This window comes from Rahnella bonaserana (genome assembly GCF_019049675.1).
Classification (GTDB): Bacteria; Pseudomonadota; Gammaproteobacteria; order Enterobacterales; family Enterobacteriaceae; genus Rahnella; species Rahnella bonaserana.
Genome location: NZ_JAFMOW010000057.1, coordinates 1 through 113,084, shown reverse-complemented (window position 1 = coordinate 113,084; position 113,084 = coordinate 1). Strand labels below are relative to the sequence as shown.

General features: G+C 51.6%; 121 protein-coding genes (1 of these 121 running past the window's edge). 58 read left to right on the top strand and 63 right to left on the bottom strand.

Annotated elements, in window-relative coordinates:
* A protein-coding gene (rluC, locus tag J1778_RS07465) for a 23S rRNA pseudouridine(955/2504/2580) synthase RluC (RefSeq protein WP_217172626.1) crosses the window boundary here: on the top strand, positions 1–747 show its 3' portion. 216 nt of this gene lie to the left of the window's left edge; 747 of the gene's 963 nt are visible here — the last part of the coding sequence; its start codon lies off the left edge, out of view; the stop codon is at positions 745–747.
* Between the two features lie 64 nt (positions 748–811).
* Here rluC and J1778_RS07460 read toward each other — a convergent pair whose 3' ends face one another.
* Entirely contained in the window at positions 812–1,402 is a 591-nt protein-coding gene (locus J1778_RS07460) for a Maf family protein (RefSeq protein WP_217172688.1), read from the bottom strand.
* A gap of 146 nt (positions 1,403–1,548) precedes the next feature.
* On the opposite strand from J1778_RS07460, the gene yceD reads away from it, so the two are divergent.
* From yceD to J1778_RS07350, 22 genes are all read left to right on the top strand, one after another.
* Positions 1,549–2,073 carry a 23S rRNA accumulation protein YceD gene (yceD, locus tag J1778_RS07455; protein ID WP_112291141.1) on the top strand — a complete coding sequence of 175 codons (525 nt, stop codon included), beginning with the start codon at positions 1,549–1,551 and terminating at the stop codon, positions 2,071–2,073.
* A gap of 12 nt (positions 2,074–2,085) precedes the next feature.
* Positions 2,086–2,253, top strand: coding sequence for a 50S ribosomal protein L32 (gene rpmF / locus J1778_RS07450; RefSeq protein ID WP_013576249.1), 168 nt, complete (start codon positions 2,086–2,088; stop codon positions 2,251–2,253).
* A 48-nt stretch (positions 2,254–2,301) separates the two neighbouring features.
* Complete coding sequence (plsX, locus tag J1778_RS07445) at positions 2,302–3,336, top strand: phosphate acyltransferase PlsX (RefSeq protein ID WP_217172625.1); 1,035 nt, start codon at positions 2,302–2,304, stop codon at positions 3,334–3,336.
* 6 nt (positions 3,337–3,342) lie between these two features.
* Positions 3,343–4,296, top strand: a complete 954-nt coding sequence (locus J1778_RS07440) for a beta-ketoacyl-ACP synthase III (protein WP_112291138.1) — start codon at positions 3,343–3,345, stop codon at positions 4,294–4,296.
* An 18-nt stretch (positions 4,297–4,314) separates the two neighbouring features.
* Entirely contained in the window at positions 4,315–5,244 is a 930-nt protein-coding gene (fabD, locus tag J1778_RS07435; RefSeq protein WP_217172624.1) for an ACP S-malonyltransferase, read from the top strand.
* A 13-nt stretch (positions 5,245–5,257) separates the two neighbouring features.
* Positions 5,258–5,992, top strand: coding sequence for a 3-oxoacyl-ACP reductase FabG (gene fabG, locus J1778_RS07430; protein ID WP_112291135.1), 735 nt, complete (start codon positions 5,258–5,260; stop codon positions 5,990–5,992).
* Between the two features lie 153 nt (positions 5,993–6,145).
* The gene (acpP, locus tag J1778_RS07425; RefSeq protein WP_015690190.1) at positions 6,146–6,382 is read left to right on the top strand and encodes an acyl carrier protein; all 237 of its coding nucleotides are present in this window, start codon (positions 6,146–6,148) and stop codon (positions 6,380–6,382) included.
* 101 nt (positions 6,383–6,483) lie between these two features.
* Positions 6,484–7,725, top strand: coding sequence for a beta-ketoacyl-ACP synthase II (fabF, locus tag J1778_RS07420; RefSeq protein WP_217172623.1), 1,242 nt, complete (start codon positions 6,484–6,486; stop codon positions 7,723–7,725).
* 233 nt (positions 7,726–7,958) lie between these two features.
* Entirely contained in the window at positions 7,959–8,756 is a 798-nt protein-coding gene (pabC, locus tag J1778_RS07415; protein ID WP_217172622.1) for an aminodeoxychorismate lyase, read from the top strand.
* Positions 8,757–8,770: 14 nt separating this feature from the next.
* Positions 8,771–9,796: an endolytic transglycosylase MltG gene (gene mltG / locus J1778_RS07410; RefSeq protein ID WP_217172621.1), complete on the top strand. Its 1,026-nt coding sequence runs from the start codon at positions 8,771–8,773 to the stop codon at positions 9,794–9,796.
* Positions 9,786–10,433, top strand: coding sequence for a dTMP kinase (gene tmk / locus J1778_RS07405; RefSeq protein ID WP_217172620.1), 648 nt, complete (start codon positions 9,786–9,788; stop codon positions 10,431–10,433). The genes mltG and tmk overlap by 11 nt, the downstream gene beginning before the upstream one ends.
* Positions 10,430–11,449 carry a DNA polymerase III subunit delta' gene (holB, locus tag J1778_RS07400; protein ID WP_217172619.1) on the top strand — a complete coding sequence of 340 codons (1,020 nt, stop codon included), beginning with the start codon at positions 10,430–10,432 and terminating at the stop codon, positions 11,447–11,449. The genes tmk and holB overlap by 4 nt, the downstream gene beginning before the upstream one ends.
* A 28-nt stretch (positions 11,450–11,477) precedes the next feature.
* Positions 11,478–12,272 (top strand): metal-dependent hydrolase, encoded by a 795-nt coding sequence (locus J1778_RS07395; protein WP_217172618.1) that lies wholly within the window; start codon positions 11,478–11,480, stop codon positions 12,270–12,272.
* A 338-nt stretch (positions 12,273–12,610) separates the two neighbouring features.
* Positions 12,611–14,044, top strand: a complete 1,434-nt coding sequence (gene ptsG / locus J1778_RS07390; protein WP_217172617.1) for a PTS glucose transporter subunit IIBC — start codon at positions 12,611–12,613, stop codon at positions 14,042–14,044.
* Between the two features lie 200 nt (positions 14,045–14,244).
* Positions 14,245–14,598 (top strand): purine nucleoside phosphoramidase, encoded by a 354-nt coding sequence (hinT, locus tag J1778_RS07385; protein WP_120160632.1) that lies wholly within the window; start codon positions 14,245–14,247, stop codon positions 14,596–14,598.
* A gap of 8 nt (positions 14,599–14,606) precedes the next feature.
* A complete protein-coding gene (locus tag J1778_RS07380) occupies positions 14,607–14,975 on the top strand; it encodes a YcfL family putative periplasmic lipoprotein (RefSeq protein WP_217172616.1) in 369 nt (122 codons plus the stop codon).
* Between the two features lie 21 nt (positions 14,976–14,996).
* Positions 14,997–15,599, top strand: a complete 603-nt coding sequence (gene lpoB, locus J1778_RS07375; RefSeq protein ID WP_217172615.1) for a penicillin-binding protein activator LpoB — start codon at positions 14,997–14,999, stop codon at positions 15,597–15,599.
* On the top strand, positions 15,583–16,440 hold the full coding sequence (locus tag J1778_RS07370; RefSeq protein ID WP_217172687.1) for a phosphotransferase: 858 nt from the start codon (positions 15,583–15,585) through the stop codon (positions 16,438–16,440). Before lpoB ends, J1778_RS07370 begins: the two co-directional genes overlap by 17 nt.
* A 46-nt stretch (positions 16,441–16,486) precedes the next feature.
* Complete coding sequence (gene nagZ, locus J1778_RS07365) at positions 16,487–17,515, top strand: beta-N-acetylhexosaminidase (RefSeq protein ID WP_217172686.1); 1,029 nt, start codon at positions 16,487–16,489, stop codon at positions 17,513–17,515.
* 52 nt (positions 17,516–17,567) lie between these two features.
* Positions 17,568–18,110, top strand: coding sequence for an alpha/beta hydrolase YcfP (ycfP, locus tag J1778_RS07360; protein WP_217172614.1), 543 nt, complete (start codon positions 17,568–17,570; stop codon positions 18,108–18,110).
* A 321-nt stretch (positions 18,111–18,431) separates the two neighbouring features.
* A complete protein-coding gene (locus J1778_RS07355) occupies positions 18,432–19,736 on the top strand; it encodes an NAD(P)/FAD-dependent oxidoreductase (protein ID WP_217172613.1) in 1,305 nt (434 codons plus the stop codon).
* 354 nt (positions 19,737–20,090) lie between these two features.
* On the top strand, positions 20,091–20,627 hold the full coding sequence (locus tag J1778_RS07350; RefSeq protein ID WP_217172612.1) for a glycine zipper 2TM domain-containing protein: 537 nt from the start codon (positions 20,091–20,093) through the stop codon (positions 20,625–20,627).
* 72 nt (positions 20,628–20,699) lie between these two features.
* Here J1778_RS07350 and J1778_RS07345 read toward each other — a convergent pair whose 3' ends face one another.
* Together J1778_RS07345 and J1778_RS07340 are read right to left on the bottom strand one after the other, a co-directional pair.
* Entirely contained in the window at positions 20,700–21,683 is a 984-nt protein-coding gene (locus tag J1778_RS07345; RefSeq protein WP_217172611.1) for an XdhC family protein, read from the bottom strand.
* Positions 21,670–22,284: a nucleotidyltransferase family protein gene (locus J1778_RS07340; protein WP_217172610.1), complete on the bottom strand. Its 615-nt coding sequence runs from the start codon at positions 22,282–22,284 to the stop codon at positions 21,670–21,672. The genes J1778_RS07345 and J1778_RS07340 overlap by 14 nt, the downstream gene beginning before the upstream one ends.
* A gap of 209 nt (positions 22,285–22,493) precedes the next feature.
* On the opposite strand from J1778_RS07340, the gene J1778_RS07335 reads away from it, so the two are divergent.
* From J1778_RS07335 to J1778_RS07325, 3 genes are read left to right on the top strand one after another with little or no spacing between them, the layout of a single operon-like run.
* Positions 22,494–25,283: a xanthine dehydrogenase family protein molybdopterin-binding subunit gene (locus J1778_RS07335; RefSeq protein WP_217172609.1), complete on the top strand. Its 2,790-nt coding sequence runs from the start codon at positions 22,494–22,496 to the stop codon at positions 25,281–25,283.
* On the top strand, positions 25,280–25,828 hold the full coding sequence (locus tag J1778_RS07330; protein WP_217172608.1) for a (2Fe-2S)-binding protein: 549 nt from the start codon (positions 25,280–25,282) through the stop codon (positions 25,826–25,828). The genes J1778_RS07335 and J1778_RS07330 overlap by 4 nt, the downstream gene beginning before the upstream one ends.
* Positions 25,828–27,069 (top strand): cytochrome c, encoded by a 1,242-nt coding sequence (locus tag J1778_RS07325; RefSeq protein ID WP_217172607.1) that lies wholly within the window; start codon positions 25,828–25,830, stop codon positions 27,067–27,069. Before J1778_RS07330 ends, J1778_RS07325 begins: the two co-directional genes overlap by 1 nt.
* A 76-nt stretch (positions 27,070–27,145) precedes the next feature.
* On the opposite strand, the gene mfd is transcribed toward J1778_RS07325, so the two are convergent.
* Entirely contained in the window at positions 27,146–30,589 is a 3,444-nt protein-coding gene (gene mfd / locus J1778_RS07320) for a transcription-repair coupling factor (protein WP_217172606.1), read from the bottom strand.
* A 238-nt stretch (positions 30,590–30,827) separates the two neighbouring features.
* On the opposite strand from mfd, the gene lolC reads away from it, so the two are divergent.
* The 6 genes from lolC (at position 30,828) to J1778_RS07290 (ending at position 37,082) form a co-directional block, all read left to right on the top strand.
* Complete coding sequence (gene lolC / locus J1778_RS07315) at positions 30,828–32,030, top strand: lipoprotein-releasing ABC transporter permease subunit LolC (protein WP_217172605.1); 1,203 nt, start codon at positions 30,828–30,830, stop codon at positions 32,028–32,030.
* Entirely contained in the window at positions 32,023–32,727 is a 705-nt protein-coding gene (gene lolD, locus J1778_RS07310; protein WP_112291103.1) for a lipoprotein-releasing ABC transporter ATP-binding protein LolD, read from the top strand. The genes lolC and lolD overlap by 8 nt, the downstream gene beginning before the upstream one ends.
* The gene (gene lolE, locus J1778_RS07305) at positions 32,727–33,977 is read left to right on the top strand and encodes a lipoprotein-releasing ABC transporter permease subunit LolE (RefSeq protein ID WP_112291102.1); all 1,251 of its coding nucleotides are present in this window, start codon (positions 32,727–32,729) and stop codon (positions 33,975–33,977) included. Before lolD ends, lolE begins: the two co-directional genes overlap by 1 nt.
* Positions 33,978–34,038: 61 nt before the next feature.
* Positions 34,039–34,869 (top strand): Sir2 family NAD+-dependent deacetylase, encoded by an 831-nt coding sequence (gene cobB / locus J1778_RS07300; RefSeq protein ID WP_217172604.1) that lies wholly within the window; start codon positions 34,039–34,041, stop codon positions 34,867–34,869.
* Between the two features lie 153 nt (positions 34,870–35,022).
* The gene (pepT, locus tag J1778_RS07295; RefSeq protein ID WP_217172603.1) at positions 35,023–36,252 is read left to right on the top strand and encodes a peptidase T; all 1,230 of its coding nucleotides are present in this window, start codon (positions 35,023–35,025) and stop codon (positions 36,250–36,252) included.
* A 200-nt stretch (positions 36,253–36,452) separates the two neighbouring features.
* Positions 36,453–37,082, top strand: coding sequence for a hypothetical protein (locus J1778_RS07290; protein ID WP_217172602.1), 630 nt, complete (start codon positions 36,453–36,455; stop codon positions 37,080–37,082).
* Between the two features lie 38 nt (positions 37,083–37,120).
* On the opposite strand, the gene J1778_RS07285 is transcribed toward J1778_RS07290, so the two are convergent.
* The 9 genes from J1778_RS07285 to rluE all read right to left on the bottom strand — a co-directional run bounded on the left by J1778_RS07285 (position 37,121) and on the right by rluE (position 46,309).
* Positions 37,121–37,834 carry a hypothetical protein gene (locus J1778_RS07285; protein WP_217172601.1) on the bottom strand — a complete coding sequence of 238 codons (714 nt, stop codon included), beginning with the start codon at positions 37,832–37,834 and terminating at the stop codon, positions 37,121–37,123.
* A 193-nt stretch (positions 37,835–38,027) separates the two neighbouring features.
* Positions 38,028–39,149 carry a ribosomal protein uL16 3-hydroxylase gene (locus J1778_RS07280; RefSeq protein WP_217172600.1) on the bottom strand — a complete coding sequence of 374 codons (1,122 nt, stop codon included), beginning with the start codon at positions 39,147–39,149 and terminating at the stop codon, positions 38,028–38,030.
* A gap of 159 nt (positions 39,150–39,308) precedes the next feature.
* Positions 39,309–40,763 carry a two-component system sensor histidine kinase PhoQ gene (phoQ, locus tag J1778_RS07275; RefSeq protein ID WP_217172599.1) on the bottom strand — a complete coding sequence of 485 codons (1,455 nt, stop codon included), beginning with the start codon at positions 40,761–40,763 and terminating at the stop codon, positions 39,309–39,311.
* A 31-nt stretch (positions 40,764–40,794) separates the two neighbouring features.
* Positions 40,795–41,469: a two-component system response regulator PhoP gene (gene phoP, locus J1778_RS07270; protein WP_095921366.1), complete on the bottom strand. Its 675-nt coding sequence runs from the start codon at positions 41,467–41,469 to the stop codon at positions 40,795–40,797.
* A 206-nt stretch (positions 41,470–41,675) separates the two neighbouring features.
* The gene (gene purB / locus J1778_RS07265) at positions 41,676–43,046 is read right to left on the bottom strand and encodes an adenylosuccinate lyase (RefSeq protein ID WP_120160658.1); all 1,371 of its coding nucleotides are present in this window, start codon (positions 43,044–43,046) and stop codon (positions 41,676–41,678) included.
* A 23-nt stretch (positions 43,047–43,069) separates the two neighbouring features.
* Positions 43,070–43,696, bottom strand: a complete 627-nt coding sequence (gene hflD, locus J1778_RS07260) for a high frequency lysogenization protein HflD (protein WP_112291091.1) — start codon at positions 43,694–43,696, stop codon at positions 43,070–43,072.
* Positions 43,697–43,886: 190 nt separating this feature from the next.
* Positions 43,887–44,996 carry a tRNA 2-thiouridine(34) synthase MnmA gene (gene mnmA, locus J1778_RS07255; protein ID WP_217172598.1) on the bottom strand — a complete coding sequence of 370 codons (1,110 nt, stop codon included), beginning with the start codon at positions 44,994–44,996 and terminating at the stop codon, positions 43,887–43,889.
* 247 nt (positions 44,997–45,243) lie between these two features.
* The gene (locus J1778_RS07250) at positions 45,244–45,690 is read right to left on the bottom strand and encodes an NUDIX hydrolase (protein ID WP_217172597.1); all 447 of its coding nucleotides are present in this window, start codon (positions 45,688–45,690) and stop codon (positions 45,244–45,246) included.
* Positions 45,683–46,309 (bottom strand): 23S rRNA pseudouridine(2457) synthase RluE, encoded by a 627-nt coding sequence (gene rluE, locus J1778_RS07245; RefSeq protein WP_217172596.1) that lies wholly within the window; start codon positions 46,307–46,309, stop codon positions 45,683–45,685. The genes J1778_RS07250 and rluE overlap by 8 nt, the downstream gene beginning before the upstream one ends.
* A gap of 132 nt (positions 46,310–46,441) precedes the next feature.
* On the opposite strand from rluE, the gene icd reads away from it, so the two are divergent.
* Both icd and J1778_RS07235 read left to right on the top strand, forming a co-directional pair.
* Positions 46,442–47,695 (top strand): NADP-dependent isocitrate dehydrogenase, encoded by a 1,254-nt coding sequence (gene icd, locus J1778_RS07240; RefSeq protein WP_112291085.1) that lies wholly within the window; start codon positions 46,442–46,444, stop codon positions 47,693–47,695.
* A 329-nt stretch (positions 47,696–48,024) separates the two neighbouring features.
* Positions 48,025–49,533: a sensor domain-containing diguanylate cyclase gene (locus tag J1778_RS07235; protein WP_217172685.1), complete on the top strand. Its 1,509-nt coding sequence runs from the start codon at positions 48,025–48,027 to the stop codon at positions 49,531–49,533.
* A gap of 38 nt (positions 49,534–49,571) precedes the next feature.
* Here J1778_RS07235 and J1778_RS07230 read toward each other — a convergent pair whose 3' ends face one another.
* Positions 49,572–49,754: a hypothetical protein gene (locus tag J1778_RS07230; protein WP_217172684.1), complete on the bottom strand. Its 183-nt coding sequence runs from the start codon at positions 49,752–49,754 to the stop codon at positions 49,572–49,574.
* Between the two features lie 350 nt (positions 49,755–50,104).
* On the opposite strand from J1778_RS07230, the gene J1778_RS07225 reads away from it, so the two are divergent.
* Positions 50,105–50,392, top strand: coding sequence for a hypothetical protein (locus J1778_RS07225; RefSeq protein ID WP_217172595.1), 288 nt, complete (start codon positions 50,105–50,107; stop codon positions 50,390–50,392).
* A gap of 68 nt (positions 50,393–50,460) precedes the next feature.
* Here the strand turns inward: J1778_RS07225 and J1778_RS07220 are convergent, their stop codons facing one another.
* From J1778_RS07220 to J1778_RS07210, 3 genes are all read right to left on the bottom strand, one after another.
* Positions 50,461–50,676, bottom strand: a complete 216-nt coding sequence (locus tag J1778_RS07220; RefSeq protein ID WP_217150930.1) for a hypothetical protein — start codon at positions 50,674–50,676, stop codon at positions 50,461–50,463.
* A gap of 146 nt (positions 50,677–50,822) precedes the next feature.
* On the bottom strand, positions 50,823–52,463 hold the full coding sequence (locus J1778_RS07215; protein WP_217172594.1) for an ABC transporter substrate-binding protein: 1,641 nt from the start codon (positions 52,461–52,463) through the stop codon (positions 50,823–50,825).
* A gap of 127 nt (positions 52,464–52,590) precedes the next feature.
* A complete protein-coding gene (locus J1778_RS07210) occupies positions 52,591–52,782 on the bottom strand; it encodes a YdfD/YebW family protein (protein WP_095921376.1) in 192 nt (63 codons plus the stop codon).
* Between the two features lie 201 nt (positions 52,783–52,983).
* Between J1778_RS07210 and J1778_RS07205 the strand changes: the two genes are divergently transcribed.
* The gene (locus J1778_RS07205; protein ID WP_015697897.1) at positions 52,984–53,229 is read left to right on the top strand and encodes a DUF2766 family protein; all 246 of its coding nucleotides are present in this window, start codon (positions 52,984–52,986) and stop codon (positions 53,227–53,229) included.
* Between the two features lie 50 nt (positions 53,230–53,279).
* On the opposite strand, the gene J1778_RS07200 is transcribed toward J1778_RS07205, so the two are convergent.
* Together J1778_RS07200 and J1778_RS07195 are read right to left on the bottom strand one after the other, a co-directional pair.
* Positions 53,280–53,516 carry a YobH family protein gene (locus tag J1778_RS07200; RefSeq protein ID WP_112291078.1) on the bottom strand — a complete coding sequence of 79 codons (237 nt, stop codon included), beginning with the start codon at positions 53,514–53,516 and terminating at the stop codon, positions 53,280–53,282.
* Between the two features lie 182 nt (positions 53,517–53,698).
* The gene (locus J1778_RS07195; RefSeq protein WP_217172593.1) at positions 53,699–56,392 is read right to left on the bottom strand and encodes an autotransporter outer membrane beta-barrel domain-containing protein; all 2,694 of its coding nucleotides are present in this window, start codon (positions 56,390–56,392) and stop codon (positions 53,699–53,701) included.
* A gap of 775 nt (positions 56,393–57,167) precedes the next feature.
* Between J1778_RS07195 and mgrB the strand changes: the two genes are divergently transcribed.
* The 4 genes from mgrB (at position 57,168) to J1778_RS07175 (ending at position 58,496) form a co-directional block, all read left to right on the top strand.
* Positions 57,168–57,290 carry a PhoP/PhoQ regulatory lipoprotein MgrB gene (gene mgrB / locus J1778_RS24705; protein ID WP_338019639.1) on the top strand — a complete coding sequence of 41 codons (123 nt, stop codon included), beginning with the start codon at positions 57,168–57,170 and terminating at the stop codon, positions 57,288–57,290.
* Between the two features lie 143 nt (positions 57,291–57,433).
* A complete protein-coding gene (locus tag J1778_RS07185) occupies positions 57,434–57,706 on the top strand; it encodes a YebO family protein (protein ID WP_217172591.1) in 273 nt (90 codons plus the stop codon).
* Between the two features lie 115 nt (positions 57,707–57,821).
* Positions 57,822–58,124 (top strand): phage protein NinX family protein, encoded by a 303-nt coding sequence (locus J1778_RS07180; RefSeq protein WP_217172683.1) that lies wholly within the window; start codon positions 57,822–57,824, stop codon positions 58,122–58,124.
* A 135-nt stretch (positions 58,125–58,259) separates the two neighbouring features.
* Positions 58,260–58,496 (top strand): DUF4060 family protein, encoded by a 237-nt coding sequence (locus tag J1778_RS07175; protein WP_013576199.1) that lies wholly within the window; start codon positions 58,260–58,262, stop codon positions 58,494–58,496.
* Positions 58,497–58,554: 58 nt separating this feature from the next.
* Here J1778_RS07175 and J1778_RS07170 read toward each other — a convergent pair whose 3' ends face one another.
* The gene (locus tag J1778_RS07170) at positions 58,555–58,845 is read right to left on the bottom strand and encodes a hypothetical protein (RefSeq protein WP_217172590.1); all 291 of its coding nucleotides are present in this window, start codon (positions 58,843–58,845) and stop codon (positions 58,555–58,557) included.
* Between the two features lie 184 nt (positions 58,846–59,029).
* On the opposite strand from J1778_RS07170, the gene J1778_RS07165 reads away from it, so the two are divergent.
* A complete protein-coding gene (locus J1778_RS07165) occupies positions 59,030–60,019 on the top strand; it encodes an MBL fold metallo-hydrolase (RefSeq protein ID WP_217172589.1) in 990 nt (329 codons plus the stop codon).
* Positions 60,020–60,140: 121 nt separating this feature from the next.
* On the opposite strand, the gene J1778_RS07160 is transcribed toward J1778_RS07165, so the two are convergent.
* Entirely contained in the window at positions 60,141–60,458 is a 318-nt protein-coding gene (locus tag J1778_RS07160) for a hypothetical protein (protein ID WP_217172588.1), read from the bottom strand.
* A 674-nt stretch (positions 60,459–61,132) separates the two neighbouring features.
* On the opposite strand from J1778_RS07160, the gene J1778_RS07155 reads away from it, so the two are divergent.
* A complete protein-coding gene (locus J1778_RS07155; protein WP_071823629.1) occupies positions 61,133–61,249 on the top strand; it encodes a DUF2627 domain-containing protein in 117 nt (38 codons plus the stop codon).
* A gap of 41 nt (positions 61,250–61,290) precedes the next feature.
* Positions 61,291–61,500 carry a transcription antiterminator/RNA stability regulator CspE gene (gene cspE / locus J1778_RS07150; protein WP_002221949.1) on the top strand — a complete coding sequence of 70 codons (210 nt, stop codon included), beginning with the start codon at positions 61,291–61,293 and terminating at the stop codon, positions 61,498–61,500.
* 85 nt (positions 61,501–61,585) lie between these two features.
* Here cspE and J1778_RS07145 read toward each other — a convergent pair whose 3' ends face one another.
* Positions 61,586–62,299 (bottom strand): purine nucleoside phosphorylase YfiH/LACC1 family protein, encoded by a 714-nt coding sequence (locus J1778_RS07145; protein ID WP_217172587.1) that lies wholly within the window; start codon positions 62,297–62,299, stop codon positions 61,586–61,588.
* Positions 62,300–62,447: 148 nt separating this feature from the next.
* Here J1778_RS07145 and rlmA point away from each other — a divergent pair, with 148 nt between their 5' ends.
* The gene (gene rlmA, locus J1778_RS07140; RefSeq protein WP_217172586.1) at positions 62,448–63,269 is read left to right on the top strand and encodes a 23S rRNA (guanine(745)-N(1))-methyltransferase; all 822 of its coding nucleotides are present in this window, start codon (positions 62,448–62,450) and stop codon (positions 63,267–63,269) included.
* On the opposite strand, the gene mntP is transcribed toward rlmA, so the two are convergent.
* The 5 genes from mntP to manX all read right to left on the bottom strand — a co-directional run bounded on the left by mntP (position 63,261) and on the right by manX (position 67,328).
* Positions 63,261–63,833 (bottom strand): manganese efflux pump MntP, encoded by a 573-nt coding sequence (gene mntP / locus J1778_RS07135; RefSeq protein WP_217172585.1) that lies wholly within the window; start codon positions 63,831–63,833, stop codon positions 63,261–63,263. The two genes, rlmA and mntP, sit on opposite strands and share 9 nt — an antisense overlap.
* 237 nt (positions 63,834–64,070) lie before the next feature.
* Positions 64,071–64,529 carry a DUF986 family protein gene (locus tag J1778_RS07130; RefSeq protein WP_217172584.1) on the bottom strand — a complete coding sequence of 153 codons (459 nt, stop codon included), beginning with the start codon at positions 64,527–64,529 and terminating at the stop codon, positions 64,071–64,073.
* Between the two features lie 93 nt (positions 64,530–64,622).
* Positions 64,623–65,465 (bottom strand): PTS mannose transporter subunit IID, encoded by an 843-nt coding sequence (locus J1778_RS07125; RefSeq protein ID WP_120506051.1) that lies wholly within the window; start codon positions 65,463–65,465, stop codon positions 64,623–64,625.
* An 11-nt stretch (positions 65,466–65,476) separates the two neighbouring features.
* A complete protein-coding gene (locus J1778_RS07120) occupies positions 65,477–66,274 on the bottom strand; it encodes a PTS mannose/fructose/sorbose transporter subunit IIC (protein ID WP_112291058.1) in 798 nt (265 codons plus the stop codon).
* A gap of 91 nt (positions 66,275–66,365) precedes the next feature.
* Positions 66,366–67,328 (bottom strand): PTS mannose transporter subunit IIAB, encoded by a 963-nt coding sequence (manX, locus tag J1778_RS07115; RefSeq protein ID WP_217172583.1) that lies wholly within the window; start codon positions 67,326–67,328, stop codon positions 66,366–66,368.
* A 592-nt stretch (positions 67,329–67,920) separates the two neighbouring features.
* On the opposite strand from manX, the gene J1778_RS07110 reads away from it, so the two are divergent.
* On the top strand, positions 67,921–69,480 hold the full coding sequence (locus J1778_RS07110) for a TerC family protein (protein WP_217172582.1): 1,560 nt from the start codon (positions 67,921–67,923) through the stop codon (positions 69,478–69,480).
* Positions 69,481–69,572: 92 nt separating this feature from the next.
* Here J1778_RS07110 and J1778_RS07105 read toward each other — a convergent pair whose 3' ends face one another.
* The 4 genes from J1778_RS07105 to pabB all read right to left on the bottom strand — a co-directional run bounded on the left by J1778_RS07105 (position 69,573) and on the right by pabB (position 75,172).
* Complete coding sequence (locus J1778_RS07105; protein ID WP_217172581.1) at positions 69,573–71,165, bottom strand: EAL domain-containing protein; 1,593 nt, start codon at positions 71,163–71,165, stop codon at positions 69,573–69,575.
* A gap of 456 nt (positions 71,166–71,621) precedes the next feature.
* The gene (locus tag J1778_RS07100; RefSeq protein WP_217172580.1) at positions 71,622–72,986 is read right to left on the bottom strand and encodes an L-serine ammonia-lyase; all 1,365 of its coding nucleotides are present in this window, start codon (positions 72,984–72,986) and stop codon (positions 71,622–71,624) included.
* Between the two features lie 207 nt (positions 72,987–73,193).
* Positions 73,194–73,796, bottom strand: coding sequence for a CoA pyrophosphatase (locus J1778_RS07095; protein WP_217172579.1), 603 nt, complete (start codon positions 73,794–73,796; stop codon positions 73,194–73,196).
* A gap of 2 nt (positions 73,797–73,798) precedes the next feature.
* Positions 73,799–75,172 (bottom strand): aminodeoxychorismate synthase component 1, encoded by a 1,374-nt coding sequence (gene pabB, locus J1778_RS07090; RefSeq protein ID WP_217172578.1) that lies wholly within the window; start codon positions 75,170–75,172, stop codon positions 73,799–73,801.
* 162 nt (positions 75,173–75,334) lie between these two features.
* Here pabB and J1778_RS07085 point away from each other — a divergent pair, with 162 nt between their 5' ends.
* Entirely contained in the window at positions 75,335–75,514 is a 180-nt protein-coding gene (locus tag J1778_RS07085; RefSeq protein WP_112291045.1) for a YoaH family protein, read from the top strand.
* A 99-nt stretch (positions 75,515–75,613) separates the two neighbouring features.
* On the opposite strand, the gene purT is transcribed toward J1778_RS07085, so the two are convergent.
* The gene (gene purT / locus J1778_RS07080; protein ID WP_217172577.1) at positions 75,614–76,792 is read right to left on the bottom strand and encodes a formate-dependent phosphoribosylglycinamide formyltransferase; all 1,179 of its coding nucleotides are present in this window, start codon (positions 76,790–76,792) and stop codon (positions 75,614–75,616) included.
* A gap of 261 nt (positions 76,793–77,053) precedes the next feature.
* On the opposite strand from purT, the gene dbpA reads away from it, so the two are divergent.
* The 4 genes from dbpA (at position 77,054) to pip (ending at position 82,656) form a co-directional block, all read left to right on the top strand.
* Positions 77,054–78,436 (top strand): ATP-dependent RNA helicase DbpA, encoded by a 1,383-nt coding sequence (gene dbpA, locus J1778_RS07075; RefSeq protein WP_217172576.1) that lies wholly within the window; start codon positions 77,054–77,056, stop codon positions 78,434–78,436.
* Between the two features lie 180 nt (positions 78,437–78,616).
* Positions 78,617–78,982: a protein YebF gene (gene yebF, locus J1778_RS07070; protein ID WP_217172575.1), complete on the top strand. Its 366-nt coding sequence runs from the start codon at positions 78,617–78,619 to the stop codon at positions 78,980–78,982.
* Between the two features lie 122 nt (positions 78,983–79,104).
* Complete coding sequence (locus tag J1778_RS07065; protein ID WP_217172574.1) at positions 79,105–81,150, top strand: S9 family peptidase; 2,046 nt, start codon at positions 79,105–79,107, stop codon at positions 81,148–81,150.
* A 549-nt stretch (positions 81,151–81,699) separates the two neighbouring features.
* A complete protein-coding gene (gene pip, locus J1778_RS07060; RefSeq protein WP_217172573.1) occupies positions 81,700–82,656 on the top strand; it encodes a prolyl aminopeptidase in 957 nt (318 codons plus the stop codon).
* A 19-nt stretch (positions 82,657–82,675) separates the two neighbouring features.
* Here the strand turns inward: pip and J1778_RS07055 are convergent, their stop codons facing one another.
* On the bottom strand, positions 82,676–82,906 hold the full coding sequence (locus J1778_RS07055; protein WP_152325660.1) for a DNA polymerase III subunit theta: 231 nt from the start codon (positions 82,904–82,906) through the stop codon (positions 82,676–82,678).
* 405 nt (positions 82,907–83,311) lie between these two features.
* On the opposite strand from J1778_RS07055, the gene ftnA reads away from it, so the two are divergent.
* From ftnA to J1778_RS07035, 4 genes are all read left to right on the top strand, one after another.
* Positions 83,312–83,818, top strand: a complete 507-nt coding sequence (gene ftnA / locus J1778_RS07050) for a non-heme ferritin (RefSeq protein ID WP_095921401.1) — start codon at positions 83,312–83,314, stop codon at positions 83,816–83,818.
* Between the two features lie 138 nt (positions 83,819–83,956).
* On the top strand, positions 83,957–84,343 hold the full coding sequence (gene copC, locus J1778_RS07045; protein WP_420804068.1) for a copper homeostasis periplasmic binding protein CopC: 387 nt from the start codon (positions 83,957–83,959) through the stop codon (positions 84,341–84,343).
* A 3-nt stretch (positions 84,344–84,346) separates the two neighbouring features.
* Positions 84,347–85,231, top strand: coding sequence for a copper homeostasis membrane protein CopD (gene copD, locus J1778_RS07040; protein ID WP_217172571.1), 885 nt, complete (start codon positions 84,347–84,349; stop codon positions 85,229–85,231).
* A 50-nt stretch (positions 85,232–85,281) separates the two neighbouring features.
* The gene (locus J1778_RS07035; RefSeq protein ID WP_217172570.1) at positions 85,282–85,617 is read left to right on the top strand and encodes a YebY family protein; all 336 of its coding nucleotides are present in this window, start codon (positions 85,282–85,284) and stop codon (positions 85,615–85,617) included.
* Between the two features lie 314 nt (positions 85,618–85,931).
* Here the strand turns inward: J1778_RS07035 and J1778_RS07030 are convergent, their stop codons facing one another.
* Complete coding sequence (locus J1778_RS07030) at positions 85,932–86,987, bottom strand: phage integrase (RefSeq protein WP_159281462.1); 1,056 nt, start codon at positions 86,985–86,987, stop codon at positions 85,932–85,934.
* 383 nt (positions 86,988–87,370) lie between these two features.
* On the opposite strand from J1778_RS07030, the gene J1778_RS07025 reads away from it, so the two are divergent.
* A complete protein-coding gene (locus tag J1778_RS07025; protein ID WP_217172569.1) occupies positions 87,371–87,898 on the top strand; it encodes a hypothetical protein in 528 nt (175 codons plus the stop codon).
* Positions 87,899–88,019: 121 nt separating this feature from the next.
* On the opposite strand, the gene J1778_RS07020 is transcribed toward J1778_RS07025, so the two are convergent.
* The 28 genes from J1778_RS07020 to J1778_RS06890 all read right to left on the bottom strand — a co-directional run bounded on the left by J1778_RS07020 (position 88,020) and on the right by J1778_RS06890 (position 109,072).
* Positions 88,020–88,241 carry a DNA-binding transcriptional regulator gene (locus J1778_RS07020; protein ID WP_217172568.1) on the bottom strand — a complete coding sequence of 74 codons (222 nt, stop codon included), beginning with the start codon at positions 88,239–88,241 and terminating at the stop codon, positions 88,020–88,022.
* A 319-nt stretch (positions 88,242–88,560) separates the two neighbouring features.
* On the bottom strand, positions 88,561–89,709 hold the full coding sequence (locus J1778_RS07015) for a phage late control D family protein (RefSeq protein ID WP_238484611.1): 1,149 nt from the start codon (positions 89,707–89,709) through the stop codon (positions 88,561–88,563).
* An 8-nt stretch (positions 89,710–89,717) separates the two neighbouring features.
* Positions 89,718–90,188, bottom strand: a complete 471-nt coding sequence (locus tag J1778_RS07010; RefSeq protein WP_217172566.1) for a phage tail protein — start codon at positions 90,186–90,188, stop codon at positions 89,718–89,720.
* Positions 90,189–90,200: 12 nt separating this feature from the next.
* Positions 90,201–92,678 (bottom strand): phage tail tape measure protein, encoded by a 2,478-nt coding sequence (locus J1778_RS07005; protein WP_217172565.1) that lies wholly within the window; start codon positions 92,676–92,678, stop codon positions 90,201–90,203.
* A complete protein-coding gene (locus J1778_RS07000) occupies positions 92,671–92,793 on the bottom strand; it encodes a GpE family phage tail protein (protein ID WP_112150974.1) in 123 nt (40 codons plus the stop codon). The genes J1778_RS07005 and J1778_RS07000 overlap by 8 nt, the downstream gene beginning before the upstream one ends.
* Positions 92,794–92,825: 32 nt before the next feature.
* Positions 92,826–93,107, bottom strand: coding sequence for a phage tail assembly protein (locus tag J1778_RS06995; protein WP_217172564.1), 282 nt, complete (start codon positions 93,105–93,107; stop codon positions 92,826–92,828).
* Between the two features lie 59 nt (positions 93,108–93,166).
* The gene (locus J1778_RS06990) at positions 93,167–93,676 is read right to left on the bottom strand and encodes a phage major tail tube protein (protein ID WP_217172563.1); all 510 of its coding nucleotides are present in this window, start codon (positions 93,674–93,676) and stop codon (positions 93,167–93,169) included.
* Between the two features lie 13 nt (positions 93,677–93,689).
* The gene (locus J1778_RS06985) at positions 93,690–94,859 is read right to left on the bottom strand and encodes a phage tail sheath protein (protein WP_217172562.1); all 1,170 of its coding nucleotides are present in this window, start codon (positions 94,857–94,859) and stop codon (positions 93,690–93,692) included.
* Between the two features lie 150 nt (positions 94,860–95,009).
* Positions 95,010–95,336 carry a hypothetical protein gene (locus tag J1778_RS06980; protein WP_159281469.1) on the bottom strand — a complete coding sequence of 109 codons (327 nt, stop codon included), beginning with the start codon at positions 95,334–95,336 and terminating at the stop codon, positions 95,010–95,012.
* A gap of 49 nt (positions 95,337–95,385) precedes the next feature.
* Entirely contained in the window at positions 95,386–95,841 is a 456-nt protein-coding gene (locus J1778_RS06975; protein WP_217172561.1) for a tail fiber assembly protein, read from the bottom strand.
* Positions 95,842–95,850: 9 nt separating this feature from the next.
* A complete protein-coding gene (locus tag J1778_RS06970; RefSeq protein ID WP_238484600.1) occupies positions 95,851–98,604 on the bottom strand; it encodes a phage tail-collar fiber domain-containing protein in 2,754 nt (917 codons plus the stop codon).
* A 9-nt stretch (positions 98,605–98,613) separates the two neighbouring features.
* Complete coding sequence (locus tag J1778_RS06965; protein ID WP_217172560.1) at positions 98,614–99,141, bottom strand: phage tail protein I; 528 nt, start codon at positions 99,139–99,141, stop codon at positions 98,614–98,616.
* Positions 99,134–100,042: a baseplate assembly protein gene (locus J1778_RS06960; protein ID WP_217172559.1), complete on the bottom strand. Its 909-nt coding sequence runs from the start codon at positions 100,040–100,042 to the stop codon at positions 99,134–99,136. Before J1778_RS06960 ends, J1778_RS06965 begins: the two co-directional genes overlap by 8 nt.
* A 2-nt stretch (positions 100,043–100,044) precedes the next feature.
* Positions 100,045–100,395 (bottom strand): GPW/gp25 family protein, encoded by a 351-nt coding sequence (locus J1778_RS06955; protein ID WP_217172558.1) that lies wholly within the window; start codon positions 100,393–100,395, stop codon positions 100,045–100,047.
* Complete coding sequence (locus J1778_RS06950; RefSeq protein ID WP_217172557.1) at positions 100,392–101,033, bottom strand: phage baseplate assembly protein V; 642 nt, start codon at positions 101,031–101,033, stop codon at positions 100,392–100,394. The genes J1778_RS06955 and J1778_RS06950 overlap by 4 nt, the downstream gene beginning before the upstream one ends.
* A 73-nt stretch (positions 101,034–101,106) precedes the next feature.
* The gene (locus J1778_RS06945) at positions 101,107–101,967 is read right to left on the bottom strand and encodes an HNH endonuclease (protein WP_217172556.1); all 861 of its coding nucleotides are present in this window, start codon (positions 101,965–101,967) and stop codon (positions 101,107–101,109) included.
* Position 101,968: 1 nt separating this feature from the next.
* On the bottom strand, positions 101,969–103,456 hold the full coding sequence (locus tag J1778_RS06940) for an ATP-dependent nuclease (RefSeq protein WP_217172555.1): 1,488 nt from the start codon (positions 103,454–103,456) through the stop codon (positions 101,969–101,971).
* Positions 103,457–103,478: 22 nt separating this feature from the next.
* Complete coding sequence (locus J1778_RS06935) at positions 103,479–103,931, bottom strand: phage virion morphogenesis protein (RefSeq protein WP_217172554.1); 453 nt, start codon at positions 103,929–103,931, stop codon at positions 103,479–103,481.
* A complete protein-coding gene (locus J1778_RS06930; RefSeq protein ID WP_217172553.1) occupies positions 103,924–104,391 on the bottom strand; it encodes a phage tail protein in 468 nt (155 codons plus the stop codon). The genes J1778_RS06935 and J1778_RS06930 overlap by 8 nt, the downstream gene beginning before the upstream one ends.
* On the bottom strand, positions 104,354–104,602 hold the full coding sequence (gene lysC / locus J1778_RS06925; RefSeq protein WP_238484608.1) for an Rz1-like lysis system protein LysC: 249 nt from the start codon (positions 104,600–104,602) through the stop codon (positions 104,354–104,356). The genes J1778_RS06930 and lysC overlap by 38 nt, the downstream gene beginning before the upstream one ends.
* Positions 104,487–104,915: an Rz-like lysis system protein LysB gene (lysB, locus tag J1778_RS24570; protein WP_238484599.1), complete on the bottom strand. Its 429-nt coding sequence runs from the start codon at positions 104,913–104,915 to the stop codon at positions 104,487–104,489. Before lysB ends, lysC begins: the two co-directional genes overlap by 116 nt.
* Entirely contained in the window at positions 104,915–105,424 is a 510-nt protein-coding gene (locus J1778_RS06920) for a lysozyme (RefSeq protein WP_217172551.1), read from the bottom strand. The genes lysB and J1778_RS06920 overlap by 1 nt, the downstream gene beginning before the upstream one ends.
* Positions 105,405–105,614: a phage holin gene (locus J1778_RS06915; RefSeq protein WP_217172682.1), complete on the bottom strand. Its 210-nt coding sequence runs from the start codon at positions 105,612–105,614 to the stop codon at positions 105,405–105,407. Before J1778_RS06915 ends, J1778_RS06920 begins: the two co-directional genes overlap by 20 nt.
* A 5-nt stretch (positions 105,615–105,619) precedes the next feature.
* Positions 105,620–105,823 (bottom strand): tail protein X, encoded by a 204-nt coding sequence (locus tag J1778_RS06910; protein WP_217172550.1) that lies wholly within the window; start codon positions 105,821–105,823, stop codon positions 105,620–105,622.
* Entirely contained in the window at positions 105,823–106,293 is a 471-nt protein-coding gene (locus J1778_RS06905; RefSeq protein WP_217152199.1) for a head completion/stabilization protein, read from the bottom strand. The genes J1778_RS06910 and J1778_RS06905 overlap by 1 nt, the downstream gene beginning before the upstream one ends.
* Positions 106,294–106,388: 95 nt before the next feature.
* Complete coding sequence (locus J1778_RS06900) at positions 106,389–107,045, bottom strand: phage terminase small subunit (RefSeq protein WP_217172549.1); 657 nt, start codon at positions 107,043–107,045, stop codon at positions 106,389–106,391.
* 3 nt (positions 107,046–107,048) lie between these two features.
* Positions 107,049–108,188: a phage major capsid protein, P2 family gene (locus J1778_RS06895; protein ID WP_217172548.1), complete on the bottom strand. Its 1,140-nt coding sequence runs from the start codon at positions 108,186–108,188 to the stop codon at positions 107,049–107,051.
* A 35-nt stretch (positions 108,189–108,223) separates the two neighbouring features.
* Positions 108,224–109,072, bottom strand: coding sequence for a GPO family capsid scaffolding protein (locus J1778_RS06890; RefSeq protein WP_217172547.1), 849 nt, complete (start codon positions 109,070–109,072; stop codon positions 108,224–108,226).
* Positions 109,073–109,095: 23 nt separating this feature from the next.
* On the opposite strand from J1778_RS06890, the gene J1778_RS24700 reads away from it, so the two are divergent.
* Genes J1778_RS24700 through J1778_RS06880 form a run of 3 tightly spaced genes read left to right on the top strand, consistent with a single transcriptional unit; the run spans position 109,096 to position 111,992 of the window.
* Positions 109,096–109,218, top strand: a complete 123-nt coding sequence (locus tag J1778_RS24700; protein WP_255414951.1) for a hypothetical protein — start codon at positions 109,096–109,098, stop codon at positions 109,216–109,218.
* Positions 109,215–110,978, top strand: coding sequence for a terminase ATPase subunit family protein (locus J1778_RS06885; RefSeq protein ID WP_217172546.1), 1,764 nt, complete (start codon positions 109,215–109,217; stop codon positions 110,976–110,978). Before J1778_RS24700 ends, J1778_RS06885 begins: the two co-directional genes overlap by 4 nt.
* Complete coding sequence (locus J1778_RS06880; RefSeq protein ID WP_217172545.1) at positions 110,979–111,992, top strand: phage portal protein; 1,014 nt, start codon at positions 110,979–110,981, stop codon at positions 111,990–111,992.
* Between the two features lie 25 nt (positions 111,993–112,017).
* Here the strand turns inward: J1778_RS06880 and J1778_RS06875 are convergent.
* Positions 112,018–113,084 (bottom strand): hypothetical protein (locus J1778_RS06875; RefSeq protein ID WP_217172544.1); only part of this gene is annotated, 1,067 nt, incomplete at its 5' end.

The window sequence follows — 113,084 nt, the reverse complement described above, 5'->3', positions numbered from 1 at the left end:
GTGGCAGAGCGTGATGAAGCGCCGGTTTCCGCGAAGCTGGATAAAGTCGCTGCTCTGGCCGATTGCATCTTATATGAAGACGATCACCTGCTGATCCTGAATAAGCCTTCCGGTACTGCCGTACACGGTGGCAGCGGGTTGAGCTTTGGCGTGATTGAAGGTCTGCGTGCACTGCGTCCGGAAGCACGCTTCCTTGAACTGGTTCACCGTCTTGACCGTGATACTTCCGGCGTGTTGCTGGTCGCCAAAAAGCGTTCCGCCCTGCGATCCCTGCATGAGCAATTGCGCGTTAAAAGTATGCAGAAGGATTACCTGGCACTGGTGCGCGGTGAATGGCCTTCGCATTGCAAAGTGGTCCAGGCCCCCCTGCTGAAAAATATCCTGCAAAGCGGTGAGCGTGTTGTCAGGGTGAATGCGGAAGGTAAGCCTTCTGAAACGCGCTTCAAAATTGAAGAACGCTATGAATTTGCCACGCTGGTCAAAGCCAGCCCGGTGACCGGCAGAACGCATCAGATCCGTGTGCATGCGCTGCACGCCGGTCATCCGATTGCCTTTGATGATCGTTACGGTGAACGTGATTTCGATGCAAAACTGTCAGGAACGGGTCTGAACCGTCTTTTCCTGCATGCGGCTGCGCTGCGTTTTGAACATCCGGCTAGCGGTGAAACCATGCGCATTGAGGCTCCTATGGATGCCAAACTGCGTAACTGCCTGAAAATTTTACGCGGCAAAGCGACCGCCCGTTAAAAAAAATCAGCTTATAAAGAGGCGCACGGGGTGCGCCTTTTTTTATGCCTGTCAGTTAACGGCTTTAAAGTAACGGATTGATGCCGTGTCCGCGCAGTAAGGAGAGCAGGGCAATAAGTGGCAGTCCGATTAACGTATTGGGGTCGCGCCCCGTCAGACTGTCGAAAAGCGTAATCCCCAAACCCTCGCATTTAAAGCTGCCGGCGCAGTCGTACGGCTCTTCGCGATGTAGATATCCGGTAATTTCTTCATCGGTTAATGGCCGGAAAGTCACGTCAAACGTTTCGCATAACGTCTGCGCTTTTTTTGCATCGCTGCTATACAAACTCAGGCCGGTATAAAACGTGACGGTTTTGCCGCTGGCTGCCCGCAACTGCCTGAATGCATTATCGAAGGCGTGCGGCTTTCCGGTGATATCTCCATCAATCACGCAGACCTGATCGGAGCCAATAATCAGATGATGCGGATAGGCTTCGGCCAACGTGCTGGCTTTGGATTGCGCCAGCCGCTGCACCAGCGCTGCCGGCGTTTCACCGGGCACAGGGGTTTCATCAATATCGGGTGAAGCACAGGTAAATTTCAGCCCGGTTTTCTCCAGCAATGCTCTCCGGTAGACCGAGGTCGAGGCTAAAAGTAATTCTGGTGAAGACATCATCATAATTTTTTTTTCACAAAGCGTGGCGTTATTGAATCACACATTTTAAACTGTCGGCCGCTGCGGAAGCGAATATTGGTGAAAGGTGCGGTTTTGAGGCCTTTTTCTTTGACTCTCTGTCGTTACAAAGTTAATATGCGCGCCCTATGCAAAAAGTAAAATTACCCCTGACCCTTGATGCGGTCCGCACTGCCCAGAAGCGTTTAGACTATACAGGTGTCTATACTGCAGATCAGGTTACGCGAGTTGCCCAATCAGTGGTCAGTGTGGATTCTGATATACAAACCTCATTGTCGTTTAATATCGACAATCAGCGCCTGGCTGTGATTACCGGCCACTCCGATGTTGCTGTGACTCTGGAATGCCAGAGATGCGGTAAGACGTTTGAACATCAGGTTCACACAACATATTGTTTTAGCCCTGTCCAGAATGATGAACAGGCTGAGGCATTACCGGAAGCGTACGAGCCGATCGAAGTCGATGATTTTGGCGAAGTCGATTTGCTGGCAATGATTGAAGACGAAATTATTCTTTCACTGCCTGTCGTTCCGGTACATGAATCTGAACACTGTGAAGTGTCCGACGCGGACATGGTATTTGGCAAACTGCCTGAAGAGGCGGAGAAACCTAATCCATTTGCCGTATTAGCGAGTTTAAAGAAAAGTACTTAAGGAGTAAGGTCCATGGCCGTACAACAGAATAAACCAACCCGTTCTAAACGTGGCATGCGTCGTTCACATGACGCTCTGACCACTTCCACTCTGTCTGTGGACAAGACTTCTGGTGAAACTCACCTGCGTCACCACATCACTGCCGACGGTTTCTACCGCGGTCGCAAGGTAATCGGCTGATAATTGCCTGCAACTTATTCACGTGATAAGTGCTGGCAAGGCGATACCTTGACTCGTCTAACCATCGCGTTAGATGTAATGGGCGGAGATTTCGGTCCTTCCGTCACAGTGCCTGCTTCATTGCAGGCACTGATCTCTAATTCTGAATTAGATCTTCTTCTGGTCGGTGATCCCGACGCAATCACACCTTTCTTAGCTAAAGCCGATCCTTCTTTAATAGAACGAATCCGGATAATTCCTGCTGAATCAGTAATAGCCAGTGACATGCGTGCGTCGCAAGCTATACGTGCCAGTAAAGGAAGCTCAATGCGTGTGGCGCTGGAACTGATCAAAAGCGGAGAGGCACAGGCATGTGTCAGTGCCGGGAATACCGGTGCTCTGATGGGATTAGCCAAAATGGTGGTCAAGCCGCTGGATGGCATTGAGCGCCCGGCGCTGATGAGCGTTCTGCCTAATCAGCAACGCAGTAAAACTGTGGTGCTGGATTTGGGAGCTAACGTTGAGTGTGACAGCACGATGCTGGTCCAGTTTGCCGTGATGGGTGCAGTAATGGCGGAGCAGGTGGTGGGTATCAGTAACCCCCGCGTCGCCTTACTCAATATCGGCGAAGAGGAAAGCAAAGGGCTGGATAATATCCGCGAAGCCGCAGCTATTTTAAAAAATACCGCATTAATCAACTATATCGGCTATCTTGAAGGCAATGACCTTCTGACCGGTAAGACGGATGTGATGGTGTGTGATGGCTTCGTTGGGAATGTTACGCTCAAGACCATGGAAGGCGTAATAAGGATGTTTTTGTCACTGTTAAAATCCTCCGGTGAGGGTGGCAAGAAGGCCTGGTGGTTGAAATGGTTGGGACGGATAGTTCAGAAGAAGTTGCTAAAGCGTTTTAGCCACCTCAACCCCGACCAGTATAATGGCGCATGTTTGTTAGGATTACGGGGCATCGTTATTAAAAGCCATGGCGGAGCAAACCAGCGTGCGTTTGCTGTTGCTATCGAACAGGCTGTGCAGGCGGTGCAGCGGCAGGTCCCTCAGCGGATTGCCGCGCGCCTTGAAGCTGTATTACCCAAGAGTGACTGATCGTACATGTATACAAAAATTCTCGGTACGGGGAGCTATTTGCCCGTGCAAGTTCGGACTAATGCCGACTTAGAAAAAATGGTGGATACCTCCGACGAGTGGATTGTCACCCGCACAGGTATTCGTGAACGTCGTATCGCTGCACCGGATGAGACTGTGGCCACAATGGGCCTGCACGCTGCAGAAAAAGCACTCGAAATGGCCGGCGTTAGCGCAAGCGACGTGGGCTTGATCATTGTTGCAACAACCTCATCTTCACACGCATTCCCGAGTTCAGCCTGCCAGGTGCAGAACATGCTGGGCATTAAGGATTCTGCAGCGTTCGATCTGGCTGCCGCTTGTGCAGGTTTTACCTATGCACTGAGCGTTGCCGATCAATACATCAAAAACGGTGCCGTGAAATATGCACTGGTGATCGGTTCTGATGTGCTGTCGCGTAAACTCGATCCTGAAGATCGCGGTACGGTTATTCTCTTCGGTGATGGCGCGGGCGCAGTATTGCTGGGCGCATCAGAAGAGCAGGGCATCATTTCTACGCATATGCATGCGGATGGTCATTACGGCAACCTGCTGACGCTGGCATACCCAAGCCAGACAGAGCCTGAAAAACCTGCTTATGTCACTATGGCCGGTAATGAAGTCTTCAAAGTCGCTGTGACTGAACTGGCGCACATTGTTGATGAAACCCTGACCGCAAATAATCTTGACCGTACTGCACTTGACTGGCTGGTTCCGCATCAGGCGAACCTGCGCATTATCAGTGCGACAGCGAAAAAGCTGGGTATGGGAATGGATAAAGTGGTGGTTACGCTCGATCGTCATGGCAATACCTCTGCGGCCTCTGTGCCTGCTGCCTTTGACGAAGCTGTGCGTGACGGAAGAATTCAGCGCGGGCAATTAGTGTTGCTCGAAGCATTTGGCGGTGGCTTTACCTGGGGCTCGGCGCTGGTACGTTTTTGATTTAACAGGAAGATAAAAATGACAAAAATTGCAGTTGTTTTCCCTGGTCAGGGTTCTCAGACGCTCGGTATGCTGGCGGATTTAGCCGCCGCGCATCCGGTGGTTGAAGAAACATTTGCCGAAGCTTCTTCGGCGCTGGGATATGATTTGTGGCAGCTGGTGCAACAGGGGCCTGCTGAAGAACTGAATAAAACCTGGCAGACGCAGCCTGCGTTGCTGGCCGCTTCAGTCGCGATCTGGCGTGTATGGCAGCAGCAGAACGGCACTCAGCCTGTTCTGATGGCGGGTCATAGTCTGGGCGAATATTCTGCTCTGGTTTGTGCCGGTGTGCTGGATTTCAAACAGGCGATTTCCCTGGTTGAACTGCGCGGCAAACTGATGCAGGAAGCGGTTCCGGCTGGAACTGGCGCAATGTACGCTATTATCGGTCTGGATAACGACGCGATTGCTAGAGCGTGCGAAGAGTCTGCACAGGGGCAGGTTGTTTCTCCGGTTAACTTTAACTCGCCAGGTCAGATAGTGATCGCGGGTAACAAAGAAGCGGTAGAACGTGCCGGTGCAGCCTGTAAAGCAGCGGGTGCAAAACGTGCTCTGCCTCTTCCAGTTAGCGTGCCATCACATTGTGCGCTGATGAAGCCTGCTGCGGATAAACTGGCCGTTGCACTCGAAAACGTGACTTTCAGCGCACCTCAGTATTCTGTGGTGAATAACGTTGATGTGAAAATCGAAACGTCTCCTGAAGCCATCCGCAGTGCGCTGGTACGCCAGTTGTACAGCCCGGTGCGCTGGACTGAGTCTGTCGAATTTATGGCAGCACAAGGCGTTGAGCAGTTATTAGAAGTGGGGCCGGGGAAAGTGCTGACCGGTCTGACTAAACGTATTGTTGACACCCTGACGGCGGCTGCTGTGAATGACACGGTAAGCCTGGCAGCGGCGTTAGAGCAGTAATAAGAGGATGAGTATGACCTTTGAAGGCAAAATTGCACTTGTTACTGGTGCCAGTCGTGGTATTGGCCGCGCTATTGCAGAGAAACTGGTAGCAGGCGGTGCGAAAGTGATCGGCACTGCGACCAGCGAGAAAGGTGCTGAAGCGATCAGCGAATATTTAGGCGAAAATGGCAAAGGTATTATGCTCAATGTGGTTGATTCTGCATCTATTGAGCAAGTATTGGCGACTATTCGAGCTGAATTTGGCGAAATTGATATTTTAGTTAATAATGCCGGCATTACCCGTGATAACCTTCTCATGCGTATGAAGGATGATGAGTGGCAGGATATCCTGGATACGAATCTGACTTCTGTGTTTCGGCTGTCAAAAGCTGTCATGCGAGCTATGATGAAGAAACGGTGTGGACGGATTATTACAATTGGTTCCGTTGTTGGCACCATGGGTAACGCAGGGCAGGCGAACTACGCGGCGGCTAAAGCTGGCTTGATTGGTTTTAGTAAGTCTTTGGCACGTGAAGTCGCTTCACGTGGCATTACTGTCAACGTCGTCGCTCCCGGCTTTATTGAGACGGATATGACAAGGGCGTTGACAGATGATCAACGCGCAGGCATTTTGTCATCAGTTCCAGCCAACCGGTTGGGCGATGCCAAAGAAATTGCCAGCGCCGTTGCTTTTTTAGCCTCTGACGAGGCCGGCTACATCACGGGTGAAACATTACATGTCAATGGCGGCATGTATATGATTTAAAAATTACGAAATTATTTGCGTTTTTTGCGGTAAAAACCGCAAAATAGAGCAAATTCGTGGTTTGACCAGCCTGGATTTAGTTGCATCTTTTTCAACATTTTATACACTACGAAAACCATCGCGAAAGCGAGTTTTGATAGGAAATTTAAGAGTATGAGCACTATCGAAGAACGCGTTAAGAAAATCATCGTTGAACAGCTGGGTGTTAAACAGGAAGAAGTAGTGAATGCTGCATCTTTCGTAGACGACCTTGGCGCTGATTCTCTCGACACCGTTGAGCTGGTTATGGCTCTGGAAGAAGAGTTTGATACCGAGATCCCTGACGAAGAAGCTGAAAAAATCACTACTGTTCAGGCAGCAATTGATTTTATCAACGCTAGCCAACAGTAAGCGTACATGCTTTAAGTTTAGATAGTTAGGCGGTCATTTGACCGCCTAAGTTTTTTTTATCCCACGGTATTACTACTTTTTTCCCTCCCTGGAGGACACACGTGTCTAAGCGTCGAGTTGTAGTGACTGGACTGGGCATGCTGTCTCCTGTCGGCAATACTGTAGAGTCCACTTGGAACGCTCTCCTTGCCGGTCAGAGTGGCATCAGCCTGATCGACCATTTTGATACTAGTGCCTATGCAACGCGTTTTGCTGGCTTAGTAAAAGATTTTAACTGTGAAGACTACATCCCGCGCAAAGATGCCCGCAAGATGGACGCTTTTATTCAGTATGGTATTACTGCCGGTATTCAGGCGATGCAAGACTCCGGGCTTGAAGTGACTGCTGAGAACGCGACACGCATTGGTGCGGCGATCGGTTCTGGCATTGGCGGACTTGGTCTGATTGAAGAAAACCATACGTCATTGGTTAACGGCGGACCTCGCAAAATTAGTCCTTTTTTCGTTCCATCAACCATCGTGAACATGATTGCCGGTCATCTGAGTATCATGTTCGGGTTACGTGGGCCGAGTATTTCGATTGCTACAGCCTGTACTTCTGGCGTGCATAATATTGGTCATGCAGCACGTATCATCGCCTATAACGATGCTGACGTTATGCTGGCCGGCGGCGCTGAAAAAGCCAGCACTCCGCTGGGTGTCGGTGGTTTCGGTGCAGCACGCGCGTTATCCACGCGTAACGATAATCCGCAGGCAGCAAGCCGTCCGTGGGATAAAGATCGTGATGGTTTCGTCCTGGGAGATGGTGCCGGTATCATGGTGCTGGAAGAGTACGAACACGCCCGCAAGCGCGGTGCGAAAATTTATGCAGAAATCGTCGGCTTTGGTATGAGCAGCGATGCTTACCATATGACCTCTCCACCGGAAGATGGTGCAGGTGCTGCGCTGGCGATGGAAAATGCCCTGCGTGATGCAGGTATTTCGGCATCGCAAATTGGCTATATCAACGCGCACGGGACCTCTACCCCGGCGGGTGACAAAGCCGAAGCGCAGGCAGTTAAATCTGTCTTTGGTGCGGATGCGCACAAAGTGCTGGTCAGCTCTACCAAGTCTATGACGGGGCATTTGTTAGGTGCTGCGGGTGCTGTAGAGTCTATCTTCACTTTACTGGCACTGCGTGATCAGGCCGTTCCACCGACCCTGAATCTGGACAATCCAGACGAAGGTTGTGATCTGGACTTTGTACCGCACGAAGCGCGTCAGGTGAAAGACTTGCAATATTCACTGTGTAACTCCTTCGGATTCGGCGGAACTAACGGTTCTCTGGTATTCCGCAAGATGTGATTGCGCCGGTGTGTTATTGAAAAAGGCCCGTTAATCGGGCCTTTTTGCTGTCTGAATAAAAGTGGTTGCGATGTGGGAAAATAGAATCAAACGGCAGCTCAACGGAAAGAGTCTTCCCGCCAGTTCGGCTCACCGTTACGATAAAGTAAGAATGCTCCCCTTGCTGCCAGAAGCCTGCTCACGCAGTCTCAACAGTCGGAGAACCCTAACCCTGAAGTCAGGAGAAAGTAACCATGTGGATTAACGGTGAGGCGGCGACAACATTGCCAGCGGCAGACCGGTCTGTGCAATTTGGCGACGGTTGCTTCACTACGGCCAGGGTGTTGCGCGGTGAAATCCAGTTTCTCCCAGAACACCTCGCGCGGATGCAGCGCGCGGCGTCAGTTTTGCATATTGATGGCGTGGACTGGGCTGCGTTCGAACGTGAAATGGTACTGGCTGCGGGACAACAGGAAGAGGCTGTTGTTAAAGCGGTTGTCACGCGCGGGCAAGGTGGACGTGGATACAGCTCAGCAGGATGCTCTGCTCCGACCCGGATTGTATCTGTGTCTGCTTATCCGGCACATTATCACGCGTTGCGCCAAGGCGGTGTGAAGCTGGCCCTGAGCCCGGTGACGTTGAGTAAGAATCCGCTGCTGGCTGGCATAAAACACTTAAACCGGCTTGAGCAGGTGATGATCCGCCTGCATCTTGACCAGACGGATGCCGACGAGGCTCTGGTGGTTGACACCTCAGGTTGCCTGGTGGAATGCTGTTCGGCTAATTTATTCTGGCGAAAGGGGAATCAGGTATTTACACCGGATTTATCGCAGTCGGGCGTGGATGGTGTGATGCGCCGGCACATTATCCGGCTCATTGAAAACACCTCGCGCTGGACATTGCATATTGTCAGTGAACCCGCTGAAGCATTGTCGGATGCCAATGAGGTGCTGATTTGTAATGCACTGATGCCGGTTTTACCCGTGGCAAAGGCCAGCGGGTGGCATTATCCATCCCGAGATTTGTACGATTTTTTGCTCCAGAACTGTTAAAAAGTGAATAAACAATGACAAACAAAAAGACCAAAATCTTCGCCCTGATTGTCCTGATCCTTGCAGGACTGGCGACGTTTGCCTACCAGAAAGTGAAACAGTTTGCGGACCGCCCGATCAATGTCAGCAGTGAAACGATCTTTACCTTGCCTGCCGGTACCGGACGTGTGGTACTGGAAACACTGCTTATCGACAAGAAACTGATGAAGCCCAATCCGTGGTTCCCGTGGTTATTACGTTTAGAGCCCGAACTGAGCGACTTTAAGGCCGGAACCTACCGTTTCGAAAAAGGCATGACCGTTCGCCAGATGCTGGAACTGCTGAAAAGCGGCAAAGAAGCCCAATTTAGCATTCGTTTTGTCGAGGGCTTTAAGCTCAGCGACTGGATGAAGGTTTTAGATAAATCAGAGTATCTCAGGCATGAGCTCAGCGGGAAAAGTGGTGAAGAGATCGCCACTGCATTGGGCCTGACCGATACCAAAAATGCCGAAGGCTGGTTGTATCCGGATACTTACCATTACACAGCGGGCATGACGGATTTATCTCTGCTCAAACGTGCTCATGTGCGGATGGAAAAAACTGTGGCAGATATCTGGAAAGACCGCGCGGATTCTCTGCCCTATAAAACGCCTGCAGAGTTGGTCACCATGGCGTCGATTATCGAAAAAGAAACTGCCGTGAAAGATGAACGTCCGGAAGTGGCTTCCGTGTTCATCAACCGTCTGCGGATTGGTATGCGTCTGCAAACAGACCCGACCGTCATTTATGGTATGGGAGATAATTACACCGGTAATATCACTAAGAAAGATTTAGAAACGCCGACCCCTTACAATACTTATGTGATTACCGGTCTGCCGCCGTCGCCGATTGCGATGCCGAGTGAAGCCTCTCTTCAGGCTGCGGCCCATCCCGCAAAAACGCCTTATCTTTATTTTGTCGCTGACGGCAAAGGCGGGCATACTTTCAGCACTAACCTTGAGAACCATAACAAGGCGGTTCGTGTGTATATAGAGGCTCTTAAGAACAAGAATGAAAAGTAACTTCATTGTCATTGAAGGCCTCGAAGGGGCGGGAAAAACCACTGCTCATAACGTGGTGGTGGATGCATTGCGCCAGCACGGTGTGGAAGAAATTGTGTTTACCCGCGAGCCCGGCGGTACGCCGCTGGCGGAGAAATTGCGCGATTTATTTAAACGTGGCGTAGAGGGTGAAAAGCCGACCGTTAAAGCTGAAGTACTGATGCTTTATGCTGCCCGTGTCCAGTTGGTTGAGACAGTGATTTTACCCGCTTTGGCTCGCGGTGCCTGGGTAGTGGGCGACCGGCATGATCTTTCCTCGCAAGCTTATCAGGGCGGCGGACGTGGGATTGATGCCAGACTGATGACTTCTTTGCGTGATACCGTTCTGGGTGATTTCCGCCCGGATCTGACGTTGTATCTGGATTTGCCTCCGGCTATCGGCCTGCAACGTGCCCGTGCGCGCGGTGAACTGGATCGTATCGAGCAGGAAGCGTTGCCGTTCTTTGAACGTACGCGTGCGCGTTATCTGGAGCTTGCCGCCGCTGACAGCCGCATTAAAACCATCGATGCCTCTCAGACCATTGAACAGGTTAAGGCTTCGATCGAACAGACACTGAAAAACTGGTTTGACGAGCAGGCAACCCGGGAGCATTCATGAACTGGTATCCGTGGCTCAGCGCGCCTTACCGCCAACTGACAGGTCAATATCTGACAGGCCGCGGTCATCATGCGGTTCTCATGCATGCCGCCGCAGGTATCGGGGATGAGGCGCTGGTATATGGTCTGAGCCGCTGGCTGCTGTGCCAGCATAAGGACGGCGAAAAGAGTTGTGGTACATGCCACAGCTGTCAGCTGATGATTGCCGGCAACCATCCTGACTGGCATATCCTGCAACCTGAAAAGGGAAAAAACTCGCTGGGCATTGACCCGGTGCGTCAGCTCATCGAAACGCTCTACAATTATTCCCAACAGGGCGGTTCGAAAGTTGTCTGGATCCCGCAAACGGAATTGCTGACCGAAGCCGCGGCAAATGCCTTGCTGAAAACGCTGGAAGAGCCGCCAGCCGGTACCTATTTCCTGCTGGGATGTCGTGAGCCTTCGGCGCTACTGGCGACAATCCGCAGCCGCTGTTTTTACTGGCATCTGCCGGTGCCGGAAGAAACGCTGGCAGTGCAGTGGATCAACCGTCAGCTCAGTGCTGATCCTGTATCGATTAAAACGGCATTGCGTCTGACTAACGGTGCGCCATTGTCAGCCATTGAACTGTTGCAGCCGGAACGCTGGAAGCAACGCGTGGCATTATGTCAGCAGCTTTATACGCAATGTCAGCAACAGGATATGCTTTCCCTCTTGCCGCAGCTTAATCATGATGATGCGCCTGAGCGCCTTTACTGGCTGGCGACGTTACTGCTTGATGCCATCAAATGGCAACAGCACGCAGGACAATTCATCATCAATCATGACCAGCAGCCGTTAATTGCGTTGCTCGCCGGTGCGCAGTCCAGCGTAGCTTTACAGCAATCGGTGAGTGCCTGGATGCATTGCCGCCATCAGTTGCTTTCTATCGTCGGCGTTAACCGTGAGTTATTGCTGACCGAACAACTCCTTGAGTGGGAACAAATGCTTCAGGGTACCGTTTCTGCGTCGATTTTCAGTTCCGCGCTTTCGCGCTGATCCTCTTATTTGTGATGAGTTAATTACTATGTTTTTAGTCGATTCCCACTGTCATCTCGACAGCCTTGATTACGATGAGCTGCACTCCGGCGTTGATAACGTGCTGGAAAAAGCCCGTGAACGCGACGTGAAATTTATGCTGGCGGTGGCGACCACGTTGCCCGGCTATCGTGCGATGACACAGCTTATTGGTGACCGCCCGGATGTTGCATTTTCCTGCGGTGTGCATCCGCTGAATATTGACGATGGCTATGATTTCGCAGAACTTAGTGAGCTTGCCGCCAGCCCGAAAGTGGTGGCGATGGGTGAAACCGGACTGGATTATTTTTACCAGAAAGAAGCGCATCAACTGAAGCTGCAACAGGATTCATTCCGCGAGCACATCCGCATAGGCCGCGAGCTGAACAAACCGGTGATCGTCCATACCCGTGATGCCCGTCAGGATACGCTGGATATTCTCAAAGAAGAGCGGGCGGGGGAGTGTGGGGGTGTTTTGCATTGCTTCACAGAGGATCTGCCGACGGCAAAATTCCTGCTGGAGCTGGGATTCTTTATTTCCTTCTCAGGGATTGTGACTTTCCGTAACGCTGAAGCTTTACGTGAAGTGGCCCGATATGTTCCGCTGGATCGCCTGCTGGTGGAAACGGATTCGCCGTATCTGGCACCTGTGCCACATCGTGGTAAAGAGAACCAGCCTGCTTATGTGCGTGACGTTGCAGATTACATGGCCGTGCTCAAAGGTGTGAGCGTGGAACAGTTGGCCGAAGAGACCACCGCAAACTTTTCACGATTATTTCACATCGATACTTCCTCCCTGATCTAGTCTTAGGCTTAGTCATATACGCCGGATTTATTTTACACCTCGTAATTAATCACCAGAATGAGGTATTGTGGCCCCGTTTTTTACGGGGGCACAGGCGTTTATTTCGGATTAAATGTTGTAAATCGTGGTTTTTTTAAACGCTCTCACTGCATTTTTCAGAAAAACGTGACTGCCATCAAACATTAACAAAGGGAATTATTTTACCCTGCGTAAAAATTAAAAGGGGTGCTCAGACACCCGATAGCAAAGGGCAGTACGACCCTTTGCAAAGCGGTTAGTTATCTGGCTAAACCGCATGAAGTATCAAAAAGCATCATTACTCAGGAGCACACTCAATTATGTTTAAGAACGCGTTTGCAAACCTTCAAAAGGTCGGTAAATCGCTAATGCTGCCAGTATCCGTACTGCCAATCGCAGGTATCCTGCTTGGTGTCGGTTCTGCAAACTTTAGCTGGCTGCCAATGATCGTTTCCCATGTTATGGCCGAAGCCGGTGGTTCCGTCTTCGCTAACATGCCTCTGATCTTTGCTATCGGTGTGGCGTTAGGCTTCACCAACAACGACGGTGTTTCTGCACTGGCGTCCGTTGTGGCATACGGCATCATGGTGAAAACCATGGCAGTTGTTGCACCCCTGGTTCTGCATTTGCCTGCTGAAGAAATTGCAGCCAAGCATCTGGCAGATACCGGCGTACTCGGCGGTATTATCTCCGGTGCGATTGCGGCATACATGTTCAACCGTTTCTACCGCATCAAGCTGCCTGAATACCTGGGCTTCTTCGCCGGTAAACGTTTCGTGCCAATCATCTCTGGTATGGCCGCGATTATTCTGGGTGTGGTTCTGTCCTTCATCTGGCCGCCAATCGGTACAGGTATCCAGACCTTCTCACAATGGGCTGCTTACCAGAACCCGGTTGTGGCATTCGGTATCTACGGCGTTGTAGAACGTGCGCTGGTTCCGTTTGGTCTGCACCATATCTGGAACGTTCCATTCCAGATGCAAATCGGTGAGTACGTGAACTCTGCGGGTCAGGTATTCCACGGCGATATCCCTCGTTACATGGCGGGTGACCCGACTGCGGGTAAACTGTCCGGTGGCTTCCTGTTCAAAATGTACGGTCTGCCAGCGGCTGCTATCGCAATCTGGCACTCAGCAAAACCTGAGAACCGTGCAAAAGTCGGCGGCATTATGATTTCCGCTGCACTGACTGCGTTCCTGACCGGTATCACCGAGCCAATCGAATTCTCCTTCATGTTCGTTGCGCCGATCCTGTATGTGATCCACGCGATTCTGGCCGGTCTGGCGTTCCCAATCTGTATCCTGTTGGGTATGCGTGACGGTACCAGCTTCTCGCACGGTCTGATTGACTTCATCGTACTGAGCGGTAACAGCAGCAAAATCTGGCTGTTCCCAATCGTCGGTGCGGTGTATGCAGTGGTTTACTACAGCATCTTCCGTTTCCTGATTGCGAAACTGGACCTGAAAACGCCTGGCCGTGAAGACTCCACCAGCGAAACCACAGCACAGGGCGGTTCAGAAATGTCTGCTTCCCTGGTTCAGGCTTTCGGCGGCAAAGACAACATCACTAACCTTGATGCCTGTATTACCCGTCTGCGCGTCAGCGTAGCGGACGTCTCCAAAGTTGATCAGGCTGGCCTGAAAAAACTGGGTGCGGCAGGTGTGGTGGTTGCAGGTTCTGGTGTTCAGGCAATTTTCGGTACCAAGTCTGACAACCTGAAAACTGATATGGACGAGTACATGCGTAACCATTAATGGTGAGCAATGTCTGGTTCTGAGAAAGGAGGCTTCGGCCTCCTTTTTTCATGCCTGCGATTTGGAGGAACGGTTGCCGCGGCCTGACGCTGGCGCTTTCTGCGCCAATTAAGCATCAAAAAGCGTAATCAGGTTGAAAGGAATGGAAATTCTAACCCATACTGCGTACAACGCTTTTTACTTTGTTAAGGACAGTTAAGATGGCCGAAGAGACAATTTTCAGCAAAATCATTCGCCGTGAAATCCCCGCCGACGTGGTTTACCAGGACGAACTGGTGACTGCATTCCGCGATATTTCTCCCCAGGCGCCAAGCCACATTCTGATTATCCCGAATATCCTGATCCCGACAATGAATGACGTTGATACTACGCACGAAGCCGCGCTGGGTCGGATGATGACGGTTGCCGCTAAAATTGCCGAACAGGAAGGGATCGCCGAAAGCGGCTACCGCCTGATCGTCAACTGCAACCGCGACGCCGGTCAGGAGGTTTATCACATCCATATGCATCTGGTCGGTGGCCGTGCATTGGGTCCATTGCTGTCACGTCAGTAAGGGTAAACATGCGTTTCCTGATAGCATTATTGCCGGTAATTTTGTTGGCAGGCTGCAGCAGCAAGCCAGGCATTGCGCTCAATAATCAGCAAAGAGTGGTCATGGAATCCCCCGTTTTGACGGCGGGAATCATCCCGAGTTCGCCAACAGTGTCTGATTCCGGTGGACAGAAAAAAGCCACCAGTACACTGGATAATAACCAGCCACATCCTGTCACCTTGCATTACCGTTTCTATTGGTATGATAAGCAGGGACTGGATTTATTACCGGTTGCCGAATCCAGGACCGTCACCGTGCCAGCTAACAGCAGCGTTGACATCAGTTCACTCAATGGCAATCTCGATGCACACAGTGTGCGCATGTACCTTTATCTCTAAATTCCCGAACGGAGAAGGTTGATGAAAAAGTATTTTCTCATTGTGGCGATGGCCGCATTGATCCTTGGCGGTTGTACTTTGCCAAACCAACAACAGACACAGCCTCAGCAGCCAGAACAACCTCAGCAGCCACAACAGCCACTGCCACCGGTCAATCCGCCAGTGCCTGAGCAGCCACAAGTTCAGCCGGTTCCGCAGCCGCCAAAATTCGCCAATATTGACTGGACGGCGACCGTCCAGCCGATGCTGGCAAAAATGCTGAAATCGGATGGTGTGCAGTCGGGCAGCGTTTTGCTGGTGGATAGCGTGAAAAACAGCACCAACGGTTCGCTGCAGATGGCCAAGGCGACGGACGCCCTGCGCAATGCGCTGGCGAATAACACCACTTTCCAGGTGGTTCCGGCAGATCAGGTGTCTTCCGCCAAACAGTCACTGGGATTATCGCCGGATGACAGCCTGGCTTCGGTCAGTAAAGCCATCGGTCTGGCAAACATTGTGAAAGCACAGTACGTGCTTTACAGCACCGTGAGTGGTGATGTGAAAGCGCCTACTATGTCGATGCGTCTGATTACCGCACCAAGCGGCGAAATCGTCTGGTCAGGCCGTGGTGCAGTCCAGAATTAACGCTGAGCTTCTGCAATTCGAACTACAGCAACTGATCGAAAAACATTATCCGGCGGTGAAAACCGCCGGATTTCGTTTATTACCGGTTGCCGGACTGACGGGAGAAAGCTGGAAAATCAGTTCGCCTGCCGGTGATTTACTTGCGCGACACCAGTCTTTTGATAAGCAGATGGCTGGCGCTGACCGGCGACGCGAATCTGCGATTTTGCGGCATGTGGCGCGGCAAAAATCAGGCCCGTGTGTCAGACTTTATTCGCCGCCGTGGCTGATTGTTGACTGGATAGACGGTACGCCGCTGACTGAACAGATCTTCGCGATGCCCGCCACTCAGCAGGCACTGAGCCAGACGCTGGCAGGGCTGCACCGGTTACCGCCTTCAGGCTACCGGCTGGATTTGCAGCATCAGTTTGCCCGTTACTGGCAATATATCGACCGGCGCAGACTAACGCCGCGCTGGCTGCGTTTACATCGCAAGATGATGTCGCAGACTCAACCCGCGCCGATGAAACTGGCGCTGGTGCATATGGATATTCACGCAGGAAATGTACTGAATACGCCAGACGGCCTGCGGCTGATTGACTGGGAATACGCGGCGGATGCGGATGTTGCACTGGAGCTGGCTGCGATTGTTCGCGGTAATGGCTGGAGCGTGCAGCAGCAAAATGGTTTCCTGCGCGAGTATGTCAATGCGGGCGGCTATCAGGATATTTCTCTTTTGCAGCAGCAGGTTAACCGCTGGATCCCCTGGGTCGATTACCTGATGCTGATGTGGTTTGAAGTGCGCTGGCAGCAGACCGGCGAGAGTCAGTACAGTGAATGGGCGCACAGGTTGCGTCCTTAAAAATCATCTGAAAAGAAAAGGAGCGTCCATTTTGTTGGGACCTGTAATGCTGGATGTCGTTGGCTTTGAGCTGGATGCTGAAGAACGTGAAATTTTACAGCACCCGCTGGTGGGCGGACTGATTTTATTCACCCGAAATTATCATGACGTTGATCAGTTGCATGAACTGATCCGCCAGATCCGCGCCGCGTCTCACGACCGGCTGGTGCTGGCAGTGGATCAGGAAGGCGGTCGTGTGCAGCGTTTTCGCGAAGGTTTCACCCGTCTGCCTGCTGCGCAGTCTTTTGCTGCCCTGAATGCGCCGCATGAAGCGAAGCGCCTGGCACAGGAAGGCGGCTGGCTGATGGCGTCAGAAATGATTGCCATGGATATCGACATTAGCTTTGCGCCGGTTCTGGATATCGGTCATATCAGCGCTGCCATTGGCGAGCGTTCGTTCCACGCCGAACCGCAGAAAGCGCTGGATATGGCAGAGCAGTTCATTCTCGGTATGCATGCTGCGGGGATGAAAACCACCGGTAAGCATTTCCCGGGGCATGGCGCGGTCAGTGCGGACTCTCATAAAGAAACGCCGCGTGACGATCGTCCGCTGGAAGTGATCCGCGGGCACGACATGGCAATCTTCCGTCAGCTTAATGAGCGTAAATTGCTGGATGCCGTCATGCCAGCCCACGTGATTTATACCCAGGCTGACCCGCGCCCCGCCAGCGGTTCGCCTTACTGGCTGCAGGAAATTTTGCGTAAAGAACTGAATTTCAACGGCGTGATTTTCTCCGATGATATTTCGATGGAAGGTGCCGCGATTATGGGCAGCTATCCGGAACGTGCTCAGGCTTCTCTGGATGCCGGGTGCGATATGATCCTCGCCTGCAACAACCGTCAGGGCGCAGTGAGCGTGCTGGATAACCTGTCTCCGGTCAAAGCTGAACGTGTAGCGCAGTTGTATCATCGCGGACTGTACAGTGGAAAACGGGCCCGTCAGGATCTGCAAAATTCGAGTCGCTGGAAAGATGCTAACCGTGAACTGACCGCACTCGACGCCCGCTGGCAGGAATATAAAGAAACTGCCCGGTAACGTTTTTCAGTCCGCGTAAGGGTTTCAACGCACATTCAGGATGAGGTAAACGATGATTATCTATTTGCATGGCTTCGATTCAACCAGTCCCGGCAACCATGAGAAAGTGTTGCAGCTGCAGTTTATTGATCCCGACGTCCGTTTCATCAGCTACAGCACGTTGCACCCGCGCCACGACATGCAACATTTGCTGAAAGAAGTCGATAAAGTGCTGCATGAAACCGCCGACAAAAATGCCCTGATTTGTGGTGTCGGGCTCGGTGGATTTTGGGCTGAACGCATCGGTTTTCTGTGCGGCATACGTCAGGTGATGTTCAACCCGAACTTATCGCCGCAGGAAAACATGACCGGGAAAATTGACCGTCCCGAAGAGTACGAAGACATCGCCACAAAATGTATCAGTGATTTTCGCGAGAAAAACCGCGACCGTTGTCTGGTGATTTTATCGCGCGAAGACGGCGTGCTCGACAGCCAGAAAACTGCTGAGAAGCTTCATCACTATTATCCGGTTGAATGGGACGAACATCAGAGCCATAAGTTCAAGGATATCTCGACCCATCTTCAGCGGATCAAAGCGTTCAAAAACATCGTCTGATTTAACATTTCTGTTCTGCACTCTTAAAGCCACTGCCCGAAAGCAGTGGCTTTTTATTTGACGCCAGTCTGCCGTCAGAAATCATTTTTCACCCATTTTCTGTCTAACCTGCTGATTTAAAGCCGTCAAAATACGTGCCATTTGCCTAAGTCAAATTTGCCAAATGAATTTAAATTGACCTATATCAATTTTGGTATGACCAAATCACCACGCGTGATATCCTCCGTCTCAGATACCGATTTAACTTAAGCAACCCTATGTAATATAAGGATAATATTTTTACTCTTATATAACAATTGGTTCACATTTGAGGGGGTCATTTTGACATCACCAATGAAGAAAATTGTGATTATCGGCGGTGGCGCCGGCGGTCTGGAACTGGCAACCAGCCTGGGACATAAACTTGGCCGCAAGAAAAAAGCGGAGATCATTCTGGTCGATCGCAATCACAGCCATTTATGGAAACCACTGCTGCACGAAGTGGCGACCGGCAGTCTGGACGACGGCGTAGATGCATTGAGCTATCTGGCTCATGCCCGCAATCACGGCTTTACCTTCCAGATTGGCTCACTGACTGATATCGATCGTGAAAATCAGACCATCAAACTGGCTGAAATCTGCGACGAGAACGGCGAGATACTGGTGCCGGTGCGCGATATTGCTTACGACACGCTGGTGATGGCGCTGGGCAGTACGTCTAACGACTTCGGTACGCCGGGCGTGAAAGACAACTGCATCTTCCTGGATAACCCGCATCAGGCGCACCGTTTCCATAACGAAATGCTGAATCTGTTCCTCAAGTTCTCTGCCAGTTCCGATAAGCAGAAGAAAGTGAACATTGCGATTGTCGGCGGCGGTGCGACCGGTGTTGAGCTGTCAGCGGAACTGCACAATGCGGTCAAACAGCTGCACAGCTACGGTTTCGAAGGTCTGGACAGCGAAGCGCTGAACGTTACGCTGGTGGAAGCGGGTGAGCGTATTCTGCCTGCGTTGCCACCGCGTATTTCTGCGGCTGCACACAATGAGCTGACCAAACTGGGCGTGCGCGTTCTGACGCAAACCATGGTCACCAGCGCGGATAAAAACGGTCTGAACACCAGGTCCGGTGAATTCATTGACGCCGATCTGATGGTCTGGGCGGCGGGGATTAAAGCCCCTGATTTCATGAAAGACATCGCCGGTCTGGAAACCAACCGTATTAACCAGCTGGTGGTGGAGCCGACGTTGCAAACCACGCGCGACCCGAACATTTACGCTATTGGTGACTGTGCTTCCTGTCCGCAGCCGTCCGGCGGTTTCGTGCCTCCGCGTGCTCAGTCAGCGCATCAGATGGCCTCCCGCTGCTTTGCTAACATCATGGCGCAGCGCAAAGGACAGAGCCTGAAACCTTACGTCTATAAAGACCATGGTTCACTGGTTTCCCTTTCTCGTTTCAGTACTGTCGGCAGCCTGATGGGTAACCTGATGCGCGGCTCAATGATGGTGGAAGGGCGTCTGGCGCGACTGGTTTATATTTCCCTGTACCGTATGCACCAGATTGCACTGCACGGTTACATCAAAACCGGTCTGATGATGCTGGTCGGCGGAATTAACCGCGTCATCCGTCCGCGTCTTAAACTGCACTGATTCCGTTCAGCGGCGTTTTTTTAAACGTCAGCTGAATCGTTTCATACCTAAAAGCCTGTTTACTACAGGCTTTTTTATTTCCGGCGTCATATTTTTACGTGATAAATACCCCCACAGCACAAGATCACGTCAATATTACTTTGTCAGCTAAGAATCCTCCGAAACACTCTTCAGACAGACCATTTTCCTCACTTACAGAGTTCGTCTTATTGTTTGCTTACGTTTTGGTATGCACTATTGACAATAAGTTTACAGACGGCGATTCACGCACGCCGGACCTCAGATGTGTTGTTGTCCGCTGAGGAGCGTCCTTAAATGGGCGAATTGCGTGGTAACATTTTCGGAGGAAGTCCTGTGAACAAGTCAATGTTAGCTGGGGTCGGTATTGGTGTGGCTGCGGCGTTGGGCATTGCTGGCGTTGCGAGCATGAACGTCTTTTCGTCTGGCCCGCAATATGCGCAGGTTGTCAGCGCGACGCCAATCAAAGAGACCACGAAAACCCCGCGTCAGGAATGTCGTAACGTCACGGTCACTCACCGTCGCCCTGTGCAGGATGAGCATCAGATCACCGGTTCCGTACTGGGTGCGGTAGCCGGTGGTGTTCTGGGTCACCAGTTTGGTGGTGGTCGCGGACGTGATGTCGCTACGGTAGCCGGTGCGCTGGGTGGCGGCTATGCGGGTAACCGCGTACAAAGCAGCATGCAGGATAACGATACCTACACGACCCAACAGCAGCGCTGTAAAACCGTGTATGACAAAGCAGATAAAACGCTCGGTTATGATGTGACCTACAAAATAGGCGATCAGCAAGGGAAAGTGCGTATGGACCACGATCCGGGCACTCAAATCCCGCTGGATAAAAGCGGTCAGTTGCAGCTTACCCGTTCATAATCATCCGGTAAGTCTGAACGAAAAAGCCTGAGGTGCAAACCTCAGGCTTTTTTTATGGAATGAACCGCGCATTCAGGCCGCCGCGCCGGGATGCTTCACTCCATTTTTATGTTTAACAATATCAGCCATGACGGCCAGCGCGATTTCGGCCGGGGTTTTGCTGCCAATGGGTAAGCCTACCGGTGCGTGCAGACGGGAAAAATCATCTGCCGTGAAATCAGCGATGGTTTGCAGACGCTCACGGCGTCGTGCGCTGTTGCGCTGCGAACCCATCGCACCGATATAAAATGCCGGCGTATTCACTGCTTCCATCAGGGTCAGATCATCCATTCTCGGGTCATGGGTCAGTGCGACAATGGCGGTATTTGCATGACAGCCTTTCTGCTCGAGATATTTAGCGGGGAACTGTTTTTCCAGACGAACCTCCGCTTTCAGCGACGGCAGAAAGTTTTCCAGCACATCCTCGCGGCACTCACATACCACCACTTCAAATCCGAGCGCGCAGGCAAAATCAGCGCAGAAAAGCGCGACGCTGGACAATCCGGCAATCAGCAGGCGCGGCGGTGCGGCCAGATGCAGGGTGATGCAATCATCGTTGCGCATCACCTGGGTCGCATTATGATAATTCGTCAGTTCCAGATGATCGCAGGCCGCGGGCAGGATGAGTGACTTGGTCAGGGCGTAATGTCCCGCCAGCGCCATCCCCATTTTTTGCAGATAATCCACATTACTTTGCGTTGACGGTAAATACTCAATCAGTACATCCAGCGAACCGCCGCACGGCAGGGCAATATTCGGCGTCAGCCCACCTTCACCGTAGCGCACAATCTGGCTGGCTTGCTGATATTCACCTGCCGCAATACGTTGCAGAAAATCCTCTTCGACACAGCCACCTGAAAGTGAACCGCAAAAATGCCCCCCGGCGTTTGCCACCATTAGTGCGCCTGGTGCGCGTGGGGAAGAACCGTAAGTGGTCAGTACCGTACAAAGCCAGACCGGCTGGTGCGCCAGCCATGCCATCGCCTGAGAAATAACTTGGTTATCAAGATGCTGCATGCATTTGTCCGTTCTGAATAAGCGAGGATTCGGTGAGTTGCTCCGGCAGATCGATATCTGCGGTCACTGCCGGATTATTAAAATTGAGTCGTAATACTTCGCGTCCGCGCAAAAGATCCCGCGCGCCATGATCGCCGCGTAACTGCAAAAGCCCCTCGCGCATCGGCCGGGAAAAACCGACCGGATGGCCCGGCTCATTTTGCCAGTAAGGACGGACCACCTGCGCCTGTTGCAGGCTTGTGGCAACCGCGGTGAAAACTTCAGCGGGAACAAAAGGCATATCTGCCAGATGGATAAGCCAGCCGTTCCATTCCGGCGTATCGCGTACACCGGCAGCAATGGATTCACCGGTTCCGGCACTGCTGACGAGGGTAAAAGGTACTGCTTTACGTGCGCAACTGGCCTGAACCTGCAAATTTTCCGCACGGGTGACCACATGGACTGGTAAACCGCTGGCGGTTAAATGATTCAGCGTGGTTTCAAATACGGTGACAGGATTTTCTGCTGTTTGACTCAGAACGGCATTGAGCTTGTTTCCTTCGCCGCCGGCGGCAGAAAACCGCTTTCCTGACCCCGCCGCGAGAAGAATAATTCCGGCCATTTCGCGTCTATCCCTTCTGATTATTGTTTGCGCAACAGAAACGAATTATCGCACTTTTTTGCGCTCATTTGTGAACAAGATATTAAAAATGTGTTTTCCATCATAGCTTATAAGGTTTTGCATACCTATAATCGCCCGCGATAAACAGGATTTTCAGAATATTAGAAAGTGCTGAACAATAAGAAGACATAAAAGAATCAAAGGAATTTATGAGCAATTTCAACCCGTCCAGGCGGCGCTTTGTGAAAGGCGCTGTGATCGCTGGCGTCTCCGTTTATCTCGCGCCGTTGCACAGTCGGGCTTATGCCGCACTGTTCGAAGAAAAAATTCTGCAATCACCCCAGTGGGATGCACAAAACAAACGCGTTCGTTTCCGTATCGATGGTAAAGCGAAAGTCATGGGGCAGAAAGTCTTTGCCCGTGATATCCGCGCCAAAGACATGCCCCACTGGCCGCAGAAACAGGCGCATGCCTTTATCCTCCGCGTGACCGAAGCCGATAAAATTTACACCGGTCTGGATCTCTCACTGCTTGGCGACGATCTTCAGCCTGATCAGCTGGTGACGGCTGACGTGCTGGCGCGCGACGGTCTGGCCTTCCCGGCATTTTATGGCGAAGACATGCTGCTGCCGGAAGGCAAAACACCCGCTTATCTGGGACAAGCCGTGGCAATTCTGGTTTATCAGGATTTTGCCAAATTCCGTTTCGCCAAAAATGCATTGAAATTCAAAGACGGTGTGGTGCGCTACGGCGAGAAAACCGGTCCGCTGGAACGCGATCCGTGGGGAACGTTCCGCTTTGTGCGCGTCGGGGGCGAAACCGCCTATGAAGATGATAAATTCTCCAGCCTGAAAGATATGCCGGTCTTTCCGGTCGGGATGCGCAAACACCTGCCTGTCTGGCCGGAAGGACGCGAGGGCGGCAAGCTGGACGAGCAGGGCATGTTCTATGCCGGCGAGATGTCTGATGAACTGAAATCACCGCCGCAGGACTGGCTGGTAATGTCGCGCCGTTTCACCACGCAATCCGTGGACACTTCCGCGCTAGAGCCGGATAACGCCAACGGCTGGTACGACGCCGCCACACAAACGCTGCATATGGTGGTGCCAACGCAGTCGCCGCAGGAAGTGGCGGATGAAATGCCGCGCATGATGGCGAAATCACACCGCACGGTGAAAACGCTGATTATGCATCCGTGCTACACCGTAGGATACGGCTCGAAAGATCACTACAACTTCCCGTATTACGGGGCAGTCGCGGCGATGTACGGTGACGGCACGCCAGTGCGTCTGGCTAACGACCGCTTTGAACAGTTCCAGTCAGCGCTCAAACGCCATGCGTTTGATATGAATTACGATATTGCCGTGAACCGAGACACCGGCATGTTGCAGTCTTTCCATGCGGCAATGACTGCAGACGGCGGCGGGCGCAGCAACTTTACGCCGTCAGTGGTGATGGTTGGCGCAACTGCGGCACAGTCGATTTACTATTTCCCGAAAAGTGATTTATCCGCCGTCGGTCTGGCCTCGCGCGCGCTCGATGCGGGTTCCGCACGCGGCTACGGTACGCTGCAAAGTATGGCCGCCACTGAAATGATGATGGATGAACTGGCCGCTGAACTGAAGCTGGATCCTATTGCGTTTCGCATGCGCAACGTTCTGAAATCGGGCATGAAAAATACTCAGGGTGCCATCCCGGCGGGGGCAATTCGTGCCGATGAAGTGCTGGAAAAAGCCGCCGTTCACCCGTTATGGACAGAACGCCAGAAACGCAAAGCCGAATACGAAAGTCAGAATCCGGGCAAACGCTATGGCGTTGGTTTTGGTTGTGTGCAGAAAGACTTCGGAACCGGTGCAGAAACCTCTTTCGCCCGCGTGGAACTCAGTGAAAAAGGCGAAATCAGCCTGTGGCACAGCGGCGCGGAAATGGGCACCGGGATGTCGACGTCGCAGTCCGTTTTGTGCGCTGAATGGCTGGGCAAACCGGCTGAACAGGCGCATTTCTCGGTGACAGACTGGTCGGTGCTGCCGGTGGAAACCAGCGGCGATCCGTACATTATGTCGCAGGAAGAGCAGGACAAACTGCAAACCAATCCGCGCTGGTCGCCTTCTTATTGTTCGCCATCCAGCGCCAGTAACTCGGCTTATTACTTCTCTCACAGCACCCGCGAAGCGGCGCGCCTGATCTTCGACAACGGCATCTGGCCGGCGGCGATGGCCATCTGGCAAACCGGCATTGGCGGCGGACAGGCTGCGCCTTATGTGGTCCGCAAAGAAGATGCCCGCTGGGTGGAGGGCGGCCTGACGGCTAACGGCATGCAAATTCTCAGCCTCGAAATGCTGGCGAAAAAAGTGTACGAAATGAAAGGCATGACCGGCGCAGCGGTTCACGTATTCAACCGCTGGCAATGGGCAGAAGCCGATTTCACCCTCAATAATGTGCGTCAGCGCATTCCGGTGGATGGCATGTCAGTACGTCACGGTGCGGATGAATTCCAGACCCTGGCGCGGGACGCAGTGTATTACCCGCCCACACAGCGTAACAACGCATCTGTCACTTACTACAGCGCGGTCGGTACGCTGGCTGAAATCGCCGTGGACATTGCTACCGGCAAGGTCGAGATTCTGACGCACCATTCCATTATGGAGTGCGGCAATCTGATCGTACCTGAGCTGGTTTCCGGTCAGTTGCAGGGTGGACTGGCAATGGGCATCGGCCACGCATTGCATGAATATTTACCGCTCTACGAAGACGGGCCGGGTAACGGAACGTGGAACTTCAACCGTTACCATTTGCCACGCGCCAGCGATGTGGCGGTCTGGAAACAGACCAGCGATATCCTGCCTGCGCTGTCGGAAACCGATCCGCCGAAAGGCATGGCTGAAGTGGTGATGATCCCGGTCGTCGCTGCGCTGGTGAATGCCATTGCCGATGCTACCGGTCACCGTTTCCGTGATTTGCCTGTTCGTGCTGAAAATATTCGTGAGGTTTTACAATGAGCATCAAAACCCAGCCTTTGTCGCTGACCATTAACAATCAACAATACGGCCCGCTGGAGGTTCCTGAAGGCCTGATGATGATTGATTTCCTGCACGAATATGTGGCGCTGACCGGCTCCCGTCTGGGTTGTGGTCAGGGAATTTGTCACGCCTGTGTGGCCATCGTCGACCATGAAAGCGGCACCAGCGAAGAAGTGCGAACCTGCATTACCGGCGCACATTTCTTCAATGGCAAAAAAGTGCGTACCGTCGAAGGCCACGCCAAAACCGACGACAAAGGCGAAGTTCACCTTTCTCCGGTTCAGCAGGCTTTTCTCGAGCATTACAGTTTCCAGTGCGGGTACTGCACGCCCGGCTTTGTGAATGCGGCGACGCTGCTGCTTGAGCGCCTGGAAAAACACCCGATCCCGCTGGCAGATCTCGAAGCGGCGATTAACGGCGCGCTGGAAAATCACATCTGCCGCTGTACCGGCTACGTGCGTTATTACGAAGCCGTGCGCGATGTGGTGATGAAAACCCCTGGCCTGATCCGGGAGCATGCGTGATGAAAAAACGTCTTTTCCTCGCGCTGCTGGTGATCATTATTATCGTGATCGCCGTGCTCTGGTGGCGGGAAAACCGCACGCTGGATGCGCCGGTGCAGAAAGTCACCGCGGATACAGCGCAGGTTGAACGCGGCCGTTATCTGGTGCAGGCGTCCGACTGCGCGGCATGTCATACCGCTTCCGGTGGCGCACCGCTGGCGGGGGGGTATCCGCTGGAAACGCCGTTTGGCAAGATTTTTGGCAGCAACCTGACGCCTTCTGCGGACCAGGGTATTGGCCGCTGGACATCAGATGATTTCTATCTGGCGCTGACAAAAGGCGTGGCGCCGGGCGGACGTCATCTGTATCCGGCGATGCCTTACACTTCGTACAAGGGCGTGACGCGTCAGGATTCTGACGATATGTATGCGTTTCTGATGACGCGTCCGGCGGTGGATCAGCCGGTGCCGGAAAACGAAATGCCATTCCCGTTCAACCAGCGTATGGCGATGATCGGCTGGAACCTGTTGTTCCGCACCAGTGATCCTATGCCCGCCAGTTCTCAGGGCAACTCTGCCGACTGGCAGCGCGGTAAGTACCTGACGGATGTGCTCGGTCACTGCGGCGAATGTCATACGCCTCGTGGCAAACTGGGGCAGATGGATACCGGCAGCAATCTGAAAGGCGGCACGCTCGGCCGTATTACCGCGCCGGCGATCACCCCGGAGGCCCTGGCGCAACGTGGCTGGAACCCGGCGGATCTGAGCCGTTTCCTCGCGACCGGCATTGCGCCACAAGGTTCTGCCTTTGATGAAATGCATAAGGTTGTGGATCTCAGTACCCGTCATCTGACCGACGCCGATCACCGCGCCATCGTCACTTATCTGCTGGGAGATAAACCGCCAGCGGCCGTGCTGGTCAGCATCGGGCAGGGTGGTAATGATGCCGGACGCATCACTTATCTGGATCAATGTTCCGGTTGTCATATGGCCGATGGTTCAGGCAAACCGCATGTCGCGGTGGCGATGCAAAACAACGCCACCTTGCGCCAGCCGGATGGTCGTAACCTGATTGTTTCGGTGCTCGATGGGTTACCGGCGCAGGAATTCCCGAACGGTGAAAGCATGCAGCCGATGCCCGGCTTTGCGGATCGTTTGAACGATGCGCAAATTGCTGAGATGGTGAATTATCTGCGCGTGACCTTCGGCGGTTTACCGGCAGATATCACGGCGGAACAGGTGAAAGCGTTGCGCAAACACTGATTAATCAGTCTGATGAGCCCGTAAAAAAGCCCGGTGAATGATGAGTTCACCGGGCTTTTATTTTGCTTTATCAGTCTCAGATCAGATGTTCTGTAAACTCACTCAGCATATCGCCGACAAATTTCAGGCGTTTTGGCCGGTCTGTCAGATCCAACATAAACTTCAGCTTGGTCGGGCCGTCGAGACGATAAACCTGTGGCTGTTTTTGCAGCAGACCGATCAGGAAACCCGGATCGACGCGGTTCTTATCGCCGAATTCAATAAAGCCGCCGCGCTCGTTGCCTTCAATACGACGGATGCCCAGCTCTTTGGCTTTCAACCGCAGCACGGCAATCTGCAACAGATTGCGCGCACCGTCAGGCAGTGTGCCGAAACGGTCGATCAGCTCGACGCGCAGTTCATCCAGCTCGCCTTCGGTTTTCGCACTGGCGATACGCTTATACAACGAAAGCCGGGTATTGACGTCAGGAATAAAATCTTCCGGCAGCAGCGCGGGCATACGCATTTCGACTTCAGTCTGACTGGTGGTTAAATCTTCCAGCGACGGTTCGCGGCCTTCCTTCAGCGCTTCGACGGCGTTTTCCAGCAGTTCCATATACAGCGAGAAACCGATACTGGTCATCTGTCCGCTCTGGCCTTCACCGAGCAGCTCACCTGCGCCACGAATTTCCAGATCGTGTGTCGCCAGCGCAAAACCGGCACCCAGATCTTCCAGCGAAGCGATGGCTTCCAGACGCTTATGCGCATCGGCCGACATGGCTTTCGGCGGTGGCGTCAGCAGATAGGCATACGCCTGGTGATGCGAACGCCCGACGCGGCCACGCAGCTGGTGCAGCTGCGCCAGACCAAAGTGATCGGCGCGTTCGATAATGATGGTATTCGCTGTAGGAATATCAATACCGGTTTCGATAATGGTGGTACACACCAGCACGTTAAAACGCTGATGGTGGAAATCATTCATCACCCGCTCAAGGTCGCGTTCACGCATCTGACCGTGCCCGATAGCAATGCGCGCTTCCGGTACCAGTTCGGCCAGACGCTGCGAGGCTTTTTCGATATTCTCGACGTCGTTATAAAGATAATACACCTGCCCGCCGCGCAGAATTTCGCGCAGGATCGCCTCACGTACCACCAGGCTGTCGTACTCACGAACAAAGGTTTTGACCGCCATACGACGCGCGGGCGGTGTGGCAATGATCGACAGGTCGCGCATACCGCTCATCGCCATATTCAGCGTACGCGGGATAGGCGTTGCGGTCAGGGTCAGGATATCCACATCGGCGCGCATGGCTTTGATACGTTCTTTATGACGCACACCGAAACGGTGCTCTTCATCGACAATCAGCAGGCCGAGATCTTTCCAGCGCAGGTCGCTTTGCAGCAGTTTGTGCGTGCCGATAATGATATCAACTTTGCCTTCCACTGCTTCTTCCAGCACTACATTTTGCTCTTTGGCACTGCGGAATCGCGACATCATTTCGATACGCACCGGCCAGCTGGCAAAACGGTCGCGGAAGTTATCAAAGTGCTGCTGTGCCAGCAGCGTGGTCGGGACTAATACCGCCACCTGCTTGTTGTTGGAAACGGCAAGGAAAGCCGCGCGCATCGCCACTTCGGTTTTTCCGAAACCTACATCGCCACAAACCAGGCGATCCATCGCCAGCGGTTGCGTCATATCGGTCAGTACGGCATTAATTGCCTGAGCCTGATCCGGCGTGGTTTCAAACGGGAAAGCCTGACAGAACAACTGATACTGTTCTTTGTCATGCCTGAAGGCGAAACCGCTTTTGGCTTCGCGCTGGGCGTAGATATCCAGCAGTTCGGCGGCAACATCACGCACTTTTTCAGCCGCTTTCTGCCGTGCTTTCGACCAGGCTTCACCGCCCAGTTTATGCAATGGCGCGCTTTCGTCGGCACCACCGGCATAGCGGCTGATCAGGTGCAGCGATGACACCGGCACATAGAGTTTATCTTCACCGGCGTAAGTCAGGATCAGATATTCGGCGGTGATACCGCCGGTTTCCAGCGTGGTCAGTCCGAGATAACGCCCCACGCCGTGCTCGACATGCACCACCGGCTGACCGGGGCGCAGTTCGGCGAGGTTGCGGATCAGCGTATCGGTGTTAATCGACCGGCGGCTGTCCTGGCGGCGGCGCGCCACGCGTTCACCAAGCAGGTCGCTTTCGCAGATCAGCGCCAGTTGTTTATCTGCATCCAGAAAACCGCGTTCACATGCGCCGATCATGATGTAACGACCGGCGGTATCGGCTTCTTCGATGCGGGTAATTAATGCCGGCATCAGCTTGATGCGGGCCAGCAAATCCTGCAACGTTTCGCGGCGGCCTTCACTTTCTACCGAGAAAACCAGACTGCCCGCGAAGGATTCATTGAAGCGCCGCAGGTTATCCATCGGCGCTTTATTCTGCGGCTGAACGGATAAATCAGGCAGCTTTTCATAGCTCAGGTTAGTGTTCGCGGCTTTTTTGGGCAGTGAATCGGTGCGCAGTTGCACGCGCGGCCACTCTTTGAGTTCCGCAAATAATGAATCAACGCGCAACCACAGATTTTCCGGTTCAAGCAGCGGACGCATCGGGTCCACGCGGCGGCTTTCGTAACGCTGGCAGGCATCCTGCCAGAAACGGTCAGCAGCCGCTTCAAGATCGCCGGTGTTCAGCACCAGCGTATTTTCCGGCAGATAGCTGAACAGCGTGGTCAGTGGCTGACTGAAAAACAGCGGTTGCCAGTATTCGATACCGGCCGGGAAGGTGCCTTTGCTGACCTGCTGATAAACATGCTCGGCGTCGCGACGCACTTCGAACTTTTCGCGCCACTGGCTGCGGAACAGTTCGATGGCATTTTTGTCGGTCGGGAATTCATGTGCGGGCAGCAGATTGATGTGATCGACTTCGCTCAGCGTGCGCTGGGTATCCACGTCAAAAATCCGCAGACTGTCGATTTCATCATCAAAAAAATCAATGCGGTAAGGTTCTTCGCTGCCCATCGGATACAAATCGAGCAGGGCACCACGGGTAGCAAACTCACCGTGTTCCATCACCTGATCGACGCTGCGGTAACCCGCCTGTTCCAGCTGCGCACGCAGTTTATCGCGGGAAAGTTGCTGGCCTTTTTTCATCACCAGCGCGTGACCGTGCAGGAACTCGTGCGGACAGACGCGCTGCATCAGAGTATTCACCGGCAGAATGATGATGCCGCGTTCCATAGTCGGAAGCTGATACAAACTGGAAAGGCGCGAAGAAATGATTTCCTGATGTGGGGAAAAACTGTCGTAAGGCAGGGTTTCCCAGTCCGAAATGCTCAGGACTTTGTTTTCAGTAAACTGCTGGATTTCATCGCGCAGGCGCAGGGCATTCTGCATGTCAGGTGCGATCAGCAGCACGGGACCGGTATGGCGTTCACTGATTTGGGCGCATTCCAGCGCGCAGGCGGAGCCCGTAAGCTGGCCTAACAGGCGGGTGTCGCCCGGACGTTCAGGCAACGAATAACGATAATCTTGAGGCATAGGCTGTTTTGAGTTCTCGTTTTGGCGGCTGTCGGAGGCCAATTTGCAGACCGTATCTTGCTTCGCTGGTGTCATCGGGGTCAACCCGTTGACGGTATAAAAGCGTCAACAGAGTCACAAAGTTAAACCGATTACTTTGGGTTAGTGGTTCCATAAAGCGGTGCTAGCCTTTATTATCCTTGATCACTTTAGTCTGCGCCACGCACTTATTTGCGGCCAAGCACTTAAAACGGATGTTATGTATCAACCTGTCGCGTTATTTATAGGTCTGCGCTACATGCGCGGGCGTGCTTCGGACCGCTTCGGGCGGTTTGTCTCCTGGTTATCCACCATTGGCATCACACTTGGGGTGATGGCGCTGGTAACCGTATTGTCTGTGATGAACGGTTTTGAGAAAGATCTGGAAGGTAACATTCTGGGTCTGATGCCTCAGGCGTTAATCACCACACCGGGCGGGTCTCTCGATCCGCAGAAAATTACTCATGATCAGGTGACAGCGCTGAAAAGCGTTAACCGCGCCGTGCCGCTCACCACCGGTGATGTCGTGCTGCAAAGCCCCGGTAGCGTTGCCGTGGGCGTGATGCTTGGTGTGGATCCCACGCAGCATGATCCGCTGGCGAAATACTTAATTGGGGTTGCGCAGCAGGAACTTCAACCCGGTCAGTACAACATCATTCTTGGCGATCAACTGGCGCAGCAACTCAAAGTGCGCCGCGGCGATCAATTGCGTCTGATGGTCACCAGCGTCAGCCAGTTTACGCCGGTCGGGCGTGTGCCAAGCCAGCGTCTCTTCAATGTGATCGGCACGTTCTCAGCCAACAGTGAAGTGGATGGTTACCAGATGCTGGTTAACATTCAGGACGCCTCACGCCTGATGCTGTATCCGAAAAGCAACGTAACCGGCTGGCGTCTGTTCCTCGATAAACCGCTGGACGTCGACAGCCTGAGCACACAAAAGCTGCCTGAAGGGGCCAGCTGGAAAGACTGGCGCGAGCGTCGCGGTGAGTTGTTCCAGGCCGTGCGCATGGAAAAAAATATGATGGGGCTGTTGCTCAGCCTGATCGTTGCCGTCGCCGCGTTTAACATTATTACGTCACTGGGTTTACTGGTGATGGAGAAACAGGCCGAAGTGGCAATTTTGCAAACACAGGGCTTAAGCCGCCGCCAGATTATGGCGCTGTTTATGGTGCAGGGCGCCAGTGCCGGTGTGATCGGTGCGCTGCTCGGTGCCGTTCTGGGCGTGGTGCTCGCCACCCAGCTGAATACTATTATGCCGGCCATCGGTCTGATGCTCGACGGCGCGTCACTGCCGGTCGATATCGAACCGGTTCAGGTTGTTGTCATTGCGCTGGTCGCCATGGCTATCGCCTTATTGTCCACGCTTTATCCTTCCTGGCGCGCTGCTGCCACCCATCCCGCAGAGGCTTTACGTTATGAGTAATTCTTTATTATTGCAGTGTGAAAACCTCTGTAAGACTTATCAGGAAGGCAAGATGCACACCGACGTGCTGCGTGACGTGAGCTTCGCCATGCAGCCAGGTGAGATGATGGCGATTGTCGGAACGTCGGGTTCCGGCAAAAGTACCTTGCTGCATTTGCTGGGCGGTCTGGATTCCCCGACGTCCGGTGAAGTGATTTTCAAAGGTCAGTCGCTGAACAGTATGTCTTCTTCGGCGAAATCTGAACTACGTAACCGTGAGCTGGGCTTTATTTACCAGTTCCACCATTTGCTGCCGGATTTCACCGCGCTGGAAAATGTGGCGATGCCGTTGCTGATTGGCAAAAAGAAATCTGCCGAAGTGCAGGAGCGCGCGCTGGCGATGCTCGAAGCGGTAGGACTGCAACACCGCAGCAATCACCGTCCTTCCGAGCTTTCCGGTGGTGAACGTCAGCGTGTGGCCATCGCCCGTGCGCTGGTGAATAATCCTTCACTGGTGCTGGCCGACGAACCGACCGGTAACCTCGATCAGCGCAACGCCGACAGCATTTTCGAATTGCTCGGAGAACTGAATGTACGTCAGGGCACGGCGTTTCTGGTGGTGACTCATGACCTGCAACTGGCGAACCGTCTGACGCGACAGCTGGAAATGCGTGACGGCAAACTGCAGCAGGAATCGATGTTGCTGGGAGCGAAGTAATGTCTGGCATTCCTTTTTCATTATTGATTGGCCTGCGCTTTAGCCGCGGGCGCCGTCGCAGCGGTATGGTTTCGCTGATTTCAGTGATTTCGACGTTAGGGATCGCGCTGGGTGTGGCGGTGCTGATCGTTGGCCTGAGCGCCATGAACGGATTCGAGCGCGAGCTGAAAGAGCGCGTGCTGGCGGTCGTGCCGCACGGTGAAATCCGTCCGGTGAACCAGCCGTTCAATAACTGGCAGGGCGTGCTGGATCGCGTGGAGAAAGTGCCGGGTATTGTGGCCGCCGCGCCCTATATCCAGTTCAATGGCCTGATCGAACACGGTGCCAAACTGCGCGCCATCCAGCTTAAAGGTGTGGATCCGCAGAGCGAACCGCGAGTCAGTGCCGCACCAAAATTTGTACAAAACAACGCCTGGCAGAATTTCAAAGCCGGTCAGCAACAGTTGATCCTCGGTAAAGGCGTCGCCGATGCCGTGGGCGTGAAGCAGGGCGATTGGGTGACTGTTATGATCCCCAACAGTGACCCTGAAATGAAACTGTTGCAGCCAAAACGCATTCGTTTGCAGGTCGCCGGGATTTTACAACTCAGCGGCCAGCTTGATCACAGTCTGGGCATGGTGCCGCTGGCCGATGCGCAGCAATATCAGGATATGGGCAGCAGCGTGACTGGCATTGATATCAAAGTGAATGATGTCTTTGCGGCACAAAAATTAGTTCATGATGCAGGTGAAGTGACACAGGCTTACGTCTACATTAGTAGTTGGATCGGAACCTACGGCTATATGTACCGCGATATCCAGATGGTCCGTGCCATCATGTATATGGCGATGGTGCTGGTGATTGGCGTGGCCTGTTTCAACATTGTGTCGACGCTGGTGATGGCGGTGAAAGATAAAAGCAGCGATATTGCGATTTTGCGCACACTGGGCGCAAAAGACGGGCTTATCCGCGCGGTCTTCATCTGGTACGGTTTACTGGCCGGGCTGGTCGGCAGCGTGGCGGGTGTGGTAATTGGCGTGATAGCCGCTTTCCAGCTGACCAACATCGTCAACTTTTTGCAAAAGCTCACCGGCCATCAGTTCCTGTCGGGTGATATTTATTTTATCGACTTCCTGCCTTCTGAAGTTCACTGGCTGGATGTCGCGGGCGTGCTGGTCACCGCCCTGATCCTGAGTCTGCTGGCGAGCTGGTATCCGGCACGTCGCGCAAGCCGAATTGATCCCGCGCGTGTACTCAGCGGCGGTCAGTAATATTTTTATTAATGTCGTTTTAATGCAGTTTTAATCAGACACAGAGAGTAAGGAGCACTTCATGCGCACACGTCATCGTCTGTGTCGGTTTCGCAAAAACAAGCGCATTCGCCATCAGCGGTTCCGGTCGAATATTTTCCACCGTGACTCGATGGCTGCGGCTTCACTGAAAAAGCCCTTTGTGGTGGTGCTGACCGGTGCCGGGATTTCAGCTGAATCCGGTATCCGCACGTTCCGCGCCGCAGACGGTTTGTGGGAAGAACATCGGGTCGAGGATGTAGCAACGCCGGAAGGGTATCGCCGCGATCCTGAGCTGGTGCAGCGTTTTTATAATGAACGCCGCAGCCAGTTGCAGGCCGACGATCTCAAACCCAACGCCGCGCATTATGCGCTGGCCACGCTAGAAGAAGCGCTTGGCGACAACTTCCTGCTGGTGACGCAGAACATCGATAATCTGCATGAGCGCGCTGGCAGTTCCCGGGTTATTCATATGCATGGTGAATTGCTGAAAGTGCGTTGTACGCAGTCGGGTCAGGTGCTGGACTGGCCAGGCGACCTGAGCGTCGATGAGCGCTGCCATTGCTGTCAGTTCCCCGCACCGCTGCGCCCGCACATTGTCTGGTTCGGTGAAATGCCCTTTGGCATGGACGAAATTTATGACGCGCTGGCGAAAGCCGACTTCTTTGTGGCGATAGGTACATCAGGCCATGTTTATCCGGCAGCCGGATTTGTTCACGAAGCGCGTATTGGCGGTGCCTGTGCGGTTGAGCTGAATCTTGAGCCAAGCCAGGTTGAAAGCGAATTTGATATGAAGCATTACGGGCTGGCGAGCCAGGTCGTTCCGGAGTTTGTGCATAAGTTTCTGACAAAAAAAGACGAAGCCTGGTCGTAGACCGGGCTTTTTTTTCGACTTAATGGCCGTAAAGCGAAAAATTGCGCCTGTCCCACAGACATATCTCGTTAAACTTGGCGAAAACTGACCTGACGCAATATTCACGGTTTTCATGCTGCGCATAATAAAACCCAGCCGCCAGAGGATACCCAAATGAATAAGTTGCTTGATCGTTTTCTTCATTATGTTTCTTTCGATACCCAATCTAAACCCAATGTCAGACACACGCCCAGCACCGACGGGCAGCTCAAGCTGGCGCAAGCCCTGCGTAATGAACTGACAGAACTGGGATTTTCAGATGTCACTCTCAGCGACAAAGGCTGCGTGATGGCAACCTTACCAGGTAACGTGGCCTGGAAAGTGCCGGTGATTGGTTTCATTTCCCATCTGGATACCGCGCCTGATTTCACGGCCAAACATGTTAATCCGCAAATTGTGGAAAATTATCGCGGCGGCGATATCGCGCTGGGAAATGGCGATGAAATTTTATCGCCGGTTATGTTCCCGGTATTACATCAGCTTCTCGGGCACACGATTATCACCACTGACGGCAAAACCTTGCTCGGGTCTGATGATAAATCCGGTATCGCGGAAATTATCACCGCGATGGTGCGGCTGAAAAACAGCAATATTCCGCACGGGCCCGTGCGTATCGCCTTCACGCCAGATGAAGAAATCGGCAAAGGCGCGCAGAGTTTTGATATTCCTGCATTTGGCGCGCAGTGGGCCTATACCGTCGACGGTGGCGGAGTGGGGGAGCTGGAGTTTGAGAACTTCAACGCGGCGTCGGCCACGATAAAAATTGTCGGTAATAACGTGCATCCGGGCAGTGCCAAAGGGGTGATGGTGAATGCGCTGTCACTGGCGACGCGTTTTCATAATGAGCTGCCTGCGGATGAAACGCCAGAACATACAGAAGGTTACGAAGGTTTCTACCATCTGACGACGATTAAGGGCAACGTTGAGCGCGCAGAAATGCATTACATCATCCGTGATTTCGACAAAACGCAGTTCGAAGCCCGTAAGCAAAAAATTATTGATGTCGCCCACCTGGTCGGCAAAGGGTTGCATCGTGACTGCTATATCGAAGTGACGCTCGACGATCACTACTACAACATGCGCGACAAAGTGGCACAGCATCCGCATATTATTGCGCTGGCGCAGCAGGCGATGAAGGATTGTGATATCGAGCCAATCATGAAGCCTATCCGTGGCGGTACTGATGGCGCGCAACTGTCGTTCCGCGGTTTGCCATGCCCGAATATCTTCACCGGTGGTTATAACTTCCACGGCAAACATGAATTTGTGACGCTTGAGGGAATGGAAAAAGCGGTCTCCGTGATTATGCGTATTGCGGAACTGACGGCAAATAAATCTAAATAAGTCTGGTCAGCCTTTGAGTTATAACGTTTAACAATATAAGGCTGGTTTATTATCCTCTATTATCCATGCGTTGCCCTCCTTAATCATTACTGTGAAAAATAACCTGTCTGAATATATCTTAATTTTATATCTATTATTTGTATTATTTTCTCATTTCCCGTGCCTGTAAAATACGTTTTTAACTTTACGGATTAGAGACAATGGAATCAACACCGGTAACAGAATTACGTGATTTTGTGAAAAGGCGCGCCTTCACACCAGAAACGGGTTCACGATATAGTGCATGGGTATTAATCTGGTATCCGAGTGGCGGGAATGCCGGGCATGCGTCAATGTTTATTGGAGATATTCTAGAAACCAGCCTTTATGTCAGTTGGTGGCCATATGTTGAAAACGATCAAAAAGTCTTGTTTGGTAAATACCCTTCCAAAATAAGTGCTCAGGGGGGGGCCGATTCAACAACTTACAGTTTTGATTTTCGTGCTGAAGGTGGACTACCCGATGTGATTTATGGATTAATGAATCTGAATGAAATTGCGATGAAAACGGCCTGGTACGATATTTGTCACAAAAGAGGAGGATCATCATTTCGTACTGTCGGTAAGAATTGTGCTGATATTGTTGGTCGGGTCATCAATGCAGGGCTTATCGCTTCACCATTACGTGCCAGAGCCTTAGGCTATATGCAGGGTGGTGTTTTACCTTGTACGCCTAAGCGTGTGGGAATGGCATGTAATTATCTGAGAGATAAAAACCTTGCTGTGAAAATAAGTACGCAAACCAAATCTATGAACCTTAATCCTGTCAAACGTTTGCTGCGGCTTCGATAACTTAGTCGGGCGGTAAAAGCCCGACAGCATTGCCTTTGTTATTTAAGGAGCTCCATTCCGTGCAGCGCCATCCGGCAGCCGTCTGCGCCATTACCTTGTGTGGTGACCAAACATTTATGTGGCAGGGTTACTGCCCGGAATGAGAGCTGTAAGTTAAACTGGCTACGATTTTTATCTACCATGATAATGTCGTTATTTTTGAGTATAAGGTTTGAAATATGCGCCTGAGTAATTAACTTAATCATGCCTGTGCTGGAGATATAAAAGCTGGTATCAGTTCTTTTTCTGTCCAGAGAAACCATAGCGATTTCCCACTTGCTGCCATCACTGGCCTTCCAGTTATCCACAGCACCAAAAAAATCAGGGAAAATACCCTGGTGCAGGAAAGAAGACAGCGATCCGATATACTCCTGAATCCATTGATTTTTGGGTTCAATAATCTGAGTGGAAAAATTGATTTTAGATTGGATTTCATTGCCCGGAACGGATATTTTTTTGTTATCAATAAAATAATTCATTCGGGAGAGATCGGCCAGCATACTCGGATTCATGGCAGACTTACCAAATTTTCGGATATCCCGATCTATATTGTTATTAATCGTATCATATAATCTGCGGGTTATTTCAGGTGAGATATTACGGTTTATGTAAAGCTCGGTTTTTTTTGCTTCAGGTTTATGGTGGGGATGGCTGGAACAAGAAGGGGCTTTAGTTAACGCATTTTGTTTCGTAAACAACTGTTTCAAGAACATATCTGACCTGTAATAACCGGGTGTGTGTAATAAAATATATTCCCTGATTATATTGTTTAAAAAAGAGGTTGACTAATGTCAATTAACTATTCTTTGCAGGTCAGCCATTGATAGTTTAAATATTAATTTGGTTAATTAATACAGAACGCCGAAGCATTCTGTATTAATAACAATATTAAGTAGCGCTTAAATATCAGTCGTTAAAATACCAGTAACCGCTGTTCACCAGCGCCGACAGCAGTGCAAGGAATGAAGGATCCTCCAGCGCATCACCCAGCATTTCTTTGGTCACGGTTTTATGGCGGGCAATGGCATCCACTGCGCCGATATGTTCCGTGGTCATGGCTTCGCCGTTGACATAACAGGTATTACCCACGCGCAGCACGCGAAGACCGCCCAGACGTTCCAGCGTTTCACCGGATCCCAGCAGTTCATAAATTTCACCCGCCTGATAAGGCGGTTCCGGCGGTGCCAGATCCAGCTCATGACGCGACTGGGAAATGAACTCGCCAAACCAGCTGTTGAAGTGGGTCGGATTACCAATCAGATCCAGCATCATGCCGCGCAGCTTATCCAGCTCAGCCGGTTGCACTTCGGCGGGGTTTTCACGTTCAACCAGTTCCGGATCGCTGTAACGGTGACTGCCGAGTTCGCGCGAAAGCACGTAATCTGCGAAACCACTGACCATTTCACGGGCATTTGGCGCACGGAAACCGACTGAATAGTTAAGTGAGTTCTCCAGCGAATAGCCGTCGTGCGGGAAACCTGGCGGAATATAAACGATATCGCCCGGCTCCAGCTCTTCATCAATAATCGCATCGAACGGCTCAACCTGCAGCAAATCCGGATGCGGGCAGTGTTGTTTCATGGCGACTTTTTCGCCCACACGCCAGCGACGGCGGCCGGTTCCCTGAATAATAAAGACGTCGTACTGATCCAGATGCGGACCCACACCGCCGCCCGGAACCGAGAAGGAAATCATCAGGTCATCCATGCGCCAGTCCGGGATATGGCGGAACGGTGTCATCAGATGTGAAGACGGTTCGTGCCAGTGATCGACCGCCTGAACCAGCACCGACCAGCCGGTTTCGCCCAGATGATCGTAACTTTCAAACGGCCCGTGGCTGACATTCCATTTACCGTCGTGATTGCTTACCAGACGGCTGTCCACCTCATTTTCCATCGCCAGTCCTGCCAGTTCGTCAGGCGAGATAGGGTCGACAAAATTTTTAAATCCGCGTTTCAGCACGACAGGACGTTTTTGCCAGTAACGCTGCAGGAAATCATTCCAGTCTAGGTCGAGTTGGTAATCCATAGTATTTCCCTTGCATTAAAAGGAGGGTGGATAAAGAAGAGGGCTATCTGTAAATGATTATAACGGAAGGTGTTGCCGCTGAGTTGGGCAATTGCCAGCAAATTTTGCACTATGGTTAAGATTGCGCCGAAATTTGCTGGCAATAGGGTCGGGTAAACGTTACTCCAGTTCGATGCCTTGTTGCAGGCCGAAACAGACACGCATACTCGCGCCGCCAAGCGGGCTGTCGCCGATGATAATTTTGCCGTCGTATTGCTCGATAATGTCGTTGGCCAGTGAAAGTCCCAGACCTTGCCCCGGACGCAAGGTATCCGCACGCTGACCGCGCTGGAAAATTACCTCACGCTTGCTTTCGGGTATGCCCGGGCCATCATCTTCAATCAAAATCACCAGCTCATGTTCGGTATGTACAGCGCTGATTTCGACAAACTCCAGACAGTATTTACAGGCGTTATCGATCACGTTGCCCATGACTTCCATGAAGTCATTTTTCTCACCGACAAAGGTGATTTCCGGCGAGATATCGACGGTGATCACCACGCCTTTGCGCTGATAAACTTTGTTCAGCGCCGAGCATAATCCGTCGAGGATCGCCGGGACGGAATGCACTTCGCGGATCAACAGGTTCTGTTCAGAGCGTAATGTGGCGCGATGCAGGTAGTAACCAATTTGCTGTGAAATACGGCTGATTTGCTCAAGCATCACGGGTTCCGCTTCTTCGATGGTCATCTGCTTACCATTACGCAGCGCGCGCAGGGTGGATTGCAAAACCGCCAGCGGGGTTTTGAGGCTGTGCGTCAGATCCGCCAGCGTGGTGCGATAACGGTCATAACGGCCACGCTCGCCGTGCAGCAAAATATTCAGGTTACGCACCAGCCCGCGCAGCTCGCGGGGCGGGTTTTCATCCAGTAATTCCCGCTCATGAGATTCCAGTTGCGCGACCTGATGGATGACCTCTTTGATTGGCCGCAGACTCCAGTAAGCCGCCAGCCATAGCAGCGGCACGACTAACAGTAAGTTCGCCAGCAGCACATAACTGAACCATTCCCACACCAGATCTGAGCGTTGCAATTCCTGCGGTATGGTATCCACCACCACAATATTTAGTGTCGGCAGGCGCGCCGTCGCGTTATAGGTGTTGACCGCAATGGAGTGGGTCATCGCGTTGGCGTCGGTTTCGTCGTAATCCTTCAGCTTATCCTGCGCTTTCGGGTTATTGCCCAGCACTTCGCTGCTGATTTGTGTGTCGGTATCCAGCTCGTAGAAGCCCGGTTTATTCATCCACGCTTTATCGATATGCGCTTCCAGCTCGGGAATGCGGCGCTCGGCCCACAGCAGTTTTCCGTCGGCGTCGTAAATAAACACCAGCGTCGGCGTATTGAGGTCGAGATCAGGAGGAACGTTGATGCTCAGCTTGTTGTCGCGCCACTGCGCCAGGCTGAAAAAGAGATTACTTTCGCCGCGCAGCAAACGGTAGGCGGTTTTATCGAAACTCACCATGTATCCGACGACTGCCACCAGCCCGTAAGCCAGCGACAGCGCGAGAACGACCGCCGCGGTCGCCATCATAAAACGGACGCGAAGGGAGAAGGGTTTCCTGGTACGTCCTTTCATGACGCGTCCTTTCGTGGTGAGCAACAAACCCTTACGGGCGGATGTCGAAACGATAACCCTGACCGCGGACGGTCGTGATCACATCAACCGGATGTTCGGCCTGTAATTTTTTACGCAGCCGTCCCATCAGCACGTCTACGGTATGGCTTTCGCGCAGTTCTGCGTCGGGATAAAGCTGAAGCATCAGCGAATCTTTGCTGACGACTTTCCCGGCGTTACGGATCAGCGTTTCGATAATCGTATATTCGAACGCAGTCAGTTTAATCGGCTGTTCGTTAACGGTCAGTTCTCGGCGTGACAAATCAATCTGGAAAGGTTGAAGTGTAATGACCTGAGAGGCGAGGCCGCTGTTACGGCGCATCAGTGCCTGCATACGCGCCAGCACTTCTTCAAGATGGAAGGGTTTGGTGACGTAGTCATCAGCACCGGCTTCCAGCACCGCGACTTTATCTTGCCAGCTTTCGCGGGCGGTCAGCACCAGAATGGGCAGATTGGTCTGATGACTGCGCCAGCGGCGGATCAGGCTCAATCCATCTTCGCCCGGCAGACCCAGATCGACAATGGCAATGTCAGGTGCGTGTTCATGCAAAAAATAGTCGGCTTCTTTGGCATCTTCCGCCGCATCTACCTGATGACCCATTTCACGCAACTGAACTGAAAGGTGATGACGTAGCAGTGCATTATCTTCAATGACTAAAATTCGCATGGTGATTCCTTATCCTGACAGCGCACAAAAGGGTTTAAATATTCTGAATGCAATTGTAATTGATTCAGAAACAATTTAATCAACCTGAGGTCAACGCAGATGTGCTTAAACCTCAACAGAACCTAAACGAATTATAAACGGCTTCTGGCAGGAAGCGCATAAAAAAGGCGACCCTGAGGCCGCCTCTTGATCAGCACCTGAAAAATTTACTTCAGTTCATCAACCATAGTGGTTGCGCGACCGATGTAATTGCCCGGTGTCATGGCTTTCAGGCGGACTTTCTCTTCTTCCGGTAATTCCAGAGAATCGATAAAGGCCTGCATCCCGGCGGCGTCAACACGTTTGCCACGGGTCAGCTCTTTCAGCTTCTCGTAAGGCTTTTCGATACCGTAACGGCGCATCACGGTCTGGATTGGCTCAGCCAGCACTTCCCAGTTGTGATCCAGTTCGTTCGCCAGATTGGCTTCGTTGACTTCCAGTTTGCTGACGCCTTTCATGGTTGCCTGATAGGCGATCAGCGCATAGCCCAGACCCACGCCGAGGTTACGCAGCACGGTGGAGTCGGTCAGGTCACGCTGCCAGCGGGAAACCGGCAGTTTGCTCGCCAGATGCTGCAATACGGCGTTAGACAGACCTAGGTTGCCTTCGGAGTTTTCGAAGTCGATCGGGTTAACTTTGTGCGGCATGGTGGAAGAACCAATCTCGCCAGCAATGGTGCGCTGTTTGAAGTGGTTCAGGGCAATGTAACCCCAGATGTCGCGGTCGAAGTCGATCAGAATAGTGTTGAAACGCGCCACACAGTCAAACAGTTCGGCGATGTAGTCATGCGGCTCGATCTGGGTGGTGTACGGGTTCCAGGTGATGCCGAGAGAAGTCACGAATTCTTCACTAAACTGGTGCCAGTTCACTTCCGGGTACGCCACGATGTGAGCATTGTAGTTGCCGACAGCGCCGTTGATCTTGCCGAGGATTTCGACATTTTGCAGTTGCTTAAACTGGCGATCCATACGGTAAGCGACGTTAGCCAGCTCTTTACCGATAGTGGATGGCGTCGCTGGCTGACCGTGAGTACGGGAGAGCAGCGGAATATCACGGTACTTGTGCGCCAGATCTTTCACGGCATCAATAATCTGCTTCCAGTAAGGCAGCACAACGTCCTGACGTGCGGTTTGCAGCATCAGCGCGTGGGACAGATTATTGATGTCTTCAGAGGTACAGGCGAAGTGAATGAATTCAGACACCGCATGCAGGGCAGGGATGGCCGCCACTTTTTCTTTCAGGAAATACTCAACCGCTTTGACGTCGTGGTTGGTGGTTTTTTCGATATCTTTAATGCGCTGCGCGTCATTAACATCAAAATTTGCCACAATCTGGTCGAGGAAAGCGTTTGCGTCGGCATCAAAAGCAGGAACTTCCTTGATTTCTGCACAGGCTGCCAGTTTTTGCAGCCAACGTACTTCAACCTGCACACGGAATTTCAGCAGGCCAAATTCGCTGAAAATAGTACGCAGCGCGCTGACTTTATCACCGTAGCGTCCATCAACGGGGGAAACGGCGGTCAGTGAGGATAATTCCATCGGTAGCAACTCCTGGGATCTTATTAACAATGAGCGAGAATATTCTTCGCCTGTTCAAACAAGCGATTACGGGAAAACATCAGTTGCAGGCGGCCACCGCCGACCTGGTGCCACAGCACCGCAGAGCGGATACCGGCCAGTAAGATGGCGCGAACTTTGGCCTGAACCTGCGGGTTTTGTAAAATGGCCGGTGAACCTGTGACCTGAATGCGCGGACCCGCCGGGCTAACCACATCGACATAAATCGAGGCCAGGGAGCTAATCATCGTTTCAGATTCAAGCTCGAAATGCGCAAGCTGGCGGTCAAGTTGATCGATACGTTCACCGAGCTGATTCATTGCGGCTTTATTGGCGTACAGCTTGCGTTCAAGCACCATCAGGCTTAATGCGTAACGCGTTAACTCAGCGCCCGGCCCCTGACGGTTGGCGTTCAGCACACCCAGCAGCGTCTCCAGTCCCATCTTTAAATTGGCTTCATTATTACCGTAAACCGCCAGCGTTGAGGCCGGATTCATCTCCAGCAGGCTGCGCAGTGACACTGACATTTCTTCCTGCGAGCATTGGCCTTCGTGTGCCAGTTGCTGAACCAGGCGCGCTGCCTGACAGATACCCGCCAAAGCCAGCGTAATGTCATAATAATTTTTAGCCACGTTTACTCCTGTAAGCGTTTTGAAACGATGAGACGCAGTGACAATGAAATAGCCCAAATTCATGGCGACAGATCATGCCATAAAACTGCCTCTAAACACAGTTCGGAATCAGTGCAGGGCATCACAGTCGGGCAGAAATAACGCGGGACGCCCGAAAGCGTCCCGTATTCAACGATATATTTACTGCGTATCAGGCCTGAAGCGGCAGGCGCTGTTCGATGATGCCGCCTCCCAGACAAATTTCACCCTGATAAAATACTGCAGACTGACCCGGTGTAACGGCAGCAACGGGGGCATCGAAACGTACCTCGATGCGGTCGTCACCAAGCGGTGTCACCACGCACGGAATATCTTCCTGGCGGTAACGCGTTTTCACGGTACAGGTCAGCGGTGCGGTCAGCGTTTTGCGATCGACCCAGTGCAGCTGTTGTGCAATCAGACCGACATTCATCAGGCGCGGATGTTCGTGTCCTTGTGCGACGTAAAGAATGTTGTTCTCCACATCCTTTTCCACCGTGTACCACGGTTCTTCGCTGCCGTCTTTCTGGCCGCCGATGCCCAGACCTTTACGCTGGCCGAGTGTGTGGTACATCAGTCCCTGATGCTGTCCCATCACCTGACCGTCAACGCTTTTAATCACGCCCGGTTGTGCCGGTAAATAGCGGCCAAGGAAGTCACGGAATTTACGCTCACCGATAAAACAAATGCCGGTAGAGTCTTTTTTCTTCGCAGTGATCAAATCCAGGTCTTCGGCGATACGACGAACTTCCGGTTTTTCCAGCTCACCGACCGGGAACAGGCTTTGTGCGACCTGTTCGTGACCGAGCGTGTAGAGGAAATAGCTCTGATCTTTGTTGCCGTCAACGCCGCGCAGCAAATGGCTGACACCGTCGATATCCTGGCGGCGCACGTAGTGACCGGTTGCGATGTAATCCGCGCCCAGATCTTCAGCCGCAAATTCCAGGAAGGCTTTAAATTTGATTTCTTTGTTGCACAGAATATCCGGGTTAGGCGTGCGTCCGGCTTTATATTCCTCAAGGAATAATTCGAACACGTTGTCCCAATATTCCGCCGCGAAATTCACAGTGTGCAGTTGGATACCCAGCTTGTCACACACGGCTTGCGCATCGGCAAGGTCAGTGGCTGCTGTGCAATATTCTTCGTCGTCATCCTCTTCCCAATTTTTCATGAAGAGGCCCTCAACCTGATAACCCTGCTGTTGCAGAAGGTACGCAGAGACAGAGGAATCGACACCGCCGGACATCCCGACGATCACTTTTTTCTGGCTGTTGTCAGACATAATAGTCCCGAAACACATGAATTAATTGCCCGGTACTGTTGGTATTTTTTCTGATGTTTGTCCCACGAGGATGAAGGCCGCGCGCAACTAAAACACTTCAGAACCCGAACACCACAGAAACCCGGACAGAGAGGCACTGCTTTACTACGATTTCACGCGAGGTAAATCGTGAAGCTCAAAATTTTATCACGTCAGGCCGGTTGCTGCATCGCTGATTCACCACGTGGCAACAACCGGCAGGGGAGGGTTATTCCGGCAGGTTGAAATTGTGCAGAATTTCCAGAGGATAACGCGGAGATTGCTGATAACAGCGAATACTTTCCGCCACCAGTGGCGAGCGCAGTTGCGCAGAACCGATAATTTCTTCGGCTGTCACCCAGCGGCAGCGGTCGATATCATCATCCTGCGGCGCGGTTTCCAGCATTTCTGGCAGGTCAATCACAAAGGCAAAACGCAGAAATGGTGTGGCGTCGGGTGCCTGCCACTGGTGCAAACCCAGGAAATATTGTGGATCCGCGCGGATACCGGTTTCTTCATACAACTCACGTTTTGCGGCACTGACTAAGGTTTCATTGGCCTCGAGATGACCGGCAGGCTGATTCCAGGTGACTTTGCCGTGAATGGTTTCTTCGACAACCAGAAATTTTCCCTGTGCCTGAACGATGCAGGCGACAGTAACGTGCGGTTTAAACATGTGGAATTTCCTTCCATTGGCCGGGTTGTAAGTCGCCGAGGGTGAACTCGCCCATGCTAAAGCGGATCAGGCGCAGCGTCGGGAATCCGACATGTGCCGTCATGCGGCGTACCTGGCGGTTTCTTCCCTCGTATAACGTGATTTTCAACCACGCCGTCGGGATAGATTTGCGCTCACGGATTGGCGGATTGCGGGCCCACAGCCATTCCGGCTCATCAACAATTTCAGCACCCGCGGGCAGTGTCGGCCCGTCTTTGAGTGTGATGCCCTCGCGCAATGCTTTTACTGCGGCGTCATCCGGTTCGCCCTCGACCTGAACATAATAAACTTTGCCGGTGCGTTTGCCCGGCTGGGTCAGCGCAGCCTGCAGTTTGCCATCGTTGGTCAGCACCAGTAAACCTTCGCTGTCGCGATCGAGACGGCCTGCGGCATAAACATCTGTTAACGAAATGTAATCTTTAAGTGTTGCCCGACCGGCCTCATCAGTGAATTGTGGCAGGACATCAAAGGGTTTATTGAAAAGGATCACCTTTCTCGGCCCTTTTGGGGCAGATTGTTCTTTGGCAAGCCTTTTGCTGAAACGTTTAACGTTGTGATTTTTAAAAGATAGCGGGTTCATAGGCATTGAAGTTGGAGAGAATTAGCGCATTATACTTGAAAAATGTTTCGGATTGGCTAGCGAGAAATATTCGAGTAATATCGACCGGCATCTTACAAATTTTTAACAAAAATGCGCTCGAAGGAGAGGTTAATGGAAAGCAAAGTAGTTGTTCCGGCTGAAGGTAAAAAGATTACAGTAGACGCTCAGGGTAAACTGGTCATTCCTAATAATCCTGTTATCCCATTTATCGAAGGTGATGGCATCGGTGTTGACGTAACCCCAGCCATGATCAAAGTCGTTGATGCGGCTGTTCAGAAAGCCTATAAAGGCGAGCGTAAAATCTCCTGGATGGAAATCTACACCGGCGAGAAATCCGTAGAACTGTACGGCAAGGACGTGTGGCTGCCAGAAGAAACTCTGGACCTGATCCGTGATTACCGTGTTGCTATCAAAGGCCCACTGACAACTCCGGTTGGCGGCGGCATTCGCTCCCTGAACGTGGCACTTCGCCAGCAACTCGATCTGTATATCTGCCTGCGTCCGGTTCGTTATTACACCGGCACTCCAAGCCCGGTTAAACGTCCGGAAGACACTGACATGGTTATCTTCCGCGAAAACTCCGAAGATATTTATGCGGGTATCGAGTGGAAAGCCGGTTCTGCTGAAGCAGATAAAGTGATCAAGTTCCTGCAAGACGAAATGGGTGTGAAGAAAATCCGTTTCCCACAAGATTGTGGTATCGGTATCAAACCTTGCTCCGAAGAAGGCACCAAGCGTCTGGTTCGCGCGGCGATTGAATACACTATCACCAACGATCGTGATTCACTGACGCTGGTTCATAAAGGCAACATCATGAAGTTCACCGAAGGTGCCTTCAAGGATTGGGGCTACCAGCTGGCGCGCGAAGAGTTCGGCGGTGAGCTGATCGACGGCGGTCCGTGGGTGAAAATCAAGAACCCGAACAACGGCAAAGACATCATCATTAAGGACGTGATTGCGGATGCGTTCCTGCAACAAATCCTGCTGCGTCCTGCTGAATATGACGTGATCGCTTGTATGAACCTGAACGGTGACTACATCTCCGACGCCCTGGCGGCGCAGGTTGGCGGCATCGGTATCGCACCGGGCGCAAACATCGGTTCTGATTGCGCGCTGTTCGAAGCCACTCACGGTACTGCACCGAAATATGCCGGTCAGGACAAAGTGAACCCGGGGTCAATCATCCTGTCCGCAGAAATGATGCTGCGTCATATGGAATGGTTCGAAGCCGCAGACCTGATCGTAAAAGGCATGGAAGGCGCTATCGCCAACAAAACTGTGACTTACGATTTCGAACGTCTGATGGAAGGCGCTAAGCTGCGGAAATGTAGCGAGTTTGCCGACGACATGATCGCAAATATGTAATTGCGATATTGTTGAAGAAACAACGGAGGCTTAATGCCTCCGTTTTTTATGTCCGCGAGTAACCGATAAATGTCTGTGAACAAGGGCAACGTTTCATAAAAAATTTCAATATCAATAATTTGAGTTAAGTCTGCTAAGGCTAAGTACAATTTTTTGTCGGGGATTCATACGGATAATAGTTTATTTTTTCGACCTTATTGTGCATCGGGGGGCTGCGATGTTAAATATGAGCCACTTTTTGACACAGGAATGACTTTTTGTTGCGCTCACTCCTTTCAAGCTCTCTGTTTCGTATTGATCTGCGACGCCTGATTCTGATTTTAGCTGTGATGAGCGCTTTTGTGACGCTCGCCAACAGCTTTTATGCCAGCTATCGTGTTCAGCGCCAGTTACTTATCGACAATACGCTCGAAGAGAACCGCGTTTACGCGACGAAACTGGCCGCCAGCACTGAACAGTTTCTAAAAAGCATGCAGAAACAGCTTGCCTATAGCAGCGTGATCGCGGCGAGAAATTTTGACGATCCTGCCGTTCTGCAATCTGAAACCGCACGCCTCAAATATCAGACCGACAGCTTTAATTCCGTGGTGCTCACTAATGCGCAAGGGCGGATACTGGCGACGTCGCCGGACAGTCTGCAACTGGTGGGCCATATTCTGAAAACGCCGGGTGCGCTTGAAGCACTGAAAGAACGCCGCCCGCTGATCAGCAAACCTTATACCTCTGTCGCGCAGAATCTGGTGGTCGTGATATCGACACCGATTTTTACCCCTGAAGGTAAATACCTCGGATACATCGCAGGTACGATTTACCTGCGCCAGAAGAGTATTTTGAATGAGCTGCTGGGCGAGCATTATTATCGCGACGGTTCTTACATTGCCGTGCTCGATAAAGAACGCCGCATTCTCTATCACCCGGATGCCTATCGCATCGGAGAAGTGTTGAAGCCTCGTCCGCTGACCGAGGCAGTGAGAAAAGAATCCAATGGCAGCCTGATGGTCACGAATCTTGCCGGGCAGAACATGCTCGCCGGTTACGCTGTTGTTCCTTCGTCGGGCTGGGAAATTATTACTCAGCGGCCGACGAGTTCGACTCTTAAGCCGCTGGAAGGGCTAATGGTCAAAGTGCTGAAACATCTGACGCCACTCGCGCTGCTGACGCTGATTTGTGTCTGGCTGTTCTCCAGAATGATAGCTCGGCCGCTCTGGTTACTGGCGCGAAGTGCTAACGAAATGGATAAGCCTGATATTTCCAGCAACATACGTGAGATCCCTTCGTGGTATTTCGAGTCGAACCAGCTCAAGCGTGCTTTGCTGATTGGCATTAATTTATTGCAGAAGAAAATCGGCAAACTGAAATTCGAAACCCAGACCGATCCGATGACGGGCCTCTTCAACCGGCGCGGGCTGGCCATGGCACTGGAATCAGTGGTGCAAATGCGTCAGCAGTTTTCTGCCATTGCGCTGGATATCGACCACTTCAAGTCGATCAATGATTCTTACGGGCACGACACCGGTGATGAAGTGATCAGGTCACTGGCCGAACAAATCCGGCATAACGCTCGTGAAAGTGACATTCTGTGCCGCGTGGGCGGAGAAGAGTTTCTGGTGTTGCTGCCGGACACGACACTGGCAGAAGCAGAAATGATTGCCGAACGTCTGCGCCAGAATGTGGAAATACGGGTGCTGCCGGGGATCCGCCCGATTACGATTTCATTAGGGGTTTCTTACTGGAATCAGCAGCAGGGCGAACCGGAGACGTCACTGAAACGAGCCGATGAGGCGTTATACAAAGCCAAACAAGAAGGGCGTAACCGCGTGGTTGTTGTGCCTGAATAACGTTTTGCTAAGTCAGGGCATCGTCAGCCCTGACCGGGTTATTTACCGCTGGCTGCTTGCTGTTTCTTTGCCTGCGCCGCCAGATGATGTCCGATAGCGCATCCGGCGACCGCCCCGATGACAGCGTGATGTTTCAGGTGACCCGCAACTCCGCCGACGACCGCACCTTTCAGGCAGCCTTCTGCCTGCGCCAGTGAGCTCACCAAAAGCATGGTCATCATCGCTACAACCAGAACCGTTTTTTTCACCTGATCTCTCCAAAATGAACAAATAATGCTGTGGCAGAAAATGTCATATCCGGTATGCGCCTGTCATTTTGCTATCTGTAAGCAGGTGCTGCTGATGTTACGTATCCGCGACGTACAGCACGGCGCAGTCGGTCATTTGAGTTAGGTAGCAGTTACATCTGCACGGGTGTTTAATGATTCATTGAACAATGGTTTACATTGTCAGCCGAGAACGTGCAACGTCTCACTTTTTTAACTCTGCTAAACTTAATGTCAGTAACCGGCGAAGAACTTTCTACTTCGCTGTCTCCGGTTATTTTCCACCCGTGAAGAAGGATGCCGCTATGACGCATCAAGAGCAATTGCAGGCCCTGATGGTTCGCATTGACGCGCTGGAACAACGTGAAAGACAACTGACTTATGCCTCAAATGCCTATCAGGCCATTCTGACGACATTGTTGGGAATTGTGGACAAAACCACTCGTGACCGGGTGATCAGCATGGTTGATCAGGCGCATGATGTGGCTTATGCCAAAGCCAGTCTGGAGCAGAAGGGAAACATTCTCGGCGCAGATGACATCACGCAGCGCATTTTCTTATTTGCGCAGGGGCGTGCGGCGCAATCTAAATAACGGCAGGCTGATGATGGATAAACGACTCGTTACCCGAAAAGGTTGCGAGGTTTCTGGTTGTCTGTAAATCAGGAACGTCGGTCAGCTTTGAGCATATTTATCGCCGCACCTAGCAGGATACGGCGCTGGACGCCGGTGGCCGTGACCAGTTGTTCATCGAGATACCCAATCAGCGCGTCGGCACTCAACGGCTCACCTCTGTGGCGCATCTGAATCACGCCATCACCGATAATACGCGCGACTTCGTCCCAAAGCGGTTGGATCTCACTTTCCGAGAATTTCATAACAGCTCCCGTTTGTGTGATTTACGTACAATCTACCATCTGAGTGGCATGTGGCAAGTGGGTTAACGGAAAGAAAGAGGAGGGCTGAAGGGATTTGAAGTGCCTTTCCTTACGTAATGAATTGCCGCAAGGAAAGGCTGGCAGCATTAGTGCTTAATTACGTACAAGTCTTTGGTGTAAATATAATTAAGCAGGCTGTCATTGAAGCCTCCGACATACGGTTTCACCAGACGTGCGCTGACATAGTGATATAACGGAATAACCGGAGATTGTTCAGTCAGTATCTGCTCTGCCTGCTGATAGGCTTTGCCAACGTCGGCTTTATCCGTCGCTTTCAGGGCATCATTCAGCGCCTGATCATAGGCTGCATTACTGAACTTCGGCGTGTTCTCGCTGTTGCCTGTGCGCAGCGTATTCAGGAAAGTGGAAGGCTCGTTATAGTCTGCAATCCAGGCATAACGCACAACTTCGTACGTCCCCTGATGCATGGTGTCGAGCATTGTTTTCCATTCCTGATTCTGTAAAACAGCGTCCACACCGAGATTCTTTTTCCACATTGACGCGGCGGCAATGGCAATGCGCTGATGTGATTCAGAAGTGTTGTACAGCAGATTGAATTTCAGCGGATGATCCGGACCGAAACCGGCTTCAGTCAGCAGTTTTTTGGCTTCTGCATTACGCTGTTCCTGCGTCAGGCTGGCTTCTTTAGGTTTAGCGAAAGTAAATCCACCGGTATTATCTGGCGATAAATGCCATGCCGGAGTTTGCCCCTGACCTAACACTTTATCGGCAATGATCGATTTATCAATGGCCAGATTCAACGCTTTACGTACCCGCACATCGTTAAACGGCGGTTTTTGCGTGTTCATCGCATAGTAATAGACGGCGAGGTAAGGGCTGACGTGAACCTGCGAGCCCAGTTCCTTTTTCAGTGAGGCGAACAGCGGGGAAGGTACGGTATAGGTGATGTCGATTTCACCGGCTTTATAGCGGTTAACATCCGCCGTCCCTGACGCGATCGGCAAATACGTCACTTTATTAATGACGGTGTGCGCATTGTCCCAGTAATTCGGGTTGCGGACGGCAGTGATGCGTTCGTTGACTGTCCAGGTATCGAGTTTGAAAGGACCGCTGCTGACCAGATTTCCAGGCTGAGTCCACTTATCACCGTATTTTTCAACATCTGCCTGGCTGATGGGTGAAAGTGAAGGGTGCGCCAGCATGCCGAGGAAATAGGAAAGCGGCTGATCGAGAGTAATCTCAAGCGTTTGTTTATCCAGCGCTTTGATACCTAACTGATCGGCGGGTTTTTTGCCGTCAATGATATCAGCGGCGTTCAGCACATGCATGCTGCCGAGATAGCTTTCATAAGGTGAAGCTGTTTTCGGGTCGATCAGGCGTTGCCAGCTGAAAACCACATCCTGCGCGGTAATCGGTGAGCCATCAGACCAGACAATGCCGGGACGTAAATGGAAAACCCAGGTTTTGTTATCTTTGGTTTGCCAGCTACCGGCAAGCGAAGGCTGCGCGTCACCCTTGCTATCGGTAGTGACCAATCCGGCAAACAAATCGCTGAGGATGTTGAATTCCACATCGCTTTCCACTTTATGCGGATCAAGAGAAGCGGGTTCAGAGCCATTGTTGCGGGTAATTTCCTGTTTGGCCGCCAGCTCTACACCTGCGGGAACGGTCGCAGCGTAAGTGGTGTAAGAGGCCATAAAGGTGGCGGAGAGAAGAAGCGCGAGAGGTATTTTTTTAAAGCTTCCATAAGTTTTACGTATCGTCATTGCCATTTCCTGCCCTGTCAATATGGTTAAATATCAATGAGTAACAGGATATTCATACCTTTGTTCAGACACTTTGGCAATCTTTATGAGACTTTTGTTATTACTCTGTGAAAGGCAACACAGTGGATCAGAAATCCGCGTTTTCGTGCGCCGGGATCCAATAGCCATCAATAAAATCTTCAATAGGATAGCAGCCGGCCTGCCGCAAGCCCTGCTGATGCATTGCAACGGTGCATTGTTTCTGAGTATTAAAGGCATCTACCACCAGGTCTTCACATCCTCCGCCCAGATAACAAATGGTCAAAACTAGAGCGAACATAGCGCGTCTCCTTCTTTGTCATCAGATTAAGCATAGAACTAATGTCTCCTTAAAAAAATGTAAGAGCGCGCGTTTGCTGCATATTTGTCCGGTTGAAAAGAGGGATAAAGGGCAGAAATGGCAGAAAAGAGAATTTCCATAAAGGGCATGATATCCTCGCGGCCATAATTTTTATGAATGACGTAATGGAAGGAGCAGCTCATGTCCGAATCTTTAAACAGAGAACAGGAAATTGAATCTGATCTGGTTGCATGCCAGCTGGTGATTAAGCAAATTCTGGATGTGATTGAAATTATTGCGCCGGCAGAAGTGCGCGAAAAGATGTCCCATCAGCTGAAAAGCATTGATTTCAGCAAGCATCCGGCGGGTGCCGATCCGGTAACTAAACGTGCAATTGAAAAAGCGATTTCATTGATTGAACTGAAATTCACTAAGCACGACAGCTAAAAACTATTGTCATGCCCGTACTGACGGGCATGACAACCTCAAAATGTGTGTTATTTATTATCGACCACTTCGCCGACTTTTTTGAAAATCGGACAGTTAGCGACGCCAATGACTCCGCTGTCAGAATGAATATACTGAGAGCTGACAATCCCTCTGGCCGTTAAGTACTGACATTTCAGACCTAATCCCGCTGCATTCTCGCTGCTCCCGACCGTCACGCCGTATCCTGAAAAAAGAAAAATAGCGTAAATCACGGCCAACACAATAATCGTCTTAACGATACCCATTCTGAAACTCCCTATATATCTGCTCCTGAATTATTCAGGATAATGATCAGCATAGTAGAAGTTATTTTTAAGGAAATGTCATTGCAGCAGATTCCTAATCAGCAACGCCCTGAAGTTGACCAAAAAATTGGCCCCGTTAAAGGGGCCAATACCTTACTGAAGAGTATTATCAGGCAGGCATTTTACCAGCGGTATTTCATACCCAGGTTTGCTGCCCATGGTTGATCAACATCGCTGCCGCCGAGGTAGTTGACGCCTGTGTAAACCGTGAAGTTCTTGTTCATGTCGAACTGACCGCCTAAACCAAGGCGGACAGCAGAACCATCAACGCCGTTATCGATACGGTCGCCATTGATGTTTGCATCGTTGTTAGCATCTTCATACACATACGCCAGAGTCGCGTAAGGACTGATGGCCTGATCTGCACCCAGATCGAAGGTATAACCCAGGTTACCCCCCAACTCATAACGCACGCTGTCATAAGCCTGATCGCTGACATGCATATTGTTGCTCATGCTGTAATCGTCATCGCCAATAAACACGCCAGTAATGCTTGCGTATGGAGTCAGATAAGCCTGAGGCGCGAATTTCCAGTCGTAACCCAGTTTCAGACCAAAGCCCCATGCATCAGTAGTGCTATCACCTGATACTTGCTGACCGTTGCTCATGGTGCTGTCAGCAGAGTTGCTGAAGTGGCTGTAGCTCAGAGAGGAATCAAAGAATGCGCCATTGTTGAAGTTCAGGCTGGAGTAAACGCGTGCTGACTGGCTGTCAGTATCCGCATCTGCATCATCCATAGACAGGCTGGATTTGGCGAAGCTTGCTGCCATACCGACCAGCCACTGGCGTTCGCCACCGCCTTCGGTGACTTTATCCAGACCAACCATAATGCCATTAACGTCCTGATCGTAATCAATTACGCCGTTGTCACCGTTTTGCTGACCGCCAAAGTAGTTAACCCACACACCGCCTTTGTCATTGCCCTGGGTGTGACGTGAACTGTTCATGCGGTTTTCTAAGGTGTCTTGTTCCATATGCCAGGTTGCTGCATTGGAGGAAGGCAGGCTCAGAGCAGCATTGGCGGTAGAGGTAATACCTTGCTTAGCCAGCACTACAGTATCGTTATACTGTTCAGCCTGATATTTATAAGCCCCCAGATCAGCGGTGTTAGCATGAGTAAAGGTCGCATTGCCGCCGTAGATGCGGATCAGCTCTTTATTCTGATAATCAGCAACCTGGCCTTCGCCTGTCGCGTTATCAATACGTACCTGATAATTACCGTTAGTCACACCATTGATGGACAGGTGACCATCAGAGTTGATACCGATAGTGCCCTGATCATAAACATAGTCAGCGGCAGTTTTGTCGCGTGCGTTGTTCATATCAGCGTTAAGAACATATTCACGGCTACCGATATCAAAAGTACCGTTATCAGTCAGAACCATATTATGCGTATCCACCTGACCCAGACCTAAGTTCAGTTCAGAACCGCTGCCTACAATGATGGTATTGGCATAAAGTGCCGCACTTTCTTCGGTCAGTGATGCCTGGCTGCCTGAGTTAAGGCTCAGTACATCGGTTTTAACGCCGCCATGTGCGGCAATTTTCAGGGTTGATGCATTGGTCAGAGAGATGTGATCTGCCAGTAATCCAGATTCAACAACATTCACCTGGGAGCGGTTATTGACGGTAAGATCATCAATGTTTGATGATTTGGTTGTGTCCCACTCGGAACCGTTGTTCAGTGCAACATTGAACAGACCGCTTTGATAAACGTCATCACCAATCAGATAGCCATTGGTGCTGCTAAAAACAGAACCCGGCCAGATGCTGTTAGTGCTGCGGTTATAGAGTGCTGAGTCCATCTGAACATCAGAGGTGGCTGCGCCAACCCATTTGCTGCCATTGTCCAGCGTCACGTTCAGTTCGTCTGTGTCATCCCAGCCATTGGTATCCAGCACACCATCCGCATTGCTGTCATAACCACCGACGTAATAGTTCTCGTCGAAGGTGCTGACAAAAGCGACGTCACCGGCGATGGTTGAGTTATTGAATACGGCATTGGTTTTCATTGCGTTATCAGCTGTTGCATTTGCAACAACAGATAAAGCGACGTCGTCTGCCTGAGAGCCTGCGGCACTAATATTGCCGTAATCGCTTGGTTTATCAGACTGGCCGTAGAAACCGGTGGTCTGCAATTCTGTGTATGAACCAGAAGTCAGTACGGAGTCATTAACTGTCAGGGTATTATCAAACGTATTGCTGTTATTAACGTCAGTATCAGCCCACTCGTAGCCTTGCGTCAGCGCAATACCAGCGACATGAGAGTTATTTTTAATAACAATGTCACTTTCCTGATCCAATGTCACCGCAACACCCATATCGTAGGTATTCAGAGTTTCGTGATCACGCACTTTATTGGCATCAGTTACGTCGTAATCGAAGTGCTCGTAAGTATCATTAATCGTGGAATTATCAATGGTCAGTTGCAAAGGCGACTGATCATAATCATTACGCGCTTCGCCGCAATCGCTCGTCATGCACTCAGAAGTAATCATGCCGTTGACAGTCGTGTTGGTGATATTCAGCGTGTTGCTATTGTTGTTATCAAAGCCCAAATAGTGAGTAGAAATAACGCCATTAACAACAGCGTTATTGATTGAAGAGTAGATGTCTCCGCCTGCGTAACTGTTATCCGTACCGTCATCATCCACATATCCACGATAGCCGATATGACCCGCCAGAGCAGAGTCATGATAGAACGTATCGTATACGGTGCCAGATATATCAGCTGAAATCGCCGCAGGTGCTGTTACTGCAACAGCGCAGGCCAGCGCTATTTTAGAAACGAAGAACTTTTTATTCCATGCATGCATTTATTAATCCCTCAACAAAAAATAGTCAGCATGAGTAAGCTGAAAATAATTCAGCCATTATGCTTTCATTTATATAACAGAAGAGACAGAAGAACTGTTCGACGGCGGGATGATATTTTAATGCATGGTGTAATTCAATAAGGAAGTTCCGCTGAAAGTTCATTAAATCAGGCGTTTTATATTTAATGGCTGCCGTATTTTTAGTTTGGCATTTCCTTTTAGATCTGAATAATTGCTTTATATTTTCCAAATAAATGTCTTTTATTAGTCAGCCGTTCAAACCGGTTAATTGTGGCCTGGTACGAGTCGGAATACGCGCAGGCAGGCAAGGCGGCTATCTTTCAGGGAGAAAGTATTCTGAGGTGTGTTCTTTAATGAAGTTAGTTTCCTTGTCCTGTTTCTTTTATTTCTATATCTAATGGCTTATTACAAGATTTACAAAGTTCATTTTTAAGAAATACCAAAGGTGGAAGTTTTTTTTAAAAGAAGATTGATTAAGTGGTTTTATTTGACGCAGGTCAACTCTGGTCAGACAGGTATATATAGATAAAATGTATGCATTTTTATTTATGATTTACGTATGTGATTATTTCAGAATGTTTACCCGGTAAAAGCCGACGCTTTGTTATATCGTTGTTTAAGATATTCGTCGTACTATGTCTTTCTGTTCAGTCATCCGTTGGACGTCGCCTTGAGCCCAGATAGACGCTGTTTAAACCAAAAGAGACCCGCCATCAAATTGAAAAAGCCTGTTTTCAATGTCAGGAGAATCGTGATGTTCGTCCTTTTCCTGCTCATTTGCATGGGTCTATACCTGCTTGCGCTCAACAGCTATTGCGATCAGGGCGGAAACTTTGATCTGGGCGTATGTGCGATCACTTCATTTATCCCTTTTTAGGGTATCTCTGCCTGAAATCCTATCTGCCGGCAGTCCGGCAGTAAGAAAAGGCTGTTTTTTCGTTAATGGATTTGTGAATGACTTCCCTGACCTGCCGGTGATGGTAAGATGAAGGCTCTGAACATTCAGTGGTAGGGTAGTCAATGTTTGATTTCGCAATGGGCCAAAACAGCCTGGCTTCATTGGTGCTGTGCGCACTCTCAGTTTTGTTATTTCTGCTGGTGTGGTTTTTTGTCAGCCGTGCCAGCGTCCGGGCAAATGAACAAATCGCTTTGTTGCATGAGATAGCTGAGCAACAGCGCCAGCAAACCGAGTTGCTCAAGGTTCTCGCTGCACAGGCAAGAGGCAAAGTGGCTCCTGTTGAAGCAGAGGAGGATTCTGCTCTCAGCCTGCGTGGTTTTATTCCTGAACGATAATTTAGTTGCGAAAAACCCGCTCTCTGGCGGGTTTTTCGCTTTTGTTATTCCTTCATAAATCTGTCTTATTCTTCGGGTAGTCTCCACGCATGTGCCTTGCAGGATGGAAGAACTGATGATCAAATGGTCGGAAGAAAACGATAGCGAAGTAAACCACAACATTGCTTTACTGACGGGAGAGGAACCTGAGAAGTGGTATCCTTACGGCGGTATGAAAGGCAAAGATTATTGCAACAACCCCTCCGACGCGTGGCCGATTATTTGCGCCAACAAAATCAGCATCAATTTTAAAGAGTTGCAGAGCGATCCCCTTTGGCTGGCTGAAATCAACAGCTCTCAGGGCCAGTGGCAGGCGCAAAGCAAACGGCCTCTTCGTGCAGCAATGGTATGTTTCCTGCTTAGTAAGACTTGCGCATAAGTTAAAGCGCAGAGATACTCAGATTGTGACAAAGTTTTGCAAAGAAGTGATTCGAATAAGCGTCGCATAAAGCGATGCGTATCAAGTGATTAATGTTTCCTCATTTTGACAGTTGTGTCTAAGGCGGAGTCCATTATGAAGCGCATCATTAAAGGTGATAAAACTCTCTCCCATCTGGTGGTTGCTCACGCAGCTATCGACAGTCATGAAAAAGCCTACGGCAAGCGCCGGCAGGGCTGGCCTTCTACCTATCTCATTAAGTATAAAGATGCGCGTGTTGCGGTCGAAGTCGTCACGCGCAGACAATCCTATGTTGCCACACTCATGATCGGCGCCAGAAATCTGACCAAACTTTGCGGTATGCCTGCCTGAAATCAGGAATACATCCCCGTAATCTCAAACCGTGTCGTTAAACCGACACGGTTTTGTTTTATACAGGCTTTCGCATCAGCTGGCGCCGGTAAGCATTTCCCCGACGGAAAGGGCGCTTCAGCAGCCTCGACATCAGGCTGATCAGGTCAAGCATCAGCAGCATTGTGCCGGTGATCGCCAGAACCATCAGCGTCAGAATAGCGAAGGCGATGACTTTCAGTGAAGCAGGGACTTTGATACGGCGAAAACGTGAGCTAAGCCACAGGCGACCGTACTGAGTCTGAATCTGCATAATATGCGTCAGTCGCGCAGTAAATGAGCGCGGACGTTGAGTCGTGTTCCTGGTCATAAATTTCCTCCTTTTTGAATGTCCTCAGTAAAACACACAGTTATTAAGATTTTCTTAACCGTTGATAGCTGCTGAACTGGCACATAATTTTTCACTTTCTCGCTGTAGTGTGATTATCAAATATGCTACTTAAAATGATGTAATCACATTGCGTTCAAACCGGAAAGCTTTCCCGTGGAGTTCTATGGCTGGTAAAAATCCGTATTACGATCCTTCAAAATCTCATCATACGCCTGACGGTTTCACCAATGTCGAACCGCAGAATCGCCGGGAGGGTGACTTCAAACGCTGGAGAAAAGAACGCAAAGCCCAGCGGCTGCCTGCGCCGCCAGAGAAAGGCTACGAACATTTCATCAGCCAGTGGTGGCAGAAAGCTGATTTTAGCGGAACGGATGATCGCTTATGGTTTTTAGGTCACGCATGTTTACTGCTCCGCGTGGCCGGGCGTTACGTTCTTATGGATCCCGTACTGTCGGATCGTGCCTCGCCGCTGAGCTTCTACGGACCTAAACGCAAAACCCCCGTCGCTGCACCCGTTGAAAAATTGCCTCCCATCGACGTGGTATTGTTTTCGCATAATCACTATGACCATCTGGATCGCGCGACCGTCCGCAAGCTGTTGCGCCGTTTTCCGGAGGTGCAGTTTATGGTGCCTTTGGGCATGAAGCCGTGGCTTGAGCAGCGCGGAGCGCGGTATATCGAAGAACTTGACTGGTGGCAGGAACATCAGTTTGGTGATCTGACTTTCTCAGCCGTGCCTGCGCGCCACTGGAGTATGCGGACATTTTGGGATCGTAATCAGTCCCTGTGGTGTGGCTGGGTCGTCAGAAACGCTGATTTGCGCTTCTATTTTTCCGGGGACAGTGGTTACAGCAATCAGTTTGAACTGATCGGTGAGCGTCTTGGACCTTTTGATTTAGCCGCAATTCCTGTCGGTGCCTATGCACCAAGATGGTTCATGAGTGCGCAACATATGGATCCGCAACAAGCGGTGAGTGTCTTCTCGCAACTACGCTGTCAGAAAGCCGTGCCGATCCACTGGGGTGTTTTTGAATTAGCCGATGACTCGCTGGATCAACCTTTAAACGAATTAGCAGAGGCTATATCTCAAAGTGACTCGCCTGAAATGGAATTTAAACCCTTAAAAATTGGCGCAAGCATTTCTAAAGACTGAATTTCATTTACCCATTCTTTACGGATTATAAAGTGGAATTTGGTGGTTATTAAATGAGAAGTATTATCAATTAAGGCGTTGATGTTATAATGCCTTACATTGAGAAGGGGTTACTGACTTGTTAATAAATATCCCCGTAAGGATTGTTTTTCCATGCGGGGATTTTTTTCGATGAAATAATTATTTGTTTCTGCAAGGGTAAAAACCTGCTGGCCGGATGCTCATCCCTGTGATTGCTTAAGATACAGTGTATTATGCTGATTGTGTCGCTGAACGCCATTCGCCCGTCACCGCCAATCGTGCCTGCTCGGGCATCGCTGTTTGCCTGTTTTTCAAGCCAATCAGAGCAATAATATGGGATTTTGATCACGGTATTAAATATAAAATCTTCATATTGATTTTTTATATATGAATAAGTCCTTTTTAAAATTTTGCGCAAGTGTTATACCGATTTAACCAACTCGCAAACTTTAATTCATTATATTGTTAAAAACGAGATGATAAGAAATAAGTATTAGACGCGTGGGGGGTTTAGAATTGTAACCCCAAGAGTTATGCGAATTTTGTGTATTATTAGATAAAGGGTGAAGACGCACGGTTTAGGTGCATTCATTGTGGTCTGCGTTCTGTTTTGCACCATTTTATCCCTCTGTGGCGTAATTGATTATTGCATAACCAGTCATATGGCCCGGATATGCGTTCAGGCGTTTGCCCGTTCTGTTGCACAAGTGCGCAACTTGCCTGACAGACGCGCTGTCACCCGAACCTGACCTGATCAGACGTGTTGCTTTGCCACGCCCTATGAGATCCCCGGCAAAAGGTTTTAGCCGATCTTGACAATAAAAATTCAAATAAAGGTGTGTTTTACGCTTACGGTTCTGCATTAAATGATCAATAATCAAAAACAGGTCGTTATTGTTTTGTTTGATATGCAGGTTAAACTGCAAAGCAGAAAAAAGCATGTCTATCAACATATTTCAGCATAACTGAACACGAAGTGCCTTTAACCGGCTCAAATATGTGCGACATGTCCATCACTGATTAAAAATGGCTTGCCATCGAATTCAGAGTATGTGATAACGCATCTGGGTAAAACGAGGTACAGTTCTGTATATGTGTGGCATTTTCAGTATAGAAGTTCTGAGTAAAGACGTTCACGTTGAATACCGCTTCTCTGCCGATTCTAATCTTAGTGCCTCAAGCAGTAACGACTCTAGTTTGTCTATGTAACGCCCACGGGCGGTTTAAACAATCCAAAGGAAATACTCAAGATGGCAAAGATCAAAGGTCAAGTTAAGTGGTTCAACGAGTCTAAAGGTTTCGGTTTCATTACTCCTGCTGACGGCAGCAAAGATGTGTTCGTACACTTCTCTGCAATCCAGGGTAACGGCTTCAAAACTCTGGCTGAAGGCCAGAACGTAGAGTTCGAAATCCAAGACGGCCAGAAAGGCCCGTCAGCAGTTAACGTAACTGCAATCTAAGCAGCGCCAGCTGTAAAAAAACCCGCCAAGGCGGGTTTTTTTGTGTTTGTTTTTCAGCATGTTGGGCTGTTATTGCAAGATCACTTTATCCCAGAATCACGATACCGGATTGCTGATTTCGCCCGCTGATGCCCGGATGCGAGGGGTCTTTTGCCCGCTGATGACTGTTACGCCGGAAGCTGGTGTATTTGAATGCTGTCCCCCCGGTTGTACAACCCGCGGTTGTACAAATCGTGCAGCTGCCAGCGTGGTCAATTTCGTAAAATCCCAAAACCTGTAGTTTAGCTTTTGCAATCGCAGCCAGATCAAGGTGACGATGACGTGGCGAAATCAGGGCAGGGGGGAAGTCGAGTTGTTGCATAAATGTATCCACAAGCTCCTGACTGACCTCGTAACAGCAAGCCTGCGCCGCAGGGCCGATGGCGACAACCCAGTCATGGGTATCACCTGACTGATTAATCCGTTGCGCCATTTTCTCCAGAATACCGTCGATAAGTCCACGCCAGCCTGCGTGAACCACGGCCACTTCTTTGCCATCTTTGCGACAAAAGATGACCAGCAAACAGTCCGCGGTAAATACGGCCAGAAGAATACCGGGAACGGAGGTGATAAATCCGTCCGCGTCGCCGCAATCCTGTCCGGGCTGAGTCACATCAACAATCCGGGTACCATGAACCTGTTTCTTTTCCGGGCGCGTGGCTTCAAAAGATTGCAGGTGAGCGGGAAGCAGGGATTCTTTATCACCGAAACCATGCAAAATGCCGGGGATGTGGCTGAGTAAAACTGAGTTGTCACTCATCTCGTGTCTCGGTCAGGAAAATGATATGGCTTCAGTGTAGCTGCCTTTTATGCGGATTTTCCAGCAGTTGCAACCTCAGGGCGCCTTCTTTAGACTTACCTCTATTGCGAACTTTCGCCTCTTCAGACTTTCCTTGCAGGTTTTCTTCATGACGTATCAGTGCCCGCTTTGTTTCCAGCCGCTTACGCTGTCCGAACAGCAATGGCGTTGCCCGGCCAATCATCAGTTTGATAACGCCAAAGAGGGTTACGTTAATCTGATGCCCGTACAGCACAAACGCTCGAAGCAGCCGGGTGACAGCCCGGAAATGATGATTTCGCGTCGCGCATTTCTCGATGCGGGTCATTATCAGCCTTTGCGGGACCGCCTGTCGGATATCCTCGATGACGTTATTCCTGAAGATGCACAGACACTACTCGATATTGGTTGCGGGGAAGGGTATTACACCGCGGCTTTCGCAGACCGGTTAATGCAGCACCGCGCGCTGAAAGTCTATGGTCTGGATGTGGCTAAAGTGGCTATCCGTTATGCTGCCAAACGCTATCACGACGTGTCATTTTGTGTGGCTTCCAGCCACCGCTTGCCTTTTGCCGACAGCTCTCTGGACGCGGTCATTCGCATTTATGCGCCGTGTAAGGCTCAGGAGCTTTACCGGGCCATCAAACCCGGTGGTTTAGTGGTGACTGTCGCGCCGGGGCCGCGTCACTTATACCAGATGAAGGGGCTGATTTATCAGGATGTACAATTGCATGCCGATCTGGATGAGAAACTGGATGGTTTTGAGCGGATCAGCACCGAAGCGCTGGCCTATAACATGAGCCTTTCAGGCGCACAGGCCTTTGATTTGTTGCAGATGACGCCTTTCGCTTGGCGGGCAACAGAAGACGTGATGACAGCTTTAAAAGCTCAGACGGCCTTTGAGTGTGAAACAGATTTTCTCATCAGAATACATCAGCGCCCCTCAGCGTAAATACCCCAGATGCTCAAGCAGGATACTCGATCCGATTCCGATCAAAACCACGCCCCCTAAAACTTCGGCCCATTTGCCTAACAGCGGGCCGATAAAGCGTCCTACCATAATGCCTAACGTGGACATCAGCAGGGTTGCCATACCGATACAGAGCGCTGTCTGGATGATGTTCACTTCCAGTAACGCTAATCCTACACCGATTGCCAGCGCATCCAGACTTGTGCCAGTCGCCGTAGCGGCCAGGATCCAGAAACTATGGCGTGTTGCCGTTGTAAGGTCATCATCCGGTTTATCTTTCAGCCCTTCAGCAATCATTCGGATGCCAAGCATAAACAGCAGAATAAAGGCGGCCCAGTGGCTCCATTGCATGATGTATTGGCTGGCAAATAAACCCAGACTCCAACCAATCAGGGGAGTAATGGCTTCTATGGCACCGAAAATCAGGCCAGTGCGGAGGGCTTCACGCAGGCAAGGACGATGAAGGGCAGCACCTTTACCAATGGACGCCGCAAAAGCGTCCATGGACATGCCAAAGGCAAGAATAAGCGTTGCGGATAAGTTCACGAGTATACCCCCCAAATAACGGCGCAACCTTACCATGATATTTTTATTCAGGACAACAACAATTAAAATAAGGGTTTTAATATCCGGCTAGGGATTATTATTGGGCAGGGAAAATGATTCTAAATGTAGGGTTAAATAACAATCTGGTTAGTGCGGGAATATTATGGATTTACTTAAGCAGTAAAGCCATAAATATACCTATGGCTATAACTGATAGACTCGTGACTATGATTCAGTTTATTGATTTTCAACCATTAATTTGTAAATTCTTTCCAGGTCGTCGAGCTCATTAACGCGGATTAATAACTTTTTCTGTTCTAATTCAAATACCAGTACACCATCTTCTGAAAGATTCATGCTGCGGATCCTGTCATAGGTAATGAAGGTGTTCGCGAAATAAAATCCTTGTGGCTTGAACAGCATTTTTGGCCAGCGGATGAACGAGAGATAAAAAGCAATCAGCCCCAGACCAATTAACAGGTAATTGGTTACAGCAGTACCATTAGCATGGATATTGTTATAAAGCAGAATCGCCAGCAGGCCGATGAAGATAATGGAATCCAGCTTATTACGGCGTCTGAGATTCACACGAAGCCGCGTTTCACCATTTTTGGTCCCCATGATGAACTCATCGTAGATGGCGTAGGCCAGCAACAGGAGGATGAAAAGAGCGAGGACAATATCGGTAACAGACATGAAAACTCCAGCTTACGGCCACAAAAGGCAAATCAAAACAGCAAAATCAGGTCATAAAAAAACCGGGGGAATGATCCCCCGGTTTAGCGGTTATCAGAGACCTAACAGGCCAATCCAGTAACCGAAGATACCGATGGCGAAGAAGCCAACGATGATCCACAAGGCGTTAACTTTCTTACGCAGCAGCCACATACAACCGAAGGTCAGCAGTAATGGCACCAGACCTGGCATCAGCTGATCCAGAATCGTCTGGACCGTGGTGACGGTGGTATGGCCTGTCTGATCGGTTATCTTCGATACCACCAGTGGAATGTTAACGTGCGTCCACTTGTTAACCAGGGCCCCCATGACAAAGAGGCCGAGAATTGACGCCCCCTCAGTCAGTTTCTGCAGGAAGCCGCCGCCCATATCGTTAACGATATCGACACCTTTTTTGTAGCCGTAAGACACGCCGTAGTAACGGGTCAGCAGACGTACAAGGTTAAACAGAACGAAGAACAGCAACGGACCCAACAGGCTGCCGGTCATCGCGATACCTGCGCCCAGTGCAGCAAACACCGGACGAACGGTACCCCAGAAGATCGGGTCACCCACACCGGCCAGAGGCCCCATCAGACCGACTTTCAGGCCGTTGATGGCCGCGTCGTCGATAGGTGCGCCGTTGGCACGCTGTTCTTCCATCGCCAGCGTTACACCCAGTACAGGGGCTGCAACGTATGGATGGGTATTGAAGAATTCCAGGTGGCGTTTGATAGCCGCTTTGCGATCGTCGTTATTTTCAGGGTAGAGACGACGGATTGCAGGCACCATACAGAAGCAGAAGCCCAGAGCCTGCATACGTTCGAAGTTCCATGACCCCTGGAAAAGGTTGGAGCGCATAAACACACCGCGAATATCGCTGGCCGTGAGTTTTTTAACTGCAGTTTGATCAACCATGTCCTTCACCCTTAATCCAATTCGTTGTCGAGATCGTTAACACCCGGTGCAGCCGCTGCCTGCGCAGACTTGTTGTATTTCGGGCTCAACTGGATGTAAAGAACAGCCATCACCACACCAATCACACCCAGTGCAACCAGGTTGAAGTTGGTGAATGCGGCAGTAACGAAACCAAGGTAGAAGAATGGCATCAGGTAGCCAGCACGCATCATGTTAATAACCATGGCGTAACCAACCACAACGATCATACCACCGGCAATGTTCAGACCGTTGGTGACCACTTCAGGGATAGATGCCAGCAGGTCATGAACAATAGCAGTACCCACAGAGACAGCAACAATCACCGCAGGGATTGCGATACGCATTGCCTGCAGAATCAGCGCGGAAACGTGGATCCAGGTAATGGCATTCAGGTTACCTTTCTCGGCCGCTTTATCCGCTGCGTGCTGGAAAGCAACGGTGATGGTACGAACGATAATGGTTAATACCTGACCCGCAGCAGCCAGCGGGATAGCCAGTGCGATACCGGCACCGACAGACTGTCCACCTGCGATAACCAGAATGGTAGAAATGATTGAGGCGAGGGCGGCATCTGGCGCAACAGCAGCACCGATGTTCATCCAGCCAAGTGCGATCATTTCCAATGTACCCCCGATGATGATCCCGGTTTTAACATCACCAAGAACAAAACCGATCAAAGTACAGGCAACTAACGGGCGGTGAAACTGAAATTCATCCAGGATCGAACCCATCCCGGCAATACATGCAACAATAAATATCAGCACAATTTGTAGTGTGGTGATCTCCATTGCACTTCTCCTATGACCAAAGGACGCTGAGTATAAACAGGCACATCAGGCAGATAACGTTGAGGGAATCTGCACAGTGTCGATGCGCTTATTAATTCATCTTATTAATGAGATCCATCATCTTAAGGCGAGAGTCTGTAGAGACTTTACGCACTTCAAGTTCGATACCTTTTTCATTCAATTTCTTGAAGGCTTCGATATCTTTTTCGTCGACAGACACTGCGTTATTCACCTGAGTTTTACCCTGACGGAAAGCCATACCACCGATGTTTACGGAGGTGATTTTCACGCCACCCTCAACCACACGCAGAACGTCAGTCGGGTTAGTGAATAACAACATCACGCGGTCGCCAGCGTATTTTGGGTTATCCCAGACACGGATGGCTTTAGCGACGTCAACAACGTGTGCAGTAACACCAGGAGGAGCAACCTGAGTCAGCAACGTTTTACGCACGGTATCGGCAGCGACTTCGTCGCTGACAACAATAATGCGGGTCACGTTGGTTTCTTTGGTCCAGCGGGTCGCTACCTGGCCATGAATCAAACGGTCATCGATTCGGGCGAGGCCGATTTTCATATGGTCGTTCGGACCGGTAGGTTTAGCCGGGGCGGCTGCTTTTGGCGCAGGTGCGGCAGCAGGGGCCGGGGCAGCAGGTTCAGGGGCTTTAAGCGCTTTCACGCCGATACGACCTGTTTCTACTGCAATGGCAACCAGTTCTGCAAAAGAAGGGTTGTCATCGCGAGCCATGAAAGTCTCTGCCAGCATTGGGATATTCACACCGGTGACAACTTCGTAATTTTCTTTATCGACAACAATACGGCTGGCAGCATTGAACGGGCTGCCCCCCCAGGTGTCGACCAGGAAAAGGACGCCGCTGCTGGTGTCTAAACCACCCAACTTTGCCGTGTACTTTTCGATCAGGGTTTCGGCGTTCTCGCCGGGAACGAAATCGATATAGGCGACATTATCTTGTTCACCTAAAATCATTTCCGCTGTTTTCAGCAACTGCTCAGCTGCTGACCCGTGCGTGCCGATGATAATAGCAATACTCACTCGCTACCTCCTCTGTTAACTCTTGAAAAGAGTTATGCACATAAGTAATGGTGCTGATGATATCCACCCGTTTTTATTCCTGAGGCGGACGGGGCATTCCCTGCGTACTAACGTTCCTTAATTTCTGATAAGACTGCAAAACAGTAAAATTGCAGAACCTCAACAGGTTGTGCGACGTGATTTATTTTAGTGTGCGAAAAAATAATTTTTGTGACGGTTGTCCGTTATTGAAAGACGTAGTGTGAATACGGTTTCACATCGCACAATAAAACAGCATAGATGTTTCAAAATGATGCGGATCGTAAAAAAACACACTTTATTCAAATAATCATTCCTGATAGAGTGATTTTCCGAATCATTGAACAGGAGTACCGGGCCTCAGCCCTCCCTATGGACTGTCACCGACGTCACTATTCTTCGCATTTTCACCTCATCCTTACCGGCAAATTCGCCCCAATGGGCCTGATTTCTGCCGCACTGAAACCGCTTTCATCTGACATTTTTGTCGTGACTCCTCCTGGCAAGTCTTCTGACCGCCTGACGTCACGCGTTTCTTTGCGTCATTTTTCTTTAACTCGTTGCGGAGTCTGACATGGAATTTTTGATGGACCCTTCAATTTGGGTCGGTTTGCTGACGCTTGTCGTTCTGGAAATTGTTCTGGGTATCGACAACCTTGTTTTTATTGCCATTCTTGCGGATAAACTGCCGCCTAAGCAGCGTGATAAAGCCCGTATTATTGGCCTTTCGCTGGCGCTGATTATGCGTCTGGGCCTGCTGTCGCTGATTTCGTGGATGGTCAAACTGACCACACCGCTGTTCAGCATTGCGCAGTTCAGTTTCTCCGGGCGGGATCTGATCCTGCTGGTCGGCGGTCTGTTCCTGCTGTTTAAAGCCACAACTGAACTGCATGAGCGGCTGGAAGGGCATGACGAACAGGGAACACCCAATCGCGGCTATGCCAGTTTCTGGTCCGTGGTGGCGCAGATTGTGGTGCTGGACGCCGTCTTCTCGCTGGATGCCGTCATTACCGCAGTCGGTATGGTAAATAATCTGGCTGTGATGATGACCGCCGTGGTGATCGCCATGGGTGTGATGTTGCTGGCGTCTAAATCGCTGACACGATTTGTGAACAATCATCCGACAGTAGTGGTGCTGTGTCTCAGCTTCCTGCTGATGATTGGTCTGAGCCTGATAGCAGAAGGTTTCGGTTTCCATATTCCTAAAGGCTACCTGTACGCTGCGATCGGCTTCTCCATTCTGATTGAATTGTTCAACCAGATTGCGCGTCGTAACTTCCTGAAAAGCCAGTCGAACAGACCGATGCGTGAGCGTACCGCCGAGGCAATTCAGCGTCTGATGGGCGGAAAACGTCAGCATCAGAATGAAGATGAGCCGGTGGGTGATGTGCTGCCTGCTTCAGAAGCTTTTGCAGAAGAAGAACGTCATATGATCACCGGTGTTCTGACACTGGCATCGCGTTCACTGCGCACCATTATGACGCCGCGCACCGAGATTTCGTGGGTAGACTGTGAAAAGTCACCGGCTGAAATCCGCAACCAGCTACTGGATACGCCGCACAGTTTATTCCCTATTTGCCGTCATTCTCTGGATGATGTCATCGGTGTGGTGCGTGCGAAAGACCTGCTGGTGGCGCTGGAAAACGGCGAAAACATCGTGGCTTTCGCCGAAAAAACGCCGCCGATTGTGGTGCCGGAAACCATGGATGTGATCAATCTGCTGGCGGTATTACGTAAAGCCAAAGGCCGTCTGGTGGTGGTGAGCAATGAGTTTGGTGTGATTCAGGGACTGGTGACGCCACTGGATGTGCTGGAAGCGATCGCCGGTGAATTCCCGGACGAAGATGAAACGCCAGATGTGATTGCTGACGGTGAGTCATGGATAGCGAAAGGCGGGACAGACTTACATCTTCTTCAGCAAGTTCTCGACGTGAATAATCTGGTGAATGCGGATGATGATTTTGCTTCGCTGGCCGGATTGTTGCTGTCGAAATCAGGCCAGATGCCGGTTGCCGGTGAAGTGATTGAAATGGCGTCGCTGCACTTTGAGATCCTTGAAGTGACAGATTATCGCATCGAGCGTGTCCGCATCACCCGGATTAAGTCAGAAGACGAGTGGGACGAAAGCCACTAAATCTGGCGCAATGTCTGAATGTAAAACGGCGACTCCGGTCGCCGTTTTTTATACCTGAAGTTAAAGAAATCAATTAAAGAAATGCCGGGGGTTCAGACAGAGGTCTGATTGTTCTGGAGATCCATATTCTGGGTCGATTTCTGATAGCGCTCCAGCCAGACAGGGAAAACTTCTATCGGCATCGGGCGTGCAAAGTAATAGCCCTGCAAAGAATCCACTCTGCGCTTGCGCAGATAATCAACCTGTTCCCAGGTTTCCACCCCTTCAGCAATCAGCTTCAAATTCAGGCGTTGTGCCAGCGTAATAATGGTATCCGTGACCGTCGCGTTGATGGCATCGGTCCCGATGGACGCTGTAAAGGCCTGGTCAATCTTCAGCACGTCCGGGTTCAGCGTTTTGAGATAACTCAGTGAACTGTGGCCGGTACCAAAATCATCGATAGCCAGCAAGATCCCCATTTCTTTTAGCTGCGAAATTTCTGCGGCACGCAGCTCCTGAAGGCGTGTGCGCTCAGTCAGTTCAAGCATCAGGGAAACTGAAGGCTGAGCCGGAAGCCACAGCTTACGGATATCATCCACAATTTCCATATTATTGAAGTGCTGAGCCGCTACGTTAATGCTGACATAAAAGCCCGGAGTCGCCGGGAACACCGCCAGATTATCGGCAACCGTTTTAATCAGATAGCGGGTTAGCGAGATGATTAACCCGTGCTGTTCTGCAAGCGGAATAAACACATCAGGCGATACCCATTCCTGCCTGCGGTTTTTCCAGCGCATCAGCGTTTCCACGCCGATACAGCGGCCGTCATCACTGTTGATAATCGGCTGGCAATAGACCTTAAATTCGCGGTGTGAAATGCCATGGCTGATCGGATAAGCCAGACTTATCCGGCTGCCGGAAAGCAGATAAACCGCGGTGGCCGTCAGCAGACTGATTAACACCGAAAGGGGTAAGTGTGAGGGAAGTTCATTCCATGCCAGTTCGCTGGCTTTTTCTCCAAAGATAGAAACAGAGAAATCATATTTTTGCGATTTCTCACTCAGCAACGGAGGTTGCGGAAGATGGTCGCTGTTGATGATGTCATTTTTGCCGTATTCGAGATTTTGATTGCCGACGTTTAATACAATATGGCTGGCGTAGGGCGGTTGCGGTTCGAGCAGGAAATTCGACAATATGCCGATGTTATAAACAAACAGTTCGCCGTTACGGTTATCCGGCGTCGAGGGATGCCAAAGAATAAGCGTCGGAGTGTCTACGCGACTCCATTTTGAAGCGCGAAGCTCAAGCTGCGTTAACCCCTGAGAAAAAGACGGTAACGTGTCGCTGAGGCTGAGATCCAGTACGCCGACAAGGCTTGAACAGGTGAGTTTACCGTCACTTACCAGGCTGATTGACCGTAACGTCTGCAGTCGGGCGACATTTTGCTGCAAGATGGGTTGCAGGACATTACAGCCGAGTGTCGAATCAACGGGAACGGTTTTACCTGCAGGTGATGTAGGTTCGAGTAGTTTTTCCAGCTTTTGAACGGTGTGCAGCGCGACACGTTGCTGGTCTTCTGCGATGACCTGAGCCTGTTCGTAAATACGAATGCCTAGAGTCACAAGCAAAGTACATATCCCCATCGCGCAGGCAAGCGCAATGCGATAGTAGCGATACTTCGCAAGTCCGGTCTGGGAGAACAGCATCGTTCTAATCCTTTTTATCCCGTGTTAATTGCAGGCTCAAAATTATTATTATTAAAGGTTTACCGATGCGAAACAGCCAGTGTGTTTTTATAGATAGTAGCTGTAAATCGTCGTTTGCTCTGCCTGAGTTGCGGAAAATACGCTCAATTTTTGGGTCAAAATTAAAAAAATCAGCCTAAGTGACGTTGTCACTTAAATTTTTCCTGTGCAGCTCAGCAGGTATTATTCTGGATTAAGAGGCTCACTGAACGGGAAAATCAGGCGGAAAACAGCATGCCGTACCTGCAGGGTATAATGCAAGTGGCACTTCCATTATGTTTTGATAATACAACAGGTTGCCATTAACGAAGGTTTTATTGCTGCCTGCTATGGTCCGGATGGTGTTTCCTGCGGTAAACCGGCTGAAAAGGGTTCAGCTGAAGTACCGCAGAAAACGCCAGCGCGACGACATCAGAGTCAGTCGCACTGAACCTTAATCGCCAAACCACCACGCGACGTTTCACGGTATTTTGAATTCATATCTTTACCGGTTTCGTACATGGTTTCGATCACTTTATCCAGAGACACTCTGGGCTCACTGGTGCGGCGCAGCGCCATGCGGGCAGAGTTAATCGCTTTCACAGAAGCAATGGCATTACGTTCAATGCACGGCACCTGAACCTGCCCGGCCACCGGATCACAGGTCAGACCCAGATTATGTTCCATACCAATTTCGGCAGCGACACACACCTGCTCAGGGCTGCCCCCCAGCAATTCCGTCAGACCTGCCGCCGCCATTGAACAGGCAACGCCGACTTCACCCTGGCAACCGACTTCAGCACCTGAAATCGACGCATTCATTTTATACAGAATGCCGATAGCGCCTGAAGTCAGGAAATAGCGCAGGTAAATGTCGGGACTGACCGACTGAACAAACTGGTCATAATAGGCCAGCACTGCCGGCACAATGCCGCACGCACCGTTGGTCGGCGCGGTCACCACGCGTCCGCCAGCGGCGTTTTCTTCGTTAACCGCCAGTGCAAACATATTCACCCAGTCAATCACATTCATCGGATCACTGGAAAGCTTGTCGTTTGATACCAGCATCCGGCGCAGGGCAGATGCACGGCGCGGAACCCGCAGCGGCCCCGGCAACACACCTTCAGTGTTCAGACCGCGATCGATACAAGCCTGCATGGTGTGCCAGATCTTCTCGAAATACTGGTCGATTTCCTGCTTGCTGTGTTGCGCCAGCTCGTTCTGCATCACCAGCCCGGATAATGACAACCCGGTTTCCTTACATTTCGCCAGCATTTCACTGGCCGAATTAAAGCTGTAAGGCACGGTAACTTCGTCAAGCACTGGCTGACCGAAATGCTCGTCATCGACAATAAAACCGCCGCCAACGGAATAATACGTTTTGCTGTAAATCATTTTATCGCCAGCAAACGCATGAATTTGCATGGCGTTCTCATGGCGCGGCAAATTTTCACCGCGGAATACCATGCCGGTATCGCGCGGGAAATCCACTTCATGTTGGGTTGTGCCGAGCGGCAGACGCTCACGTTGCTCAACGTCGCGGATAAAATGCGGAATACCGTCTATGTCGACGGTATCTGGCTGATTACCGGCCAGGCCCAAAATAATGGCGATATCTGTGTGGTGGCCTTTGCCTGTCAGAGACAAAGAACCAAAAACGTCCACGGCGACACGCGTAACGGCAGTCATCATGCCCTTTTCCAGCAGGTCATCAGCGAACTGTTTACCGGCTTTCATCGGGCCCAAAGTATGGGAACTGGAAGGGCCAATCCCGACCTTGAACATGTCGAAAACGCTAATCACGTCGAATACTCCTGTAATAGATTGCGGCAGGGAACGGGATCCCTGACTTCCATAAATGAACGATACCGAGATTTCGTCCTTATGGACGGCTCTCTTGTTCTTATGGATAGACTTATAGTTTAAAAGGGCTGAGAGGCAAAAGTTTCATTTTTCGCATGAAATAAACTTATTTGATGCAAAAGTGTGATCGCTATGTAATCAGAGCGCTCAGACTTCGACCTGTCCGGCGAGCTGGCGGATGATAGCGGCGGTGAGACCCCAGACAAATTGCTGCTGATACCAGGATAAATACACGCGGTGATGAGTGCCTCTGCGGTGAATATCCAGCGGATGATAACGCGCCAGATCAAAAGCCTCCCGCAGCGGCATTTCAAACAACTCAGCGACTTCATCTTCAGCCGGATGCAGCGGCACATCGACGGGTAACAGCCCGACTACCGGGGTGACCCGGAAACCGCTGCTGCTGTCCTGTGGCGAAAGTGTGCCTAATACATGAACCTGTTCCGGCGGGATGGCGACTTCTTCCTGCGCTTCACGTAAGGCGGTGGCGATGATCGACGCATCTGAAGCATCCGCCGCGCCGCCGGGAAAAGCGACCTGTCCCGCGTGTTTGCGCAGCTGGTCAGAGCGTCGTGTTAGTAACAGCGTTGGTTCGGGGCGGCAAATGATGGGGATGAGCACCGCAGCGTGACGGGTTCCACGCAGCGCCAGTGCGGGATGGCGAGGTTGCTGCAACTGAAAGCGCAATATGAAATCTTCCACGGCGGGGGAAAGTGTCTGAATTGGCGCATGTTGTTCCAGCAAAGTCACGATTATGGTTCTCCTAACTGAGGCAGAATACGGGCAATCTTATCGAAGGTTTCCTGATATTCTGCCTGTTCCTGACTGTCCGCTACAATCCCTCCGCCGGCCCAGCAATGAATTTTTCCCTGCGACGTGAGCAACGTGCGAATAGTGATATTGCTGTCCATGGTGCCGCAGCAGCTGATATACGCGATGCTGCCGCAATAACCGTTGCGACGATGTGGCTCGAGTTCTTCAATGATTTCCATCGCACGCACTTTCGGTGCGCCGGTAATCGAACCGCCGGGGAAACAGGCACGTAACAAGGCCGCGGGATGACAATCTTGCGGTAACTGTGCGGTGATGGTGCTGACCAGATGATGCACCGCCGGGAAGGGCTCAACAACGAACAGTTCCGGCACGCGCACACTGCCGGGGACGGCGACGCGCCCGATATCATTACGCAGTAAATCGACAATCATCAGGTTCTCGGCACGATCTTTCTCGGATCCAGCCAGACGTTCTGCCTGTCGCGCATCTTCTGTCGCATCTTCGCAACGTGGCAGGGTGCCTTTAATCGGTCGTGTCTGAATCTGGTTTTCTTTGAGCCAGATAAAACGCTCCGGCGAGAGGCTGAGAACGGAGTTTTCCGGCAGACGCAGAAATGCTGAGAAGGGCGCACGGTTGGCCTGATTCAGACGCAGAAAAGCCTGCCATTCATCGCCGTCGTACTGCGTGGAAAAACGTTGCGCCAGATTGATCTGATAACAATCGCCGCTGCGGATATATTCCTGAATTTGCCTGAACTTTTGTCCGTATTCTTCGCGGCTCATATTGGCCTGCCAGGGCGCATTCAGACGGAAGGGCGCTGGCGCAGCGCAAGTTTGCTGATGTTCTTCAAGCCAGCGTAAACGTGCAGATATATCGCCATGACAAATCAGCGTTAAACGCTGCAAATGATGATCGGCGATCAGTGCCCAGTCATAAATCCCGACAGCCATGTCTGGCAGCTCAATATCGCGTACCGCGATTTGCGGCAGATTCTCAACGCGGCGCCCTAAATCATAGCCGAACAGCCCGAGTGCGCCGCCGAGAAACGGAAAGTCAGGCGAGCTTTCTGCGTGTAATCCGCAGGCAGTCAGTTGCTCTTCAAGCAGGGCGAAGGGGTCGTCCTGCCGGCATTGTTCCACACCATTTTTTTCAATCTGCGTCAGCCCGCCACGGGTGGTCAGTGTTATCAGGGGGTCAGCCACCAGAATATCGAAACGGTTATGCTGATGCTGTGCTGAACCTGAGTGTAAAAGCATCGCCCAGGGCAGGGAAGAAAGCGGCGTGAAGCGCGCTGTCAGTGCATCTGGCTGGTAAGGTAAGGAGTGAAAAACAACGGACTGGGTAGCTTGCATGGCAGGTATGAGCTTCTCTGGCGCGATGACGTATTTTAGGTTGATCCTAACACAGAACAGAGGGTCTGAAAGCAGCGCAGGCGATTTGCTTTAATAAGGCGTATACTGTGCAACCCCGCCTTGTGCGGGCTTTCATTATCACCAGTACAACAGGACACTCCCATGCTGACAGGTATGCCTTCATTATCACATCATGAACAAGAACAGGCCGCCGATCGTATCCGCCAGTTAATGGAAAACGGTATGAGCAGCGGCGAAGCCATTGCGACCGTTGCAGAAGAAATCCGCGAAACGCATAAAGGCGACCGCGTGACCGTCATTTTTGATGACGAAGACGAATAAAACTGGCTGACAGTTTGCGTCGCTGCTTTTGTCACGACAAAGAAAAACCGGACCCTTTTCAGGCGTCCGGTTTTTTTTCGTCTCAGCTTTCTGAATCGCTTAGCCTTTTACAACCACCGCAGCGGCCGCTTTTTTCGCCTGTTCAACGGCGTCTTCAACATTATCTGCAATCGCCAGCGCCACACCCAGACGGCGTTTGCCACTGATTTCCGGCTTGCCGAACAGACGAACCTGATTGTAGCCAGTCAGCGCATTTTCCAGACCGCTGAACGTAACGTTGTTGCTGGTCAGTTCCGGCAGAATGACGGCAGATGCAGAAGGGCCAAACTGGCGGATTTTACCCACCGGAAGGCCGAGGAACGCGCGCACGTGCAGCGCAAACTCAGACAGATCCTGAGAAATCAGCGTCACCATACCGGTGTCGTGCGGGCGAGGGGAGACTTCGCTGAAAATCACTTCGTCGCCGCATACGAACAGCTCAACACCAAACAGGCCTTTGCCGCCCAGCGCTTTCACCACTTTCTCCGCGATGTCTTTTGCACGCTGCAATGCCAGCTCAGTCATCTGCTGTGGCTGCCAGGACTCACGATAATCGCCGTCTTCCTGACGGTGTCCGATTGGCGCGCAGAAATGAATGCCGTCAACGGCGCTGATGGTCAGCAAGGTGATTTCGAAATCAAACTTCACCAGTCCTTCAACAATCACGCGTCCGCCGCCTGCACGGCCGCCTTGCTGCGCGTAATCCCATGCGGTCTGTAACTGATCGGCGCTGCGGACCAGGCTCTGGCCTTTACCGGAGGAGCTCATTACCGGCTTGATAATGCAAGGATAACCGATGGCCTCGACAGCCTGACGGAAAGCCGCTTCATCATCAGCGAACTGATAAGTCGATGTGGGTAATTTCAGGGTTTCAGCAGCAAGACGGCGGATACCTTCGCGGTTCATGGTCAGGCGGGTGGCTTCGGCACATGGCACTACGTTGTGGCCCTGTTTTTCCAGTTCTGCCAGCATGCTGGTGGCGATAGCTTCGATTTCAGGCACGATAAAATCAGGGCGTTCGCTTTCGATAACCGCTTTCAGCGCGTCGCCGTCGAGCATGTTAATCACATGACTGCGGTGAGCGACGTGCATCGCCGGTGCATCGGCGTAGCGATCGACTGCGATCACTTCCAGGCCAAGACGCTGACATTCGATGGCCACTTCTTTACCCAGCTCGCCAGAGCCTAATAACATGACGCGGGTGGCGCCGGTGCGCAGTGCAGTACCAATGGTTAACATAGCTTCGTACCCAGATCTGTGATGAGTGAAAACAGGAATTTCGGCGCGCAGTATATCTGAAATTACTGGCGACGAAAACGATTGCGCGGCGCGGCATGCAAAAATTCTCTGCGCAACTAAAAGGGGTTTTACAGGATTTTTTAAGCCTGTTTTCTGCTGTTTAAGGCAGCCGGGGAGCGACTCTGTTATCATTTACCCAAACCATGGCGTCAGGCTTCCTGCCGCTGCCCCGATTTTTGCCTCACATAAAGAGTTATCGCCTTGAGCACGCATTCCTTTTCTGCCCTGACATTGCCCGCTGAGCAACTTTCCAACCTGAATGAACTGGGTTACACCGAAATGACCCCGATTCAGGAAGCCTCTTTGCCTGCCATTCTGCAAGGTCAGGACGTTCGCGCCAAAGCCAAAACCGGCAGCGGTAAAACGGCCGCCTTTGGTATCGGTTTGCTGAACAGCATTACCGTTTCACAATTTGTTGCTCAGGCGCTGGTACTGTGTCCGACCCGGGAACTGGCCGATCAGGTCAGTAAAGAGTTACGCCGTCTGGCGCGTTTTACCCAGAACATCAAAATTCTGACCCTCTGTGGCGGCCAGGCAATCGGGCCACAGCTCGAATCGCTGGTGCATCCGCCACACATCGTGGTGGGTACGCCGGGCCGTATTCAGGAACACCTGCGTAAAGGCACGCTCAAGCTCGACGAGCTGAAAGTGCTGGTGCTGGATGAAGCCGACCGCATGCTGGACATGGGTTTCAGCGAAGATATTGAAGATGTGGTCAGCTATACGCCGCAGGATCGCCAGACCTTGCTGTTCTCCGCGACTTATCCGGATGGCATTGAGCGCATCAGTTCTAAATTCCAGCGTCAGCCGCTCAAAGTAGAAATTGAAGGCGAAGATGATATTGCCGATATTCAGCAGATCTTCATCGAAGCCGGTAAGCAGCAGCGTTTATCTCTGCTGGCTGCGGTGCTTTATCAGCATCAGCCAACGTCCTGCGTGGTGTTCTGTAACACCAAGCGTGACTGTCAGGATGTGTGTGAAGACCTGAAAGCGAAAGGCATCAGTGCGCTGGCGTTGAATGGCGATCTTGAACAGCGTGACCGCGATCGCGTTCTGGTGCGTTTCTCCAACGGCAGTTGTCGTGTTCTGGTGGCGACAGACGTTGCTGCGCGCGGGCTGGACATTAAACAGCTCGGACTGGTGATCAACTACGAGCTGTCTTTCGATCCTGAAGTTCACGTTCACCGTGTGGGTCGTACCGGCCGTGCAGGGACGAGCGGTCTGGCCGTCAGCCTGGTGACGCCGCAGGAAATGCCGCGTGTGACCGCACTGGAAGATTATACCCGACAGCGTTTCACCTGGCAGCCTGCTGCTCAGGCACTGGCCGCAACGCCGGTGGCGCTCGATCCTGAAATGGCGACATTGTGTATTGATGGCGGCCGCAAAGCCAAAATCCGTCCCGGCGATATTCTCGGTGCGCTGACTGGCGATGCGGGACTGACCGCCGCCGAAGTCGGTAAAATCGATATGTTCCCGGTTCACGCTTATGTGGCGATCCGCCAGAAAAGCGCGAAGAAAGCATTACAGCGTTTGCAGGAAGGGAAAATCAAAGGCAAAAACTGTAAGGCCATCATTTTACGTTAACGTTTATGTTAAGAGTTCTGCGTTAAAAGTTTGTCTTTGCATCGAATGTCTTGTTGTTAATGTTGTGTTATTGCCTTGTTGAAGATTATAGTGTCTGACGCAAGCGATGACCTTGTCTTGTGTAGGGCTATTATTTTGCAAGGTCAACTGAATGAACGACAAAGACTGGGAAGACGAACGATGAAAAAGATAATCTTGGGCGTTGCGATGGCCGTTGCAGGAATGAGCAGCCTGAGCCAGGTCGCACAGGCTGACGAAGCTGAAGTGAGAACGGCGACGGTCACACCCTGCGCCACGGCCACCAAAGATGACGTAGCGGCGCTGGTAAAACGTGATTTCCTGCAAAACCGTATTCCGCGCTGGGATGCGGATAAAAAAGTGCTCGGCACCTCCACGCCGGTCGCGTGGGTGGTGACTGACAGCATCAGCGGCAGTAACGCGAAATGGGATATCCCGCTGAAAGTGCGTGGTGATCATACTGATAAAACTTATCAGGTGACCCTCAACTGTCAGATTGGCGAAATCAGCTACAGCGCGCCGTTATAAGCACCGACTGCGTCCGTTAATTTCTTAGCGGACGCATTATTTACCCGCATTGACGTCTCTTGGTTTCCCTGTCTAAACCTGTCACTCTTGTCACACCGCAAAGAGGACAAAGAGATCCCGAGATGATGACACCTCCAAAGGCTGAAAAACGCCCGCAAACCCTGAGCATTCACGGTGATGACCGTGTCGATAATTATTACTGGCTGCGTGACGATGACCGCGCCGACCCTCAGGTTCTGGCCTATCTGACCGCTGAAAACGAATTTACCGAACAGGCTATGCAGCCGCATCAGACATTGCGTGAAACGCTGTACGGTGAAATGGTGGCGCGCATTGCGCAGCAGGATCATTCCGTTCCCTACGTGAAACACGGCTACCGTTATCAGACCCGTTATGAACCGGGCAACGAATACGCGATTTATCTGCGTCAGCCAGCCACAGAACAGGAAAACTGGACCACGCTGATTGACGGCAATGAGCGCGCCAAAGACAGTGAGTTTTATACGCTGGGCGGCCTGGATATCAGCCCTGATAACAAACTGATGGCCGTGGCGGAAGATTTTCTTTCGCGCCGTCAGTACGACATTCGCATCAAAAAACTCGATGACGAAAGCTGGACTGACGATCTGCTTAAAAACACCTCCGGCAGCAGTGAATGGGCGAACGATTCTCAGACGCTGTATTACGTGCGCAAACACAAGAAAACCTTACTGCCGTATCAGGTTTATCGCCACGTGGTCGGCACGGATCCGAAAACCGACAAGCTGGTGTACGAAGAGAAAGACGACACCTTTTACGTCGGACTGGATAAAACCACGTCCGAAAAATACATTCTGATCCACCTCGACAGCACCACGACTTCCGAGATCCTGCTGCTGGATGCCGACGATCCGCAGGCCGAACCGCAGGTCTTCCTCTCGCGCCGTAAAGATCATGAATATGCGCTCGATCATTACCTCGGGCATTTCTACATCCGCTCCAATAAAGACGGCAAAAATTTCGGACTTTATAAGAGTGAAGATGGCGTGGAAGCAAACTGGCAGACGCTGATTGCGCCGCGCACTGAAGTGATGCTTGAAGGCTTCAGTCTGTTCCGTGACTGGCTGGTAGTGGAAGAACGCCATCAGGGGCTGACGCAGCTGCGCCAGATCCACTGGAAAACCGGTGAAGAAAAATCGCTGGTGTTCGATGATCCGACCTATACCACCTGGCTGGCATACAACCCGGAACCGGATACGTCATTGCTGCGTTATGGCTATTCCTCAATGACCATGCCCAGTACGTTGTTTGAACTGGACCTCGATACGCATGAACGTACCTTGCTTAAACAGCAGGAAGTAAAAGATTTCGATGCAGACAATTATCGCAGCGAACGCGTCTGGGTCACGGCGCGCGATGGCCTGAAAGTGCCGGTATCGCTGGTTTATCGTCGTGAACTGTTTAAGCCGAATGAAAATCCGTTACTGGTTTACGGCTACGGTTCTTATGGCAGCAGCATGGATCCGGCATTCAGCGGCAGTCGCCTGAGTTTGCTGGATCGTGGTTTTGTTTTTGCACTGGCGCATATCCGCGGCGGGGCAGAACTCGGCCAGCAATGGTACGACGATGGCAAGCTGTTCAATAAACTCAACACTTTCCACGATTTCATCGATGTGACAAAAGAGCTGGTGGCCGAAGGCTACGGCGATGCCGGGCAGGTATACGCCATGGGCGGCAGCGCAGGCGGTTTACTGATGGGCGCAATCATTAATCAGGCGCCGGAGTTGTATCACGGCATCGTGGCGCAGGTTCCGTTTGTGGATGTCGTGACGACTATGCTCGATGAGTCTATTCCGCTGACGACCGGTGAATACGACGAATGGGGCAACCCGAACGACAAAGCCTGTTACGACTATATGCTGCAATACAGCCCGTACGATCAGGTTCGTGCTCAGGCCTATCCGAATATGCTGGTGACCACCGGTTTACATGATTCGCAGGTGCAATACTGGGAACCGGCAAAATGGGTAGCGAAATTACGCGAGCTTAAAACCGATGATAATCAGTTGCTGATGCACACCGATATGGATTCCGGACATGGCGGTAAATCCGGCCGCTTCAAAGCCTATGAAGATATCGCGCTGGAGTATGCTTTTGTGCTGGCGCTGGCAAACGCGGAAAAACCGTAAACGCTTACCCAAAATAATTCGTATTGCAGGCAGGCGGCAACTGCGTGAATCCCGATGAGCTGACATGGGTCAGTGATTCGGGTGAAGTAAACGCAGCCAACGCCCCTGCGGTTTGAACTATCACGGGACATAAAAAACCCGCTCTTGGCGGGTTTATTTACGAAGACCATTGTTAAGCAGAAGCTTTCTTAGCTTTTTTATCAGCCTTTTTTTCGGCCGGTGTTTTCAATGGCTTTTTCTTCGCATTCTTTTTGCTATCCATTCCTTTACTCATATTCGCCTCTCTAAAGCTGGTGGATTGGGTTGCTCACCTATTTACTGCTTAATTCAGATCAGTTGCAAGCACCTTCGCGTATCCCACAATACTTTACACAGGAGAGCACTTTTACCGGCTGGCATGTGATGCAATCAAATTGCACGATAAGTATGCGAACGGCATGCAAAACAACGGTTTTTGGCGATAACCACTTGTTGTAAGTGGGCCAATGCGCTGTTATTAAGATGTAAGCACATTTATCAATACACTGGCCGAATAGAACAGGAAATGTCATGCCAAAATTAAAAGGGTTGTATCCACCGCTTGAAGCCTATGCCAGTGGCATGCTTGATACGGGCGATGGTCACCAGATTTACTGGGAGCGCAGCGGAAACCCGGCTGGCAAACCGGCGGTATTTCTTCATGGCGGCCCTGGCGGCGGCTGTTCATCGGTTCACCGTCAGTTATTTGATCCTAATGATTATGACGTCATGCTGTTTGACCAGCGTGGATGCGGACGATCTAAACCTCACGCCAGTCTCGATAACAATACAACCTGGCATCTGGTCGATGACATAGAGCGTTTGCGTAAAATGGCTGGTGTCGATAAATGGCTGGTGTTTGGGGGTTCATGGGGCTCGACGCTGGCGCTGGCATACGCCCAGACTCACCCTGAGCACGTCAGCGAAATGGTACTGCGGGGCATTTTCACTCTGCGCGAGCAGGAACTGACCTGGTATTACCAGGACGGCGCCTCACGTTTCTTCCCTGAAAAATGGCAGCGAATTTTGTCGATCCTGTCAGAGGAAGAACGCAAAGACGTGATTGCTTCCTACCGTGCGCGTCTGACATCCGATGATCGTGCTGTTCAGCTTGAAGCGGCTAAGATCTGGAGTTTGTGGGAAGGGGAGACGGTGACGTTGATGCCTGCAGAAGGATCGGCCTCATTTGGTGAAGATAATTTCGCGCTGGCTTTTGCCCGCATTGAAAATCACTATTTCACGCATATGGGCTTTTTAGAAACTGATGATCAGTTACTGAAAAATGTGGAACGCATCCGGCATATACCGGCAGTTATCGTTCACGGGCGCTACGACATGGCCTGTCAGGTGCAAAACGCCTGGGATCTGGCGCAGGCCTGGCCGGAAGCTGAACTGCATATTATCGAAGGTGCAGGGCATTCTTTTGATGAGCCGGGCATTCTCGATCAGTTAATCCGCACCAACCAGCGTTTCGCCGCCCGGCGCTAACGTTTTCCTGCTTTCCCGCTTACTTTTGCTTAGGTTCGTAAGGTAAGCGGGAGAACTTATGTGATTCCCCGCGATAAAACATAACCCGTTCACGAAAATAGGTGCGTAAATGCGCAGGCTGCTCGCGCTCGGCCATCTCAGCGACAACCGGCATGTTGTAGCGTTCTTTAAAAGCCACCGCTGAGGCGGCAAGATCGACGTTGATGCGATCCATTTCGTCTTTGCTGATTTCAGCCAGATTGATACTCATTATTGCTTCCTGGTGGTCCGTTTTACCTCATTGTACCCGAGGCAGACGCCAGCGTGAATGTTGTGATTTTACTTTTACGCTCTCCCAAAGAATAGAATTGGATGATTATTATTAAGAGTGAATAAGAACCATTCACAAATTCGAAGTGATAATTAACTTCAACAAGAATCTGCTAATTAATATCGTGAATAAGAATGATTCTTTTTAATAGTCACCTACATGCTAATGATTATCATTGTTGCATATTTGGTTAGATATAAAATGATTATAAATCATTGGGTTAAATATATTTGTTATTGCAGTGAATATTAATGTGAATCGGGTGTTTTTATTTTGTGTTGATGCGGGCATAATGCGGATAAATAATTCAGCCCACCTGTCATAATTTAATTCCGGAGCCGTACCATGCTTAAAAAAGAAATGATTGATCAGCTTAATGAACAGCTGAACCTCGAGTTTTATTCTGCCAATTTATATTTGCAGATGAGTGCATGGTGCAGCGATAAAGGCTACGAAGGTGCTGCCGCATTCCTGAAACAGCATTCAATGGAAGAAATGGATCACATGCATCGTCTGTTCAAATATGTCAGCGATACCGGTGCTCTGCCACTGCTGGGCGCGATTGCTGCTCCGCCGGTTTCTTTCGAATCTCTGACCGATTTGTTCAAACAGACTTACGAACACGAACAGCTGATCACTCAGAAAATCAACGAGCTGGCTGATCTATCCATGACGCTGAAAGACTATTCTTCTTTCAACTTCCTGCAGTGGTACGTTGCTGAGCAGCATGAAGAAGAAACGTTGTTCAAATCCGTGCTGGATAAACTGGCGCTGGTCAGCAATACCGGCAACGGCTTGTTCTTTGTTGATAAAGATCTGAAGAACATGGTTGCTCAGGCACCAGCAGGCTAAATTCTCGCCCCTGGTTGCCAAAAAACGCAGAGTGCCCTGGCCTCTGCGTTTTTTTATGGCTTTTTGGCAATCGTTTTGTGACGGATTGCGCTAAAGTGTCGGCGTTATAAATTCATCATCAAGCAAGCCAAGGAAATTATCGTGTTCAATAAAACCACTTCTCTTTGCCGTGCCCTGGCAGTCTCAGCCGTATTGCTGAGCGGATTTATCTCACAGCAGGCTTCTGCCCATGCTCACCTCAAAACGGAAACGCCTGCGGCGGATGCGGTTCTTAACGCCAGTCCGACCGAATTATCACTGGGTTTCAGTGAAGGTATCGAGCCAAATTTCAGTAAAATCACCCTGACAGATGCCAGCAAGAAAACGGTGAAAACCGGTAAAATGACGCTGGCCGCGAACGACAATACGCAGGCCGTGCTGCCGCTGACCGACGCACTTGCCGCCGGGAAATATGTCGTGACGTGGAATGTGGTTTCCGTTGATGGTCATAAAACGAACGGTCAGTACAGCTTCACCGTTAAATAAGCCATGAGTCTCACAGCACTGTTCGTCCTGTGCCGGTTCGTACATTTTGCGTCATTGATGCAAATCTTCGGACTGAGCGTATTTTGCTCATTGCTGGCGCCTGACGGATTTTCGGCCATTTTGCAGCGTAAAAATCAGATGCTGATGGTTTGGTCCGGGCTGCTTGCAGCGGTCACTTCCGTCGGGATGCTGGCTATTCAGGCCGCTCTGATGGGCAACGGTTGGGAAGACATCCTCAACATTAACGTCTGGATACTGGTATTAACCACCGCGTTTGGGGAAGTATGGAGTTGGCACTTATTACTGACCGCCGTGCTGTTGCTGGTCATGTTAATGGACTGGATGCCCGGGCGTAATGTCCTGCTGTTTCTGTGCTCGCTGGGTTTACTGATAACTCAGGCTCTGATTGGTCATGCCGCGATGCATCAGGGCTTACTGGGGTTGGCACAGCGGACTAATCATGTGGTGCATTTGCTCAGCGCAGCTTACTGGTTTGGGTCTTTACTGCCTTTACTGACCTGCATGTTGTACACCCGCGAGCCTGCGGCAAGACCTTACGCGATTGTCACGTTAATCCGATTTTCTGTCTGGGGACATGCTGCGGTCGCGCTGGTGATCGTTACCGGAATCATCAATACCGCCATTATTTTGCAGCGCTGGCCCACCGATATGACTTCTCTTTATCAGTGCCTGCTGGTGGTCAAAGTGATACTGGTCGGAATGATGGCGTCCGTGGCAGTCTACAACCGTTACCGGCTGGTACCGCTGATGGGCAAAGATCCGCTGCGGGCGCAGAATCGTTTTATCACCATGACATGGCTTGAATGGGGGCTGGCACTCAGCGTTTTATTGCTGGTGAGCGGGTTCGCCACACTTGCCCCGCGTTGAAGCCGGTTATCTAAAGATTACAAAGAATTTAATATCATCGAGGAAAAATCATGAGGAAAACACTGCTAGCCTGCGTGCTGCTGACCTTATCTGCCAGCAGTTTTGCCGCACCGCAACTGGAGACCATCAGCCGCCTGCAATACGGTAAAGCCTGGGCTTTCACCCGTGAAGAAGTCATGCTGCAATGCCGTCCGGGAAAAGCGCTGTATGTGATTAATGACAGTACGCTGGCGCAATATCCTCTGAATGACGTGGCAAAAGAGCAGGTCAAAAACCATCAGGTTCAGGCGGTGCCACTGGAGAAAATCTGGCTGGATGACCCGCAGAATCCCGGACAAAAAATGAGCCTGGCTCCTTTTATCGCTAAAGCTGAATCACTCTGCTGAAGCGCCGTGCTGCCGGTAAACGACTGATGTTAATCCCATGTTTTGCGTATGTTGTCACACAATGAAAATAATGCCTCATTGTTATTATCACTATGTTTCAAACTGGGTGGAAATTAGTCATCTGTCGTCTACTCTTTAAGTTGTACGGCTTAACCGCCTGCATTAATGCCAACTTTTAGCGCACGGCTCTCTCCCAAGAGCCATTTCCCTAGACCGAATATAGGAATCGTATTCGGTCTTTTTTTTGCCTGTTTTTCAAAACAATAACTTATAGTAAAAACAATAACTTAGGCTGTTTTCACTTACCCTCAATGTTACTCATTTGGATTCTCCATCGCCATTTTATCGCCACTGATTTGAGCCAGCGGATTCAGGTGGATAGCGTCTTCCAGGTGATCCGGAGCAAAGTGCGCGTATCGCATAGTGACCCGGATATCTGAGTGCCCGAGGATGCGCTGCAGCACGATGATGTTGCCACCGGCCATCATAAAGTGACTGGCGAAGGTATGGCGCAGGACGTGCGTCATCTGACCTTCCGGCAGTTCGATGCCGGCCAGCCTGATCACCCGATAAAACTGCTTATAGCAGGGTGAGAAGGGAGTGCCCTTACGGGCGATCAATTCGTCATAGAGAGGGCGGGCGAGGGGAACGGTACGGTTCTTTTTACCTTTGGTATTGATGAAGGTGAGTTTATAGGGAGAAATCTGCGAGCTTTTGATTTTTGCCGCCTCGTTCCAACGTGCGCCGGTTGAAAGGCAGACTTTAACGATAAGCGTTAATTCGTCATTTCCATGCTGCTCACATGCTGCCATGAGCTGCAGAATTTGTTCCTGAGTCAGCCATGCCATTTCACGTTCCGGCTGGTCGAACTCGCGGATGTTTTCCAGCGGGTTAGGTAACGACCATTCCCCCAGGCGTTTCAGCTCATTGAACACCGCCCGCAGAAAAGCATGTTCACAGTTCACCGTACCGGTAGAAACTTTACGGGTTGCCAGGCTGGTACTGTAGCCGTTATCAATTTCACCTCTCAGTCGCTGATCACGATAGTGTGCCCAGTCCTTCGGTGTGATCATGCTGGCTATCGGGTCACCCATTCCCGCGCTGATAATCCTTAGTTTGCCCAGACGTCCCTTTTTATCATTCAGAGAGCAGCCGTGCAGGCTGTACCAGAGTTCGACCAGTTCGCTCAGCTTCCGCCGGTCTTCCTTCTCACCCAGCCAGGGTTTGTTCTTTGCCTGATCCATGGTGTAAGTCTCAAAGGCTAAGGCTTCACCCTTGGAATCAAACTGCCTGCGGCACCGCTTACCTTCGCGCCCGTTCGGGTAGCACTCACATAACCATTTGCCAGTAGACAGCTTTCTTACACTCATCACATTCTCCTTTTTGAGAATGTGAATTTTACTGTATATACAGACAGTGTAAATGTTTGTATTCGTCAGTTATATACAAGTAGCTATACCATAGCTATACACCTATCTATTGATATCCAACGAATGAACGGATGAACTAATTTACGATGAGAAAGGGCGCCTACGGATGTTTCATCAACAGGTATGATCATTCGAAACGATAATTCAACTTAACTAAAATTGCTGTTTTTTCGATTAGTCAACAGATTTTTAGTTGCCTTACTTCAACACTAATGACAAAATCCGTAACTTACGAATAACAATAATAAATAATATCTTCCTGATCTTAAGGTAGAGAACAACTCCGTCATTAGCGGAAAATTTTTTTCTAACAAGGAAAAATCATGGATACTTGCCCAAAGTGTTTCCAAACCATTCAAAACAATTACTGCCCAGCTTGCGAGGAAAAAGAGCGAGATTATCATCGCCATGACAACCAGGGAGCATATGAAAAAAGTGAAACCTATTCTTCGACTCCTGCAAGTAATCAACAATATTTCAGGCCCTCTGCTAGTTATGGCAGCGGAGTCAGTTCTGGTACCCCAAGCGGTTTAGATAAAATTTTCAAAGGTTTTATCTATGCCAAATGGACACCTTTTTTACTTATCGTGATTTTGGCTTACAAGATATTCCTTTCAACAAGATTCCTAATTTACTTTAGCAATAGCTTCGCTAGCCTTGCCCCTTTTGCGCCGTTGGCAATATTGGTTGCTATCGATCTATTGCTGCTGCTTATATTTATCAAAAAGCATAAATCGAAAAATAGCGATGCTGGAAAGCCAACTTCTTGCGGGCTATTATTTATAATATTGCTTCTTTGGTTTTGGTATTTGCCGTTTATCGCAATCTCCATATCCCTGAGAATGGTATAATATTCTAAAACCATCCTTAGTCTGATTATAAAGGACGCATATTGCGCCCTTTATAATTAGAGGTGAATAAAATAATCATACATAGATATTTAATTATTAACATGTGAATTGCTTGATCTTTTCAGTGCATTTGCAGCGACTGTTGGCTGTGCTTATCCGGGTGCAACTGAACAGCATGTACTGTGCTTGGCTCAACAATTATATCGGCGATCGTTTCATGAGTTTTGAACGTGCAACTGCAATTGATATTCTGACACTGGTGATAACGTTCTTTGGTATTGATGCTCAGATAACGACTGGATCGGGCGTGTGCTGCGTGTTGGCATTTCGGGCAGTGCATCATAATAATCACCATATAATCATTTTTAATCAGATACAATCATTGTATGTTATTGCTCAAAACATACATCCGGGATTACAGTGTTTTACATTACAGGTGACAAATTCCACAAGGCAGACGAGATGACAAATCAGGACGATATACAAAGCGCGATCCGTGACGCTGACGAAAGGGAACGCTATATCTGGCGTCGTGCCCGTTGGTTTATGAAGGCTGTATGGGTTTGCCTTCTTATATACGTACTCTTCCCTGAAGTAATTAGGTTATTTTATTGTTTCTGAATAATTTTTAGAAACTCATAAAGAAACTGTGCATTCATCATTCACAAGCTATCGCCCCCGCTCGCCTCATAACTCACATCCGACAACAATACCTCCAGATTCAGCACCGTCACAAAGCCACTGCCGCCCAGGCTGTGCGTCACCTTGCTGATTATCCAGGGCTGCGCGTCGATCACGGATTTAAATCCGGACACCCTCACCGGCGTCTCAGGGAATAAATCAGCCCGTCCGCGAGCCAGAGAGATCGAGAACTCCGCAACACCGCGCTGGAGTTTGTCCCACTTCGCCTGGGCTGCCCGCATGGCGGCCTTTTGCGTGGCGTAGATGGTGGTGAGCGCAAACACGTTTTCATCACTGCCCGCCAGATAATCCCCTTCCTTAGCCTCCGGCGTTTTCTGCACCTTCGCGCTGGTCTTCTTTGCCTTCGGATGTTGCAGGGCGCGCAGGTACTGCACTTTCGGTTTGCGCTGTACCTTCACCTTTTTCGGCTTCGGGTCTTTGGTATGCAGCCAGCTTGCCGATACGCCGGTATAGGCTCCACGGTCAGCGATATTAAACGTGTGCCCGTCGCCGTCGCTGCGGATAATCGTCATCTGCGGGATGGGTTTCCCGCTGGCAGTCTTTGCCGCACCAGGCTTGATAAACAGCAGGCTGCCCGCCTTGATGGCGACAACCGCGCCGTTCAGCTCCGCCAGGCGCGTGATAAATTTCGCGTCCGTTTCCTGGGTCTGGTCGATGTGCGACACCGGCACGCCCCTGAAAGGTTCAGCAATCGCGGGTTTGAGGTTGTTGCGCGCCGCCACGGCGGACACCACCGCTTCCAGCGTCGTGTCGTGATAGGAGCTGTCGCGGCGGGAATTCAGGCTGCCGCGATAGTCCGCACTGCGGGCGCGGATGGTCAGCGTGTCCGGCGTGCCGCGATGCTCTACCTCATCCACGGTAAAGTCGCCTTTGTTCGTCAGTGCCTGACCTTTCCAGCCGAGCGCGATATTAATCACCGCGCCGCGTGGCGGCATGTCCAGCAGGCCGTCCGTGTCGCTCAGCTCAATGTCGAGCTGGTCAGCCTCAAAGCCACGATTATCTGTGAGCGTCAGCGAGATCAGCCGGTTGCTGACGTCCTGGGTGATGTCTTTGCCGCCGACGGTCACCGTGAAGTCCGGCGCAAACTGCGCACCGGCTCCGATGGTCATATCTGTAATCACAGCAGCCCTCCCAGCTGACCGGTTAAACCACCGGCCTGATTGAGCAACCCGTCGGCCTGCGCTTTCATATCGCCGAACATCGAGGCCAGAGATTCATCTACGCGGGTCAGCGTCAGCGTGAACTCAATCCGGCGGGCGGCACCGTTGGAAAAATGTTCCGTGTGGGTTTCGCTGACGCTGTTCACCACGAACATCCCGTATATGGTGCCGCTGCCTTCCAGCAGAGGCCACGCCTTGCCCTTGTCGGCCATCAGGTTGAGTGCCATCAGCGACAATTTTCCGCCGGTGATTTCCGGCATCAGCACGCCGGACAGGGTAATTTTCTCCTCATTCACGCCAAGGAACTGCGGCAGCGGACGCAGGCCGACGCGGTTATTTGCAGGCCAGCGGTAATCGACGTCCCGCTGCAAACTTTGGTAAGGGACGGTCTGCAACTGAAACACAAACAGCCCGAGCGTTAACATCATGCGGATATCTCCTTAATCATTATCCATGCGGGAACGTTGCTGTGCGGCGCGGGCGCGGTCACGGGCTTCCAGCTCGGCGCGGATCTGACGACTGGTATCCTGGACGCCTAAACCGGCACCGGCGGCAATGGTGTAATGGTGCGTGCTGCGGTCGATATAGCTGCGCCCGCCGCCGACAGATACCGGCGTGTAACCGCCGCCCGGCAGGCCGCCCGACGGTGGCGGGGTGACAGGCGCGGGGTTATCCAGCGGATGCGCTTGCGGATCCCCGTCGCCGGATTGTTTCGAACGCCGGTCAGCCTTGTCCGCCGTTTTATCAATATCTGCGGATTCATCCTTGATGATGCCGAGCTTTTCCAGCAGCCAGTCCACGCCCGAACGCAGTTTATTAAACGCCTGTAACGGCGCGGTCAGCGCGTTGGCGATGGCCTGCCCGAACATCACGCCTGTGTCCTTGCAGTTGTTCAGCGTGTCCTGCGTGGATTTCACCGGTTCAATCAGGTCTTTGAACCACTGCCAGACCATTTTTAGTTTGTCGCCCAGCCAGTCAAACACCGGCTTGAGCGGCGCAAACAGTTCCTTCACCGGCGCGAACGCAATGCCGAGCCCTTCAATCACTCCCGCAAAGAAGGCGCTGATCGGCTCCCAGTATTTCCTGATAAGCAACGCACCGGCGACAATCGCAACGCCGACGGCAACAATCGGCCACGTCAGGCCGCCGATGACGGTGGCAAGGGCAGCGCCCATGGTGCCGAGCATTGTCCAGAGCATACTGGCAGCGGCAATAATCAGATTGATACCGCCAATAACCGGCCCCGCCACCAGGCCAAACACGCCGAGCGCGCCGATAATCAGCAGCGCACCGCCCGCAATTTTGCCGAGCGTCGTCGCCAGGGCTTTATTGTTCACAACCCACTTATCGAGTTTCAGCACGTAGCCGGTGGCGGTTTGCACCAGTTTGCGCAGGGATGAATCCTGCTGATCGAACAGGTCGGTGCCGACGGCCTCATAAGCTGACTGAAATTCCTTAAAGTCGCCGCCGAGGTTGTCCTGCATAGTCTTGACCAGTTCCTCTGTTTTCCCGTCCGAGGTTTTCAGCGCCCTGGTGAGTTCATCAAGCTTGCCGGAGGAGGCACCTGTCATTAGTACAGCCGCCGCCGAGCTGGCTTCCTCCCCAAAGATGGCTTTCATGTACTGCGCACGCTGCGATGTGCCGAGCTTGTTTTTCTCAAAGCTCTTTTGCATTTCTTTCAGGATGGTAAACAGCGGGCGCATGTTGCCTTTCTTGTCCGCCGTTTTCACCTTCAGCTCACCCAGCGCCGCCGCTGCGGTGCCCGTGGGTGCCTGTAAGCGGGTAATGACAGCGCGACTGCCCGTACCCGCCATTGAACCGGTGATTTTGGCATCCGCCAGGGCGGCAGCCATCGCGGCAGTTTCTTCGACGCTGATACCGGCCTGTTTTGCCACCGGCGCGGCATAGGTCATGGTGTCTGACAGCCCGTCAAAGGTGGCGGCAGATTTATTCATTGCCGTTGAAAGCACGTCGCCGATGTGCGCCACGGTGTCATTGGTCATGCCAAACGCGGATTTCACGCCCATCAGCAGGGTGGCGTTCTCCTCCATGGTGCGCTTGTTTGCCAGGGACAAATTCAGGATGGTCGGCGTCGCCGCCAGAATGCCGTCCTTGTCCGCGCCGGATTTGGCGACAATGATTTGCGCGGCGGCGGCATCATCGGCAGACGCGGCGGTGTTATCGCCGAGCTGCCGCGCCTGGGTGCGCAGCGCGGTCATATCGGCAGAGTCTTTTTCTAATCCTAACGTCGCCTGTAACTCTGAGTTTTTCAGGGCAAAGTCATATCCGGGCTTGAGCATCCCGGCACCGGCTACCGTGCCCGCCGTCGCAATCCCGACGCCCGCAGCCCCCGCACCCGTCACGCTACCGGCGAATTGTTTACCCGCCTGATACCGGCCTTTCACCGCGTTGAGTTTGGCCTGCTGCGCGCTGACGCGTGCCAGGGATTCACGCTGCCGGTTGAGCTGTGCGGTGGTTTCACTGATGGAGGTTTTCAGGCGGCGCTCAGAGTCAGACAGCGTGCGCGTGCTGATGCCCGCCTGGCTGAGTTCCGTGCGCTGACGCTGCACCGACTGCCGCAGCCCGTTGAACTGGGTCTGCAACTGCGCGGCGGTGCGCTTCGCGGACTCCATGGCCTGCGCCTGGGCGCGGGTCGGGTTGGCGGTGTTTTTGAACTGGATAGCCAGCGCCGCCGCTTCCGCTTTGGCGTCTTTGAGTTTCTGACCAGTGACGGCAAGCTGCGCGCTGGATTTCCTGAAACCGTCAATCTTTCCGGCCTGAGCGTTCAGGTCTTTGAGCGTGTTCTGTGAATTGCGAATATCTCCGGACAGCGCCTTACTGGCGTTCTGCACCGCTTTAAACGGGCGGGTCGCCTGGTCAACCGCCTTTAACAACACCTCTAACTTTACGTTACTCACTGTCGGTGGCTCCGCTGCGCTGCATGGCCTTATGACGCCACACCAGCAGCTCGGTCAGCGTCATCGGGTTCAGTTCTGACGGCGGCCAGTGAAAAATCACCGCCACGTCCGCCATCAGGTCATCAACGGTCAGTGCCGCCGGAAGTTTTACTGTTCCGATTTCGGCGATAAAAAACCGATCACCTTGCCCGCCATGGCAATCAGGTCGGGCAGGTGCAGGCTTTTGCAGTCCTGGGTGGTCAGGTTCGGGACGGTAATGCGCGGCAGGATCACGGTCAGCGCGTCAACGTCGGCATTCGCCAGCGCCGCCAGGCCAATCCCGCGCAGGTGTCCCGCGTTCGGTTTGATGATTTCAATCTGCGTGATCAGGGTATCGCCACGCTTGATCGGTTCTTCCAGGATAACGAGGTTTTCAGTCTGTTCTGACATAGCGGTGTCTCTTATTCAAAAGGTGAGGTTTTGCGCCGGAGTCCGGCGCGGGTTACGGATTACAGGCCGATGTTTTTGCGGTGCTCCGCCACGCGGTCAACGCCGCCGACGATTTCCACCATGTTCACGGTATCGACTTCAATCACGTCTTTGCCGTCAATCGTGAGTTTGAAATAGGTGCATTGGGTGGTGATTTTGGTTTCGGTGTCTTCACCCTGTTTGTACTCGCCAAAATCCATTTCTTTATGGCGTCCGCGCATGGTGACTTCCACGGCGGAGGTTTCGCCGGTGTCGTCACGCTGGAAGGAACCGGCAAAGCGCAGCGGCACGGCATCGACCGCGCCCCACTGCTGCAACACCAGCTCATCCAGCCCGCCCACCGTCCACTCAAAGCTCAGCGCGTCGTCGTCCAGCCCGAAATCAATGGCAGCCGAACCGGTCATGCCGCCGCCGCGATAGTTCTCCAGCTTGCGGGTCAGTTTTGGCAGCGTCAGCGCGCTGACCATGCCGAGGTAGCTGTTCCCGTCGTTAAACAGGTTCAGGTATTTCAGTTTCTTAGGCAGTGCCATGTTTTAGCGCCTCTTAGCTGTTAACGGACGTGGCGAACGTCGCCAGGTACTGATCGGTGATGCGCTGACGCAGGGTTAAATCTTCCAGCGGCGGCACCGGCGTATAGTCGTAATCAATGAACAGCTTGCCCGCTTTCAGGGTTTCGACGGTGTTGGCTTCGGGGTCATACCAGCAGGAACCATCAATGATCAGACCGGCAGATTTCATTTCGCGCAGCTTGGCGTTAATGCCCGCAATCATGTCTTTGATAAGCGTCGGGGTCATTGGCCTGTCCATCGCCCACAAGTGCGCTTCTGCTATGGTGTCCGCCAGTACCTGCGCGGTGCGGGTGTAGTTCTCAAACAGGAACAGCGGATCGTCAGAGCAGGTGCGCTGCCCCCAAAACTTAAAGCCGTCTTTGCGGATAAGCGTGGTCACGCACGCCTGATTCAGCAGGTCGGCATCGGTGCCGGTGGTCTGCAAATCCCAGTACACGCTGGCAGACAGGCCGGTGACGCCGTTGATGCCGACGTTTGAAAGCGTTTTATGCCAGCCGGTTTCGGCGTCGATTTTGGCACGCAGGCCGAGCGCGTAAGCCGTCGCGGGCGCGATATCGCTGGCATTGGTGGTGGTGTTCCAGTACACGAAATCAGGCCAGACAACCATCAGCTCACGCTGGCTGAAATTGTCGCGGTACTTGATGGCATCGGACACGGTTTTGCAGCCATACGCGCTGACGTAGCCAAAGGCGCGCAGCTGCTGACAGACGGCAGCGAGCGCCGTGGCGACCTCCTGATTATCAAGCCCCGGCACGCCGAGAATGCGCGGCTTTACGCCGAGTTCAGTTTGCGCAGACAGCAGAGCTTTCATCCCGGTATACATGCCGGTTTCGTCCGAACCGCCGATGATGTTTGAGGTGGTTTCCGCGTCGGTTTCGCCCTCTGCGACGCGAACAACGACGACAACCGGTTTTGCCTGGTTGGCGATTGCCATCAGGGAGGCGCGGAGCGTGCCGGTTTTACCGGCCTTGCCTGCGGCGGTTAATACGTTGGTAATGAGTACAGGCGTATCCAGCGGGAACGTCGCCGCGTCTGCGTCTTCTGCGGTGCAGACCATCCCGATGATGGCGGTGGAAACGGTGGAAATAACGCGGGTGCCGTCATTGATTTCAACAACGCGCACACCGTGATGATAATCAGCCATGGTGTTTTTCCTGTGATTAATAAGCCAATCAATCATCGCGTGTTGTGTACGCGCAGGCACGGCGGGAGGGGAGTGTGGGGAATGGCACAACGTGGCCGTCTCCCCGCCCATAACAGGGAGACGGCTGAGGTAATAAACCTTCAGAACATGTCAGGCGAAGACATCAATCTTTGTCAGTTTTGGGGTTACGGATATTTTTTTATCCGTTTCCCCCGAGACGGATGTCTTTTTATCACCACCTTCTTCCATTTGTTTTTGCAGTAACTGCGCAAGTTGTTGATAAAGAGCCTCTAATTGCTCTTTCAGCAGTGCTTGCTCTTCTTTTGAAAGACCTCCTTCTGCAATACGCTCGAGAACAGTTGAAATTTTCTCTTGAATATCATGTATCTGTGCCGAGATGTCCTTTTTAGAATGTGACTTACCAACTTCATTGTCTGTACTTATCGGATTGCCACGCATGCCTGTATCTATAACCATTTAATCCCTCCTTTTATGAGTTAACTCCTCATAATTAATCGGAGCATGATTAAAAAGGATAAGCAGGCCAGGCAATATCCGGCGCTGCTGAGAAATCCAGCCGGTTCAGGGCAATGCGGTATTTTTTCCAGGCGGTCAGGCTTGCCCGTTCCGCCTCCGTCGCGTCGTCAATATCGACGGCATCCTGCAAAGGCGCGATAGCCGCGTTTGCCTTTGCCATCAGGGCTGACAGTGTGGCGGTTGCCTCGGCTTTCAGTTCCGCCACGGACGGGGCGGGGATATCTGCCCAGGCTGGCAGCCCGTCGTTGCCCGCAACCCGCACTTTCCCTTCCGGCGGGGGAAGGGTTTGATATTCACGGTAAACGACGTCACTTACCGCAATGCCATCATCAGGCCAGCTCCCTGCGTCGTCGTAAACTTCCCGCAGTTCACGCGGATAAAAGCCGTTTGTGAGCGGGCTGTATACATAAAGACTTGACGTGATTGCGCTGTAATAGTTGCTCATTTTATCCCCTTACCAGCCGGTGGCTTCCCAGTAACTGCCGCCGCTGTCCTGACCGCAGGTGAAACCGATGTTATTAATAATCTGTGCCGTGCCGTAGTTATCATTAAAGGTGCCGTTCCCGCCGTTGAGGACAGTGACCTGGACGTTGACGCAGGTATTCGGGAAGGGAATGGGGAAATTCACCGTAGACCAGCCGCGACTCCCTTTATTAACGACGCCCCACTGCTTGATCATTCCGGTATCACCGCATCGCCACCAGCCGCCGCCGAGGTTGGCGGTATTGGCATTGACCGGCTGCCGGTTATTGGGACTGAAAACGCGCTGCCCCATCTCATAAATCCCGCCACCGTCAGTGTAAAAGTTACCCTGCGCGCTAATGTCGCCGGTGCCGGAAATTCTGACGTATCCTGTTTGTGCTGAATTCGCCTGGTTGACGATGCGGAAAACAAATCCACCCACGCCGCCGCCCTTGTTGTTAATAAAGTTGGATTCTCCCTGTCCGCCGCTCTCATTCCACCCGACATAGGTTCCCTGGCCTTCACCAGGATTGGCGGAGCTGATACCGCGTAAATAGTTAGCCGTTACACGCCCATTCACATCACCACCAACGCGGGGAAAAGCCCCAACGTTGTCCGCATTCAGCGAAATGTCTTTGGTGCCGTCAAACGCCACACCGGCAATCTTGCGTGCGGTGGCGAGTTTCGTCGCCGCGACGGCTGTGCCACCCGATGGCAACGCACCAACGTCACCAGCTGTCGGCTTGTTTGCCTGACCGTACATTTCATTCCAGGCAGACCATGGACCATCAACGCCGTTCCACGCTCCGGTCGCGTAGCGGGTGAACTGCCGCCCGTTACTGTTAAAGGCAATTTGCTGCGTCGCATTCGGTCCCCAGGTCACGAAAATCACGCCGACAAACCCGTTCATCGGATAGCCTTTGTCCGTGGTCGCCGCAGCAACGCCTGGCACGCCGTAATGCCCGAACATGCCGCTGCCGCGCAGGGTGTTCGGGGTATCGGCTGCGGTTAAGTTCGTGCGGATTTTAAAGGCCGTTGCAATTTCATCAGACAGCGCCTTTTCACTGGCGGCACTTTGCGCTGCTGTCCATGCGCCTACATCGGCAGCAGTGGGTTTGTTGTTCGCGCTGTAGGTCGGCACCCATTCCTTCCATGGACCATCTACACCGTTCCAGTCACCGGACAATCCACGATTCCAGATATTGCCGGTGAACGTGACATACATCTGCTGACAGCCGTAGGCGCTCGGCGTCACGTACAACGTTCCCGCGATGCTTTGAGGGTAATGCAGCGCAGCCGTCGCATTGACGTTTTTAGGCTGCGAGTAAATCGCCGTGCCTGAATTACCGCTGGCAAAACCCAACGTATTAATATCCGTGCCGGTCAGAATAGACGTGGGGACGTTAATGGAATTGACGGCGCTGACCTGCACCCAGTCGCGCCATGGTCCATCTTTGCCATTCCAGGACGCACTCAGCGCGCGCGTCCACACCATGCCGGTATCTTGCACCGTGTACCGTTGTAACACTCCATCAACCCAGGAAGCGGGGATGACCTCCAGCACACCCGCCGCACGGGAACCTTCCGGATAGCCATTTGCTACCGTGGCATTTGCGCCCGTCCTTTGTACGTAAACACCAATTTTCGCCAGGTTAAACGTATTGATATTGGACGTGCCGAGAATAGCGGATGCGACAGGGAGCGCGCCCACCTCAGAAGCCGTCGGCGGGTTGGCGGTGTCGTAAATTTTGCGCCATCCAAACGGCAGCACACCGTCCGTCACGCGCCATTGCCAGCCCGTCGGGTCTGTCGTGCTGACCGCACCCACGCGCACGTAAATAGTGCCGCTTGTGCAGTGCAGATACTGGGTCAGCGTCGCGCCTGCGTTATACCACCGGCGATAGGTCATCAGCGTATCCGCCGCCTGGAAGGTCGCGCCCAAAGGGTGGTCATCAAAGAATCCCGCCAGGGTGACACCGCCGGTCAGCGCAACAATCGACGGGTCGTAAATTTTCTTCACCGTGGCGTTATCGACGTTCACCAGAATATTACTGACCGCGCCGACGTCCGCCGCCGACAAAGTGATATCAGCACTCAGCGCTTTGTTATTTACTTTGCGGGTGGAAGGGACGCGGGTGTTGGCATTGTCATTGGCGGTCTTTACCGCCTTTGGCGTCGCCGCCAGCGTTTCGCTGGTACTGCTGACCGAGCTGTTAAGCTGCACAAAACCTTTTGCCGTCAGCGTACCGTCGGGATGGTTACGGGATTTTTCATGCGCCGCCAGCAGGTCATTCACATACTGCTCAGTCGCCATAATCACCGAGTCGTCGATCAGCAGGCTGATAGCCTCGGTGTTACTGACGGCAATCACCATCCGCAGCGTCTGCGTGCGGCCAGAACCTTCCGCCAGGGTCGGCTTGTACGTGTCCGCCATATTGCAGACGGCAATCAGCGCGCCGTCGTCAGCAAACAGCCCCATTTCGCGCATCCAGAAGCCGCCGACACTGGCGGAGAGAACCGCCTCAGCAATCACCCAGTTGCCGTGAGTCGGATCCAGCTTTAAGGAATTGAGCGGCGTGCGGTACACCTCTTTAACGAGCCTGGTCTGCGTGGCGACGGGCGTGGTCGCCTTGCCGTTGCCGTCACCGACGGCAAGCTGCGTAATGTTGATGTCAGTCCCCGCCGCAATGGCTGCCGCAATGCGCGACTGCCCGAGCGTGGTGACAACGGATTTAAATGTGCTCATATCGTCCTCTTATGCGGGGTAAACGGTCAGCAGTTCGCCAAGGTATTGCGCCGCGCCGATGTAAACATCGCCTTTGATGTCCTGGGTGATGGTCAGCCCGATCAGGTGGCGGCTTGCGGGTTTGGCATCGGCTATCAGCCGCTCCATCTCTAAATACATTTCTTCAGTGATGCCGGTTTCCAGCACGCCGATGTCCAGGCGAAACGTCCCTGGTTCGTCATTCGTTTCCCACCACTCGGTCACGTTAATCAGGTAGCCGAGCGGCTCCACCACGCGCCGGATAGCACCGAGGGTTCCCTTGTGGCAGTGAATGAACCACGCTGACTGAATGACGCGGCGCTTGGTATAGAGCGGCCAGTTTTCATCCCAGCGGTCAACCGACAGCGCCCACGCCAGGTACGGCAAAAACTTCGCCGGACAGGTCAGCGGATCCCAAAGCTGCCGCAGTGGCACCGGTACGTTTTCAAGCGCAGCGCAGGCATCGGCGGCGGCGACTTCCAGCGCGGAGGAACCGGCGGGCAGCAGGCGATCACTCATCGTAACCGCCCACTTTAAGGGTGTACGCGGTGCAGAATGACGCCTGCGTTTTATCCAGCTCGATGTCAGCAGCGGGGCTTTTCAGCTCCACCCGCTGCACGCCTTCAACGTGCAGCGCGGCATAAATGGCGGACAGGCGGATGTCGCGGCCTAAGCGATGTTGTGCCGTGGTGTAAGCAATCAGTTTTGCCTCGGCGGCTTCGCGGATAGGTTCGGCTTCCGGACCAGGGAACAGATACAGCACGGCGTCGATGGTGTAATTCACCACCGTAGCCGACTGGACTGTCACGCGGTCAGCCACGGGGCGCACGTTCTCATCGTTGAGCGCGGCCTGAACCACCGCCAGCAGGTCGGCGGGGGCGGTGCCGTTGCCGGTCTGTGCCAGCACGGAAATCGTCACGCAGGCAGGCGACGGGCTGACCACTGAAATATCCGCCACCCGCCCGTCAGCCGAGCGCCCGTGATACTCATAGGAGCCGGCCGGACCGGCCACGCTCAGCCCTTCAAAAGCCTGCTGCGCACGGATACGCAAATCAGCATCGCTTTCCATCACCGCCGCCACGGCGGGCACGCTGACCGTATCGGCAGGGGTGATCGTCAGGCGTTCGACGCTGAACGTGGCGGCGATATTGTCGAGATCAGTACCGGCGGCATAAGCCAGCATCACCGCCTGCGCGGCCTCGTTAACCCGTTGACGCAGGATCACTTCGCGGTAAGCGTTCTCCTCCAGCAGCTTCACAATCGGTTCAGACTCCAGCGTCAGCGTGCGGGCAATAGCGGCCTGCTGGTCTTCGGGATAAAGCGATACCAGCGTAGCTTTGCGTTCAGCCAGAAGGATTTCGTAATCCAGCACCTCCACCACGTCGGGGGCGGGTAACTGGCTCAGGTCGATAGTTGCCATGGTTAGCTCACGGGTAAGGTTAAGGAAATGGCGGCGGACGTGTCTTTGCGGGTGCCGGTGAGTTCAACCACGCCTTTTCCGTCGAACGTCGTTTCAAAGGTGATGCCGGTCAGGCTGACGCGTGGCTCCCATTTGAGGATCGCGCTGTAGCACGCCGCCATGATTTGCAGGCGCAGCGCCGCGTTCTGCGGGCGGTCAGTCAGTTCTGACAGCAATGAACCATAGTCACGGCGCATGACGCGGGAACCGACGGGCGTGCGCAGAATGTCGCTGACTGACTGCTGAATGTGCGCCAGGTCTTCGACGCTATGCCCCGTGTCGCGAGCCAGGCCGATGTATTTGGCGTTAGTCATGAAGGCACCTGCGTCTGACCGCCGCCCGTCTGGACGCCGCCGTGTTTATGGGTATGCACAACCACACCGTTTGATGTGATGCTGCCGCCAGAGTGGGTCAGATTTCCTGTCATCTTGCCGCCTTGCTTAATCTCGATAGTGCCGGTGGTGAGTTTGTTAGTGCAGACCACCTCCGGCGTGTCGAGCGTGATGCGGGTTGTCGCCGTGCAGGTGATCAGCGGGGCAGTTACAGACACATTGTCCGAGGCGTTTACCGTGGCGGATTTGATGCCGGTTGCCAGCAGCGCGCCGGTTTCGGGTTCATATTCGATTACCGCACCGTCAGGGAAGGTGACGTGTACAGCATCGGCGGACGCTGACGGTGCCGGATAGTCATCTGAAAAAATACCAGGCATCACAAAGGCGGTATCCAGCTCGCCGCCCAGGCAGAACAGCAAAACCTGTTCCCCAATGGACGGCGCCCACCAGGAACGGGAGCGACCCGCGCGGGAGGTCAGCCAATGCAGCCAGTCGGTGACGTTGCCGGCGGTATTGACGCGGCAGGTGGCAGTCTCTAAATCCACCTCGGCAACGGTGCCAATGCGGATAAGATTGCGCAGCAGGCGCGGGATGTCGTTGTTTGGGATGGATGTATTCATGCATAAAAGAATGCCGCCCTGTCAGGCGGCATACAATTTGAGGCGGGTTGATGGCGGTTGGCACAACGCAGCGTTAAGGGAATCTTATATCCGAGATATTATTGAATCCCGAAGAGCAAAATACGGATGAGTTGGAAAGCGTTAGGTAAAAAACTGTTTTCCAAGAGTTTTTATTAACTGCGGATGCTGAAATATATTCTTTATGCAAGTACCTTCTAATGCCATTAGAGCCTTTTTTTTCATAAATAAGTTGAAGGTTATATTTTATGCTAGCTAGTTCATTTGCAGCATAAGTGGAATAAAGTTCCCCAAGACTCAGTTTTTTAAAGTGAAACTCCATTCTATCTCTTAAATAAAATTTATTTGTAACAGCATTGTTAATATAAAAAACTAATTTTGGAGTGGGTGAAGAATGATAAGTTGCTAAAAGCCAATTCACGCCTCTTAGTGTATCGAAATAAGGGTGAAAAGTCTGTTCTGCTTTCTTGGAACTGACGGTATCTAACTTTGATTTGTTACACTCTATACATGCAGGGTATAAATTTTTTCTTGAAATTGCATATTGAGGATAATGCGCTTTGGGGAGGTAATGATCTAATGTGCTTACTAGCCTTAAACTACAAAGCGGGCAAGTCTTATTAATTGCTGAATTCATGATGGACTGGTAAATTATTTTTCCACCTTTGCTTTTAACCAGTCTGTTATTATATAGTTTTTCCATTTCATCTTTGGTGGTAGTTGAACGGAAGGTTATTTTACATGTTGGTAGAGTGTATAATGAGGCTGTGCTTCCTTTTATTCTATAAATTTCATCAAAAAAATTAACAGTGTTTATCATTTCTTGGCTATATAATTGCATCATTAGTGGGTGATTTCTGGTTAAACAATTAAATATAGATAAGGGGTTTTCATTTGGAAGGTTCAGTTCGTACATTTTAGTACCCCTCATCGTCATCACTAAGGGCACTTATAATGGCTAGAGCCTCTCCTCCTACTTCACCATTAAACTCGGAGTAAATTTTATTGAAGCTTTTGTTTTCTTTTATTTTTTCCATAATAATCTTTACATACCCCGTGCGAGATAATTCAAGGTTAAAAACGGATCTTGTGAGCACTGATACATTTTCACCAAAAGTTTCGATCTCAGGTCTAGATGCCTCTAAGTTATCACCGAAACGAGATAAAACTGTGACGCATCTCTTGGGGGTTTCTTGTAGTACCACTGGTGAGTGGGTTGCAATGATAGCTAATCCATTACACTCTTTTAATAACTCTGAAATCAATCTAATTAATGCAGATAATAAAGGAGGGTGAAGATGTGTTTCTGGCTCATCAATTAAAAGTAATGTTTTTTCTTCGATAACTTCAATAAGTTTTGTAATACTTAGGATTACTATTTTATGGCCTGAGCTTAATGAATAAAAAAGTGTTTTAAGTTCTGGTGTGTTAGCGTTACTATTTAATATTTCTTCAATTCCAAGCTGGTTGAGTATTGGATCAAATTTTAAATTTTCAATACTTCTCTTCAATAAACTTTTTCTTGGTTCATAATTACAAGCTTTTAGGCTATCAACAAATTCATCAAAGAAATCATCTATTGTCTTTCCTATGACCATTTCCCTATCATTTATTTTGATTGTTTTTTTTGAGCCTATATAAGAGTACGTTACTGAATTTTGGCTTAATTTTTCAAGAGATGTTGGGTTGAACTTCTCAAAGGTTCCAAATGACATCGCTATCACATTAGCAATGCCAGGGGTATCCATCGTTATGTCAGAGTGGTTAGTTTTACTTTTTGTCAATACCTCACATATATCATTTAGTATAGTAGTCTTGCCTACTCCGTTACTACCAATTATAACATGCATGTTGGTAGGTGGCGTTGAATAAGGATTTACTTCGAAGTTTATAATTGTCCCAGAGTTTTTTTTATATGAAAAATAAAATCTCGTTAGTCTGTTTTTACCTCGTAATATATTATGGAATTGACCTTTTATGGTTGCGGTTGAGACATACCTTTGCAACGAGTCAGTCATTGCTAACTCGTCCTGGTGTTGTAAGTACAAACTTTCATCAAAAACAACATCATTAATTTTATCTAAGATTAATGATGACTCAACCTCGGTAAGGCTTACGATATTTGAATAATAATTCTCTCCTTGACCAAGGGAGTAATAACCTGGTGGCAGAGTAAGAAACTCTGCTGGTAAGTCTGGCCTTTTATTTATCAGTTTGTTTTCCGGACAACCTATTTTAAGGTACCCCAAGTCCACTCGAACACTATTCCTGTTGAAGAATATAGCATAATACTTACTGTTAAATGTCCCCCAATCGTCCCAGTTATCTTCGATTAAATATAATGTATTTGTGCTTTTTTGAGGTAAGTCTTTTATCGAATGTAGTACTTTTATTACAAGTTCCATAGTATCTCCCTTTAACTATTAGTTAACTACCAATCATTTTTTGGATAAGGCTTTCTTCTATCAATTTTAGGTCATTTATATCAAATCCAATAAGAGGCCGGCTAGAATAAATTATCTGTTTCGCATTAATTGATGGACGATCCCGCAGTCCGTACTGATGCACCTTCGCCATGCGCTGAACCTGGCCGGTGAATTCCACCACGGCGTCGTCAGCGGTGCCTTTGGCTTTCATGTATTTTGCCGTGCGCAGTTTGGCGAACATTTCCCGCTTAATGCGGCCTTTCTTTGCCCGCAACGGCTGCGGACGGCGCGGGGTGAAGGGCTGCCCTTCCGGCGTAACTTGCTGCTTAATGCGCTGCTGCTGATGTTTGCGCAGACGCTTCGCAATGGTCGCCGCCATCACCTTCCGGCTTTGCGGTGACAGCGCGGCAATCAATCCCGCCAGGCGGGTATCAAATGCTGACAGTTCACTCATGCCACTGGCTCACTAACTCGCCGTGCAGGTAAAGTTCACGCGGTCTTTCCACCGGCTCCGGCATTGGCGGTTCTGGAAAATGCTCCACGTGCAGACCGGCATCTATCTGTTTGACGATCACGCGCTCGGTGAGCTGCAAATGAATAGCGATGTCATAGCTCCCATCATTGAGCATATCGGCCTTAAATGTGTACCCATTCTGCTGTTTTTCAGGCGTCGCCATGATGTCCGGCTGATGCTCACGCAGCCAGGCCAGAATGGGCACCACGATCAGATCGATGTCCTGGGTAAAGTCGGTGATCAACAGTTCGACCTGATACTGGTATTCAAACGACAGCGAACTGGCTAACGTGGAAACGATACGCCCGTTATCAACAAACATCCGCAAGGTGTCGGGACTGGTTTGCAGCACCGGCACCGCATCAGTTAACGCTTTTCTCAGTTGGGCGGGTTTTAACACGGTGTTCCTCCTGGCATTGTTTGACCGCTTCCACCTGGAGGCCGCAGGCCGTCAGCGCGGCCTCCAGGTTTCTGACATCACTGCTCAAGTCGCCGTTAGTGGCCGGTGCGCTTGACGGTATCGGGCAGCTCGTGACCGCCGGACAGCCAACGTAAATAATCTGCGGCGCTGGCAAAGGCGGGACGCGCGTGCATCCGGCTAATGCCGTCAGGCAGACGAGCGCCGTACCAGTCGCGCATTTCCTGATTTTCATTGAGTAACCTTTGAATGTGGACTTCACGGACGCGTGCCTGCGCACCCGCCTGTGAGAGCTGGGTGCGCAGGCTTTGCTCCTGGCGTTCCCGCGTTACGGCCTCATCGCTCAGGCGGTTAATGGCGTTGTCTCGGCTTTCAATACCGGCGGACAGGGTGCCGATAATGCGCTGCGCCTGGTCGGCTTCATCATGCAGGCCACCGATGCGCCAGGTTTGCAGCCCCGCGAGGGCGCAGGCTGCCAGCAGCAATAAAATAATCACAATGCGCATCAGACACCCCGCAGGCAGTAGGCCAGCTCATTCGCGCGGCGGCGCTCCAGGCCGGTGACGCGCTCGCCCTTCACAAACACCCAGCGCGGCAACTGCTCGCAGGCGTCCCGCCATTTCCCCTTGCTGATAAAAAACGCCAGCGTGGACTTACACGCCGCCGTCACACCGACGTTAAAGGCAAAAGACACCACGGCGTCATACACCGGCTGCGGCATGGCAACCGGCATACATCGGGCAATGCCTTTCTCCACCCGCATCACGTCTTCCACCAGGTTAACGGCGGCCTGACGTTCGCTGATTTGCGTTTGCGGTTTCACGCCTGCGGTGTGCCCGATGCCGTTTGTCCAGACGCCCGCGCTGCACTGATAGGCTGACAGGCGGCAGCCTTCAAAATCAGCAATCAGTGCCAGACCGGCGGCGGAGGTTTTCAACGTCGGCGTTTGTGGCAGCATTGCGGCAATCGCCAGGACAGCGGCGACGGCGCAGCGTCTAACGATTGATGGCTGCATTAATGTCCCCTCTGATGCCCATTTGTTTCAGCAGTCGGTAAGTTTTGCGCCGGTAGTACCAGTTCACCAGGAAGGTCGCGACGCCGACGGCGGCACCGACTAAAAAGGCAATATCCTGCGGCGACATTGCGCCGAGCCATGCAAGAAAGGCCGCGACGCAATAACAAATAAACGAGGTGATGCGCTCCATGGTCATCAGTCCCAAAGTGAGACGGTTTCGCTGACTGCGGCCTGAGTAATATCCGGCAGCTCCACCGCGTAGCCATGGGGCAAAATTGCCCCGCGAGCGGCTAAGCCAACGTTAGCCGCGTAAACCTGTTCCATCACCGATTCGGTGCGCCCGTAGTACCTCCAGCAGAGTGAATCCACGGTATCGTCCTGTTCGGCATAGACTTTCATCAGAGCAGACCGATCACACAGTGCGACACGCCAGCGACATCGCTGATCGCATTGCGGCCATCACGCCACAGCTCATCAACTGTACTTTCGACAATCTCCGCCTTTTTACTGCCAGCATCGGTGGTATCACTGTTCGGATATCGTTCCGCAAGAATGGCTGCCGTAATGGATGAAACCGCCCGCAGGTAGGCACAGACTTTGATACTTTCGTCATCAATCTGGTCAGCCGGGACATCAGCGAGAGTTTTGTATCCCTGAGCCAGTTGTGCGACGCGGTAGCTGTAAAGCTCGGCATTCACTTCGGTCAGAGCGTACTTAATGACGGCGCGCAGACGTTTGGTGGTCACCGTTCCTTCCAGGCGCAGCGTGTCGCGTAACTCCACCGGACTGATATCCGGCCAGAAGTGCGTGTTTTTGATCGCGGGTTCCGTCGCGGCGTCCGGCTTTGGTGCAGGTACAACAAGAGACATAGTGACCTCTGAATAGGGGACGGTGGACGCCAGCGTTGAACGAGGTCACCGACCTGTCGCGGCTGGCGTGCCGTCCGGCGCGGGGCGCGTTCTGTTTAGCTACTGGCAGCCTTTTTGATGGCTGATTCCAGCCGCTCAATATCCTTTTTAACGCCGCAGTTACTGTTCAGCAGGAAGGCGCGTTTCAGGTGTTGCAGGGCGAGCGGCAATTTCTCCGCGTCGCGATACAGGTAACCGGTAATTTTGTGCAGCTTGGCGCGTACCTGATCCGGCATATCCTGACTGTCAGTCAGTTCCATCGTGGTCATCAGTACATCGAGACTGACCGGCTCACCGGCAGCATGAGCGCGGGTGCTCATGTCGGCGATTTCCTCCGCCAGCGCATAACCGGCGGGGCGTTTGCCGAACGGCATCGCCAGCTTGTAATGCAGCGCATAGCGGGCGATTTCCAGCGCACCGGCGTAGTCACCGGCATCAATACGCCAGATCATGATGGTCATCAGGATGGCGTCCTGAGCACCTTTCCCCTCGGCGAGAACGCCTGCCACCCACGGCGCATATTCAGGCAGCATCTTGCGTTTGAGTTCTGCCTTTTTCTCAGCGGAATAGGCTTTCTTCAGGGCTTTCTGGTCAGCATTAAGCTTTTGCAGCAGCAGTTCATAGCCGGTGGCATGACGCAGCAGGCTGGTATCCTGCTGCGCGGCTTCGATAGCTGACTGCCGCAACAAATGACGTCGGGCAGGGCTGGTCATGGCTTACTCCTGAGCTGCCGGTGCGGTGGTACCGGATGCAGTTTTGATGGCATCAACGATCGCCGAGGTGAATTTGCTGAGTTCAGCTTTTTCAGCCGTGTCGTCTTCTCCGGAGGTCACTTCGATGTTTTCGATCAGACAGCCGCAGCCGTAATCTTCCACCACGTAATCCTCGTTAATGGATTCGTAGTTTTCGATACGGTCACGCTTAGGCACTTCCTCAACGTGGCGGCGATGCGTGCCGTCCTGCCAGTAAATAGACAGGTTATCCAGACGGGTGATCAGCATGGCGTTAGCAGGGAAGCCTGGCACACGAACGGCGGGCAAATTGCCGATGCGTTTCTGGCTGACAATCAGGTCGGCGGCCATCGCCTCAGTGTTTGGCTGTTGTTTGTTGATCAGCGGGAAATACTTATCCGCGAGCAGCTTGCGGCCACAGATAACCACCAGTTCGGTGTCGTCCTGATAGATTGGGTCGATCAGTTCATTCACCGCATCAAAGACCAGCGCGTCGAGGTTTTTGTACTCACCTTCGCCACCGACTTTCACCGCCTCATTGGTCACGGTGCCGTCTTCGGCGACAATCATGCCCATCACTTTGGTTGGGGCATTCAGGCGGTATTTTTGCAACCAGCCCACGCCGACATCCTGCAACAGCGGATTCTGAAGCCGGTTAGACGTCGGTGCGCGTGAAACGCCATTAAAGCCGACCAGGATGCGATCCAGCGCCTGACGCTTGATAATGGCGTCACGCAAACGGATCTGAAAATCGTTATAGCGCGCCCACAAATCCAGCTTGCTGTACATCCAGTGGAAGTCGTAGTTGGTTTTGGTGCAGTGATAGCCTTCCTGATCGAGCTTGGTGAAATCAGCGGTTTCACGCTCGTCACCCGCGTCAGTGTTGGTGGTACTGGCAATCGTGCCGGTGACGCCGACGCCAACTTTCGCGCCCATCATTTCGTCCACCGGAATGATGTTGATACGGGTCAGAAACTCTGAGGATTCCTGTAATCGGGTCATCAGCGTCTGCGTGACGGACGGCTCGACGTTAAATTTCTTGTCCAGCGTACCGACGTCAACGTTGTTGAGTTTGGCGAGCTGAGACAGGAACGCATTAAATTTAAAGCGCGTTTCTTTTTTCATGAGGTGTTTCCTGAGAATGAGTTAAAGGTGTCGGATCAGCAGTCGGTGACAGTCTCGTCTACACCTGCGCCGCCGGTGGCTTGCGGACGCTGGCCGAATTTCTGCGCCGGTGTCTGTGCTAACTTGCTTTTCAATTCAGTGAGGGCGTCATGTTCGGCAGCGGTGGATTTTTCCAGGGTATCGACGCGGCTCAGCAGGTCGGTCAGGCTGGTTTCATGTTTATCCAGTCCTGTCTGAGCGTATTGAGCAACTTCGCTGACGGCTTCGTGAACATCGGCCAGCCGGGCATCGTCTGACGCCTGTTTACGTGAAAGCTTTTGTTTCACCAGCGCGAAAATAGAAGGGGCGGTTTCCGGTGCATCTTCAAACTCAATTAATGCTTCGGTGGCAACCGTGAAGAGGCTGTCCGGATCTGATTTACGACCGGCGAGCGGGTTCTGTTTGGCTTTGCGGCTGAACTCCAGCATTTCAGTGCCGAGGCTTGCGGGGTCATCGGTGACGGCCAGACCGACCAGGTAGGATTTATTGGAATTGGCGAAGTTGCGTTTGATCTCCATCGAGGTGTAAACCTTCTGCCCGTCGCCGACCATCTGCGTTAAATCCGCGGTCGGGCTGATCATCGCGTACAGCGCCCATTTGTCATGCAGCAGCGGTTCAGCTGCATCATCAATTTGTTCGGCTTTCAGCTGGATCACGTCGCCGTAGCGGCGGAAATCGCTGGTCGGTAAAACGCCTTTGATGTGCTCCAGATTGACGCGGGCGCCATAGGCTTTCGCGCTGTATGTCTCCGCCATTTGTTTGATGTCGTTAGCATCAATTTCGCGGCCGTCGCAGGTGTCGCCTTCGACCCCGATACGGAACCATTTCGATACTTTCTTTGCCATGTAACTGACTCCGGTAATGAGTGTTGAGAACAGGAGTTAGTTTCCAGACAGTCACCACAGGCCGCCAGCCGATGCGGGTTGTTGCCCGATGGCACAACGTGGGCAGCGCGAAAAACGGCTGTCTGGCCGGTAACGTGGCTGCATGAATATTTCAAACTCCACCATCATCAGCGACCCGCGCCGACAGGCGGCACTGCTTTACTGGCAGGGTTTTTCTGTGCGGCAAATCGGGGAGATGCTGAGCCAAAAAACGCCGACCGTGCAGAGCTGGAAAAATCGCGATCAGTGGGAAGCGATCGCGCCCATTTCCCGCGTGGAAACCAGCATGGAAGCGCGGCTTATTCAGCTCGTCATGAAAGATGTGAAGGAGGGGAAGGATTACAAAGAGATCGACCTGTTAGGCCGACAGATTGAACGTCTGGCACGGGTAAACCGTTACAACCACACCGGCAGCGAGGCTGATTTAAACCCGAACGTCGCCAACCGCAACAAGGGCGAACGAAAAGCACCCGATAAGAATGTTTTCAGCGATGAGGCCATTGAGAAACTCGGCGACATCTTCATTGAAACGTCGTTTGAGTATCAGCGCGGATGGCATCAGGCCGGACTTCAGCACCGTATCCGCAACATCCTCAAGTCCCGCCAGATTGGTGCAACCTTCTACTTTGCCCGGGAAGCGTTGATTGACGCGCTGACTACCGGACGCAATCAGATTTTCCTGTCGGCCAGTAAGGCGCAGGCGCACGTTTTTAAAAATTACATTATCGACTTTGCGAGACAGGTGGACGTCGATTTAAAAGGCGATCCGATTGTGTTGCCGAATGGCGCACGGCTGATTTTCCTCGGTACCAACGTCCGCACCGCGCAGAGTTATACCGGCAATCTCTATCTGGACGAATACTTCTGGATCCCCAAGTTTCAGGAGCTGCGCAAAGTTGCCTCCGGTATGTCGCTGCATAAGAAATGGCGAAGCACCTACTTTTCTACGCCGTCGAGCCTGGCACACAGCGCCTATCCGTTCTGGTCGGGTGAACTGTTCAACAAAGGCCGTCGCAGTAAAGCCGACAGGATTGACCTGGATCTGACGCACGCCCACCTGTCGAAAGGCGTGCTGTGCGATGACGGCCAGTGGCGGCAGATTGTAACGGTGGAAGATGCGCTGTCAGGTGGATGTAACCTGTTCGACCTGGAACAGCTGAAACTGGAATACAGCCCCGCCGAATATGAAAACCTGCTGATGTGTGAGTTCGTGGATGATCAGGCGTCGGTGTTCCCGTTCGCCGAGTTGCAGGGCTGCATGGTGGACAGCCTGGACGAGTGGGAAGACTTCGACCCGTACCTGAAACGGCCATTTGCCTATCGTCCCGTGTGGATTGGTTACGACCCGTCACACACCGGCGACAGCGCAGGTTGTGCAGTGATTGCTCCGCCGGTGGTTTCTGGCGGCAAGTTCCGCGTGCTCGAGCGTCATCAGTGGAAGGGTATGGACTTTGCCGCGCAGGCCAGAAGCATCGAGGAACTCACCAATCGTTATGCCGTTGAGTACATAGGCATCGACGCCACCGGTATCGGGCAGGGTGTATTCCAGCTTGTGCAGCAGTTCTTTCCTGCGGCGCGTGAGATCCGTTATAGCCCCGAAGTGAAAACCGCGCTGGTACTCAAAGCAAAAGACACCATCAGCTCCGGCCGCCTGGAATATGACACCGGACATACAGACATCACTGCGTCGTTTATGGCGATCCGCAAAACGATGACCGCCAGCGGCAACCGTTCAACCTACGAAGCCAGCCGCAGTGAAGAGGCCAGCCACGCCGACGTGGCGTGGGCAATCATGCACGCCCTGTTAAACGAACCGCTAACCGCCGCCAATGGCGGACAAAGCCCGAACATTCTGGAGTTCTACTAAATGAGCAAGCGCAAATACCGTAAAACCACACAGACCACGACCACTGAAAGCCAGCAGGGCGCGGAGGTATTCAGCTTCGGTGATCCGACGCCGGTTTTAGACCGCCGCGAGATTCTGGATTACATCGAGTGCACCGGCAACGGCCGTTGGTATGAGCCGCCGGTCAGCTTCGACGGACTTGCCCGCAGTCTTCGCGCCGCCGTTCATCACAGCTCTCCGATTTACGTGAAGCGCAATATCCTCGCCTCAACATTTATCCCGCATCCATTGCTGAGCCAGCAGGAGTTCAGCAAATTTGCGCTGGATTATCTGGTGTTTGGGAATGCGTACCTGGAACTGATCCGCAATCAGCTCGGCGAACCGCTGCGATTTGAAGCCGTGCCGGCTAAATATGTGCGTCGCGGAGTAGAAGAGGGGACTTACTGGTTTGTGCAAGGATGGAAAGAACCGCACCAGTTCGCAGCAGGCAGCATCTTCCACCTGATCGAACCAGACATTAACCAGGAGATTTATGGTCTTCCGGAATACCTGAGTGCGCTGAACTCTGCCTGGCTCAACGAGGCCGCCACGTTGTTCCGCCGCAAGTATTACCAAAACGGCGCGCACGCCGGCTACATCTTGTATATGACCGACGCCGCCCAGAGCAGCAGTGACATCGATTCAATGCGTAAGGCAATGAGGGACACCAAAGGCCTGGGCAACTTCCGCAACCTGTTCATGTACGCGCCGAACGGTAAGAAGGATGGCATTCAGATTTTGCCGTTGAGTGAGGTAGCGACTAAGGATGATTTCTTCAATATTAAGAAATCCAGCCGTGATGACCTGCTGAGCGCGCACCGCGTTCCACCGCAGATGATGGGGATCATTCCTGATAATGCGGGCGGGTTTGGGGATGTGGAGAAGGCGGCGCAAGTGTTCGTGAGGAACGAGCTGACGCCGCTGCAGGAGAGAATGAAGGAGATAAAAAATTCATACTCAATTAATATTGTTAACTTCAGTGATTATAAATTGTGATTAAGTTAATGCTTAATAGGCATTACTAATTTATATCCTTGATGGCATTTCGTTGTTGCAACGTGACTTGGTCTTTAACCGGAATGCTTAGCTTTTCAGCTATCCATGCCTTATCTTCGTGTTTAGTATAATGCATATGCAGATGAGTTATAACTATTTCTTGTAGCAATCTTCGTGTCATCATATTATCTTTGATTGAAGGCCATATCGCGAGAATATTATTTTTAGGAATGGTTTTGGTAAATTCTAGTTGAATGCTAATTTCCACAAGCTTACTTATTTCAGAGCCGAATTTATCAGATAAAGTAGCGTAGTATGGCATGAGGTCTTTATGTCCAACCGAAAACGCTATTTTCCTAATAACATTCAAAGACATCATGTAACTATAAGTCCAATAAAACAATCTGGCTTCTTTAGTTATTTTCTCTGTTGACCAATTCCTTTTATCAGAGATTAGCCTGTGTACTTCAGAGATTATTTCATCTTTCATTTGGCGTGTTATGGAGTAGTAAAAATCTAAAAATCTAAAACCAACAGAATAAGCCTCTGATCCGAGGTACTCTAATTGAGGGATCGGTAAAGAACCTTTCCGATTTCTAATTATTTGGCCAAGTATTTCAACAGCTTTATATGAACGATTCACATCTATTAGATCTTTGTTAAGGCTTTGTATATCTTCATTATAGTCATCTTCATCATCTTCATTTTGGTAAGAATCTTTTTCGTATAGAACTTCATCTTCGTCATTTATTGGATTGCGGCGGTCTATTTTATCTTGACTCCTCAATGCTTCTATACGTTCGCGTTCAACATCTTTACTTTGATCAATAACTATCCGAGGTATTTCACCCGCCATTTCATTCAAAAATTCAACGTTTTCTTTATTGAGTGTAGCTTCTTTCCCATCCTTGAATATATTTCTAAGATTGGAACAGATTCTATCAATTATTGGTTTTTCTTTTGTGTGATGAGTTATGAATATTAGTATGTTTGCGTGTTTCTCAGTATGGATTTTCTCACACAATGTGTCCAGGAAATCCATTGCTTCGGATTGTTCCATGTCAGTGATTTTTTTTGCAACAAAGAAATAAT

What these genes read in the sequence shown, in the direction of transcription:
- J1778_RS07460 (WP_217172688.1), bottom strand. Translation starts at nt 1,402, where the DNA reads ATGATGTCTTCACCAGAATTACTTTTAGCCTCGACCTCGGTCTACCGG.
- yceD (WP_112291141.1), top strand. Translation starts at nt 1,549, where the DNA reads ATGCAAAAAGTAAAATTACCCCTGACCCTTGATGCGGTCCGCACTGCC.
- rpmF (WP_013576249.1), top strand. Translation starts at nt 2,086, where the DNA reads ATGGCCGTACAACAGAATAAACCAACCCGTTCTAAACGTGGCATGCGT.
- J1778_RS07440 (WP_112291138.1), top strand. Translation starts at nt 3,343, where the DNA reads ATGTATACAAAAATTCTCGGTACGGGGAGCTATTTGCCCGTGCAAGTT.
- fabD (WP_217172624.1), top strand. Translation starts at nt 4,315, where the DNA reads ATGACAAAAATTGCAGTTGTTTTCCCTGGTCAGGGTTCTCAGACGCTC.
- fabG (WP_112291135.1), top strand. Translation starts at nt 5,258, where the DNA reads ATGACCTTTGAAGGCAAAATTGCACTTGTTACTGGTGCCAGTCGTGGT.
- acpP (WP_015690190.1), top strand. Translation starts at nt 6,146, where the DNA reads ATGAGCACTATCGAAGAACGCGTTAAGAAAATCATCGTTGAACAGCTG.
- pabC (WP_217172622.1), top strand. Translation starts at nt 7,959, where the DNA reads ATGTGGATTAACGGTGAGGCGGCGACAACATTGCCAGCGGCAGACCGG.
- mltG (WP_217172621.1), top strand. Translation starts at nt 8,771, where the DNA reads ATGACAAACAAAAAGACCAAAATCTTCGCCCTGATTGTCCTGATCCTT.
- tmk (WP_217172620.1), top strand. Translation starts at nt 9,786, where the DNA reads ATGAAAAGTAACTTCATTGTCATTGAAGGCCTCGAAGGGGCGGGAAAA.
- holB (WP_217172619.1), top strand. Translation starts at nt 10,430, where the DNA reads ATGAACTGGTATCCGTGGCTCAGCGCGCCTTACCGCCAACTGACAGGT.
- J1778_RS07395 (WP_217172618.1), top strand. Translation starts at nt 11,478, where the DNA reads ATGTTTTTAGTCGATTCCCACTGTCATCTCGACAGCCTTGATTACGAT.
- ptsG (WP_217172617.1), top strand. Translation starts at nt 12,611, where the DNA reads ATGTTTAAGAACGCGTTTGCAAACCTTCAAAAGGTCGGTAAATCGCTA.
- hinT (WP_120160632.1), top strand. Translation starts at nt 14,245, where the DNA reads ATGGCCGAAGAGACAATTTTCAGCAAAATCATTCGCCGTGAAATCCCC.
- J1778_RS07380 (WP_217172616.1), top strand. Translation starts at nt 14,607, where the DNA reads ATGCGTTTCCTGATAGCATTATTGCCGGTAATTTTGTTGGCAGGCTGC.
- lpoB (WP_217172615.1), top strand. Translation starts at nt 14,997, where the DNA reads ATGAAAAAGTATTTTCTCATTGTGGCGATGGCCGCATTGATCCTTGGC.
- nagZ (WP_217172686.1), top strand. Translation starts at nt 16,487, where the DNA reads ATGCTGGATGTCGTTGGCTTTGAGCTGGATGCTGAAGAACGTGAAATT.
- ycfP (WP_217172614.1), top strand. Translation starts at nt 17,568, where the DNA reads ATGATTATCTATTTGCATGGCTTCGATTCAACCAGTCCCGGCAACCAT.
- J1778_RS07345 (WP_217172611.1), bottom strand. Translation starts at nt 21,683, where the DNA reads ATGCAGCATCTTGATAACCAAGTTATTTCTCAGGCGATGGCATGGCTG.
- J1778_RS07340 (WP_217172610.1), bottom strand. Translation starts at nt 22,284, where the DNA reads ATGGCCGGAATTATTCTTCTCGCGGCGGGGTCAGGAAAGCGGTTTTCT.
- J1778_RS07335 (WP_217172609.1), top strand. Translation starts at nt 22,494, where the DNA reads ATGAGCAATTTCAACCCGTCCAGGCGGCGCTTTGTGAAAGGCGCTGTG.
- J1778_RS07330 (WP_217172608.1), top strand. Translation starts at nt 25,280, where the DNA reads ATGAGCATCAAAACCCAGCCTTTGTCGCTGACCATTAACAATCAACAA.
- J1778_RS07325 (WP_217172607.1), top strand. Translation starts at nt 25,828, where the DNA reads ATGAAAAAACGTCTTTTCCTCGCGCTGCTGGTGATCATTATTATCGTG.
- mfd (WP_217172606.1), bottom strand. Translation starts at nt 30,589, where the DNA reads ATGCCTCAAGATTATCGTTATTCGTTGCCTGAACGTCCGGGCGACACC.
- lolC (WP_217172605.1), top strand. Translation starts at nt 30,828, where the DNA reads ATGTATCAACCTGTCGCGTTATTTATAGGTCTGCGCTACATGCGCGGG.
- lolD (WP_112291103.1), top strand. Translation starts at nt 32,023, where the DNA reads ATGAGTAATTCTTTATTATTGCAGTGTGAAAACCTCTGTAAGACTTAT.
- lolE (WP_112291102.1), top strand. Translation starts at nt 32,727, where the DNA reads ATGTCTGGCATTCCTTTTTCATTATTGATTGGCCTGCGCTTTAGCCGC.
- cobB (WP_217172604.1), top strand. Translation starts at nt 34,039, where the DNA reads ATGCGCACACGTCATCGTCTGTGTCGGTTTCGCAAAAACAAGCGCATT.
- pepT (WP_217172603.1), top strand. Translation starts at nt 35,023, where the DNA reads ATGAATAAGTTGCTTGATCGTTTTCTTCATTATGTTTCTTTCGATACC.
- J1778_RS07290 (WP_217172602.1), top strand. Translation starts at nt 36,453, where the DNA reads ATGGAATCAACACCGGTAACAGAATTACGTGATTTTGTGAAAAGGCGC.
- J1778_RS07285 (WP_217172601.1), bottom strand. Translation starts at nt 37,834, where the DNA reads ATGTTCTTGAAACAGTTGTTTACGAAACAAAATGCGTTAACTAAAGCC.
- J1778_RS07280 (WP_217172600.1), bottom strand. Translation starts at nt 39,149, where the DNA reads ATGGATTACCAACTCGACCTAGACTGGAATGATTTCCTGCAGCGTTAC.
- phoQ (WP_217172599.1), bottom strand. Translation starts at nt 40,763, where the DNA reads ATGAAAGGACGTACCAGGAAACCCTTCTCCCTTCGCGTCCGTTTTATG.
- phoP (WP_095921366.1), bottom strand. Translation starts at nt 41,469, where the DNA reads ATGCGAATTTTAGTCATTGAAGATAATGCACTGCTACGTCATCACCTT.
- purB (WP_120160658.1), bottom strand. Translation starts at nt 43,046, where the DNA reads ATGGAATTATCCTCACTGACCGCCGTTTCCCCCGTTGATGGACGCTAC.
- mnmA (WP_217172598.1), bottom strand. Translation starts at nt 44,996, where the DNA reads ATGTCTGACAACAGCCAGAAAAAAGTGATCGTCGGGATGTCCGGCGGT.
- J1778_RS07250 (WP_217172597.1), bottom strand. Translation starts at nt 45,690, where the DNA reads ATGTTTAAACCGCACGTTACTGTCGCCTGCATCGTTCAGGCACAGGGA.
- rluE (WP_217172596.1), bottom strand. Translation starts at nt 46,309, where the DNA reads ATGAACCCGCTATCTTTTAAAAATCACAACGTTAAACGTTTCAGCAAA.
- icd (WP_112291085.1), top strand. Translation starts at nt 46,442, where the DNA reads ATGGAAAGCAAAGTAGTTGTTCCGGCTGAAGGTAAAAAGATTACAGTA.
- J1778_RS07235 (WP_217172685.1), top strand. Translation starts at nt 48,025, where the DNA reads ATGAGCGCTTTTGTGACGCTCGCCAACAGCTTTTATGCCAGCTATCGT.
- J1778_RS07230 (WP_217172684.1), bottom strand. Translation starts at nt 49,754, where the DNA reads ATGATGACCATGCTTTTGGTGAGCTCACTGGCGCAGGCAGAAGGCTGC.
- J1778_RS07225 (WP_217172595.1), top strand. Translation starts at nt 50,105, where the DNA reads ATGACGCATCAAGAGCAATTGCAGGCCCTGATGGTTCGCATTGACGCG.
- J1778_RS07220 (WP_217150930.1), bottom strand. Translation starts at nt 50,676, where the DNA reads ATGAAATTCTCGGAAAGTGAGATCCAACCGCTTTGGGACGAAGTCGCG.
- J1778_RS07215 (WP_217172594.1), bottom strand. Translation starts at nt 52,463, where the DNA reads ATGACGATACGTAAAACTTATGGAAGCTTTAAAAAAATACCTCTCGCG.
- J1778_RS07210 (WP_095921376.1), bottom strand. Translation starts at nt 52,782, where the DNA reads ATGTTCGCTCTAGTTTTGACCATTTGTTATCTGGGCGGAGGATGTGAA.
- J1778_RS07205 (WP_015697897.1), top strand. Translation starts at nt 52,984, where the DNA reads ATGTCCGAATCTTTAAACAGAGAACAGGAAATTGAATCTGATCTGGTT.
- J1778_RS07200 (WP_112291078.1), bottom strand. Translation starts at nt 53,516, where the DNA reads ATGGGTATCGTTAAGACGATTATTGTGTTGGCCGTGATTTACGCTATT.
- J1778_RS07195 (WP_217172593.1), bottom strand. Translation starts at nt 56,392, where the DNA reads ATGCATGCATGGAATAAAAAGTTCTTCGTTTCTAAAATAGCGCTGGCC.
- mgrB (WP_338019639.1), top strand. Translation starts at nt 57,168, where the DNA reads ATGTTCGTCCTTTTCCTGCTCATTTGCATGGGTCTATACCTGCTTGCG.
- J1778_RS07185 (WP_217172591.1), top strand. Translation starts at nt 57,434, where the DNA reads ATGTTTGATTTCGCAATGGGCCAAAACAGCCTGGCTTCATTGGTGCTG.
- J1778_RS07180 (WP_217172683.1), top strand. Translation starts at nt 57,822, where the DNA reads ATGATCAAATGGTCGGAAGAAAACGATAGCGAAGTAAACCACAACATT.
- J1778_RS07175 (WP_013576199.1), top strand. Translation starts at nt 58,260, where the DNA reads ATGAAGCGCATCATTAAAGGTGATAAAACTCTCTCCCATCTGGTGGTT.
- J1778_RS07170 (WP_217172590.1), bottom strand. Translation starts at nt 58,845, where the DNA reads ATGACCAGGAACACGACTCAACGTCCGCGCTCATTTACTGCGCGACTG.
- J1778_RS07165 (WP_217172589.1), top strand. Translation starts at nt 59,030, where the DNA reads ATGGCTGGTAAAAATCCGTATTACGATCCTTCAAAATCTCATCATACG.
- J1778_RS07155 (WP_071823629.1), top strand. Translation starts at nt 61,133, where the DNA reads ATGTGTGGCATTTTCAGTATAGAAGTTCTGAGTAAAGACGTTCACGTT.
- cspE (WP_002221949.1), top strand. Translation starts at nt 61,291, where the DNA reads ATGGCAAAGATCAAAGGTCAAGTTAAGTGGTTCAACGAGTCTAAAGGT.
- J1778_RS07145 (WP_217172587.1), bottom strand. Translation starts at nt 62,299, where the DNA reads ATGAGTGACAACTCAGTTTTACTCAGCCACATCCCCGGCATTTTGCAT.
- rlmA (WP_217172586.1), top strand. Translation starts at nt 62,448, where the DNA reads ATGACGTATCAGTGCCCGCTTTGTTTCCAGCCGCTTACGCTGTCCGAA.
- J1778_RS07130 (WP_217172584.1), bottom strand. Translation starts at nt 64,529, where the DNA reads ATGTCTGTTACCGATATTGTCCTCGCTCTTTTCATCCTCCTGTTGCTG.
- J1778_RS07125 (WP_120506051.1), bottom strand. Translation starts at nt 65,465, where the DNA reads ATGGTTGATCAAACTGCAGTTAAAAAACTCACGGCCAGCGATATTCGC.
- J1778_RS07120 (WP_112291058.1), bottom strand. Translation starts at nt 66,274, where the DNA reads ATGGAGATCACCACACTACAAATTGTGCTGATATTTATTGTTGCATGT.
- J1778_RS07110 (WP_217172582.1), top strand. Translation starts at nt 67,921, where the DNA reads ATGGAATTTTTGATGGACCCTTCAATTTGGGTCGGTTTGCTGACGCTT.
- J1778_RS07105 (WP_217172581.1), bottom strand. Translation starts at nt 71,165, where the DNA reads ATGCTGTTCTCCCAGACCGGACTTGCGAAGTATCGCTACTATCGCATT.
- pabB (WP_217172578.1), bottom strand. Translation starts at nt 75,172, where the DNA reads ATGCAAGCTACCCAGTCCGTTGTTTTTCACTCCTTACCTTACCAGCCA.
- J1778_RS07085 (WP_112291045.1), top strand. Translation starts at nt 75,335, where the DNA reads ATGCTGACAGGTATGCCTTCATTATCACATCATGAACAAGAACAGGCC.
- purT (WP_217172577.1), bottom strand. Translation starts at nt 76,792, where the DNA reads ATGTTAACCATTGGTACTGCACTGCGCACCGGCGCCACCCGCGTCATG.
- yebF (WP_217172575.1), top strand. Translation starts at nt 78,617, where the DNA reads ATGAAAAAGATAATCTTGGGCGTTGCGATGGCCGTTGCAGGAATGAGC.
- J1778_RS07065 (WP_217172574.1), top strand. Translation starts at nt 79,105, where the DNA reads ATGATGACACCTCCAAAGGCTGAAAAACGCCCGCAAACCCTGAGCATT.
- pip (WP_217172573.1), top strand. Translation starts at nt 81,700, where the DNA reads ATGCCAAAATTAAAAGGGTTGTATCCACCGCTTGAAGCCTATGCCAGT.
- J1778_RS07055 (WP_152325660.1), bottom strand. Translation starts at nt 82,906, where the DNA reads ATGAGTATCAATCTGGCTGAAATCAGCAAAGACGAAATGGATCGCATC.
- ftnA (WP_095921401.1), top strand. Translation starts at nt 83,312, where the DNA reads ATGCTTAAAAAAGAAATGATTGATCAGCTTAATGAACAGCTGAACCTC.
- copD (WP_217172571.1), top strand. Translation starts at nt 84,347, where the DNA reads ATGAGTCTCACAGCACTGTTCGTCCTGTGCCGGTTCGTACATTTTGCG.
- J1778_RS07035 (WP_217172570.1), top strand. Translation starts at nt 85,282, where the DNA reads ATGAGGAAAACACTGCTAGCCTGCGTGCTGCTGACCTTATCTGCCAGC.
- J1778_RS07030 (WP_159281462.1), bottom strand. Translation starts at nt 86,987, where the DNA reads ATGAGTGTAAGAAAGCTGTCTACTGGCAAATGGTTATGTGAGTGCTAC.
- J1778_RS07025 (WP_217172569.1), top strand. Translation starts at nt 87,371, where the DNA reads ATGGATACTTGCCCAAAGTGTTTCCAAACCATTCAAAACAATTACTGC.
- J1778_RS07020 (WP_217172568.1), bottom strand. Translation starts at nt 88,241, where the DNA reads ATGATGCACTGCCCGAAATGCCAACACGCAGCACACGCCCGATCCAGT.
- J1778_RS07015 (WP_238484611.1), bottom strand. Translation starts at nt 89,709, where the DNA reads ATGACCATCGGAGCCGGTGCGCAGTTTGCGCCGGACTTCACGGTGACC.
- J1778_RS07010 (WP_217172566.1), bottom strand. Translation starts at nt 90,188, where the DNA reads ATGATGTTAACGCTCGGGCTGTTTGTGTTTCAGTTGCAGACCGTCCCT.
- J1778_RS07000 (WP_112150974.1), bottom strand. Translation starts at nt 92,793, where the DNA reads ATGGCGGACGTGGCGGTGATTTTTCACTGGCCGCCGTCAGAACTGAAC.
- J1778_RS06995 (WP_217172564.1), bottom strand. Translation starts at nt 93,107, where the DNA reads ATGTCAGAACAGACTGAAAACCTCGTTATCCTGGAAGAACCGATCAAG.
- J1778_RS06990 (WP_217172563.1), bottom strand. Translation starts at nt 93,676, where the DNA reads ATGGCACTGCCTAAGAAACTGAAATACCTGAACCTGTTTAACGACGGG.
- J1778_RS06985 (WP_217172562.1), bottom strand. Translation starts at nt 94,859, where the DNA reads ATGGCTGATTATCATCACGGTGTGCGCGTTGTTGAAATCAATGACGGC.
- J1778_RS06980 (WP_159281469.1), bottom strand. Translation starts at nt 95,336, where the DNA reads ATGGTTATAGATACAGGCATGCGTGGCAATCCGATAAGTACAGACAAT.
- J1778_RS06975 (WP_217172561.1), bottom strand. Translation starts at nt 95,841, where the DNA reads ATGAGCAACTATTACAGCGCAATCACGTCAAGTCTTTATGTATACAGC.
- J1778_RS06970 (WP_238484600.1), bottom strand. Translation starts at nt 98,604, where the DNA reads ATGAGCACATTTAAATCCGTTGTCACCACGCTCGGGCAGTCGCGCATT.
- J1778_RS06965 (WP_217172560.1), bottom strand. Translation starts at nt 99,141, where the DNA reads ATGAGTGATCGCCTGCTGCCCGCCGGTTCCTCCGCGCTGGAAGTCGCC.
- J1778_RS06960 (WP_217172559.1), bottom strand. Translation starts at nt 100,042, where the DNA reads ATGGCAACTATCGACCTGAGCCAGTTACCCGCCCCCGACGTGGTGGAG.
- J1778_RS06955 (WP_217172558.1), bottom strand. Translation starts at nt 100,395, where the DNA reads ATGACTAACGCCAAATACATCGGCCTGGCTCGCGACACGGGGCATAGC.
- J1778_RS06950 (WP_217172557.1), bottom strand. Translation starts at nt 101,033, where the DNA reads ATGAATACATCCATCCCAAACAACGACATCCCGCGCCTGCTGCGCAAT.
- J1778_RS06945 (WP_217172556.1), bottom strand. Translation starts at nt 101,967, where the DNA reads ATGTACGAACTGAACCTTCCAAATGAAAACCCCTTATCTATATTTAAT.
- J1778_RS06940 (WP_217172555.1), bottom strand. Translation starts at nt 103,456, where the DNA reads ATGGAACTTGTAATAAAAGTACTACATTCGATAAAAGACTTACCTCAA.
- J1778_RS06935 (WP_217172554.1), bottom strand. Translation starts at nt 103,931, where the DNA reads ATGAGTGAACTGTCAGCATTTGATACCCGCCTGGCGGGATTGATTGCC.
- lysB (WP_238484599.1), bottom strand. Translation starts at nt 104,915, where the DNA reads ATGCGCATTGTGATTATTTTATTGCTGCTGGCAGCCTGCGCCCTCGCG.
- J1778_RS06920 (WP_217172551.1), bottom strand. Translation starts at nt 105,424, where the DNA reads ATGCAGCCATCAATCGTTAGACGCTGCGCCGTCGCCGCTGTCCTGGCG.
- J1778_RS06915 (WP_217172682.1), bottom strand. Translation starts at nt 105,614, where the DNA reads ATGGAGCGCATCACCTCGTTTATTTGTTATTGCGTCGCGGCCTTTCTT.
- J1778_RS06910 (WP_217172550.1), bottom strand. Translation starts at nt 105,823, where the DNA reads ATGAAAGTCTATGCCGAACAGGACGATACCGTGGATTCACTCTGCTGG.
- J1778_RS06905 (WP_217152199.1), bottom strand. Translation starts at nt 106,293, where the DNA reads ATGTCTCTTGTTGTACCTGCACCAAAGCCGGACGCCGCGACGGAACCC.
- J1778_RS06900 (WP_217172549.1), bottom strand. Translation starts at nt 107,045, where the DNA reads ATGACCAGCCCTGCCCGACGTCATTTGTTGCGGCAGTCAGCTATCGAA.
- J1778_RS06895 (WP_217172548.1), bottom strand. Translation starts at nt 108,188, where the DNA reads ATGAAAAAAGAAACGCGCTTTAAATTTAATGCGTTCCTGTCTCAGCTC.
- J1778_RS06890 (WP_217172547.1), bottom strand. Translation starts at nt 109,072, where the DNA reads ATGGCAAAGAAAGTATCGAAATGGTTCCGTATCGGGGTCGAAGGCGAC.
- J1778_RS06885 (WP_217172546.1), top strand. Translation starts at nt 109,215, where the DNA reads ATGAATATTTCAAACTCCACCATCATCAGCGACCCGCGCCGACAGGCG.
- J1778_RS06880 (WP_217172545.1), top strand. Translation starts at nt 110,979, where the DNA reads ATGAGCAAGCGCAAATACCGTAAAACCACACAGACCACGACCACTGAA.